Here is a 115343-nt window from a genome sequence, read left to right as displayed (position 1 = left end):
CTGATAATGGTCTTATTTGCTGGAGCTGGTCTCGTTTTATCCATTAGTAAACGAATAGCAAAATTTAATCCCTTCTCACTGATTCAAAATAATCTGGCATTCATACAGGGAACAGATTCCTTGTCTGATTATCTGCCAGCTTTGTTGATTTGTTGTTTAGGAATCCTGGTATTGGTGTTTTTTTCCTGTAAACTCATGAAACAGAAGATTCTATAGGAAAACGTCACCGTTTAAAACGAGTGGCGCAAATAGTATCAGTCAGAAACAATCGAAAATAGAGAATTACTCAGAAAAAGGAACAGCTGCTCAAGTCAAATGATCAGCTGTTCCTTTTTTTTGAGGGATGGTTGCATTCTCCCGACTTTATCAAAACTTTATTTTCTATATATGAGACGTTTATTTTCCTTTGGTACCTTTAAACTAGATGCTAAACAACGAGTGGAGGAATCAATTATGAAAAATATTATCATTAAGAATCTTTGCAAAAATCATCAAGGACAGCCCATTTTGAAAAATCTTTCTTTTGAGGCAAAATCAGGAAGAGTAACGGCTTTTTTAGGCCCTAATGGTGCTGGAAAAAGTTCGACATTAAGAATTTTGCTGGGATTGGATTTTGCTTCATCAGGGACAGCTACTTTTGGGAATCAATCCTATGTTGATTATGAGAATCCATTACAAGCAGTGGGTGCAGTGTTTGATGGGCTAGCAGGGGTTCCTTCTCGAACAGTGACTACTCATTTGAGGTTATTAACACTGAGCAATCAAATTCCCAAAAGCCGTATTCATGAAGTATTAGAACTAACCGGTTTAGAAAAGAAAAGGCGCGCTAAGCTAAGTTCACTTTCCTTAGGTGAAGGCCAACGATTAGGCCTAGCTGGAGCGTTGCTTGGCCATCCACAATATCTTGTTTTGGATGAGCCGACAAACGGTCTTGATCCAATGGGCATGCGTTGGTTTCGTAAATTTATTCGATCTCAAGCAGACGAGGGGAAAACTATTTTGATGTCTTCACATTTTCTAGCAGAAATTGAGGAAATCGCTGATGATGTAGTCGTCATTCATGAAGGAGAATTGAAAGAGTCAGGGACCATGCAATTTGTTAAGCAACGTCTAAATTCATTGGAAGATGTTTTCTTTTCTTTAACAGGGGGAATGGACCATGACTAAATACCTCAATCTAATGCAAGTGGAATTCATTAAATTGCTCACCCATAAAATAGTTTGGATAATCGCTGTAATCGTTTGTCTCATCCAACCGTTATTAGCCATGATTAATGCAAAAGATATCCTACGATTAGGATTAGATGCCTCTCCTTTGACTCATCCAGAATTAGCGCAAGCACTTCCTTCAGTGGAATATTTAGGAATTTATGATGTGTTACCGTTTGGCTTACTTCCCATGATTGTATTAGGAGGAATTCTTGGGGCAAGTGAGTATCGAAATCATCAACTGCGAAGGACTTTTTTATATGCCAATAGACGCGTTCAATTATTTCTTGTAAAAATCAGCTGTTTAGGCATCTGCGTTTTGATCCTCTCGTTTGTATCGATCTATTTAACAACAGTGGTTACACATTTTTACTTAGGAGACTTAGGACTGAATCCAGTCGTGCTTAGTGTGATTACTTGGAAATTTATAGGCTACTCACTTGTTGAATGGACACTCCTAACGCTTTTATCGTATCTCATAGCTTCGGTTTGTCAAACAGCACTGGTCTCCTTCCTTTTTTTAATTCCACAGGTTTATCTCCTTGCCTTTGAAGGGAGCTCACAATCGGGATGGCGTGAGTATTTACCTATAGTCGCAGGAAAATTCCTAAGTGCAACGCCTGTTGATATGGTCAAACACGCCCCGGTAAAAGGGAGCTTATTGTTATTAGCTTGGTTACTGATTCTATGGAGTATAGGTCTTATAGCATTTTGTCGAAAAGAGGTTGGAGGGAAATTCTAATGATTAACTACATACAAAGCGAGTTCATTAAATTTATTTCTTTCAAAGGAGCCCTCTTTGGGTTTCTAAGTGCGATATTTCTACCAGTAGCGTTACTTATCTTCGCCATTATTGGCAACAAAGAAGCTTCATCTGCGCATTTGTTAGGTATTAGTCTTCATTGTCTTTACTTAGGTCAACTGGCTATCATCAGCTCAACAGCTAGCTATGTTGGTCAAGAGTATCTGAACTCTGCATTAAGAACCACCTTATTAAGCACGCCACAACGTTTCAAACTGATAGTCGCCAAACAGAGTCTTTTGTTTTTTGTTTCAAGTAGCTCAGCTATCCTATCAGGCCTTTTTTGTCTGATTGTACTTGGGCTGAATTTTCCAGCTATCGGAACTGTCTCAATCCTACTTAGTAACTACAGCAAATATATGATTCCAATCGTTTGTAGTTGGTCAATGCTAGGCGTATTCGCAGGAAATCTGGTACTGATTACTAAGTCGTTCATCTGCCCAATAGCGCTCTTTTTCCCGTTAATTTTAGGAGCAAATAAAATGCTCCTCTCATTTTCTGAATCGATGCGTTTTCTTCCAGATTTAGCAACAATGAATCTTTTTCAAGTTGAGAGCCAGGCGTTATATTTAGAACCGGCTTTCGGACTTTTTGTTCAAGGTTTATGGGGTGTGATAGGGTTATCTCTGGCAATTTTCCTCTTTAAAAAAAGAACGGTACGTTGATACTAACTTTAGCTTCCTGTTATAATAAGTATCTGGTTTAAAAAGACATAGGGAGGGAGAGCCAATGTATTTACTGAAAAAGAAATTACTCGTTATTGAAGACGAGCTAGATTTAGCGACCCTGATAAAAAAATATCTTGAGCGTGAACATTGTCAAGTTGAACTCTGTCGGAACGGCCACTCTGCAATGTCTCTATTTGAAAGATTTCAACCCGACTTTCTACTATTAGATTTGATGTTGCCAGATAGAAACGGATTAGATATTCTACAGGAGATTCGTAAAACGTCTACAATCCCTGTCATAATTATTAGTGCAAAAGAGACAGAAGTCGATCGTATAGTGGGTCTAAAGCTAGGTGCCGATGATTATCTAACAAAACCATTTTCTATTAAGGAATTAATTGTGCGGATAGAAACAATTTTTAGACGAATGGAGACCTTCACTTCAAACACATCGGCACAAGCCGTTTTAAAATTTCATGACTACGAAATCAACCTACTTTCTCGTGAGATTAAGAAGGACAATACACCCATTCAATTAACAACCAAAGAATATGATTTATTTGTATTTTTGCTTCAACATCCTAGGCAGGTTTTTAGTAAAGCGCAATTATACGAGCAAGTCTGGGGAATCAATGAATATGGGGATATGAATACAGTAACTATCCATGTTCAAAAAATCCGTGAAAAATTAGGTAGCCTTCATGAAATCACAACTATTCGTGGAATTGGTTATCGTTTTGATGGTGCAGTGGTATGAAAAAAAGTCTGATTTACCAGTTAATAACTAGTTGTTATCTTTCCTGTCTGTTAGCCGTGTTTATTCTTTTTTTAGTCATGGATTCAAAAATTTTATTTCTTCCTATACTACTTATCACGGGCCCGTTTATGTTGTTAATTATCTATACTGTACAATTAATCAAAAAGAAAATTATTTTTCCGCTAGATGATTTAACTCGTGAGGTAGAAAGGATAGAGCAGGGGGATCTAACAAACAAAATTCACTCTTCTTCAGCGGATGAAATAGGTCGGTTCATTTCTGCATTTGATAACATGAGAGAGGCTTTGTATAAACAACAAAAAAAGCAGGATTCTTTTGAGAAAGAACGTAAAAATTTTGTCACCAGTATTTCACATGACTTAAAAACCCCACTGTCTTCACTTTACGCGTATGTCGAGGCTTTACAGGATAATGTATTGACCACTGAGGAAGAGAAGATGAGCTGTTACAAACAAATGGAGAACAAGTTGTCAATTTTAATGGAGCTCTCGTCCAATTTAAATCTGAGCTATGAAACACCTGAAGACATCGAACTATCCCTAGAATCTGTTAATTGTTATCTATGGGCAACTGACTTTTTAGATGATCTTTCAAGTGAATGTCACCTGAAAAACATTCCTATTCAGATAACTAATCAGCTGACCACTCAAACAACTTCTCGGATTTTAATAGATGGGTATCAATTGGATAGAGCTTTGCTGAATCTTACAAGCAATGCGTTTCGTCATTATGAAACGTGGGTGAAGCTTTCAACCTCTATCGAAAATGGACGATTTGTACTCAGGATAAAAAATGATGGTGCAAAAGTAAAAACAACGAATATCAACCAATTATTTGAGCGATTTTATACAGAAGAAGAGCCAAATGAGCAGGGACATCTCGGCTTAGGTCTTTCTATTGCCAAAACGCTCATTCAGAGTATGAACGGAACAATTGCTGGCAAACAAATAGATGACCAAATCGAATTCAACATTTCTTTTCCTCTTGAGTGAATGCTCTTGATTATATACCGTACACACTAACGCGGTTAAATAGCTTTGATACTGTAAGAGGGTGGGACAAATCCGAGAAACAAAGTAGGTACTGTGCCACATCCATTCATGCTTCGTTATGTTTTACACCTTCAACTCTAGCATGTGACTTGCGTAGAAGCCGCTGAAAGTGGAATACAGGTCAGATGAGCTTTTTTCTGTGCCTACCATTTATTCGGGCACTAGGAGCGTGGTGTCCTAACAAAAAAAGTTAGGCCCACGCTCTTTTTTGAGTACCATGAGCAAATCTTTTGCTAAAAATGAGGGCTTGTTTTATAGTTGACTTATCAATCGTTGACAAGTCAACAATGAATGGAGATGAAATCTATGCAGAATACGAAGGCAAGCCAGTTACTGCTGCTTCTGAAAACAGTCGGTAATCAGGTCACACAAAATTTTGAAAAGAAAACAGGACTTAGTTTGACTCGCTATGGCATGCTGGTGTATTTAAGTCAACATGAGGAGTTACCTCAAACTGAGTTACAACAGTATATCCAGATTGATCAAGGAGCGATTACGCGACATTTGAAGATTCTTGAAGAAAAAAAATACGTGGAGCGGATACGCAATCCACGCAATAATCGGGAAGTCCTTGTGAAAGCCACACCTTTGGGAACATCCGTAACTAAGCAGTGTGATACAAATAAAAATGGGTTATTATCTGAACTGTTTGAGGGCTTTACCGAAGAAGAAATTACTAATTTAAGTCTGATGTTAACTAGACTTTGTCAAAATAATCATCAAGAATAAAAGAGGAGACTATTATCATGAAAGAAAACAACTTTGAAACTATTTTAAAAGGACGTCGCTCTGTAAGAAACTATGATTCATCCGTGAAGATTTCAAAAGAAGAAATGTCAGAAATGTTGGCAGAGGCTACTTTGGCGCCGTCTTCCGTTAATATGCAGCCTTGGCGTTTTGTCGTCGCTGAATCTGTTGAGGCAAAAGCCAAATTAAAACCATTGATTCGTTTTAACACATTACAAAATGAAACCTCTTCGGCGATGATTTTGATTTTTGGGGATATGAAATGTTATGAATTAGCAGAAGAAATCTATGGACAAGCAGTAGCAGAAGGAAAAATGCCCGAAGAAGTGAAGAATCAACAGCTGGAATCGATTGTTCCTTACTACAAAGGATTCTCTGCAGAAAAAATGAACGACGTCATAAAAATCGATGGTGGTTTGGCAGCGATGCAATTGATGCTTGTTGCGCGAGCTCATGGATATGATACAAACCCAATTGGTGGGTTTGAACAAGATCAACTAGCAGCAGCTTTTGATATGGATCCGGACCGTTACGAACCCGTTATGATTCTTTCAATCGGAAAAGCGTTGGAGCCTGGCTATGAATCTGTTCGTTTACCTATCGAAAAAATAACAGAATGGAAATAACTTAGATGACGATTTTATCGATTATTTTATGTAGCCTCGTAGCGCTTGAACACGTGTATATCTTTTATTTGGAAAGTCTTGTTCCAAGCTCAAAGAAAACAGCTGAAACATTCGGTATCTCTATCGATCAATTAAAAGAAGAAACGATTCAGACGCTAATCAAAAATCAAGGCATTTACAACTTGATGATTGCAGTAGCACTAGGTTATACGCTATTGTTTTCTACTAATCAAGTAGAGTTAGGCCTCCTTCTCACAGGCTTTGTCGTGGTCGTCGCTATCTATGGCGGACTCACTAGCTCCAAATCAATTATCCTAAAACAAGGGGCGCCTGCTATGCTTGCGCTGTTGAGCCTATTGGTTTGGTAAGCAATCAAAGAACCTTTCTCTTCAAGTAATGGGAGAAATGAATACTACATGAATAACAAACAAGCGGATGCAAAACAAACATCTGCTTGTTTTTTATTTTGCATAAAGTCGGGAAGGGCTTTGCAACTAATTGCTAAATAAGCAAACCCAGAGATATACTTCTTAGTTACGCATTACTTCAAATTTTTTTGTTATTTACTGAAGGTTCTTCTTATTCTACTACCGGCTGGAAGGTCCCAAGTTGGAACATTCAACAAAATTCAGCAGATACACCTCCTTACAATGTTGCTTATGAAACAGAAGAACCGATTGCCTTAGTCCCATATGGTGGAGCGAAATTACGGATTACTGAATTTCCAACGATAGAAAAACGTAAGTAAAGTAACTCTCGACTCGAAACCAAACTATCGGGTAGTACAATAATCCAAACGCTTTTCTTTCATCAAAAGACGCCACGTTAAAGTTCGTTCTCTCGCGTAGCGTCTTTTTGAATTATATTCGTTTGATAAAGGTGTACGGGATACTTATTTTTTCTTTTTTGTTCTCGATAAATTGTTGAAAAGCCGTTTTGCCACAGAGATGTAGCTGATGATCGATGGTTGAAAACTGCATGAGTTCACTTGTCAAAAGGTTGTCACGTCCAACAATCGATTGGCGGTTTCTGTTAGGGTTTGCACGTATTATCCCAGCCGCTACATCATCCCCATTACAGAACACAGCTTCTATGCCTCGTTTGGTAAAAAACTTCTCTGCTTGAAAACCATCTTCATAAAAACAACAGTCCCAAAAAATATCCTCTTTACTAAATTTCGGGAAAACTTCGTGACAAAGCTGAACCGTAATTTTTGAATTTTGGCTAAGGTTTCGACTTCTTCCTAGTGTCACACCAACACGATCAAAGCCTTGCTCTTTTAGATGCATCAACCCTTCAAGGATGGAGTCTTTTCGATTAATATAAACGCAGCTTACCTCAGTTTCTTTCAGCTCTTCACAAAAGACAATCGGCCCATATTTTTGGTAGGTGAGCAATTGCTCAATTGAGTTGGCGCGAGAAGTAATGATTAACCCATCAAATTCTTTAGCAGCAAACTGCTTCAGATAAGTTTCTTCTACCTCTGGATCGTAATTGGTAGGAAGTAACGTGACTTTGTAATTGGATAAAAAGGCTTCTCGTGTAATTCCATTTAGGACTTGGTCAAAGTAAGAATGATTGACGAAGGGAAGGATAACACCGATATTTCTGTTTTTTCCAGAACTCAAATTACGCGCGGCAGAGTTAGGAATATAATGTAATTCTTCCATCACAGCTTGAACATGCGCTCGTTTTTCTTCGTCCACATAAGGATAGTTGTTGAGTACACGAGAAATGGTCGAAGCAGAGTAACCCGTTAGTTTCGCAATATCATGAATAGTTGCCATTTATTTTTTCACCTACAGACTTAAGTTCGTTTGTAAATAGTCTACCACACCTGTGCCAGATTCAAAAAAAGTATAGTCCTCTTTGTCAAAAGAAAAGGTAATGCGTCTGCCGCCCCAGAAAGTATCCATCACAAGATTGGTTATTTCAGAGAGGCGAATCTTCTTTTGAACATTTTTTCTTAAAAACCCCTGTGGACTTTGAAGTGTTAGATAGTCACCGGAAAAATAAAGCCGTGCATAATAGTAATCGACACCCAACTGATCAGTTATTTCGACATAGGTATTCATAGATGAGACCTCCTTTGTTTTTGTTACAAAGTAAGTATAGTTTATGAAACGCGTATCAATGCAAGAGATAAATTTCAAAAAGATTTTTTGACTAAAAACAGCGGCTAGGTAAAGTAAAAGATAGCATCTCCTTTGATTTGATAGACCAAAAATGCAGCGACCCTCTTATGTTCAATCATTTAATGTACATCAATAATTTGGTACCTCTTGCAATTGAAGAGGTAAAATCATATAGTGAAAGAAAACAAGTTCGATGAGATTTACGACACTTGAAACGCTCTTTGTGTAACCTAACAAAGAGGCCAGTGTTTTCCTGAATGTAAAGGAAATCTGAAAGACACCCATTCAGAGGTTTCCTGTTACATCAGAGAATTTTCGTAGAGATGGAGAGTGAATAGAATGAAGCATATTTCTGTTTTAGTCAAGCCTGCCTCAGCACTCTGTAATATTCGCTGTAGGTATTGTTTTTATGCGGATGTCAGTTCACACAGAGAGGTTCGTTCTTTCGGGAAAATGACCCCTGAAATTGCTAGTCAAATGATTGAAAATATATTTTTGGATTTAGCGGATGGAGATGAACTAACATTAGCTTTTCAAGGCGGAGAACCGACGCTAGCTGGTTTGGACTATTTTCGTTTTATTGTTTCCCTTGTCCAAAAACAGAAAAAAAGAGTGCGTGTTCATTATGCGCTTCAAACCAATGGCATTCTTATCAATAAACAATGGTGTGAGTTTTTGAAGGAAAATCAATTTTTAGTAGGGCTTTCGATTGATGGACATCCTTTATACCACGACCTAAATCGAGTGGATACGAAAGGACGAGGGACCTTCCACAAAGTTTTGGAAACAAAAAAGATGTTTGATGCGTTTCAGATTGAGTACAATGTGCTATGTGTCTTGACCAATCCTTTAGCAAAGGAAGCCAAGAAGGTTTATCGTTTCTTGCAAGAACAGGCGATTGAGTATGTTCAATTTATTCCCTGTCTCGACGAATTAGAAGCCGTCAAAAAAAGTAGCTATGCGCTGACGCCTCAGCGATTTGCTTCGTTTTATGGGCAATTATTTAAGCTTTGGTGGGCAGAGCTTCAGTCCGGTCATTACCGTAGTGTCAAACTATTTGATGATTTAATGAATCTGTTTGTAAATAGTCAGATAACCGCTTGCGGAATTCTAGGCAATTGTCAGATTCAGTACGTGATTGAAGCGGATGGCAGTGTCTATCCTTGCGATTTTTATGTACTAGATGAATACAGAATAGGGTATATCCAAGAGGCTGGGTTAAAAGAGTTGTTTGAACAAGAGATTTCTACTTCTTTTCTATGTGAAAAAAGAGAAACGGGTCCATTTTGTCAAGCTTGTCCATTCCAAAAGGCTTGTAATGGTGGCTGTAAACGGATGAAGGATGCGGTTTATGTCACAAAAGAACAAAACTTCTGTGGTTACCAACAAGTGTTAAAACAGGTTATTCCACAGACAAAAGAAATTATGCGTCTCGTAAGGAGTGCACAGCGATGATTTATCTGGTTTATTTTTTCATTATTATTTTTGCTAACACAGTAGGAGCTGTGTCAGGTATGGGTGGCGGCGTGATTATCAAACCTCTTTTGGATTTGATGGGCGAGCATTCTGTAGCAGCTATCTCCTTTTATTCGAGTGTCGCCGTATTCACAATGTCGATTGTTTCTACAACCAAACAAATCAAACAAGGAATTTCTCTGAATCTGCGGTTTGTTTTATGGCTATCGTTTGGTGCAATTGTTGGTGGAATGCTTGGAAATCTTGTGTTTGAAGGATTATATCTTCTTGTTGCTTCTGAAAAACAAGTCCAACTTATCCAAATTATTTTAACTGTCCTGACGCTGATTTTTGCTTTTTGCGCAACTAAATATTCCTGGAAACCACTTGGACTTAGTCATTGGTTTTGGTATCTGTTTTGTGGGGTGGTATTGGGTTTTCTTGCCAGTCTCTTAGGCATTGGCGGTGGTCCTATTAATGTCGCCTTATTGATGCTCTTTTTTGGTTTGCCGATTAAAGAAGCGACGATTTATTCTATTTGTATCATCTTTTTTTCTCAATTATCCAAGCTTGCCACTATCGCCTTAAGCACGGGCTTTGAACGATATGATTTGACCATCCTGTATGCGATAATTCCAGCAGCTATTTTGGGCGGCTTCATCGGTGCAAAACTTAGTCATATTCTTTCACCAGAAAAGGTGACCTTCGTTTTCCAGCTGGTCATTCTCGTTGTACTAGCAATCAATATCTATAACGGGTATCAGATTTTTTAAGAAAACCAGCACTATGCTTGCAATGGTTATCAGTCAACTCTAGCATGTCCCATGCGTAGAAGTTGTTGAGAGCGGAACAACGTGCAGATGGAATTTCTTCTGTAGCCACCGTTTATTCGGATAAAGAGAGGCTAGGATCGTCTCTACCTAATTCTCAGAATTAACCCATTCTGCCCTAACCTCATTTGATTGACTACAGATCTGCTTATTCTTATTAGAAGTCGAAAATTGCTTATTCTTCTCAAATAGGATAAAGTATTTACAGAAAATGAATTGTAAATTTAATAAAGATACAAGGAGAAAGAAATGATGGCCGAAACAAAATTTTGTCGCGAATCACGAGTGATTCAAACACATCGGATTTTCCCATTCGATTTGAATCCTTTTCAAGCTTTATTTGGCGGAAAGTTGATGACATTGATTGATGATGCAGCTTCAATCTCCGTCACTAGACATTGTCGAAGGGGCGCGGTGACGGCTTCTTTAGATAACTTGAACTTTTTGAAACCACTCCATGAAAACCATTCAGTCTGTATAGAATCCTATATATCGGGCGCACATAAAAAATCGATGGAGGTCTTTGTCAAAGTGGTCGGGGAGAATTTGACCACAGGCGAGCGATATTTAGCGGCAACCTGTTTTACAACCTTTGTTGCGGTCCCAACACATATGAATGAGGAGACTGAATTCACAGTTCCCCATGTGATTGCTGAGACGGACGAAGAAAAACTTGTGTGTGCTGGTTATGAGAAACGCCGATTGCACCGATTACAAGAAAGAGATGACTACAAAAAATTCGCTGAGACCCTAACGACCGATTTGCCCTGGATTGATGAGGCCTAACAGTCGTCGATTCAAAAATGGAACTACGAGATTATCGCTAAATTTATCAGTCCTATATAGGTGAGAGCCAAAAAAATCGCAAACTAACAGCACAGCTGAAATGTTTGCGATTTTTTAGCTAGTTGTGAGTGAATGCTGTTAATAAAAACAATATTCACTCACACTTACGATTGATTTAAGGATAAAGTAAATTAAAATTAGACGGGGACTCGGTCCAAATCTTCAACAGATTGAATCGCACGTAAGACTTGTTCAGCAGAAATTCCGTCATCAATCATTTGGAAGCTTTCTTTTTTACCGGCTGCAAAAGTAGCTGCTTGTTCAAGTAAAGGAAGCTCTTCTTGACTGACATTTAACTCAGCCAAACGAGTCGGTAAGCCAATTGTTTCATAGAAAGGTAAGAGACCGGTGATTTCATCAAAATCATTCGTGTGTGCCAATTGAACTAAAATCCCGTAAGCAACCTTTGCTCCGTGTAACACATCATGCGTTGACGGAATGTAAGAAAGCCCATTGTGAACAGCATGGGCACCAGCTGAACGTCCAAATTTGGCTGCAAATCCACCAACCGTTCCTGCTAAAGCGATAATCGTATCTGCCACACGCCCGAAAGCAGGAGAGACCGTCTGTGTTTCTAAGTCTTCTAATGCTTGCTCAGAATCCGTTAATAAAATCGATAGAATCTCTTTGGCACTAGCAATTCCTAAACGAATAAAGGCCGTTTGTTCGTTGTCTGATAAGTTACGAGTGATTCCTTCAATCTCGTACCATTTGGCTAATGTATCACCAATTCCTGCGATAAAATATTCTTTCGGTGTTTGTAATAAAAACGTCCAATCAACAAATAATAAAGACGCTGAATATGTATAATAGCCGATTTCTTTGAAGCTGTGATCCGGGTTATAAACCGCTGCTACAGGTGAAAAGGGCGCACAATTTGAAATAAGTGTGGGAATCAAAATAAATTCCGACTGTAAATTTTCTGCCGTCATTTTTGTAGTATCTAAGACGCGTCCGCCCCCAATACCAATCACGACATCTGCTTGACCGATCACATCGGCTAATCTCTTTGCATCTTCTTCACTTGCGCTACCATCATAAACAAAGGTCGGATAATCAAACGCATGAGGGTAATAGGCTTTGAATTTTTCAAAAGAAATTTCCCCAGTGACTACAGCAACTGTAGTATATTTTTCTAAGTATTGTGGTAAATCAGTTAACACATTTTCTCCCGCAAGATAGCGATTGGCTCCAGGCCGAACCTCTGTATCCATTTCCATAAATAATCCCTCCATTTTTGTTGAGTTGCAGATTAGTTTAAACTTAAAAAATGATGTTGTCAACATTAGAAAGCACTAATTTTAAAAATATTCTGACAATTATCAAATAAAAGCATTTTTTGTATCGATTTGGCTTTCTATTTGACATTGGGTACAATAGAAGAAAGAGGGAGGAGAGAATTAATTGATTTATTTTGCAAGACATGGAGAAACACAATGGAATAAAGACGGCTTAGTTTGTGGTCGGGCGGACATTCCTTTAACAGAAAAAGGCTACCAACAAGCTGAAGCATTAGGCAAAAAGGTGAAGACTCTTTCGACGCCAATCACTAAAATTATTCATTCCCCGCTGATTCGTGCAAAAGAAACGGCTCGAGCAGTAAGTGAAGCGAATCAAATTTCTATGATTGAGGACGCTCGTCTAGCCGAATTTGATTTTGGGATTTACGATGGCCGACCTGTAGCAAATATCGAATTCCAAACAGATCGACCAAATTTTGCGGTTCGTTTTCCAAAAGGCGAGTCGGTACTTGATGTTGCCGCTAGGATTTATCCGTTAATTGAGGAATGTTTGGCAGATGAAGAAAATACTTATCTACTCGTGTGTCATAACGCATTAATCCGAGTGATACATACGTATTTTGACTCCATTAAAAACGATGACTTTTTCAACTTTTTTGTAGAAAATACTGAGTTATTATCTTATCAGACAAGAAAAATCTAATTAACTGTATACTAAGCTGTGAAGTCCGAAAACTTCCGGCTTTTTTTATTGAAAAAAGCTCATCTTATTCATTCCTCTTTGTTATCAAAAAGTATTTTTGTGAGTGCTTTTCTTTGCGCTTACAAAAAGTAAGTGATATGATATAACTATCAATTAATTTGAGGGGGAACTTACAATGACAGTAATTATTCCAAAATTTAGAATACACGAAAAAACACATCCAGGAAAAGTGACACTTAAAGTGAACAATTTACAGAAAGAAATGGCTTTTTACATAGAAACAATTGGCTTAAGCAAACTTTCTTCAACAGAAACTTCTGCTGTTTTGGGTGTCGATTCACGTCCGCTGCTTGAGCTAAAAGAAATCAAAGGTGGGCAAGCGAGCCTAACCAAAACAGGCTTGTATCATATGGCCTTTTTAGTGCCTAAAAGAAAAGATTTAGGGAATATTTTGTATCATTTGCTTACAATCAAGGCTCCTATTACAGGTGCTGCAGATCATGGTTACAGTGAAGCAATTTATTTAGACGATCCAGAGGGAAATGGGATTGAAATTTATCATGACAAACCTCGTGAAAAATGGGATATCAGACCTGATGGAGAAATTGTTGGCGTGACAGTAGAGATGGATGCAGATGGTGTTATTTCAGAGGCAGATAGTAAAACGAGTCAGCTGCCAGTCGGAACTGTCATGGGCCACGTCCATTTAAAAGTAGCAGATGTAGAGAAAACAGAAAAGTTTTATACTGAAGTTTTCGGTTTAAGTCTTAAAAACAACTTTGGCAGACAAGCAAAATTTTTTGCGGCTGGTGATTATCACCATCATATAGGTGCAAATGTTTGGCAAAGTGAACATGGGCAAGAAATAACTGCTACAGATCTAGGTTTGGAATCCCTTACACTAGAAATTCCTGATAAAACTAATTTTCAAGAAGTAAAAGAGCATATCCTGACAACCCAAGAGCTTCTGAGTGAGGATACACAATCATTTAGTGTAAGAGAACCAAACGGCTTATTGTTTATTTTTCATTTAGAAAAGGCATAGTGAACGAATAAGAAAACAAACAGATAGAGGCGAAAGTCTCTTTCTGTTTGTTTTTTTGAAGCATTATATTGACCTCATTTCATATAAATAATCATAAATTTGTTTTCATGGGCGACTAGGTCCAAAGACTGATTTTCAAAAAAAACTTGTTTTTCTATACTATGCGTTGTATAGTATTGTGCATAGGGAGGTGTTCGGGTGAATAGTCAATTAAAAAAAGGGATGTTGGAATATTGTATTCTGGCCTATCTAAATCAGCAGCCATCGTATGGCTACGATATTGTAAAAAATATTTCTGGACTGATTCCAATTACAGAGTCCACTTTATATCCTATTTTGAAACGTTTAGAGGCCAAAAGAAGCGTCGAGACGTTTTCACAAGAGTATAATGGACGCTTGAGAAAATATTATAAAATTACACCTGAGGGATGGACCGAACTAAAAGAATTTATGGAAAGCAAAGTGCAGGTTGAAGAGATTTATGCATTTATTGAGGGGAGTTTAGCAGGATGAAAAAGGATATACGTATGTTTTTAGTAGAGTTAGAAAGAAAAATTCCTAAAGACGCGCCAGTTGGAGAAAAGGACGCCTTTTTAGATTATTGTAGTGAAATGATTCAAGATTTGATAGAGGATGGTTATTCAGAAGAAGAAGCAATTTATAAATTGGGGAATCCGGATTCTTTGATATACGATAATTTTGAGTCTTGGTTTACAGTAAAGGAGCAAGTGGTTTCACGAAAAACGATGCCTCTTGTCATGATTGTAACGGTGTTAGGTTTTCCATTATGGGGAAGTCTCCTATTAGCTGTCGGCTTATGTATCCTTTCAGCCTATTTTGTGCTATGGACGATTCCATTTGTGTTAGGGATGTTCGCAGTTACAGGGATTATTGGTGGCGTCGCATCAGCTGTCACTAGTCTGATTGCTTTACAAGACGGGGTATTTATTGGTGTGACACAATTTGGTGTTGGCTTGACTATCTTTGGACTAGGGATTCTAGCAACCATTGCCACAGTCAGAACAAGTGGGCAATTTATCAAATGGACCGCCTCATTAACCAAGTATGTAACAAGACTATTGTTCAGTAGAAAGGTGAAATTCATATGATTAAGAAACGAGTAAATGAATTATTTAAACTAGGTATTTTGATGACCGCGGTTGGTCTACTTATTGGTTTTATTGGTTTTTCTTTGTCTGGGTGGGACTATAAAGCATACTCACAAGGCAATCCTCACGCCTGGTATCGTACGGTAACTATATTTCCAGATGATGAATAATAAAAAGATTTACAGAGCGGAAACGATTGTTCATGCTCTGTAAATCTTTTTTAGTTGTTTTTTGTTGCTTCTACTAACCGTTCATAAATTCTCTCAGCATCTGCTGGGGTGCCTCGTAATTCATAATCATCGAGTACAGGTACAGAAAATTTTTCCGCGTATTGTTTGGCAGTCAGGCAATATTGATGGTTAAAATTTTTGTTGCCACTTCCGACAATTCCTTGACACTGCTTAAAGTTATTCTCATACGCCATATATTCCCCTAAGACGTTAGTCAAAATTTCAACATCTCCGTTATCAACGCCATTCCCACCTTCTAAATAGGTTGGGACAAAGGCAAAATAAGGACTCGTTTCCAACTCAAAATCAGAATTTTCATGGATTTCTTTTAACTCGATCAAAGGATTTTCCGCGTTAACTTGATGTTTTTCCTCTGCGTAAGCTGCCAATTTTTTGACAAACGAGCGAGTATTTCCAGCAATTGATATATATATAATGTGCATAGTAACCTCTCCTTGTGTATTCTACCCAATCACTTCCTAACTTCTAGTGTACCGTTCTTTTTAAAAAAATGAAACTAATTATACAAAGGAGATAAATGGAATTTTGAGAACTTGGCTTAAATTGTTCATAAAGCAAGGAAAAGTCAACGGTTATGACGCGTATATTTAGATGGTATAATGACCGTAATCATTGTCTTCATCAATAAAACCAAAGCTTTTTGAAGGAGGAGATAAAATGACTTTAAAGTATTCATTTCTAATTTCTCTGGCTTTATTCATCGTAATTTTGGGAATTGGGGTGATACTAACTAGTCACTATCAGCGAATTTTTTAGCAAAGACTTCAGTAAAAATGTCTGTTTGCCTAACGGTACGTGAGTCAAGCTGTCTAAAAAAGATTCGCCTGACAATAAATCAATGAACCCATTCACAAAAAAGTGAATTTAGGTCCATTTTTTTGAATATTTATGGTAAACTGGTGGTCGCATATTTGTTTGGAGGTGGCGTTAACATGGATGAGTGGGATGAGGTCCTAAAAGAATGGTATCCCGAAGTTTTAAGCAAAAAAAGTTATCCTTTAAAAATTTCAAAACAATATACCAGTGGACAACGCTGGGAAATCTATGAGCGTTTAACAAAAGAACAACGGGCGCTTGTTAATAACCATCGACGTTATCTTATTCAATCCCAATTTCTGGAAGAAAATTATTTAATTGCCACAGATTGGGTCTTTGAAGACTTCCGAGTGAATCCTTTTTTTCGAACGAATCGTCGACAAGAAAAACTGTTTTGCAAGTGTGGTCGAGAGCTTAAAGTACAATATATCGTCAAATCAAAGAGCACAGGGGAACGATTAACACTCGGTATTTCTCATTTTGCAGAACATCTTCATGTTTCAGAGCGCGTGGCAACCTCGATTTCTCAAGGAATGACTACCGTTGACCTGGCGATGGATGAGCTATTATGGTTGAAACAACAAAATATCCCGTTTCCAGAGGCACTTTGGCAAAAATATTTATTGGCACTCTTATATAACAATCGTTTAAAGAAACCACATGTGCCCAATAAAAAACTGATTTTGCGCCTAGGGGAGTTTCGTCAAGCCGACTTTCCTATCTATATAGCAGATTATAAAGCGATAGAAAAAGAGATTGAAACCATCTATCGACAAAATAACACTGAAAAAAGAGCAACAAAATTAACAAAAAACGATTTTTTGAATACCAAAACTTCAGTGGAAATGGATACTAAAGAATTTATTGAGACCTATCAAGCCTTTCTTCAGAAGGACTTATCGGCTATAAAAACGACAGAATGTACCCATCTAAAACTACCTGAAAGTTTCTTCCAAGAACTATTAACTTTTTTAAGAACGGTCAAAAAACTAGATAGCACGCAACTTGAGGAAAGAATCCAATCGTTTGCCAAAACACCTCAAGGACGCTGGATTCAGCCACATATCTATTCTATAATTGTTAAAAACTATCTACTTTATGGATTTAAAGAGAGTTTTTTCTATACGATTCCGCGCCCCATGAGAAATGGGCTATTACATCTGTTAAAACGAGAACGAGAAGCACTAAGAAGTGTTAAGCATGCTAAGACATCTGACTCTTCGTTTACTTCATGGCTAGAAGAGAAACAAACTCAGAACGTCGAGTCTACAAAACAAGCGGCTTTCGGCCTAATGCAACAATTCGAAGATTTACGAAAAAGGGATCCATCCGTCGCTAAGTTATTAGAAGAGTATCTTGTAAAGATGAAGGAGGAGAACGCGTAATGAAGGTAAATGTAGTAGATTATTCCTCTCTATGGTCAGGTCTGTATAGACAGGAAGCTAAGAATTTAAAGGAAATTGTTCAAGAAAACCAAGTGGCCAGCTTTCATATTGGCAGCACGTCAGTTATTGGCTTAAAAGCAAAACCCGTGATTGATATTTTATTAGTGGTTAAAACGATAGAACAACTAGATAATCAATCTCGAGCATTTGAAACGCTTGGTTATGAAGTCATGGGGGAATTTGGACTTCCCGGTCGTCGGTATTTCAGAAAGGGTGGGGATCAGCGAACCCATCATATTCACGCGTATCAGTTTGATAACACGCAAGAGATTTTGCGTCACCTCTGTTTCAGAGACTTTCTTCGAACACATCCGAAAATAGCTGAGGAGTATGGCCTACTAAAAGAGCAGCTAGCACAACAGTTCCCGACAGACATTGAACGATATGGGGACGGTAAAGATGCCTTTGTCAAACGAATCGAAGCAGAGGCACTGATTGATTACTGGCAAAAAAGAGAAAAAGCGTAACCTAAAAAGACTCAGTTGATTTTCCAAGCGAATTACTTGAAAATCAATTGAGTCTTTGTTTATTTCATGAGTGTAAATTGTAATTTGACCGGATTGTGATCTGAATGCTCAAACCCTTTGTCAACCACAGCGACATGCTTGATTGTGACATTGTCAGACACGATAAACCCATCAATTAAGGTAACGAAGGTGTGGCCTTTTTTATACGCCTCATCTAGGTTACGCACCGAAGGAATTGCCGCCTGCGCCAAACCATCTTCAGCTACGGCAAAACCTTTTGGTAAGTCCTCTTTTGGAAATGGCTGATTCCAACTAAAGGAGGTCTCAGTATTTTCAAATATTGTGTCGCTATTTTCTATCAGTGTGTGGTTATAATCGCCACCGACAATCACATAATTACCTGATTGATAGTTTTGCTCCATCACATCGCCGAGTTTTTTGATCTGAGCCTTTTGAATCTCAGGATCCTTGGTATACGCAGAGAGATGAACATTAATTAATGTCAAGGTCCGCCCATTTGACACTGGCATATCTGACACGGTAAAGGCGCGATCCAAATCAAAAAATTTATTAAAATTCGTTTCGATAGGTAACGAATAACGCGTACTCTTAGTGATTTTCCCTTTACTCATGGTAACCAGTCCTGATTTTGATTGCCCAATCGGCTCAGTCAATGGATAAAATAGGTAAGAAGAATTGTAGTTTTGACCATAAACACTTGAATATGCATCAAAAAAATGAGTTAATTCACTCACTTCATCTACTCCATAAGAGCGGGTCGCTTTTTCATCAACCTCTTGAAAGAGCGCAAAGTCAGGATTGATTTGTTTGGTTGTTTCGATAATCCCGGATAGATTTTCTTGAATAGCCTCTTTGCTAAATCCTCGAGCATACTTCCCACCATCCATGAAAAAACTATAGTCTGGACTATAAGAACCATAGCCAATATTAAAGGTGGTAACCACATAGTCTTTTTCCGGAACGATTGCCACATTTTCGGTCTTCGTTTCTGTAACAGGTAAGGATAAGTTGTCCTCCATACGCGAATAACTCAGAAAAACGTAGGCAACATATCCGATAACGATTACCAAAACCGCTATAATAGTTATCAGCAAGTAACGTAGAAACTTTTTCATAATTCACCCCTAAACAATTTTTCTGTAGCTAGGTTATTTGATCTTTGGATTTTCTATAGGATATTTCAAGGCATTTTTGACTAGTTTTTCTTCAATAATCTTGGAGACATCAATCGATAAATCGCTGGTTAACATCAGTGTATAAATAAGAATATCAGCAATTTCTTCCTTAATGTTTTCAAAATTTTGTTCAATAGCCTCTTGACTAGAACGCCACTGGAAGTCTTCTAAAAGCTCTGAGGCCTCCAAATTAATTGAAATAGTCAAGTCTTTGGCATTATGATATTGCCGCCAGTCTCTTTCTTCTCGAAACTGGTTAACCAAATCCGTTAGTCGTTGTACTTCGTTCATCACTATCTCTTCCTTTCAGTTCTCTTTATTTTCTCGTACTCCCTTGAAAAAGTAAACCTATTTGCTGTAGAGTAAAATAATAACAGAAAATTCTAGACTTTTTAGCAACAATAGCGTACAAAGAAAAAGAGTGCCCGAATTTTTAACTCAAACTTCATTTATTAAGGAGCGGATATTATGAACTTGCAAACCATTCACCATGTAGCGATTATTGTCTCCGACTATCAAAAATCAAAGGACTTTTATGTTCGGCTACTGGGTTTTACAATTATTAGAGAAAACTTTCGACCTGAGAGAAATGACTATAAGCTGGACCTTAAGCTTGGCGAATGCGAATTGGAAATTTTTGGTATTGCGGATGCACCTAAACGCCCAAATTATCCTGAGGCGTGTGGGCTAAGACATCTGGCTTTTAAGGTGGAAAACATTGAAGAGGTGATTGCTGAATTGAATAAAAAGGGCATTGAGACAGAGCCAATTCGAATAGATTCGTTTACAGATAAAAAGATGACCTTCTTCCATGATCCTGATGGGTTACCACTAGAATTACATGAATAACAGCTGCTACATGACAAAACTGTTAGGTTGATTTCATGAAATCAATATTTTCTTTTCTTAATTCTTGCTATAATTAGGGAAAAGGGGTGTGAGAACATGAAAAAAATCGGCTTCGTGATTCTGCTAGGTAGCATGTTCTTAGTAGGATTAAATTGTGGGTTGCGTGGGAACAATCAACCGAAAACAGATATTAGTCAACAAGAATATAAAATAACATTGGAAGATGCGATTCAGCTCTATCAGAAAGAAACAAAACTTGACAGCTGCACAGCACTTTCTTTTGATACGATGGTTAATACAGCTGCTTCTCATATGGTATATGAGTATGTGTTTGAAAACGGCGAAACAATTATACACATTAATTCCATGACTGGAGAAGTGACAAAAAGCAAACAAAAACGAGAGAAAAAGAGCCCACAAAAACAAAAGATACACTTTAGTGAGTTGACACACTTACCGATGCCAAAAGAGGCAATGTCTCAGGCTTTGGAGCGAGTGCGAGGACACAACAAGCAAGTCGTTTCTTGGCGTGTCCAACAAGACCGAGTCAATCCGTCTTATACAGTAACTGTCAAACAAAACCATGCTCAAAAACGAGTACTCGTTGAATCGCTGAATAACAAAACCTTAGATTCGTTAGGAGTAGCGGACTAGATTCGAAGATAGCACCTAAATAAAGAGGCTGCTTCTGTACATCCATTTATTCAGATACTAGGGGTGGGCTCGTAACCAAAAGCTATGATCCACACTATTCGCTTAAATTTTTACGAAACGATTTGTGAAATCCGATACTTTTTTTGCAAATCGTCCCTTTATTGAGGTTATTATTTCCTATTTTTTGCTTACAGGAGTAATCTATAGATGTAAGAAAATGATAGGAGTGGAGACACGTGGAAAAAATAGTTTGTCCTCATTGCGGGAAAAAGTTTCGTTATGAAGAGATCACGAATATTGTCAGTCACACAGACAAAGAGATGGCTATCGTTTGTCCGTATTGTGATTTGATTGCAGAAAAGAGACTTAGTCACGGCTATTTTGTTTCGACAAAAATTATTGAACAAAAATAAGCGAAACGAGATCCCTGTGATTTTTTTAAAAAGAAGATACAGATTATCCTAGGTAACGCAAAGCGTGAAGGAAAAATCTGTATTTTTTTGCAGACAAATCCGTACATATCTCCTGTTTTGTTCAGAATCTTTTTCTCTTCTTTGAATTCGTTCTGCTTGAATGGTAGAATAGACTCGAAAGAGAGGAAGATAAATGATTCGCTTTATGAAAAAAGAAGATGGGGCAGCAGTTGCTCCATTAATATTAGTTATTTTAAAAGATATGGAATTGCCCTTTGTCGTACAATACGGTGAAGAGAAAACGATTCAGATTTTAATCGAAGCCGCGGCGGAGCCAAATTATCGGTATGGATATGCCAATGCGATTGTTAAAGAAATTGATGGGAAAATCGCCGGTGTTGCATTCGGTTATACATCAGAAGAGGAAGCTGTTATTGATGAGCCTTTAGTCAAAATTTTAAAGGCACATGGCATGGAAAATGCTCAGCTCTTCACTGATCCTGAGACATTTTCTGATGAATGGTATCTTGATACTATTTCTGTTTCAGAAGAATTTCGTGGCCAAGGAATTGGTTCAGAACTATTAGATGCATTACCAATGCTTGCAGAGAGTAAAGGTAAAAAAGTGATTGGCCTTAGTGTGGATGAAAGTAATCCAGGTGCCCGTAAGCTCTATACTCGTAAAGGCTTTAAAAAGGTCGGAGAAGTCCCAATTAGTGGGCATATGTATGATCACATGCAAAAAGAAATATAATTAGTTGCGCTGATGAACCTGGAGTGTTTTTTTAAGGTACTTGGTCCAACTCAGTGGCAATAGGCGTAAAAGGCGCTCAAGCAAATTTTGTAGTTTGCTTGAGCGCCTTTTTTATTTGAATAGAATATTTTGGTGAATTAATTGGTATTGAAGTCCAGCCGGAAATTATTTTTATCTTTTTTTCGGTTATATAACCAATAGTCCATCACCGCAGCGATGCAGATACACAAGGGTGCTTCTTCATCGACAGGGACATTCAGCACATAATAATCACCAGTAAATAGACTAGCTTTATCCATCTCCATAACTAAGCGATTAAAATGATGAATGGTGTATTGATGTTGGTAAATATTTCCTTGCACCGTCCAATGAAGCTGCCGGATGTAATAAAAGTCTCCCGGCCAGTTAAAGATTTTCTTTAGCGTACCAACCTTTTTAAAACCTTCATAAATTTCAAAACGTGTGCCAAAAGTAAAACTAACTTGTTTGATACTCGCAACCAATTCACCGCTCATTTGATAAAGAGAAAGGGCGTCACCTTTTGTTCCCCAACGACCCACAAGAAGATACAATGACTTTCCTTGTCCATCTTTGACAATTGTCCGTGTTACACGACTTAACTGCTGTTCTTGGATAAAAAATTCTGACATACTTAGCCCCCTCTCTTCATTAAGTTATTTTAACAGATTAAAGTTCTTCTTCGATGGCTCGCATAATCGCTTTGCCGACACCATTTTCTAAATTGGTGTCGGTCACATATTTGGCATACTCCTTGACCTCCAGCTCTGCATTTCCCATAGCGAAACTAACACCAGCAACTTGAAGCATGCTGACATCATTAAAATTATCACCAATCGTCATTACGTCTTCCAAATCGATCCCTCGTGCGCTTGCTACATGAGCCACAGCAATTCCTTTTTGAGCTGAACGATGATTAATCTCGATGTTATTTTGGCCAGAAGAAGTCACTGCTAAATTACCTAATGCATCAATTTCATTGGCTACAGGACCTAAGACTTTAGGGCCTTCATTGTGCACACAAATGATTTTTAGAACTTCTAACTCATCATCGACAAGTAAATCACGAATACTTTCAACATAGTCAATCTTCAATAGTTCAAGATTCGCTGCCGCCATAGCAATCGCCATTTTGTACGTAAGATGAGGCAGGTGGTCAGCAATCATTGAGGCAAAGCTATCAATCCGACGACTTTGACTTTCAGAGTATAGTCCTTTATTGGTTGACACCTCATAATAAATGTTATGCGCATCTAGTTTATCTAAAATAATCGTAATTTGGTCTCTAGCGATTGGAACAGTGAACAAAGAAGTACCATCTTTATCAAATACCTGCGCGCCGTTCAGCGTAATCATAGCACAGTCAATCCCTGCTTCATCCAATGCAGAACGAGCTTCTTGATAGTTTCTGCCAGTAGAAACCATAAACTCTATTCCTTTATCTAAAGCAAAACGAATCGCCTCAGCATTTTCTTTTGAAATTCCCATCTGGGCGTCTAATAATGTCCCATCCATATCAGAAGCAATTAATTTAATCATAAATACTTACCCGTCCTTTCTTGTCTACTCTTTTATTTTACCACATTTATAGGTTTTTTTTAGAAGAGAAATAGACTTGTATCCGAAAGAAAACTACGTTATTCTTAAAAAAAAGAAGGAGTGAGTAGATGAAAGAATTCATTCATAATAGCTGGCAAACCTTATTAGCAGACGAATTTTCACAGCCCTATTATCAAGAACTACGCGATTTTTTAAAGGTTGAATACCAAACACAAAAAATTCACCCGGACATGTATCACATTTTTGAAGCACTTGAACTAACTCCCTATGAAGAGGTAAAAGTGGTAATTTTAGGTCAGGATCCTTATCACGGAGTCAATCAAGCTCATGGTCTTTCATTTTCAGTTCAACCGGGTGTTAAAACGCCGCCTTCGTTAGTCAATATCTATAAAGAGCTTGAATCAGATCTAGGGATTTCTCCTGTCGCTCACGGGAATTTGGTTTCTTGGGCCAAACAAGGGGTCTTATTATTAAACACCGTCTTAACAGTTAGAGAAGGGCAAGCCTATTCTCATCGAGGAAAAGGCTGGGAACAGTTGACAGATGCCATCATTAAAAAATTAAATGATCGAGAACAGCCGATTGTGTTTATCTTATGGGGTAAGCCGGCACAAGAAAAGATGAAAATGATTGATGAGACAAAACATGTGATTATTAAAGGGCCTCATCCAAGTCCACTTTCTGCCTATCGCGGATTCTTTGGTTCTAAGCCTTTCTCAAAAACGAATGAAGCGTTAGTATCATTAGGAGAGACATCCATCGACTGGAAATTACCAGATACAGCTGTACTAAACACTTAGCAACCTGTTATAGTGCAGAAGTCCGATTATGTGAAACCTTTAACATAATTGGACTTTTCTTTATGAAACAGCTTAAAAATCTGTTCTTTTTTTCGAAGATGGTGTATGATAAACAGGTAAACTAAATCTGGAGGGTATTATCTTGGAACTATTTGATAGTCTTAAATTTAAAGTTGTTCGTCGTAACATTAAAATCGTTTTCCCTGAAGCAACCGATGCACGTATTTTAGGAGCTGCTGCTCGTTTGAAAGCAGAAGAACTTATGGAACCAATTTTGATTGGTAATCCTGATGAGATTCGTAAATCTGCACATGCTCGTGGAATTAAAATCTCTGCATTTACTATTTTTGACCCAGATAACTATGATGGTTGGGATGCAATGGTCGAAGCATTTGTTGAACGTCGTAACGGCAAAGCAACAAAAGAACAAGCTGAAAAAATACTTAAAGATGTCAACTACTTTGGTACCATGTTAACTTACATGGGCATTGCTGATGGTATGGTAAGTGGTGCGATCCATTCAACAGGTGATACTGTTCGCCCAGCGCTACAAATCATCAAAACAAAACCTGGCATTAGCCGTACAAGTGGTGCGATGATTATGGTCCGTGGACGCGACCAAGAAAAATACATCTTCTCTGATTGTGCAATTAACGTAAACCCAACTGCACAAGAATTAGCTGAAATTGCGGTTGATTCAGCAAAAACTGCTGAATTGTTTGATATTGAACCTAAAGTTGCTATGATGAGCTTCTCTACAAAAGGTTCTGCAAAAGCACCTGAAGTTGATAAAGTTGTCGAAGCAACCAAAATTGCGAAACAACTAGCTCCTCAATATCAAATTGATGGCGAATTACAATTCGATGCTTCTTATGTTTCATCTGTTGCACAATTAAAAGCACCAAATTCTAATGTTGCCGGTCAAGCCACTGTCTTCGTTTTCCCAGAATTACAATCTGGAAACATTGGCTACAAGATTGCACAACGTTTAGGTAACTTTGAAGCGATTGGACCTATCCTACAAGGATTAAACAAACCAGTTTCAGACTTATCACGTGGTGCAAACGAAGAAGACGTCTACAAATTATCAATTATTACTGCTGCTCAAACTTTAATGAGCTAAGAAATGACTGAAAGTAAAGAGGTTTGGATATAACTTATAAAGTTATGTCCAAACCTCGCTTTTTTTTGTCAATTTCTATCTGTTGAACGATCAGAAAAAATAAAAAATCCAATACTTATTTATCCTTGGGGACTGAAGTTTATTTGACAGCTGTTTCATTTCTCTTAAAATGCTGTACTTTTTCTTTTCAAAAAAAGCTTCACAAGGTATACTATCAAAAGAAAGTAGGGATAGATCGTGAGTATTTTAATAGAAAATCCAGAACAAACAGAACAATTGGCCCTAGTGATTGGAGAGGTCGCACAACCTGGCGATAATCTCGTGTTGACTGGGGACTTAGGTGCAGGCAAAACGACCCTTACAAAAGGGATTGCACGTGGTTTAGGGATTGATCAGATGGTAAAGAGCCCAACCTATACAATTATTAGAGAGTATCAACAAGGGAGAATTCCTTTATATCATATGGATGTTTATCGCGTAGAATTTGGTGCCTCTGAGCTCGGACTAGATGACTATTTTGAAGGGGACGGCTTATCTGTCATCGAATGGGGCAACACATTAAAAGAGGCTTTACCACAGGACTATCTGGAGCTAATTATTAATAAAGATGAGTCAGATGTGGAGAAACGAACAATTGATTTTCAAACATTTGGGCCTCAAGCGACTGCCTTTAAAGAAAGAATCTTGCTTAAACTGGCGTGTTGCCAATGAATGAAGAAGTGGCGATTACGATTCGTGAAGCAATCCCTGATGATGCACAGGCATTATTAGAGGTGACAAAAAAGATTGGTCGTGAAACCGACTTTTTAGTCATGGATGAAGAAGGTATGGCGCTTGAAGTGGATGAATTAGCCTTTCAACTTGCGCGTCTTTATGATAGTTCAAATAATGTCTTGTTTGTTGCTTTAGTAGAGGATGCGATTGTTGGGATTGCCTCAGTGCGAGCCGATTCCAAATTCCGCGTCGCTCATATTGGCGAAGTTGGGCTTAGTATTTTGCAAAGCTTCTGGGGTTTTGGGCTTGGGAGTTTACTGATGGATGAGCTAATTCTTTGGTCTGAGGAGAGCAAAATTATTCGTCGACTAGAGTTGACCGTCCAAAATCGGAACCAACGCGCGATTCATATTTATGAAAAATTTGGTTTCCAAACGGAAGGCATCTTAACGCGAGGTGCACGTCTTGATGATGGGCAATTTTTGGATGTTCGTCTAATGAGTTTAATGATTGAATAAGAAAGAACCATTTACTAAAAAAGCTTCTATCAGGATTGCAAATGGGCAATGCTGTTAGAAGCTTTTTTAGCAATTTTTCATTTTATTGTCACCAATTTTTTTAACGGTTCGACACCAAAATGGGCTTCTTGATACAATAATATTTCCGCACAAGCTCGACTATCTTCTAGTGCATCATGGTGATTTTTCAGCTCGATAGATAGTTGATCACAGACGGTATTCAAGCGATGATTTTTCATCTCCGGGAATAGTTTACGACTGGTTCTAACCGTACATAAAGAAAGGTATTGTGGTTGTTTAATTTGGTAATAATCCAGACAACCTGACAGAACCTTCGTATCAAATGCCGCATTATGCGCGACAATTAAGCCGTTTTGATGGAAGTAGGGTTGGATATTCTGCCAAACCTCTGGAAACTTAGGGGCAGTGCGAACATCTTCTGGATGAATCCCATGTATCTGGATATTCCGCCAAAAAAATTCAGTTTCCGGTTGAATCAACGTATAATATTCACCAACGATTTTGCTGTCTTGTACCATTACTAAGGCTAAAGAGCAGGCACTATGAGGGAGATGATTGGCAGTCTCAAAGTCCATAGCAATAAAATTCATGGCAACAGCCTCCTTATTTCTAGCAGTACTTTAGCATAAATTTCTCTGAAAAACAAAAGCATCGAATGACTCTTAACGAACAAAGTCTGTCTACACACATTAAAACGCAAGATCAACTTCGACCGGGCAATGATCACTTCCAGTTATTTCTGAATGAATCTTAGCTTCTGTTAACTTATCTGTGATATCATCTGACACGATAAAATAGTCAATTCGCCACCCTGCATTGTTCGCTCGTGCATTAAACCGATAGCTCCACCATGAATAAGCGCCTTCTGTGTCAGGATAGAAATGACGGAAGGTATCAACAAAACCACTAGCTAACAACTCCGTAAACTTCTCGCGCTCTTGTGGAGAAAAACCTGCATTTTTTTGATTAGTCTTCCAATTTTTCAAATCAATATTTTTATGTGCGACATTCAAGTCTCCACAAAGAATCACAGGTTTTTTGTTTTTTAAATCATTTAAATATTCACGGAAAGCTACTTCCCAAGTCATTCGATAGTCTAAACGTTTTAGCTCGTTTTGAGCGTTGGGTGTATAACAAGTAATCAGATAAAAATCTGCGTATTCAAGTGTAATCAAACGACCTTCTTGATCGTGCTCCTCAATACCTAGGCCATACGAAACGGAAATCGCCGGTTCTTTGGCAAAGATGGCTGTACCTGAATAGCCTTTTTTCTCTGCATAATTCCAATATTGATGATAGCCAGGTAAGTCCATCTCAATCTGACCTTCTTGTAATTTTGTTTCTTGTAAGCAGAAAAAGTCTGCATCTAACTCATTAAAAACATCCATAAAGTTTTTTTTCATGACCGCGCGAAGCCCATTAACATTCCAAGAAATACATTTCATTTGTCGTTCCTCTTTTCTTTTTTTCCAAAGTACTACTTTCTTCTTTATTCTAACCAAAAATAGTGTAAGATTAAAGCAGAGAGAACAAATTTGGAGGAAAACTTATGAAATTTGGAGTGATTGGTGTCGGAAATATCGCCCAAAAAGCTTATTTACCAAGCTATAGTAGTAAAAGAGATCGTGGTGAGTTTCTTTTTGCTACAAGAAATACTGCGGTTCAAGAAGAGTTACGCACAAAATATGGGTTTTCATCTGTTTACAACCATTTGGATGAACTAATTGAGGTCGGAATTGATGCTTGTTTTATTCATACGGCTACTCAGACGCATTTTCAATTAGCCAAACAATGTCTAGAGAATGGTATCCATGTGTTTGTTGACAAGCCGCTGAGTGAGAACTTGCAAGAAGTTGAGTACCTACAGCAATTAGCTCACGAAAAAAATCTTCTATTAATGGTTGGGTTTAATCGCCGGTTTGCGCCAATAATTGATTACCTAAAACAGCAGCCAAACAAACGAATGATTCATTTACAAAAAAATCGAATTTCTGCTGAGCAAGCAACAGATTTTGTAATCTATGATTTATTCCTACATTTAGTTGATACAGCCGTTTATCTTTTAGATGAACCTATCCAAAAAGTCTCAAGTCGAGTCAAAGAACGAGAGGGAATCCTACAATGGACCTCTTTAGAGTTAGAGACAGAAAATCAATTGGCTCATTTATCAATGGATCTGGCCAGTGGTGCCAATACAGAACTCTACCAAATAACCACACCGGCGAGTACGTTGACCTTAAATAATTTAGTTGATTTAAAAACGCAAGCTGAGGGGAAAACAATACTGACAACATTTGGCGATTGGGAAACCACACTTGCCAAACGTGGCTTTGAGCAGCTAGTAGATAGCTTTATCAGCGGTGTAACAACAGGGGATACAAGTAATCTTCGTCAAGAAAATATTTATCAAAGCCATGCGCTCTGTGAAGAAATTTTGCAAGGATTTCATAAGGAACAAGCAAAGGGCTAGGCAATAGAAGTGTCTAACGATATCGTGCAAACATTGAACCCTTAAGATTGTTCATACTTACACACAGAAGGGGTAGTCAGTTTTTCTTCAACATGTTAGAATGGTACAGATGTTGAAATAGAAAGGACTCATGTTCGTGAATACAGAAGACTTAAAGAATCGCTTGCCACATATAACGATTTTAGTGGACGAGCTCTTAAAAAATTATACATTTACCAAAACAGGTGGACCAGCTGATGTGTTGGCCTTTCCTAAAAATCAAGAAGAAGTCAAAGCTTTAGTGGATTATTGCAAAGAAAATGGGATTGACTGGTTAGTTTTAGGGAATGCTAGTAACCTGATTGTTCGAGATGGTGGCATTCGTGGAGTGGTCATCATGTTGACAGAAATGAAACAAATTCAAGTAGAGGGTGAACAATTACTAGTTGAATCTGGTGCTAAATTAATTGATACGACTTATGTTGCTCTAGAGGAAGGCTTGACCGGCTTTGAATTTGCTTGCGGAATTCCCGGAAGTGTCGGTGGTGCTGTCTATATGAATGCGGGCGCTTATGAAGGAGAAATCAAAGATGTTTTTGACTATACCGAAGTCTTGTTAGAAGACGGAACAATCAAAACATATACCGCTTCAGACATGGCTTTTGCTTATCGACATAGTAAGATTCAAATGATCCATGGGGTGATTCTTAGAACTGCTTTCAAGCTAAAAAAAGGACAACCAGAAGTGATCAAAGCTAAAATGGACGAATTAACTAAATTAAGAGAATCAAAACAGCCCTTGGAATATCCGTCGTGTGGTAGTGTCTTCAAACGACCGGATGGATATTATACTGGGGCACTAATCCAGAAAGCTGGGCTGCAAGGATTACAATGGGGTGGCGCTCAAATCTCAACCAAGCATGCTGGATTTATTGTCAATATTGACTCAGCCACAGCAACTGACTATGTTGAGTTGATTGCCCATATCCAACAAGTCATCAAAGAAAAATTCTCTGTGATACTTGATACAGAAGTCCGAATCATTGGTGAAGAAGTCCACTAAATGATGGAACGTGTGTAGGATGGAGAACTTTTTCTACTCTGAGCTGTCTTGTACAATACATGATAAAAAATAACCTCCAATCCGACGATAAACATTCGTTAGACTGGAGGTTTTTGCGGCACTTTGTCAAATCGGACTGATAGGATCACCAAGGAACATTAGAGGAGGAAGTTTTTGCGCAGAAAGGCCCTCTTCTCCTCTCTTTGAATGGGGCGAGGCACCCACATAAAAAAAGAACATTTCCACTAAAATACGCACATTATATGTACAAAAATTAATTAGTCGGTATAATAGAGATAAATAGCGCTTTCTTTATTAACCTAGAAAATCTAAAAAAGCTTATGTATACAGTCGCTGTCTCTTATCTTTCGTAAAAGGGGGGACTCGTTATCTGTTCATAAATTTATCCACGTAAGGAGAGAACCATTTGTGAAACTTACACGCCAGAATAAGTTTTTTCTACTAATCGAGGGAATGATTATTTTCTTCTTTTTTCTTAGTCATTCAACACCTACTTTGGCCATTCGTACAAACCTCTTTTTTTCGGGTCAATTCTCGGACAGCTTTTCTTGTAAATTAGTAGAAGCCTCTACCAAAAAGGACAAATATACCCTGACACCGCCCGCCTATGAAAAGAGTACTCAATCTGAATTAACAACCTACCAAGTAAAACGCTACTGCGGTTTTTTCTATTTCGCAAGATATCAAGGCGAAGTCTAAAAATAGGCGTGGTGTAGTCAAAAAAGCCGTCAAAACGAGCCGTAAATCTGCTGTTTTGATGGCTTTCTTTTTTTGACTAGGGAGAAAAACTTTTTCTTAAGTTTCCTCTTTTGTCGTCTGTTTTATCATTTGAAATGATTCATTTTGAGTAGTCGCAATAAGACCGCACAGACGGCCGCTGTAGCAATACCCGCTACGATTGCTTCTGGCACACCACTCGTAAAAATCACTGCTAATACGGCGGTATAGACAGCTGATCCACCTTTTCCGATAACCGTCGCATAATCCTTTTGAAAAAGAAAATAAATTAGATTCATTACCAAAATCGTATTGATTAATGAACCAAACAGGCCGGCCATAAATAACGAAATCGACTGGTTACGTTCTTTTAGCAATTTTTTCATCCCTAGATAGACAAAATAAGGGACAATACCGATTAGGATACGTGGCACAACGGCAATAATTAAGGCTTTCCAGCTACCTGTATCCGTGCCAATGACTGGGATAAAGGGCGAAAAGACAAACGATAAAGGCGTTTGTATCACCGTACTCCGAATCATACTAATAATTCCGAAGATTCCGCCGAGGGTACCGCCAATCTTTGGACCTAAAATAATCGATGCAATAATCACTGGAATATGCATGGTTGTTGCATTAATTGGCCCAATAGGAATAAACCCTAGCGGAGTGACTGCTAGTAGAATCATGATTGCCAAAAACATGGCGGTTAAGGTGAACTGTTTCGTATTTTTCACTAGTGTTTGCTCCCTTGATTCAGTGTTTCTGTTACGCTGTCGATAATATCAGGAATAGTAGCTAGCGCCCCTTTTCCGTAATCGCCACAAGCAAGTAGCGCTTCCCGAGGTTCGATTTCAGTATAGCCTAGATCCTTTAACCAACGAAGGTTTCGTTGATTAACTGGGTTTTGATACATATACGTATTCATCGCAGGAGCAATTAGCTTGGGCACTTCGATTTTTAAGGCCATCGCTACAGTCGAGAGCATATCATCAGCAATTCCATTAGCGAGCTTTCCAATAATATTGGCAGTCGCTGGGGCAACTAAGAATAAATCGGCTTTTTTTGCAAGCTCGATATGGTTGATTTTATCTGGAAAGTTCTCTTGCATGACATCTGTGTGAACGAAATTTTTTGAAAGAGATTGTAAGGTTAGAGGGGTGATGAACTCCGTACTGCTTTGAGTCATAATTACTTCCACATTATAACCTAATTTTACTAGTTGATTAGCGATATCAGCACTTTTGTAAGCTGAAATACTTCCTGATACACCTAAAAGAATTGTTTTCATAGTTGATTCTCCCTTAGTGCTTCAACAATTAATGAAGCAATCTCTTGTTTAGTAGATCCTTTGGCAACAAGCCCATTTTTTGAAATGAGATACCCAATATGCTGCGTCTCAGTAATTGATTCTAAGTCATTAGCCAAAACGAAATCCGCTGAGTTTTTCTGTAAATTCTCACCAGCAACTTTGAACAGTTCCTCTTTGTCTACGCCAACTAATAACTTAAAGCCTACAAGTTTGGTTTGAGGCTGTATTTGTTTAATTAGCTGGATGATTTTAGGATTCTGTTTTAAAACCATCAACAAATGATTAGCTTTGGAAGAGATTTTCTTTTCCGTCGTCTTTGAGTGAGACAGCTGTTGAAAGAGCGCTTCGAATTTGTCGTAAGATTCTAGTTGCTCAGGATTATCTAACAAGTTCTGATAAAATTCCTGTAACAGTGTTTCTTGTGCACGACTAGACTCTGGGGTGAAGTCGCTCACTGCCATGCTATGAATCACGGCCTGATAGGGATATTGGGTTAATAATTCTTCCATCCTATTTTTTAAATCCATAGTTGACTCGATATAATGAAGGTGAAGACGCGCATGATGCTCGGGTAAAACGGCCTGTCGAGTCGTAATATAGTCGATTTCCATATTCGTATTTGCTAAAAAAGTTTGGGCAATCTGCTGACCCAGTCGTCCTGTTGAGTGATTGGTAATCGAACGAACGCTATCAATCGGTTCTGAGGTACCGCCAGCCGTCACTAAAACACGTTTGGTTACAGATTTCATGTGAGTGGAGGCCTCTGTCGTTTGTTTCATGAGTAAGCTCCTTTTAAGACGTTTTCATTATCTTATCACAGACTATATAGGTGTCAAAGGGTTCTTACTCACTTTTATAAAAAAGTAAGATTGTTATTTTTTTGGTTAAATGAGTTCCTAAAAATATTCCGCCAATTTTCTATCATTTTTCGAGAATATTTTTGCAAAAGTTCTTGTTTTTCTTGTAAAAATTCGTATACTAAATAAGGGTATTAAACTTGTAGTTTAGTATTAGAAAACTTTTCTAACAAAATTTGATAGTTGGAGGTGAGCCATGGAGATTGGTGATAAGCTGCGCAATTTGCGCATACAAAAAAATTTAACCTTGGAAGAATTAGGGGAACGAACGGATTTAACCAAGGGCTACCTTTCTCAATTAGAGAGAGAGTTAAGTTCTCCTTCAATGGAAACTTTTTTTAATTTACTTGAAGTTCTCGGCGTAACCCCAGAAGAGTTTTTTAGCCAAGAGATGAATGATCAAAAAGTCGTCTATAAAGAAGTCGATAGTACGATTTATTTTGATGAAGAAAACGGCTATGAATTAAAATGGTTGATTCCCGATTCTAATGAAAATGAGATGGAGCCCGTTTTGATTACTTTTGAAAAAAAAGGTGAGTATAAGACGTTTGAACCGTCCTTATCGGAAACCTTTGTTTATGTATTAGATGGTAGTATCGCACTACGCCTAGGCAGTAAAACCTATACAGCAAAAAGAGGCGAGTCTATCTATTATCAAGCGACTGAGCCTCACCAAATTAAGAACTATTCTCGAGGAAAAACCCGTGCCTTGATTGTTGCTACGGAATCCTATCTATAATCAACAAAGGAGTGAAGAAGTGAGTACAATTATTTCTTTTAAAAATGTCGTAAAACAGTACGATGATGAAGTGATTTTGAAAAACGTAAGCTTTGAGATTGAGCAAGGGAAATTTTATACACTTTTGGGACCTTCAGGCTGTGGTAAGACGACTATTTTGCGAATCATCGCAGGCTTTACTGAGGCGACAGAGGGGGATATTTTATTTGATAACCAACGCATCAATGATATCCCTGCCAACAAACGTTTGGTGAATACTGTCTTTCAAGATTATGCATTATTTCCTCACATGAATGTCTTTGATAATGTGGCATTTGGTTTGAAGATTAAGAAGATGCCTAAGACCGAGATTGAGAAAAAGGTCAAAGAGGCCTTAAAAATGGTTCAGCTTCCAGGGTATGAAACCCGCGAAATCAGCGAAATGTCTGGTGGACAACGACAACGTGTCGCAATTGCACGCGCGATTGTCAATGAACCAAAAGTCTTATTACTTGATGAACCGCTGTCTGCTTTAGACTTAAAGCTGCGCACAGACATGCAGTACGAGTTACGTGACTTACAACAACGACTAGGTATCACATTTATTTTTGTGACTCACGATCAAGAAGAAGCTTTGGCGATGAGTGATGAAATTTTTGTTATGAATAAAGGAAAGATTGTCCAAAGTGGCTCACCCGTCGATATCTATGACGAGCCAATTAACCATTTTGTGGCCGATTTTGTTGGTGAAAGCAATATTGTCAATGGAACGATGGTCGAAGATAATCTAGTCGAGTTTGTTGGCAAACAATTCGAGTGTGTCGATGGTGGGATGAAAGAAAATGAAGCTGTTGAAGTCGTTTTGCGGCCGGAAGATTTAACGATTACCACACCAGATAAAGGGAAATTAGTCGTAACAGTAGATACTCAACTCTTCCGTGGCGTTCATTATGAAATTGTCTGTACAGATGAAGATAAAAACGAATGGGTCGTTCATTCGACACGCAAAGCGAAAGAAGGTAGCAAGGTTGGCCTTTCTTTTGAGCCCGAAGATATCCACGTTATGCGGTTTAATGAATCAGAAAAAGACTTCGATGCTCGTCTCGAAAGTTACGAAGAGTAGGGGGCAGGCAAATGAAAACAATGCGTCGGATTTATTCCGTTCCTTACTTTATATGGCTCTTACTATTTGTCGTGGCGCCTGTTCTGCTCATTATTTATCAATCATTTTTTGATATGAATGGTCAGTTTACTTTAGCCAACTATGCGACGTATTTTACTTCAGGAACTTATTTATGGATGACCTTTAATTCTGTTTGGTATGCCTTTTTGATTACCTTATTTGCGTTATTAATTAGTTATCCAACTGCCTATTTTCTAACGAAGTTAAAACACAAACAGCTGTGGCTGATGCTGATTATTTTACCCACATGGGTCAATTTATTGTTAAAGGCCTATGCCTTCATCGGAATATTTAGTATCCATGGCAGCGTCAATCACTTCTTTGATTTTCTAGGTATCGGTCCAAAACAAATTTTATTTACTGATTTTAGTTTCTTATTTGTTGCGACCTACATCGAGATTCCTTTTATGATTATGCCAATTTTTAATGCACTCGAGGAGTTGAACCCTTCGTTAATCAGTGCCAGTCGAGATTTAGGCGCAAATAATCTAGAGACTTTCCGAAGAGTCATTTTTCCTTTGTCATTAAACGGAGTCAAAAGTGGCGTTCAAGCAGTCTTTATCCCGTCCCTTTCTTTATTCATGCTGACCCGCTTAATCGGGGGCAATCGTGTGATTACTCTAGGGACAGCTATTGAACAGCATTTCTTAGTGACACAGAACTGGGGAATGGGTTCAACCATTGGCGTCATTCTAATTATTGCGATGTTCCTAGTTATGTTACTAACAGGTGAAAAACGAAAAGGGGGGCGGACAAAATGAAGAAACTGTTCAAGTGGTCCCATCTTTATTTGGCTATTGTTTTTCTTTTACTCTATACACCGATCTTTTATCTGATTTTTTACTCGTTTAATGAAGGTGGCACTATGAATGAGTTCACCAGCTTTACTTGGGAAAACTATCGCGCGGTTTTTGAAGACACTCGTCTCGTAATTATCGTGTTAAATACCTTTTTCTTAGCCTTTCTCGCGGCTTTAATTGCGACAATTATTGGGACGTTTGGGGCGATGGGAATTTATTACACCAAAAAACGGCGTGCACGAACGGCCTTACTCAGTGCCAATAATATTTTGCTTGTCTCACCCGATGTCATTATCGGAGCTAGTTTCTTAATTTTCTTTACACTGATTGGTTTTAGTTTAGGCTTTAATAGCGTATTACTTTCACATATCGCCTTTAGTATTCCGATTGTCGTACTCATGGTTTTACCAAAGCTACAAGAGATGAACGACTCGATGGTGGATGCAGCAAGAGATCTAGGTGCCAGTAATTTCCAGGTAGTTAAAAATATTATTTTGCCGTTTTTATCGCCAGGGATTATTGCAGGCTATTTTATGGCCTTTACTTATTCACTAGATGATTTTGCTGTTACCTTCTTTGTGACAGGTAACGGCTTTACCACACTCTCTGTTGAAATCTATTCCCGTGCTCGTCAAGGGATTAGTTTGGAAATCAATGCGCTGAGTGCTTTAGTTTTCTTATTCTCCATGATTTTAGTCGTGGGTTACTACTTTATCAGTAAAGATAATACCTCTCGAAAGGTTCGAAAAAATCGTCGAGGTGCAAGAGAGGTGGCAAAAATTCAATGAAAAAACTACAATCTTTATTTCTAGGAATCCTTGCCATTATTCTGATTCTTTTCGTTTCCGTACGTCAATTGGAAAAAGCTAGCGGAATGGCTGGTGCTGATATTGTCACTATTTATAATTGGGGCGATTATATCGATCCTGATTTGATTAAAAAATTTGAAAAAGAATATGGCTACAAAGTCAACTATGAAACTTTTGACTCAAACGAAGCTATGTTCACCAAAATTCAACAGGGTGGAACGGCCTATGACATCACGATTCCTAGTGAATACATGATTCAAAAAATGATGAAGGAAAAGCTTTTATTACCAATTGATCATTCCAAACTGACAAACTTAAAGAATATTGATGAACGCTTTTTAAACTTAGATTTCGATCCAAATAATCAATACTCGATCCCTTATTTTTGGGGAACCTTGGGGATTATCTATAATGATAAATTCGTCGATGCCAAAGATATTCAGCATTGGGACGATTTATGGCATCCCGAGTTAAAGGACAATGTTATGTTAATTGATGGTGCAAGAGAAGTTATGGGGCTTTCATTAAACAGTTTAGGCTACTCGCTGAACAGTAAGAAAATAACTGAATTGGACCAAGCCTCAGAAAAACTAACGGGCTTAACAACGAATGTTAAAGCTATTGTCGCAGATGAAATCAAAATGTATATGATTAATGAAGAAAGTGCAGCAGCCGTAACTTTTTCAGGTGAAGCAGCCGAAATGCTCGAAGAAAACGAACACCTTCATTATGTGATTCCATCTGAAGGCTCCAATCTATGGTTTGATAATATTGTCATTCCCAAAACCGCCAAAAACATCACCGGTGCCTATGACTTTATTAACTTTATGTCTGAGCCTGAAAATGCGGCCCAAAATGCCGAATATATTGGCTACTCAACCCCAAACAAGGTTGCCAAAGACCTGTTACCAAAAGAAATTTCAGAAGATAAACAATTCTACCCAGACGACCAAACCATCGAACACTTGGAAGTCTACGAAGATTTAGGCGCCAAATACTTAGGCATCTATAACGATTACTTCTTAGAATTTAAGATTTATCGTAAATAAGATGGAACCCAACTGAAATAGCTTTAAATCAATGAACGAAGAGCTGAAATCTTGCCGCCATCATGTTGAGGCTGGGACTTATAAATTTATGTCCCAGCTTCTTTTTATCCGAATAAACGGTGGATATAGAAGCAACTCCATCTGCACGTTGTTCCGCTCTCAACAACTTCTACGCATGAGACATGCTAGAGTTGAAGGTCTTCACTCCGCCCCATCAATTTCTAAAGGTGGAACACCTTTAGAATTGATGGACTGCGTTCCGCTCTCAACAACTTCTACGCATGGGACATGCTAGAGTTGAAGGTTCTTATTGCTGTAAAACACAACGAAGTATGAGTTGATGTTGCACAGTATCTACCCGGTTCTCGGAGTGAAACACTTCTGTCCCAACCTCTTTTTGCTTTTCCGTTTCTTTGCTAGGCAATCTTTTACAAGTAGTCTGTATAGGATCTGACTACAGCAAAAATTTATAAAAAAGTTTTGATTCCTTAAGAAACGGTTTATTTCCAAACTTTTCATTTCCTTATTCTCGAACTATTTCTACTAATGACTTTAGTTTTTATTTCCCCATACCTTCAAAATTATTTATATTTTCCCTAATAAAAATCCATTATTTCATTCGACTTTTCTAACTATTTTTGTATATTTTGACTATAATATATGTTTCTAGAAGAAGAAAATCATCGAAAAAGCTAATTTATAGGCTTTTTTCAAAAACAACACTATACAAAACGATGATTAAATATACAACGAATTATTAGGGGAATTGTAAAAAAAGTGCTATACTTTCGACGGTATATGTTACCAATTTTATATTTTTGAGGAGAGTTCATAAATGAAAAAAGGATTTAGTATGATAGTCTCAGGAGCTTTGATTCTTTCTAATCTTCTGACGATAAGTGTTCAAGCAGTAGAATTGAATCAACCAACAAGAAATACGAATACAGGAGATTCCACCACGGAACTTAACCATTTGATGAATCCCCAATTATCAAGCAGTACATCAACTAATGAAATCGTTTCAGATAATGTTCAATCAAAAGAGGAGATAAATGATACATCCTCACAACAACCACCAGCTACTAATTCAACAACATCCAGTACAACAGATACGACCGTTTCTACAAGCGAACGCACGGTTAATAAAACATCTGAGTCTATAAATGAGGGGCAAAATCCGAAGATAGATAACAAAAAGGCTCAATCTTCAACCACCCCGACAGCAAGTGAAATAACTATCACTGTCAATAAAATCACTGAATGGACAAGTCCAGACTTCACTCAGCATCGATTTGTTAATAATACTACCGAATTAACAGGTACTGTGGGTGAAGGATATACAATAAATTCAGATTGGCAAAGCTCTAAAGTTAAAAGAGTTGATGGAGCATTAACTGGAATATTTAGTGAGGATAAGCAGGTAAACATCTACTATTATCCTACTTCAGCCTCTGTGCACATCAATTATGTTGATTCTAATGGTGGAAATTATAGAGATGCAGGGTTCCCAAATAGTGTGAATATAGCCTACTTAGATGACACATTTAAATCGAAATCTTGGGATGCACCAAAAAATGATGATGGTACGTATACACATCTTCATGAGATAAATAATGGAATGATTTATGATATTCCTGATTATGTAACTGTAGATGTCATGGAAGGAAACCAAGTAGTCGAAGAAATCATTCCTGCAAGTGCACATATAAAACCAGACAAGTTTTTTATTGAAGGCTGGGCTGAGACTACCCAATTTACTTTTGGTCTAGACTCGCTAAACGCACCGGCAAAATATGATTTAGTAAATTCAAAAGGGCGTGGGAAACGAATAGACGTTAACTATCATTATAAACAGGTAGAAGAACAGACTGAAGGGAAAGCAAATGCAAAGTTTTTTGATATGGAAACTGGAGAACAGATTGCCTCTCCTAAAACTAAGACAGGTACGTTAGGGGAAAGCTATGACTGGGACAAAGAAAAAGAGTTTCATGGATATAAGCTAGTTCAGACATTTGGTTATGATAAAGGTACATTTACAAAAGAAGATCGAAATGTTGATTTTTTGTATAAGAAATATAAAAAAATTGCCGTTCTATCACTCTTTAAAGATATTGATACTGGCAGAAAGTTACAAGACGATGATGGCATGTTCGGTATGACAGTGGGAGATTCTTATCACATGAATGAAATAGGACAATTGCGAGACCCTATCTTAAATTCTGAATATGAATTCGTCAAAGTAGTTACCAATAATGACAACCCTCTTTCTGCAGTTTTAGATGAGGATATGGTGAACAATGGAGATGTTGAAGTAACGTATTATTTCAAAAAACGAACCGCTCCTCTCCCTTATCTGAAAATGACCCCTATTCGGACAAAATTCGTTGACTTAGATGGTAAATCTATCGCGGAGGATGTTGTTACATCGCAAAAGCTGGGAACTGATTATCAAACGAAAGCGTTAGACATTGCTGGCTATCGACTTGTTCACACCGACGGAAATGCTAAGGGCGTCGCAGGTGAAACAGAAGTTGTCGTCACTTATGTTTATCAAAAAGAAACGGTAAAATCTTCGCAGGTAACAGTAAAATATCAAGATACAGAAGGGAACAAACTATCTGATGATGTTATTTTACTAGGAAATGTCGGTGATTCGTATGCGACTGAACAAAAGAAAATTAGCGGGTACACTTTTAAAGAAGTCAAAGGAATAACAGATGGCAAGTTCTCAGATAAGTCACAGGTTATCATATTTATTTATACAAAAGTAACAAGTGGGGGAACTGGAGACACAGATACATCAGGAACTTCTGAAAGAGGAACAAAACCTGATGGAAGTAACAAGATTGAAAACCAATCTAGACCAACTGTTTCAAACAAAACAAAATCTCTACCTAAGACAGGTGAAAGTACACAAGGAAGCTTTATACTAGGACTTTTAGGGGGACTTACTGTTCTTAGTGTAGCAATAATTGTATTTAGAAAAAGATTTGTACCTAAGAAATAAACTCATTTTTTTTAAGTCAATCTCTAAAGGAAATTTTGGGAATAAAAAGAGACGATATCAGAAAGGTTTATCTTTAGAGATTCATGAGATCGGAGTCCTTCAATTCTTAAGGTGTTTCACCTTTAGAGATTGATGAGATCGAAGTGAATTTACGGAGTGAAGCTGCCGTTTTTTCTGGGACCACTGTTTATTCGAATGCTAAGAGGCTAGAGGCTAGGACATAACTTCATAAGTTATGTCCTAGCCTCTTTTTATCCGAATAAACAGGTCGATACAGAAGGGACTCCATCTTCACGTTGTTCCGCTCTCAACAACTTCTACGCATGAGACATGCTAGAGTTGAAGGTCTTCACGTTGTTCCGCTCTCAACAACTTCTACGCATGAGACATGCTAGAGTTGAAGGTCTTCACGTTGTTCCGCTCTCAACAATTTCTACGCATGAGACATGCTAGAATTGAAGGTCTTCACGTTGTTCCGCTCTCAACAACTTCTACGCATGAGACATGCTAGAGTTGAAGGTCTTCACGTTGTTCCGCTCTCAACAATTTCTACGCATGAGACATGCTAGAATTGAAGGTCTTCACGTTGTTCCGCTCTCAACAACTTCTACGCATGGGACATGTTAGAGTTGAAGGTTCGAAAAATAAGCTGAAATTGCTGTGAAACACTATTTACAAAGTAAATAGATGTAGAACAGTACCTACCTGGTTCTCGGAGTGAAACACTTCTGTCCCAACCTCAAAAATTAGAGAATAATCACACAACTGGTATCTAAATAAAATAACAAGTTCGTAATTTAACTAGATGATTTTTTTGTTTTTTTACAACATATAAACCTTACAACAAAAGTGTTTTTATCAAAACCTTCGTTTTATTTAAAAATAAAATCATTGACAAATAACGAATATAGATATACATTGGTCACGTGGTAGTAACCAGTTGAAAAGGAGTAATGATTCGTGAAAGATACATATAAAAAACAACCTCTTTATGATCAATTAGTTGATCTCTTAAGAGAAAAAATAGAAACAGAATTTGGTCCAAATACGATGTTGCCTTCTGAAAGGGAGCTAGTGGAACAATATGGGGTAAGTCGGACAACCGTTCGCCTTGCTTTACAAGAATTAGAGAAGATGGGGTATATTTATCGGCGACATGGGAAAGGGACGTTTGTTTCCGATTTAAGTAAGAAAACGACAAACTTATCTGGGACGTATAGCTTTACCGAACAAATGAAGTCGCTAGGAAAAATTCCAGAAACAAAAATTTTGGCATTCGAAAAGATTGAAGCCAATAAGTTTTTAGCAGAGCAGCTGAATGTTTCTTTAGGTGAGGCACTCTACAAATTAAAACGCTTACGTTCAGCTGATAATCAGCCTATGATGTTAGAACGATCCTACCTTCCTGTAAAGATGTTCTTAGGAATGGATGTTCAGCAACTAGAAAGCAAACCATTATACACCCTTTTTGAAGAAAATTATGAGCAAACGATTCGTGTCGCTGATGAAGAATTTTACGCCAGTTTGGTGACAGGAAAAGATGCAGAGATATTACACCTAATGGAAAGCTCTCCAGTGCTTCACTTAGTCAGAAAAACGTATAACACCAAAAATGAACTGATTGAGTTTACTCGAAGTGTTGCAAGAGCCGATCAATTCCGCTATAGAATTAGCCATGTTCGAGTAAATGATTAATTAACTGAATGGAGGAAAAAAGAATGTTTCAGCAGTCCGATAATCAACTAAAAGAGTTAGGGGCAATGATAACTACTAGAGAAATTCAACAACAACCAGAGTTATGGCAAGAGGTTAGTCAATCATTTGAAAAGAAGGCCAATGAAATTGCTACCTTTTTAGCATCGATACTACAAGAAAATGAGGTGCCTATCCGAGTTATTTTTACAGGGGCGGGAACCTCACAATACATTGGGGATACGTTAGTGCCTTATCTTAATCAAGCCGGGAACACAAAAGATTTTTCGTTTGAAAGCATTGGTACAACAGATATTGTCGCTGCACCGCAAGATTATTTTACGATAGAGCGCCCAACCTTACTCGTGTCATTTGCCAGAAGTGGAAACAGTCCAGAAAGCTTAGCAGCTGTACAATTAGCGAATCAGCTGATTCAGACGGTTTACCATTTAACGATTACCTGCGCAAGTGAAGGAATACTTGCTAAAAATTCTACAGATGATGGGAAACATCTTCTTTTACTGATGCCAAAAAGATCCAATGATGCAGGTTTTGCAATGACCGGAAGCTTCACTTGTATGCTTTTAACAGCATTACTAACCTTTGATTCAACTGATTTTGACAAGAAAAAAACGTATATTGAAGCAGCTGTACAATTAGGCAAAGAGGTCATCGAGCGAGAAACGGCTGTTCAAAAGTTTCTTGATGCTGAGTTTAATCGAATTGTTTATCTTGGCTCAGGAAGTCTAGCTGGTCTCACTAGAGAGGCGCAACTGAAAGTTTTAGAACTGACTGCAGGTAAAGTAGCTACTGTTTTTGATTCCTCTATGGGGTTTCGTCATGGACCAAAATCATTTGTTGATAAAAAAACGCTTGTTTTAGGTTTCTTAAATAATGATTGTTACACGCGTCAATATGATTTAGATGTTTTAGAAGAGGTCCACGAAGATAAAATTGCTCAAAATATCATAGCAATTGGGCAAAAAGGGACGATCAACTTTTCTGGAAATCAATTCACATTTCAGACAGAAGCTGTTTGTCTTCCTGAAGCTTATCTTGTGTTACCAGAGATTATGGTCGCACAACTGATTGCCCTTCTAACTTCAATCAAAGTAAAAAATACTCCGGATACACCTTCAGCAACGGGGACTGTGAATCGTGTGGTAAAAGGCGTTACGATTCATCCATATAAAAACTAGGCAGTACGCAAAATGATAGGAGTGTCAAACATGTTAAAGCTTTCCAAGAAAAAGAAAGAAAAGATGGATTTATTGTCAACAAACACAGGGCGAATTAAAGCACTAGCTATCGACCAACGTGGCGCGTTAAGAAAGATGATGGCGCAAATAAAGATGCAGGCACATGGCACCCATTTAGAACCATTGACTATTTCAAGAATTGAAGAATTTAAAATGCTTGTCTCTGAAGAGCTAACACCCTATGCCTCTGCAATTTTATTGGATCCAGAATACGGCTTACCCGCAGCGCACGTAAGAGATGAACATTCAGGGCTGTTACTTGCTTATGAAAAGACAGGCTATGATGCTTCTACTCCAGGACGACTCCCCGATTTGTTGAGTGATTGGTCTGTCGTACGCTTAAAACAGGCAGGGGCAGATGCGGTGAAATTTTTACTGTATTATGACGTAGATGAAGCCGAGTCGATTAACCATCATAAGCAAGTGTTTGTGGAAAGACTTGGTAGTGAATGCGCGGAAGAAGACCTTCCTTTTTATTTAGAACTTGTGTCATATGATGCAACTATATCTGATAGTGGTTCAAAAGAGTATGCGCAAATAAAACCGCATAAAGTAATTGACATGATGAAAGAATTTTCCAAACCCAACTATAAGGTAGACGTCTTAAAAGTTGAAGTGCCAGTAAATATGAACTATGTTGAAAGCTTTTCTTCTAATGAAAGCGTTTATACGAAAGAAACGGCAGCTAGCTATTTCAAAGAACAGAGTGAGGCTACTGACTTGCCGTTTATCTTTTTAAGTGCAGGCGTTTCCGCACAGCTATTTAAAGAAACCTTGGTTTTCGCACATGATGCCGGCTCAACCTTTAATGGCGTTTTATGCGGACGTGCAACTTGGAGTGGCGGAGTTCAGCCTTTTGTAGAAGTAGGAGAAGGGGCGACACGTAATTGGCTTAGGGAAATAGGGAAAGAAAACATCACTTCCTTGAATAAGGTGGTCGAAAAAACGGCTCATCCTTGGTATGAAAAAGTAGAAATCATCTGACAGGATTCAGCCTATTCTATCAAATGACGCACACAAATACCAAAGAGGAACAGACGACAGCTTAATCGGATACGAAGCTGTTTCATTTCAAACGAATGTTTTGACAGCGTTTGCAAAGGAGGGAGGTTTAATGTCAAGTTTTGAAATACAGGATGATTTCCTGTTGAATGGACAGCCTTTTAAAATTTTATCTGGCGCTATTCATTATTTCCGTATCCACCCAGATGACTGGTACCACTCATTATATAATTTAAAAGCGTTGGGCTTTAATACGGTAGAGACCTATATTCCCTGGAATTTTCATGAAGAAAAAAAAGGGCAATTTACCTTCGAGGGGAGGGCCGATATCACGACTTTCTTAGAAATTGCACAAAATCTTGGTTTATACGCAATTGTTCGTCCATCGCCTTACATTTGCGCAGAGTGGGAATTTGGCGGTTTACCTGCCTGGTTATTAAATGAGCCAAGGATACGTATTCGCTCAAGTGATAGCATATTTCTGAGCTATGTTGCTTCCTATTACGATGTTCTACTAAAAAAGCTGAGACCCTATCAGCTGTCTCAAGGTGGAAATATCTTAATGTTTCAAATCGAAAATGAATATGGCTCCTATGGCGAGGATAAGGAATATTTGAACTCACTCTATAATCTGATGCTTAAGCGAGGCATCGACGGACCCTTTTTCACTTCAGATGGTGCTTGGTTAGCCGCTCTACGTGCAGGAACTTTACCAGATGAGGATATTTTAATCACAGGAAATTTTGGCTCAAAAGGAAAAGAAAACTTTTTAAGCATGAAAAATTTTTTTGAGAAACAGCACAAAAAATGGCCTCTGATGTGTATGGAATTTTGGGATGGTTGGTTTAACCGGTGGCATGAGCCAATTATTCGCAGAGACCCAAAAGAAACCGCCAATGAGATAAAAGAAATTATTAAACTAGGCAGTCTTAATCTTTACATGTTTCATGGTGGGACAAATTTTGGCTTTATGAATGGTTGCTCAGTCAGAGAGGGTCGTGATTTCCCACAGATTACTTCCTATGATTATGATGCACCACTAGATGAGCAAGGCAATCCAACCAAAAAATATGAAGCAATCAAAGAGATGATTCATGATCTTTATCCTGAGATTCAGCAGATGACACCACTCGTCAAATCCGCTATTGAATTGACCGATATTCCATTAACCAATAAAGTCAGTTTGTTTTCAACTATCGATACAATCGTTACGCCCATCTATTCTAAATATCCACTAACAATGGAGCAGCTTCATCAAGCTACCGGTTATCTTTTCTACCGAACCCTTCACAAACCGGCTGCTGAAACAGAAACGTATCGAATTATCGATGCATCTGATAGAGTCCATTTTTACGCTGATGGACAGTTAATTTGTACACAAAGTCAGAATTGTGGAGAAGTCGGAGAAGAAATTCAGGTAACATCAACAGTCGATTTAAACAAGATAGATTTATTGGTTGAAAATATGGGACGAGTCAATTACGGAGCAAAGCTAACCGCTGATTCTCAACGCAAAGGAATTCGGACAGGTGTCATGTGCGACATTCATTTTATCACTGAATGGATGCATTATCCCTTAACGTTTGAAACCAGTGAAGGGATTGATTTTTCAGGTAGTTGGATAAAAAATCAACCGAGCTTTTATCAATATCAATTCAGATTAGAGGAGGTTAAAGATACGTTTTTGGATGTTAGTCACTTTGGTAAAGGGGTTGTTTTTGTTAACCAAAAGAATATTGGTCGTTTCTGGGAAGTAGGACCCACGCTTTCTCTTTATATCCCTCATGGATTATTAAATAAAGGGGAAAATGAACTAATTATTTTTGAAACAGAAGGAATCTATCAGCCAACTATTTCGCTGCGAAAACAGCCCGTTTTCAAAAAGAATTTACTAAATGAGGAGGAGAAAAAATGAGTATTATCGCAACACGAATTGATGGACGTTTGATTCATGGTCAAGTAGCAAATCTTTGGACAACCAAACTGAATATTACTCGAATTATGGTGGTGGATGATGAGGTCGCAACGAATGCGATTGAAAAAAGTGGCTTAAAACTAGCAACCCCCGCTGGAGTAAAATTGAGTGTCCTTCCAGTTGAAAAAGCGGCCACGAATCTATTAGCCGGAAAATATGACTCACAGAAACTACTCATCATCGCTCGTAAGCCTGATCGTTTTTTGAAGTTAGTAGAACTAGGAGTTCCTATCACAGAAGTAAATGTCGGAAATATGTCACAAACTGACGAAACACGTTCAATTACAAAATCGATTAATGTCGTGGACCAAGACGTAGACGTATTCAAGAAACTAAATCAACATGGCGTGAAATTAGTGGCACAGATGGTTCCAAGTGATCGTGCGGAAGACTTTATGTCGCTACTTAAAAATTAGGAGGAATGACTTATGAGTATAGCATGGTGGCAGATATTATTATTAACTTTATATGCAGGGTACCAAATTTTAGATGAATTACAGATTTACTCATCATTAAGTGCACCAGTTTTTGCAGGATTAATTTCGGGGATTATTATGGGTGATGTGACGTCAGGCCTACTGATTGGTGGAAGCATGCAACTAACGATTTTAGGCGTGGGTACCTTCGGCGGAGCCTCAAGAATCGATGCCAATTCAGGTACCGTTCTAGCCACTGCTTTCTCGATTGCACTTGGGATGGATCCCGAACAAGCCATTGCAGCCATTGCCGTTCCTGTAGCTAGCTTGATGATTCAGATGGATATCCTTGGTCGTTTCGCTAATACGTACTTTGCTCACCGAATCGATGCGCATATTGAAACGATGAATTACAAAGCCATTGAACGAAACTTCCTGTTTGGTGCACTTCCTTGGGCCTTATCTCGTATGATTCCAGTATTTTTAGCTCTTGCTTTTGGTGGCGATTTAGTTCAAAAGGTTGTGACGTACTTGAACGGAGATTTGAAATGGTTAGGTGACGGCTTATCTGTTGCCGGTGCTGTATTACCAGCAGTTGGTTTTGCTATTTTATTACATTATTTGCCAGTAAAAAAACATTTTGCCTATCTTGTTCTAGGTTTTGTCATTACAGCATTATTAACAACTGTCTTTGGAAACATTCAACTATTAGGTACAGGAGTTGCTAGCGTAGTTAAAGATTTCTCTGGAATATTTAATGCGTTACCAATGCTTGCTATTGCATTAATTGGGTTTGCATTGGCTTCATTGAGCTATAAGAATTCACAGTTCACGCCACATACACCAAGTGGGAATCAACAGGTTTCTGATGAGGAGGAAATTGAAGATGACGAAATCTAATTACAAACTAACAAAGGAAGACTTTACTCAGATTAATCGTAGAAGCTTATTCGGGTTTCAGTTAGGTTGGAATTACGAACGGATGCAAGGGTCTGGTTATTTATATACTATTTTGCCACAGCTAAGAAAAATTTACGGGGATGATACCTCTGAATTAAAAGAAATGATGAAAACACACGTGCAATTCTTCAATACGTCCAATTTCTTTAATACGATTGTGACAGGAATCGATTTGGCGATGGAAGAAAAAGAGGGGATTAATGCAAGAGATACTGTTTCTGGATTAAAGGTTGGCTTAATGGGCCCTTTTGCCGCAATTGGTGATTCTATCTTCGCTTCTCTTGTTCCAACAATATTTGGAGCTTTAGCAGCAAATATGGCCATCAATGGCAACCCTACCGGAATATTTATTTGGATTGTTGCTCAGATTGCCATTATGGTCTTTCGTTGGAAACAGCTCCAGTTTGCGTACAAAGAAGGCATATCACTTGTTACAACTATGCAAAGTCGATTAACTGCTTTAACAGATGCTGCGACGGTATTAGGTGTCTTTATGGTTGGTGCGTTAGTTGCAACGATGGTTAATGTAAAATTTTCATGGGCGCCAAGTATTGGTGATGTCACATTAAACATTCAAAATAGTATCGATATGATTTTACCTCGCTTATTACCTGCAGCTATTGTGGGGGCTGTTTACTGGTTACTAGGACGAAAAAATATTACGTCGACAAAAGCTATTTTTATCGTATTGTTCGTATCAGTTGCGCTTTCTGCACTTGGTGTTATTTCAAAATAAGCTATCTGGGGGATAAATGATGGGCACACAATTAATTTTAGTCAGTCATGGAACACTTTGCGAGGAACTAAAGAGAAGTACAGAGATGATTATGGGTGAACAGCCCGATATTCAGACCCTTTCACTCCTTGAGTCAGATGGCCCTGAAGACTTTCGAAAAAAATTTTTAGAAGCAACAAAAGGCTTGCATGAGTACATTGTTATGGCCGATTTGCTGGGCGGAACGCCATGTAATGTTGTCGCAAAAGAGCTCATGCTTGGTGCGCAATTTGATTTATATGCCGGAATGAATATGCCCATGGTGGTTAGTTTTATTAATGGACAGCTGACTCAAACAAAGGGAGATCTAGTGCAGGAGGCAAAAGAAAATATTTATCATGTAAATGAGTTACTTGTTATTGATGACGAGGATGAGTGAGGTTAGATAAAACTTATTGTCAGATGTCTCAAGACTACAAGAAAGCTGAGGTGATTAGCAGAGCAATCTGTTAAATACCTCAGCTTTTTAACATCAATTATTGTGGGAAGTACTGTTCTTATCTCCGATTTATTAATGGATAAACCAATCTTTTCCAGTATTAAAGTAAAATCATATCTCTTGCAGATTCCCCAAACTAATAGATAGTAAAAAATAAAATAATGTGACAAATACTATCCACCCGAATTATAATTAAAGAAAGACAACTGAAAGGATGTGCGAAGGTTAATGATCAAATTAGATGTTGTGTTGGTAGCAATGGAAATGTCGAGTACAGAGACAACTTTTTTTCTTGATTTAGATACTGGTGAGAGTATTTGTTTATCGGATAATTTTTTTGATGCGTTTGATTCAGAGATTACGGCTGATGAGATTGACGAGAATCCAGCTCGATTTCTTCCTCTACCCACACAGTTTGAAATCAATGAGTACAATATTATGGAAGAATTTATTTGGAGCTTAGATGGCATCATCGCAGATAAATTAGCTCAAACGATACAGGGCAGAGGAGCTTTTCGACGTTTTAAGGATAAAGTTTATGACTATGGGATTGAACAACAATGGTTTGATTTTCGTGAAAATAAATTTAAGGAAATCGCCATTGAATGGTGTCAGTCTAACAAAGTAGCTTATGAAGTATAAATGAAGCATTATAGTAAACACTAACAAAAAAATTGAAATAGGTAACTTAGCAGGAGACACATGGACACAATAATTGAAGGTTTACATTATTACACAAACCATTTCCCCGCTGATTTGTACAAAGAAACCTTAGTAAATACTGATGAAGTTGCGTCACTTTTATTAGAAGAGGATTTTAAGACATCATCTTATTTACCTTACTATGAAAGACGTCGTTGCTCTGATAAAACGAATGGCTAAATAAACGGTCATACAATTTCTATTCATTATATGTAATAAAAATAGGCCTGAGACAGTAGGCGAATTTTCCCTACTTATTGTCTCAGACCTATTGATTTTCTCGTGACAAAAATACTACAGTTCACTCAAAGTATCCCTAAGTAATCTTCTATGCATACACCCAATAGTTAATTACTTGTGAAGCAACCTCGTCCACATCATACGTCTTTTTATAATGATTTTTTTCTGGCGTATCATTTGGGTCATAAACGCTCAGCTGTCCATCTTTATAAGCTGACAATAACATAATATGCCCAGTATCCGTAAATTCACCTGGAGAAACTGAAACAACGACTGGGATTCCTTGTTCTAGATAAGTCAAAGCTGTATTGATATCGCTTCCTAAATTTTTAAAAGGTAAGCCGTAATGTGTCGCGAAATCTTCAAAAATATTCCAAGAGGTGCCAGCACCTTCAACAAAATAAGCATCTTGAGCCCAATCGAGAATCTCTGGCGGCTCAACGGTGCGACCCTGCTCTCGAGATAAAATCATCGATAACGTAGCAATGGCACAACCATTAACGCCGAGTGTGTCATCACCATAGGGCGTGTCTCCCCAACGCTCATCTTTTTGTAGATTCAAGGGATAGGGCTGCGTCTGAGCGATTGTCTTTTGTTTCTTCAAATAATCATTTGCTTGTTTTCCGAATGATTGCTGCGTTTGTTCTGAATGAAATATGGTTTGAAATGAGTGAATAGATAAGGGGTTATCTGTATTGGCTAACGCCCAGACGCCACCGACAAGTAGCAATAAGACAAACAATAGAATAATCGGACTTTTCTTTTTTCGTTTCTTATAAGGCCTTCGTGGATTGACTTTTCTCATGTGATCATCTCCTTGTAAAGTAAGATCTAGTCTAATTTAACAATAGAAAAAGAGAAATAGGTGAGAATAGGTGAATCCTTAATAGTTTTCTAACTATCTTAAAGAAAAGCTAAGAATCTCTGCACAAGATCCTTAGCTTTTCTAGTTAATTCAGTTCTTCTAATTCAAGACTGGTATTTTCCCAATCACTTAATAACTCCTCTTGTTGTTGACGCGCCTTTTCCAACTCTTGATTCAGTTCCATTAAACGAACATGATTGTCAAGTAACTCTGGTTTGACCATTTCAGCTTCTAACTCTTCAATCAATGTATCAAGCTTAGCCATGTCTTCCTCAATTTGAGTAATTTTTCGTGTGAGACTACGAACCAACTTTTGTTGTTCCTTATTTTGGTAGAACGCGTTTTTAGGCGTAGAAGGGGCTTTTTCCTCTTCTTTTTTTGCAAGAAGCTCAGCAATTTCTTCTTCCTCTTTTTTCTTCTCTAGGTAATAATCATAATCCCCCAAATACAGTTTGCTACCCGTCTCTGATAATTCAATAACCTTGGTCGCTAAACGGTTGATAAAATATCTATCATGGGAAACAAACAACAAAGTTCCTTCATAATCAATTAAGGTATTTTCAAGGACTTCTTTATTATCAATATCTAAGTGGTTAGTTGGTTCATCAAGAATCAGAAAGTTTTCTTTATTCATCGACAATTTGGCTAAAGCGACTCTTGCTTTTTCGCCTCCACTTAATAGAGGAATGGTCTTTTCAACATCATCACCCGAGAAAAGGAAACCTCCTAGGACACTACGAATATCTTTTTCTTGAGTAGTTGGATGTTCATCCCACAGCTCTGCCAAGACCGTTTTATTGCCATGAAGTTCTGCTTGTCCCTGATCATAATACCCAATCGTGACATTCGTTCCGAGATGCGCACTCCCTTTAATAAAAGGCAATTTTCCAATAATTGATTTTAAAAGGGTTGACTTGCCAATTCCATTTGGTCCAACTAGGGCGATGGCATCTTTTCGACGAACGTCTAAGTTAACAGGCTCCGCAAGAATCTGAAGTGCATCATACCCAATCGCTGCATCTTCTACTTGTAACACGACATTTCCTGAAGGGCGCTCGATATCAAAAAGGAAGTGCGCAGATTTTTCATCTCCTTGAGGACGTTCCATTCGGTCCATTTTTTCTAATGCTTTTCGGCGACTTTGCGCTCGTTTGGTTGTCGAAGCACGCACAAGGTTTCTTGCAACAAAATCTTCCAGCTTGTTAATCTCTGTCTGCTGTTTCTCATAGGCTTTCCATTCTGTTGTTAATTGTTCAGCCTTCAACTCTAGATATCGTGAATAATTTCCTTTATAGCGACGCATTTTTTTGCGACTCAACTCATAAACCTCACTGGCTACTTTATCTAAGAAGTAACGGTCATGAGAGACAATTAACAAGGCACCCGTATAATTTTGTAAATAGTTTTCTAACCAGGCCAATGTGGTGATATCTAAATGGTTGGTCGGTTCATCCAAGATTAAAATATCGGGTTTTTGTAAAAGCATTCTTGCCAAAGCTAGACGGGTCTTTTGCCCCCCTGAAAGAGTCGTAATTTGTTTATCATAAAAGGACGCATCAAACTGAAAGCCGTGCAAAACTGAACGAATCTCATTTTCATAGCCGTAACCGTTTTTTTCTGCAAACTCATGTTGCAAACGATCATACTCTTTCATCACTGAGTCATAATTACTAGCATCAGGGAGTAGCTGACTGATTCTCAGTTCAACTTCTCTCATACGTGCTTCCATTTGCCGTACCTCATCAAACGCTTTTAACATTTCATTCCAGACGGTTTCTTCAGAAGCTAGCCCTGTATCCTGTGCTAAATAGCCTAAAGTTGCGGCTTTATTTTTTGAAATCGTTCCGGCATCCGGACTTTCCAATCCAGCAATCATTTTTAAAAGAGTTGATTTACCCGCTCCATTACGACCCACTAAGGCAGTGCGCGAACCGGTACTTATCTCTAACTGTATATTTTCAAACAAAGTGTCTGCACCAAAATAGCGGGCCACTTGATTGGCTTGTAATAAAATCATGGAATCCTCTTTTCCGCTTGTGAAATTTACCTTCTACTAATTAGAAGATACCTTCACATAGTGTATCATATTTTCAAAGGACTCGCGAGATGAAAGCAATCCTCTAGAATTTGACCATTTTGAAAAAATTTCACAATTTTTAAGCGAAGGAATTGCTTTTTAGAATGAAAACTTGTTATGATGTATATATTGTTTGGTATATTTTTATTAATGGAGGTAGTAATTGTGAAAGATCAAGTAATTCCGAAAGCAACCGCAAAACGGTTACCACTATATTATCGTTACTTACGAATTCTACATAATGCAGGAAAATTAAAGGTTTCATCAACTGAATTAAGTGAAGCAGTTCAAGTCGATAGTGCAACAATTCGCCGAGACTTTTCTTATTTTGGAGAGTTGGGCAAACGAGGATACGGCTACGATGTTGAAGATTTAATGAATTTCTTTGCGAAAACATTAAATGATGATGAGCTAACAAATGTCGCTTTGATTGGGGTAGGGAACCTAGGAAGCGCCTTACTAAAGTATAAATTTCATCAAAGTAACAGCATTCGTGTGAGTTGTGCCTTTGATGTCAATGATGATATCGTTGGTCGAATTGTCGATGGCATTCCTGTATATCCAATGGAAGATATGATGGAACAAATCAAAATTCAACAAATTGAAGTAGCAATCCTAACGATTCCAGCTGATAGAGCGCAAGGTGTTGTAAATCATCTGGCAGATGCAGGGATCAAAGGGATTCTGAACTTTACGGCAGCACGTTTGTCTGCCCCAGCACATGTGTTGATTCAAAATGTAGATTTGACGAATGAATTACAAACGTTGATTTATTTCTTACATTCTGATAATTCATTAACCAAAAATGAAGAAACAAAATAAAAGCTAGGACGATCCCTCTTTCTTGAGTAAAGGTACTGAAGAAAGAGAAGGCTTGTCCGAGGCTGCTGAAAAAGTCTCTGACAATTTTACAAAAATAAAGAAAAATAGTGGTTGAGAAAACGTCTATTTTTCTTTTTTTTTGTATAAAAAACCCATTGTATAGCCATTTATTGGTATAATAGAAGAAGTGGAAGGAGTGTTTTAAATGCTAGATAAGGGACGTCAAACGAGCTTAGAAGTAGGCATGTATTCAGGTTTATATGATATTTTGATTGAAAAGGATAATTTTTGGAGACAAATCAATGAAACGGTTGATTTTTCTTTTATTTATGCTGAAGTAAAACAAAATTATTCAGAAACAGCTGGTCGGCCAGCTGAATGCCCCATTCTCCTCTTTAAACTAATCTTATTAAAAACCTCGTATAAGCTATCAGACCGCGATTTGATTGCTCGTTTACGTACGGATATGCAAATGAAATACTTCCTAGAATATGAACCAGAAGAAACTGAATTTATGGCTCCTAGCTTACTTTCTAAGTTCCGTCACCTACGCTTGAAAAATACGAATCTATTGGACTTACTTCTCACAAAAACTGTCGAAATCGCCTTGGACAAAGGCGTAATTGAAGTGGAAAATAAATTAATTCAAGATTCTACCCACTCGAATGCCATGTTCCAACACGTTTCGCCAAGAGAAGAAATTATCAAACGAGCGAAAGAAGTAAGAAAAGCCGTGTATGCTGTTGCCCCTCAAATGAAAGAAAAAATGCCAAAGAAAAAGGAACATACGGGGATCCTTGAAGACACCCTCCACTATGCAAATGAAGTGATAAAAGTGATTGAAACAGAGGGTGGTTTTGATAACTGCACAGCCGTGATGGAGCGAATGAATTACTTAAAAGAAGGCATCGAAGAAACAGAGGGAGCGTTTGAATTTTCTAAAGATCAAGAGGCAAAAGTTGGGCATAAGACGGCGGACACCGCTTTTTTTGGCTACAAAACACACCTTGCTTTAACTCCTGAACGAATCGTTACAGCCGCGACGATTACCAGTGGCGAAAAACCTGACGGCAAAGAAATGAAGACACTCGTCGAAAAAAGCCAACATGCAGGGATTGAAGTCAAGGCAATTATTGGAGATGGTGCGTATTCAGAGACGGATAATTTGAATTACGCAAAAGCAAACGGAATGAAACTAGTATCGAAGTTAAGTAAGTCAGTCACTCATGGGAATGGAAAAAACAAGGATAAATTCGCGTACAATAAAGATGCAGAAATGTATGTTTGCCTAGCAGGACACATGGCAATTAAAAAGAGAAAGTCAGGAAGTAAATGCGATAAAAAGGGAGTAGACTCGCGTGTAGAGGCCTATTTCTTTGACGTGGAAAAATGCAAAAGATGTCCGTTTCGCGAGGGTTGTTATACTGATGGAGCGAAAACAAAAACTTTCTCAGTAAAAATAAAGTCAGATACACATATCGCTCATATGGATTATATGGAAACCGAAGAATTTAAAGAGCTTTATAAAGAGCGGTATAAAATAGAGGCTAAGAATGCGGAGTTGAAAGGTCGATACAATTATGGAACCGCACAAAGCTGTGGTCTATTAGGGATGACCATCCAAGGGGCGAGTACGCTGTTTTTAGCTAATATGAAACGAATTATCAAGTTAGAAAAGGAAAATACGGGGAAATAGAGGGTAGATTCCCTTTATTATTATGAAAATACACAAAAAACAGTGAAATTCTTTTTTTTTGAAGAATTCCACTGTTTTTTTGTGAGTGTTTTTCAGCAGCCTCGGCTTGTCCTAGCTTTTTTTTCTATTTTTTGTGGCACGGTGTTATCTGACTATTTGAAGAGTTCTTCGTAGCTTGTAGAGGGGGCATCTATTAATTCTATAAGTAACGCTTCGACTTGTTTCAGGTTAATAAAACGAGCTTGACGTTGCAATTCTTTGCCTTGAGCAAAAATCATCAGAGCCGGCACGGTCATTACTTGGAATTCGCTGGCAACTTCAGGAAATAACTCTGCATCCAGTTGGTAGGCCGGAATGGTGAAGTTCTCTAGCAGCTGTTCTACTCGGGGAAGAATCGCGTGGCAGACACTACAATCTTCACGAGAAATATAGACCAGCGAGACAGGGGCTTGTTTAATTGTTTCAAGTGCTTCTACTAGTTGTTTGGGTTGAATCATACGCTCCGACCTCCTTTACGCCAAATTTACAAGGTTTGCCAAAGAAAGTCAATTTTTCTGATTTGCTTAAATTTAACCAGAATCAATAAAACGGTCTTGTTCTTTTGGCTAAAAAAGGGTATAGTTATTCCGTTTTTAAAAAGAAAGTTACGAGGGGGAAAAGAATGTTTGAGCAACTTCCTCATTCTGTTTTACAGATGAGCACTATATTTTTATCCATCGTCATAGAGGCTTTGCCGTTTGTACTGTTAGGCTGCTTAATCTCTGGCGCGCTTCATGTCTTTTTGACACCTGAACGGGTACAGAAGCTTTTACCAAAAAATAAGCTATTATCCATTATCATTGGCTGTTTAATGGGCTTTTTCTTTCCCTCATGCGAATGCGGAATTGTCCCCATCGTCAATCAATTTGTAAAAAAAGGCGTCCCTGTCTATACGGCCTTTGCTTTTATGCTAACGGCGCCAATCATTAATCCAATCGTTATCTTTTCAACATTTATCGCGTTTGGAAATTCATTTAAATTTGCCTTGTGGCGCATGCTAGGAAGCTTTTTGATTGCTATGGTTGTGGGGATCTGGTTAGCCTATTTTAACAAATCAACCATTCTAAAAAGGCCTTTGATTGAACCCAACCAGATAAACAATAGCGAACACAAAGAACAAGGGGATAAACAAAAATCTCATACACATACGCATGAAACAGACGCAAATCATTCACATAAAAAAAATCATTTTTTTCATCAATTCAGTCATATGCTAACTCATGGTGTGGATGAATTTTTTGATACTGGTCGCTACCTTGTGATCGGTGCCTTGATTGCCTCAGCTATGCAAACGTATCTGCCAACTGGCTGGATGATGACCCTTGCTTCAACAAAAATTCTAGCAGTGCTTATCATGTTACTTATGGCCTTTATCCTGTCTCTTTGTTCTGAGGCGGATGCTTTTATCGGCTCTTCTCTATTAAGTCTATTTGGAGCGGGTCCTGTTGTAGGTTTCTTAGTGTTTGGTCCAATGGTTGATATCAAAAATCTGTTAATGATGAAGCGTTACTTTAGTGGCAAATTTATTGCTTCATTAGTAGGAATCATTGCTGTAGTTGTATTTGGCTACGCAATGATCGTCTAGGAGGGATGTACGATGTTTCGTTTTATTATCTTAGCAGGTTATTTTGAATTAATGGCCTACCTCCAGATCTCTGGCAAACTGGATCAGTATATCAATGTGCATTATCAGTACCTAGCAATTTTATCGATGGTCCTAGCATTCGTATTGGCAATTGTTCAATTAGTGCTTGTCTTACGCAATAAAGAAAACGAACACCATGAGCATGGAGGAGATGAACATGATCATCACTTAACTAAAGGCTATCAAAAGGTTAGTGCCTATCTGTTATTAGCCCTACCTATCCTTGTTGGCTTGTTTTTTCCAACCATTAGCTTAGATACAACTATCGTGGAGGCGAAGGGGTTTAATTTTCCAATTAGTAAAGAATCAGTTGGTGATCCCGATGTTCAAACACAGTATCTAAAACCGGACACCAGTATTTATTTTAATGCCTCTGACTATCAAGAACAGATGGATACCTTATTAAAAAAATATGACCAACAAGGGACACTCAAAATTACAGAGGAAAACTATTTGGAAATCATGGAGCTTATTTATAACTATCCGAGTGCTTTTATCGGACGTCAAGTTTCCTATGACGGGTTTATCTACAATGCTAAAAATGAGCAATCGAGCGACTCATTTGTGTTTCGTTTTGGGATTATTCATTGCGTCGCTGACTCTGGTGTGTTTGGTCTTCGAACGAAGCTCCCTAATTCTGCCAATTATAAGAATGACACTTGGGTGCATATCGAGGGGAAAATTCAATCTGAATACTATCAACCTTTTAAACGAACCTTACCTTTTGTCGAGGCAGAAAAAGTGACTTCTATCTCAGCACCTCAAAATCAATATGTCTATCGCTCCTTCTAAAATATCTACGCAAAAAACACGGACTTTTTTTAATGTTTTTTGTTTCGACTGTCAAAAGTTTGGACTCTATAATATTTGGTGTTGTTACTCAAAAAAATGAGTAGGAACACCAAATTTTTTTATAACAAAAAGCATTTGGTTTCTCTATAATTAAGTCGCTGAACAAAATATAGAAGGAGAAACCAAATGCCTATGACTAAGATAACAGAAAAACAGAGGAAGAGACAAGTGAATTAATAAAAAAGTTATTAACTATAAAAGATTCAAACCTCTACTTTGTAAAGGACTCCTTATCTAAAGAAACGATCTCTGGCAAACGAGCCAACGTCTTTACTGGTGTGCTTACTTATACGCCTTGACAAAGAGCCAAAGTTTTTCGCGTTAACTTTTTGACGGTCCCTACAAAAACAGTTAAGAAAGTCCGTGTTTTTATTGTAAAGGAAACTTTTTCTTCGTTTTTCTCTCTTTTATTCGCAGCTTGAGAATGGCTTCTCGTTTGACCTTGAAGTTGCGAATGTTGTGATTAAATACCTCAGACAAAACCAACCCTAAGGCAATCGCACCGGCAATCATAACTGCTTGAACAGCGGCTGTAACAGCTTCTTGATAGGTGCCAACAACCAAGTTGCGAACAGCTTGATAAGCCAATCCACCAGGAACTAGAGGGACCATACCAGGAATATTAAATATCGTCACAGGCATCTTTAACCAACGCGAAAAAACATGACTAGCATAGGCAACACCTAAGGAACCTAACAAAGAACCTAGTGCAGCATTGCCGCCCAATTGAAGACAGCCCCAATAAAGAACCCAACCAGCTACTCCGGCTAAACCACAGTACACTAAAGATTTCCTAGGAACATTCGTGATAATCGCAAAGGCAGCAGTGGCTAAAAAACTAAAGATAACTTGTATAATTAGTGATATCATTTATTGTCTCCCCCTAACCTAAAAATTGAAAAACAAAGGCAATCGCAAAACCAATCATCGAAGCCGTCATCAATGCTTCTGTTCCTCTAGAGACCCCAGATAAATAGTGGCCTGCCAGTAAATCTCGAATGGCATTGGTGATTTGAACCCCAGGAACCAAGGGCATGACACAGCCAATAATAATCATATCCTCACTGACACCTAACCCCATACGCGCACAAAAAATCCCTGCAAAACCAATAAATAATGAAGCCAGAAATTCTGCTAAAAAACGAATACGGAAAAAACGAAGACCGTAGAGATAGAAGGTGTACCCCAGGCCACCTATCAATAACGTAATCGGAAGATCGCGAAACGTGCCGCCAAATAAAATCATAATCGCACCACTGACGATTGCTGCACTGACAATTTGAAGCCAAGTCGGGAAAAAGAGTTGTTCCTTATCCAGTTCTTTTAATTTTTGTAAAAGCTCATTCAAATTGAGCTGACCCGCCACATAGTCACGAGAGAGGTTGTTCACTTTAACTACTTTATCTAAGTTAATCGAACGATTCGTAATTTGTTGCATCCGAATAGTTGACGATTGATCAAGCCCGACAAATAAACCGGTCTGGGTGACATAACTAACCAAACGATAATTGCCAGATGCTGAAGCGATGCGACTCATCGTATCTTCTACACGATACATTTCGGCGTTACTTTCCATCATAATTTTCCCTGCTAATAAGCAAGTTTCCAGTAATTTTTCAGTCACTTGTTCAGCCAAAGTGAAAGCCTCCAATCTAAATTTCCATTTGTTTCCTCATTTTACTACAGATATACGTAAAAAGGCGATTCTGAAAGTAAAACTCTTGCGCTCCTATTTCGTGAGGCGTATACTAACATTGTTATGCGGGTGTAGTTTAGTGGTAAAATCCCAGCTTCCCAAGCTGATGTCGCGGGTTCGATTCCCGTCACCCGCTTAGAGTCAAGAGAAAGCTTTAAGTGAGCGAGCAAAATAAAAGGAAACGGTGGAGCTAGAAAAGGAATTTTTTGGCTCCACTGTTTTGTTATCTTACTTTTTATTTTTTAAAAGAGGGTTGATGTCTTCATTTTGAGAGCGCCGAAATAGTTAGAAGAGGTAAATATCTCTTAACCTCTTTTATTCGCAACTATTCCTCCAAAAAGCAACTATAACGTTTGGCTGGTTCCGTTGCAGGTTTATATTCAAACAAGAGTATCTCTGCGTCGTTTTTTTCAAAAGTGAAGGTAAAGGTAAGGCTTTGACTTTTACCTGGCGCATTTTTTTTAGTTGATGCGTAAGACTCATCTATAAGCTCAAGCGGTACTTCATCTGCATAAATAGTGAAGTATTGATAACACTCAACAAATGTTTGTGGCATTTCTCCTTCATTGACCCAATCAAAAGAGACCATCAGTTGTTTATTATTTTGTACCGCTGACTGGATAGTTACAGAAGTAGTCTGAAAAGACAAAGTTGGTGTTTCATATAAACGATTATTCTCCACCGACAAACCTGTCTCAACTGGCTCTCTTGTACCGACTGTTTTCCAGTTCTCTATCGGCTGGCAACCTGATAATAATAGAAGGAGACTAACGCTCATCCACAAAAAGATCGGTTTCTGGCAGTTTTTCATCTTCTATCCCTCCAATCTTTCGTAGAATCATCCCAAATGTACTACAAACAAAGAGGCCAAGTATTAGAAATAGAGGGATATCAATCCAAATAAATGGATAGCGTGGCAGTAACAGGTAGCCTTTAAGTTGATTGTTTGCCAGTGTAATGACAACTAAATAAATCATCTGACTCAGAAAAAAACCGACTAGCTCCCCAATAAGGTAGGGGAGACTGTAGCTAAACCAAAATATCCCAGAATTTTCTAGAATAGAGGTTCCTATGTATGCTTTTATTTTGAGTTCTTCTTTTTGCTGAATGAATTCCTTTACTAAAAGCGTGATAAAATAAGCAAAACTTAGACCTATAAAAATAAGAAAAAGAAAGAGTAAGCCTTTCTCTAGAATCCTCAAAATAAACAATAAATCTGGTCGAGTATTAACAAGTCCACCTGCGTCTGGTACTTGTTCTTCCACCGCTAATGAATACAAAACATTTAGATAAAGACGCCCACCAACACCAAAAATCAGCGTACAGAGAAACCCATAGATAACCATTATTCGGCTAAATGTTTGATTGCGCCAAGCATCTAAGGCTCCTTGAAACGCAATGAATTTTAATTTTCCCAATAGACTTTCCCCCATAAAGCACTTTTTTCTATTATACTAGATAAGAAGTTCGAAATAGTTAGAAACAGTGATTGTTATTAAATTGTTAATCAATCGTAATTAATAGATAGAGGATGAAGCAAATGAAAAAATTTGTAACAAAAAAGAAAGTTGTCGTCACGCTAATGGGACTGGTCATTATTTTAGCCGGACTCTTTATTTTCCAATCATTAACAAAAAAAACACCCGCGACTGAACCACCGAAAAATCTTAAGCTATGGGTGTTGACGGATAATCATCTGATTGCTCCTGAGTTATATGATGATGGTAGTGAATTTTCCTTTATTGAAAGTACCGCGGCAGGTAAAGATTTACGCTACCAAAAACAAAGCTTACAAGCGCTTGTGGACAAAGCGTTGAAGGAAAAGCCTGATGAGATTGTATTAACCGGTGATCTCACTTTAAATGGTGAATATATTAGTGCACAAAAACTAGTCGAATTATTGACGCCACTTACTGAAAAAAAGATCAAGGTACGTGTGATTCCTGGCAACCATGATATTCATGATGGCTGGGCGAGAAAATATCAAGATGATAAACAGTTAAAAACAAAACAAATTTCGCCGGATGATTTTCGGGACTTATTTAAAGATATGGGTTATAACGGGGCTGATAACTACGATAAGCATTCTTTAAGTTATAAGGAAGCTGGGACATCAGAGTATGATTTTTATTTTCTGGATAGTAATCAATATACTCTAGAGCCAAGTAAAAGTGCTCCTGCTACAGGTGGGCGATTTAGAGAGGAAACGATGGCTTGGTTGGAAGCAGAATTCAAGAAAACAGTCGCGGATGGTAAACGCCCAATCGTCTTTATGCATCACAATTTGTACCCACATAATGCAGGTGTGAGCCGTGGTTTTGTGATTAATGACGTTGACAAGGTTCAAACGCTCTATGCGAAATACCACGTTGCTGTTGTCTTTTCAGGACATATTCATGCACAAGACATTCTTGAAAAAACAATTGACGGCGTGACGATTCCCGAAATTGTTACTAGCTCCTACAGTATCATTGATCATGGGTTTGGTGAGGTGGCTGTAAGTGAGCAGGGGATTGAATATACTCGAAAAACAATTGACGTCGATAGCTGGGCAAAAGAGACCGACCAGATAGATCCTAAATTACTGGAACATCAAGCTTACCTCAGAAAATTGTTTGTTAAGGACGGGGAAGCTCTCGCATATGGTTCGTTGTTAGATAAAGACATTCCTAATGAAAAGGATTTGGATGCAGCTGCTCAACTAGTCGGCCAGCTCAATGAAGAATTTTTCACAGGAAAAGACGCAAGAACCCCCGAAGAAATAGCGCAAATCAAAGAAGGAAAGGCTTATCAAACACTTGAAAAGTATGATCCTTTCCTTAAAAAATATATAGACTCTGTGTTGACCGACAACAACTTGGAAGACACTCACTTGTTTATAGAGAAATGATAGCCGAACGTTTAACACAGAGCTTGAGGTCGTCTTTTTAGCGATTGCCTCAAGCTCTATTTGCATTTCTATCACTCAGTTCGACAAATCAACAATCTCGTCTAACTGATTTCTCACCGCATCTCTTAGGTGATGGGTAATCATGATAATCAAGACACCTGTTTGTTTCATAAGGGTTTGTTCGATTTTCAAGGCACTTTCTTCATCCAAATTAGCGGTTCCTTCATCAACTAAAATGATTTTTTTCTCACGTAGAAAGCCTCGAGCCAAAGCTAGTCGTTGTTTTTGTCCGCCTGAAAACAATCGGCCATTTTCACCAACTGAGGTTTCTAGTTTTGCAGGAAGGGCTTCAATCATTTGCCATAAATCAGCTTTTTGTAGCGCGTTGATTAAGGCTTCCTCTGAATAATCTTCTCCCAGTGTTAAATTTTCTCGCACAGAACCAGTAAAAAGATAGGGTGTTTGGTCGAGATAGAGGAGTTCACTATGGAGCGTTTTTAGCGGAATGGTTTGGAAATCTTGGTTATTTAATTGAACTGTTCCAGTATAATCGGTCAACTTTCCATTTAAAATATTCAATAAAGTTGTCTTTCCGGAACCACTTTCCCCGACAATTGCATACTTTTTCCCTAAATCAAATCTTTGTGTTCGACGATTCAGAATCGTTTTCTCGCCATAAGCATAACTAACATCGACCAAATCAAAGCCCGTTTCTAAAGAGAATGTTTCAGTCGGTTGTGGTGTCATGCAGTGAATACTGTCAAATTTCTCAAACAAAGGCTTGGTTGATTGAATCGCCCCGATTTGTTGTGTCAAGTTGCCTAATGTATTAAAAATGGTTCCCCCTAAACTTCCTGTAGCGGTAATCGTACCAACCGTCATCTTTCCTAAAATCACTAAAGAACCGTTAAGTGCAAGGATTCCCAGCTGACCGATTATATTTCCTAACGCACCAGACACAGCTACCTTGGCGATGACAGATGCTTGATTATTTTTCTTATCTCCTAATTTTTGAGAGGCAGCCACCGTTCGTTTCGGCAAGTTTGACAGTAAGTGAAAGACATACAGGGTATCGTAACCGGCCAAGCTGTCAGATACTTTAGATAAAAATGTTTCATTTTCCGAAGCGACGGCAGATGAGGCAGCTGTCATTTTTTTCTGTAATAATTTGGGGAGCGATAAAAGGAGTCCACCAACAATGATAGAAAAAACCGCCAAGCTCCAGTGAAAACTGAAGAGCGTTAAGATAGATAGCGTCGTTCCAATCAACCCTGCGGCAATGTGATAAAAACTGTCAAAACCCGCTGACTCAATCATCGTCAAGTCATTGGTCAACCAAGAGGCATAGGTTCCGACTTGACGTGAATGAAACTCTTTATAAGACGTTTTAGATAGTTTGGTCGTGAGTGCTTCACGAATATGAGTCGCCATTAGTTGTTTGACTTTACTGATTTGTTTAACCTGCCAATAAGTCAATATCAAAAAACAAAAGTAGGCGAAAAGCATTTTTATTAATCCTTCGACAAACTTCTCTGGCTTGCCACTAATTAATGCGTTTAACATGGAAACATTCATCAAACTCGCGATAATTTGTGTGATTGATACGCCGATTAATAAGATTCCAACAAACAGATTCTCTTTCCAAAAGATTTGGATGACCTTTTTCATTTGATATTACCTCCATCTGTTTCTCTAATTGATAGACCAAGTATACGAAAGGGAAAATAGTCAATCTTAGAAAATTACACATATGCAAAAAAGAAACGGACTGAACGTCAACTAGACAAAATTATCCCTTGCAAATTAACAGAAAAAAAGGTAAATTTATCAAGCGGTCCCTAGCAAAATTTATCTGGTTATTCTTGAGAAAATCACGGGCTAATGGCACTTGAAACAACCGTTAAAAAAGGAGAGAAGCCTTCCAAGAGCGGAGAGCCTCTGACGGACTATAAAAAAAGGGAGAGAGAACTATCAAAAAATCGCCAAAAAGAATTTTTGCTGGTCTACTGGTTTTAGTTTTAGGAACATTAGGCATATACACGACACAAGACAATCCCGATATTCTTGGGCAATTAAGTCATTTATTTGATCAAGCACCGACAGCTAGTCAGCTCGTGGATGTTCCAAGTTATGACGGAGAACATCAAGAAATTGAGATAAACAATAACAAACCAACATTTACAAAAGAAGAATTAGCCTTGGATAAAGGATCATGGGAAGACTATTCGGATTTGGATCGCTACAATCGAGTCGGAGTCGCAAATGCGATGTTGGGAAAAGATTTATTTCCTACTGAAAAAAGGGAACCCCTACACGTCAACCCGACAGGCTGGAAACAAAAAAAATTGGGAGACAATCAGTGGCTGTACAACCGAAGTCACTTAATCGGGTTTCAACTTACTGGGCAAAATAACAATTTGAAGAACCTGATGACTGGAACACGGAGCTTAAATTCTCCACATATGCTTGTGCATGAAAATGATATAACGAATTATATCAAGACGACAAATCATCATGTTCGCTACCGAGTAACGCCATATTTTAAAGGGGACGAATTGTTAGCACGTGGTATACAATTAGAGGCCCGAAGCATAGAAGATAATGAAATCCAATTTAATGTTTTCATCTATAATGTGCAGGATGGTATGTCTATTGATTATCAAACTGGCCAAGCAAAAAAAGAATAAATAAAACTCGAAATCGTCTGAGCGGGCATATACTGCAGCTTCGACGATTTCGAGTTTTTTAGCGGCTATTTTTACGTTTTGGTATCAGAATTAAGGCAATTGAGACTGCCCAACACAGCCCTGTTAGAATCAAGACAATTTGTGAAGATTTTTTATGAGGATAACTCAGGACTAGTTGGTTTTCACCTTTTTCTTGAGTAACTATCGGATTCCCAATCGTCGTCAGCTTGAGAGGCGATTTGGTAATTTCTCGCCCGTTCAATTTGAGATTTGTATCTGCGTATTTGATGACAGGAACTGTTACGTCACCGGCCGCACTTGCAGTCCATTTAATGACCAGATTATCACCCTCGACTGATTTAGTGAAACCTGCATTATTTTTTACAACATGTTTGGTATAGGCATCGTATTTGTTTTCTGGACTTTTATTCATCAATGGTAAATAATCCGGCGTTGACTTTTGTGCATAATATAAAGCTTTAGATAGGTCCTTGTCAAAGAATGAAGACTTAATTTTTGTTGCATCCGTCGAAAACAAATCCGTGTGTTTTCCCGTATTAATGTAAGAATTTTTTGCCTGCCATTGATTTAAAGTAACAGAGGAAAGAATCAATACCTGTGCCATACTTATCAAAATAATGAGACTGCTAATAATTTTCATCTTCATTCCAAAACGATAGTGTTTTTGTAAAAGTAAACCTAGACTCAATAAAAATAAAACAGTGAATGGAACAAAAAAGCGGAATGGAAACTGAATTAATTCAACAAACGGAAACTTCTTTTCTTGAACAAATTCCCAAAAAGGGGCAATTGTACTCAAGCTAAAAAAGAAAGTAGCGATTATTAGCGTAATTTTTTGTAGAGTGGTTACTTGTCTTCGACTGATTATTCCCCATAAAAAGAAAAGAATCAATAAAATAAAGGTTTTTGGTGTCAACAACCAATACACACTATTTCTAAAAATTGTCGCATTTGCCATATGTTCATAGACAAAGGGTGCTACAAGTACATTTTTCCCATAAACTTGAATGAAAGCATAGGACACATTTAAAGTTAGTAGGAAAAATAGACCAATCGATAACAATAGTTTGTAGAGTAACTCTTTTTTCTGCTCTGTTTTGATAAAAGCATAAACAAAGAAAGGTAGGTAGATAATGACCAAAAATGCACTAGATAAGATATGCGTTTGGAACATAAGTGCGACGAACAATCCTAATTTAAGAGGATAAATCTCTTTCTTTTCATAAAAATCTATGATTGGCAGTAAGCATAGAGGAAGTAGCGCTGCCCCCCAGCTGGTAAAGCCTTGTCGAATCACCCAATATTGAATGGAATAAGTCGTCATATAGAATAAAGACAGTAGCAATGAATAATTTATAGAGATTCGGGCTTTTCTTAGAAAGGCAAACATAGACAGGCCCGCTATAGAATACAAAAGATAATTAGATAAGAGCTGATAGACAAACCACGAGGGACTAATTAAAACGAGTGCCCCTTGAACATAGGCCATTAATGGGCCATACAACGCATTAACGATACGACCAGATTCTTGAAAGCCGTACATGGAAATAAAATATTGAAAATTACCGTTTTTCATTTGCATCGCCGCATCATAAAAACGATTAAAATGAAAGATTGAATCCGAGCCCATAATCATCGATTGTCGAATCAACTGAGGCAGGATAAAAATCCCTGCAGCGATCAGAATCATTGCAGTCGGTATTAGATAGGGGTGATAAGTCTTTTCTTGTTTTACATGTTGAATTAATTGATAAATTTTCTCCATAAAGTCACCTCCGAATAATCAGAATTACTCTACTAAAACTACGTGATATTTGGTGAAAAAACAAGTTTTTTTCTGTAATTCCATGGAAAATTATCATTTTAATGAAAATGGTTCCTAAACGAGTTCGATTGAATCTTAGCGTAAAAAATACAATTTAGTCAAAATAAATTCAAACTTTTTTTGTATCTTAAAAATAAAAGAATAGAATTTGATTAGGAAAGAAGAATTTGTTTGTAGTTTTCCACTTATTCTAGTAAAATGAAAGAGTATAAGGTATTGATACCTTAAGGAGAGAGGTGTAGAATCATGGGTTTTACAGATGAAACTGTACGTTTTGATTTTGACGACAGTCGTAAAAAAGAAGTTGGCGAAACACTCGCTATCGTTTATCGGGCTTTAGAAGAAAAAGGCTACAATCCAATTAACCAAATTGTGGGCTACTTGCTTTCTGGAGACCCGGCCTACATTCCTCGTTATCGTGATGCACGTAACCTAATTCGTCGTCATGAACGCGATGAAATTATGGAAGTATTGGTCAAACATTATTTAGCAGACCACGGTGTTGTGATTTGATAAGAGTCATGGGTTTAGATGTTGGGTCAAAGACGGTCGGCATAGCTGTGAGTGATCCTCTTGGATGGACAGCTCAAGGTGTCGAGATTATCCGTATAAACGAAGAACAAGAAGAATTCGGCTTTGATCGACTAAAAGAACTAGTGAAAGAATATGAGGTCACTCATTTTGTTGTTGGCTTACCCAAGAACATGAATAACTCCATCGGGCCTCGTGCCGAAGCGTCTATGGCTTATGGAGATCAAATTAAAAAGCTATTTAATTTACCGGTTGCCTATCAAGATGAACGCCTAACAACTGTACAAGCTGAGCGTATGTTGGTAGAACAAGCAAATGCATCTAGAGCGAAAAGAAAAAAAGTGATTGATAAACTAGCAGCAGTCATGATTTTACAAAATTACCTAGACGGCGCCGGCAAACAATTATTTTAACTTAAATAGAAAAGAGGAAATAGAATGACAGAGCACAACCATGACCATAATCACGATCATGATCACGAAGGACATGAACACATCACTTTGGTAGATGATCAAGGGAACGAAACACTTTATGAAATTCTTCTAACGGTTGATGGCCAAGAAGAATTTGGTAAAAACTATGTATTATTATATCCAGCAGGCGTTCCTGAAGACGAAGATGTAGAATTACAAGCTTATGCATACATCGAAAACGAAGATGGAACAGAAGGCGAACTGGAACAAATCGAAACAGACGCTGAGTGGGATATGATTGAAGAAGTCTTCAACACCTTCATGGCTGAAGAAGAATAGAGCCAAAACAAAATAAGCTGGGACATAACTTCATAAGTCATGTCCTAGCTTATTTTTTATCCGAATAAACGATAGGTACAGAAGCATCCTTTTTATTCCACCTTTATTCCAGGCTCAGTATCTTTATTCAATTCATTGTGCGGATTTGTGGAGGCTTACCGACCTTCTCCATTTTGATATGGAGTCTTTCGCTTTGGTAGCTTTTATCCAACCAACAGATTTAAGTAGTTCAATCTTTTCTTTTTGTATCATTGGTATTGTGCACTATATCTTTTGATCCCCTCATTGTATACGAGTTAATCAATGGTGATAAAAAAGACTCAGATTCACTTTCTTCAAATTGCTATAAGATTTTTCAAACAAGTTGCTAAATAAAACCCAAAGTTATAGTATAGGTGGCACAAAGAGGGCCTATATGCGACTGATGAGTCGTTTAAATATCGGCTGAACTCTCTTAAAACGTGAAAATACGCTTATAGAAATGAGATGGAAATTTTTGAATCAGATGTATTTGGCAATAGGAAATAAGGTAGTGTCGGTCGATGATGAGGGAAACTTGCTAGTACACAGTGTCGCTTTTCTTCTTCTCCTTTGTATACTCTATGTGATGTATTTGTTGGTCACCTTAGTTATCGATCGGTTGACTGACTATACTCAGAAAGATTATTTTCCAAAAGAATATCTTACTAGCAATGAGGACACGACATTCTTACTTTCGACTTACAAAATTTGGGAACGACGTAAATTGGCTTATTTGAAGGAACAGAATCGTACTGGAAATGTCATCAAATATGATGGACGGACTTACTCTATTCAACGCTTTTCTGCAGATGAACGAGTGAATTTTAAGATATTGAGATTCAAAAAACCTTTTACTAGAGCGTTTGTTATCCAAACAACTCGTATAGAAAACGAAATTGAGCGTAAACTATAGTTCGTGTCAAACTGTCAAAAATGTCTGCCATGCTTTGTTAAACATTGCACATTTTTGACTTTCTGTTCGTTCCGTCGTACACTTTGTTTATGGAAACTCATACTGGATTATTAACTCATGTGAAGGTGTTCAAGGATGGGAGTTATCCCATAACTGGAATATTGATGTTTGAAAATGATGAGTGTCTTAACTGCGTCATCAAAGACCGCTATCTATCAAAATATGTATTGAGCTTGCCGATGCATAAATATCGTTTGGAGGTACAAGGAAAGTACAATGAACGCGGGCAATTTAATGTAAAAAAAATGCGGGTCATCAATATAGATAGTTACATTGCAATAATTGGAACACCAGAATAGATGAAATGGACCTTAGCCTAAAGCGAGGTCTATTTTTTTGTTCTAACTCTTTGTTCAGATAGGGGAATTAGCAGTGCAAAAATCTCGTATATCAAATCAAGTATATTCATCAATTTAGACGAAGTATTTCTATCATCCGTCTCATCTGACAAAGAGCCGTATTTCATATTTTCGACAAAAAATTAGCACCTACTGTCTATTTTCAGTAGGTGCTGTCAGTATGAATAGTCATTGTCCATGAGAGAGTATTACTCCTTATGCGATTTTTTCTAATTCTTTTACTGCATTTTCAATTGTCGTACCTGTAGCAAATTTATTTTCATCGTCTTTGATAAAAACAATAAAGAGGTTTAACTCTGTATTTAAAGTTACTCGATACTCTAATTTTTGGTTATTGAATGTCATATAGCATTCTCCTTTCTCTGTAGTGACGAAAGGCAACGATAACGTTCATAACGAAATTCCTATTACATATAATAACACAGATTAGTCTCTTTGGCTAATTTTTCTTTTCAAAAAAGGGTTGTTCTTAATTTTTTATTTAGAAATCCTGGTCATAAAAAAACAATCTAACTGTAATTACTCTGCCAAAAAGGGCGAGTTTGTAAAGAAGGTCATCGCCCAAATTATTGCGTGGTTAAAAATTACTTCATCCCTGGGACTAATAAATTAATATTCGTTAACTCCAAAGCAATCATAAGATTGGTCAAATCAGTGACACTTAAGCCGTTCTCATCAAATTCATTTTTGGTATACATATCAAGTAATGTATCGTAAGAAATCCCTGTCTTTTGAGCTAGTTCAATTAAAGAAGAATCATCTGAATCCACATAGTGTCGTAAATTAATTTGCATAATGCCTTCACTCCTTGTATGGTAATCATGTTTATTCCATCATTATACAGAACGTTTGTTCGTTATGTAAAGCGAACAGACTTTTAAACTAATGTAAAGAACGCAATTTTTTACACCTCTCTAAAAATGCTGACACTATCCACAATAAATAAGAAGATTTCTTGTTCCCCTTTACACGAACAAAAACGATGAGTATCATGATTAGTAAAGAAGTAGAAATTGAATGGGAGAGAAATTTATTGGAGAATATTCTAACATTTTTGGTCAAAGCAAAGCGTGAAACTTATGCGAACAATACGGGGCAAACAGATAGCTCTAGACTACAAAGCTATGACTTACAGTTTGCAGAAGGTAAATACATGTATCGTGATTCTTATGTGGGGACACATTCTTTCTCAGGGCAAGAAATCGTTTGGTATGACAAAGAGCCAGTCTGGTCAATGAACTATTACGGTGATGTGTTGGATCATAAGTTTAAGAGCTCTTTTTTGAAATCAGCTCTAATGAATCCGAGTGAGAAACTTCCGTATAGAGGTCCTCGGCTGTTAAGAAAAGAGGCATATACCTATGTGATGGATGTTTCTGGAGATTTTGACAAATTTTCCGGCACTGAAAAAATTTATTTTGAGGACTTACTCGTTTATGAACTCTTTTTCCATGGGGGAAAGATTATCGATAAGCACTTTGACTAAGCTCAATGAACTACAACCAAAAAATTGAATCACTGAGTTAGTCGACTTCACCTTTTTTGACAGTTTCTTTAGTTTTACCATACGAGTACTAAAGAGAAAGGAAAACATACTTTCAAAAATAGGCAACTGATGAACAAAATTGAACAACGCAAAAAAAACCACAGGAATTGAGGAGAAAATCAATGAAGTACGAATGGCGAAAAGAAGAAAAAATAATCTATTTACCAAAAACGATGCCACAGATAGTTGAGGTACCTACTTACAAATACCTCGTTTTGACAGGTAAAGGAAATCCAAACTCAGAGTTATTTGCGCAACAAACGGCTGCTCTTTATGCTCTTTCTTATGACTTTAGAATGAGTATTAAAAAAGGGCTTTTAGGTGATCGACCAATGGAGTATGTAGTCTATCCGCTAGAAGGAATCTGGACAACAGGTGATGGATCAAAAGGGGCGTCTCTAAACAAAGACGCATTGGAATACAAGATTATGATTCGTCAGCTGCCGTTTATTACGCAAGAGAATTTACTGGACAGCTTAGAAAGATTAGCAATTAAAAAACCGAATCCTCATTACGAAGGGGTGACACTTGAAGCGTATCATGAAGGAAAGAGTGTTCAAATGCTACATATGGGTTCTTACGACCATGAATTAGAATCGTTTGAGAAGATGGATGCTTACTTACAAAAAAACCACTTGAAGCGCGTAAATATTATGGAACGTTATATTCATCGTGAGATTTATCTATCGGACCCACGAAAAGTAGCTCCAGAAAAATTAAAGACTGTTTTGCGTTACCAAGTGGAAGAGGCAGACTAAGACCATTAAGTATTCGCTCTTGTCCACTTAGCTAGATAGAATCGTTGCTTTACGATAATAAAAAAACTACGTACAAAAAGTTTCGTCTAACAAACTTTTCGTACGTAGTTTTTCATACTAATTTTTGAGCTTTTTCAGTGTTCGCAAAGTGTAACTTTGCATAATTTCTTAACAACTCAAGACCGCCTTTTCTGAGGATATCTGCTGCTACTTGGTCTGATTTGGCACCGGCTCCTGAGGGAATGGTCATCCCAAGCTCTGTTGAGGCTTTATCGAGTTCGTCCAAGAAGCTAGCCCGGCTAATAATAGAGGCTGCAGCCACCGCTAGATGATATTGTTCTCCTTTAGTCGTAAAATATAGTCTTTGGTCGACCATCGTCCGCTCCATAGCCACATATTTCATATAATTTGCTTCGGGCGTAAACTGGTCAATCAAGATTGCTTCAGGTTTTACTGGAGCAATTTTTTCCAATAAAAGGGCAATTGCTTGGTTATGCAAGGCAACCTTCATTCGAACCGCATTATAAGTAGGTTGAATTTGATTATATTTTTCTGGATTCACGACGAGTAATTGATACGGAATTAATTCTTTGATTTTTTCAGCCATTTGACGAATCTGAGTGTCTGTTAAGGCTTTTGAATCTTTTACGCCGAGTTCTCTAAGCTCAGAAAGATGTTCTTTGTCTGCATAAGCTGCGCAGACTGTCACAGGTCCAAAATAACTGCCATTCCCAACCTCATCACTCCCTAATACCGACAACTGACTGAGATTTTCGGGAAGAGATGCGTTTGCTCCTCTTTTACTAGAGCTCGGCTTTTTCTTTTTAGGAATTTCCTCACCCCAAACAGCCGCTTCTCTTTGTGCAGATTCCCCTTGAAACATGACCTTCCCCGAAGTATAGGCAGTAATTGTCGTGCTACCTTTTTTTACGACGAACGCACTATGGGGAACCTTTTTGTTTAGTATATTACCTTTATAGGCTTCCTTCATCTGACTCATTACTTTTTGCGATACTTTAATTACGACTGTGTTCATTTTCATTCCTCATTCCAATAGTCCTCTAAACAGGTATCTATTTAGGGAGTGTACTTTTATACTACTGTTTTTTTTATATTTTTCAATCTCTCTTAATAAATATACGTAAAATAGGTGGAAATCTTTTGCGTAAGCGTGCAGAAATAGAATTTTCTGTTATAATTTAAGGGCAGTCAGTTTCTACGACGAACCAAGTGAAAAGACTTCTGTACTTTTTTGAATTCAGGAAGCCTCACTTTCAAAAGACCACAAACTATTTTAACAAAACTTTAAACTTATACAAGCCACAAACAAAACTTACTCATGCTACAATAGGTGTTGGACTTGTGATAGAAAGGAATAATTTACATGGTACAAGAAAAGAAACGGTATAAAGCAGTTATTGCCGGACAAAACTATACAATTATCGGACAAGAAGGCAAACGCCACATGGATTTGGTAACCAAACTTGTCAATGATCAACTAAATGAAATCAAACAAATGTCCCCACAAATTGATACGGAGCAAGCCTCTGTTCTTTTAGCAATTAACGCGATGTCAGACCAATTAAAAAAACAAGAAAAGCTACTTAAATTGGAAAAACAGGTTGCTGAATTAAAACAATCGGCGATCCGCGTAGTAGAGCTAGAAAATCGTGTCAAACGTATCGAAGCGATTGAGGCCGAAGCTCGCGAAGTGTTAGACAAAAACGGCCAAGGGGAAGTCGAAATTCAAAATCATGTAGAAGCTCAACAAATTCTAAATGAGAACAGGAAACGTCAGATTCAACAGAAAACTGCTCACGAATAGTGGGAAGGAGTATTTTATGGTCACCCTATTTATCTTTATTTTATTAGCAATTGCTTTTTATTCTGGTGCACGAAGAGGGCTCACGCTCCAACTAGTCTATACGGTTGGTTATTTTCTGTCGTACCTTGCTGCCCGTCTCTACTATAAAGAGCTTGCGCCAAAGCTTGAACTCTATATTCCCTATCCTTCTGTAACAGAGAACTCGAAATTAGTCTTCTTTACAAAAGAAATGGGGCTTGAATTAGATCAAGCCTATTATGCTGCGATTGCCTTTCTGATGATTTTGTTTATCGGTTGGATGGTGACACGTTTAATTGGTGTGTTTGCTCACAGCTTAACGTTTCTACCGATTCTGCACCAATTTGATTGGGTAGCAGGTGGCGTGGTCAGCGCTTTATTGATGTATATTGGCATCTTTTTAGTCTTGTCGCTATTAACTTTATTACCGATTGATTTTATTCAAAATCAATTCCGTGCAAGTGGTTTTACCCGCTCAATTGTTGAAAATACCCCGATATTTTCAAATCAGATTCAGAATCTTTGGGTGAATAATATTTTGAAATAGTTTCGAGTGGGGCGTACTATTGTCCTGCTCTCTTTTTAGGAAAACGATTGGATCCTATATAAATGGTAGATAGACAGTTTTAATAGAAGCATTATTTTTATAAAAGTAGGTGAAAGAATGAATAACCGAATCTTATCCACATTAGATTTCGATAAAGTTAAACAAATGATGGCACAATACTTAGTTACCGCTCAAGGAACAGATGAGATGAATCAGTTAGTTCCAGTTAGCGATGCGCAAGTGATTGATGCTTGGTTACAAGAAACGGAAGACGGTTTAAAAGTTCAACGATTACGTGGAGGCATTCCGATTCCAAAGCTTGAAAACATCCGTCCGCATATGAAAAGAATTGAGATTGGCGCTGACCTAAACGGCTTGGAGCTCGCACAGGTTGCTCGCGTTCTCTCAACAACGAGTGAATTAACCCGGTTTATAGATGATTTAGAAGATAGTGAAATTGAGTTTTTGCGTTTGTATGACTGGAAAAAAGAATTGATTACCATTCCAGCTTTGAACCAGCGACTAAAGGCTGCAATTGATGAGGATGGGCGTGTAACGGACGAAGCGTCGCCTGAGTTGCGTGTGATTCGTCAAAATATTCGTCGCAGTGAACAAACGATTCGCGAACAATTAGATGGAATTGTGCGTGGGAAAAATGCCAAATACTTGAGTGATGCGATTGTCACCATGCGAAATGAGCGATACGTGATTCCTGTCAAACAAGAATATCGCAGTATCTTTGGGGGTGTGGTCCATGATCAGAGTGCGTCTGGTCAAACCTTATTTATTGAGCCAAAACAAATTGTTGAATCCAATAACCGTCTGCGTCAGCATCAAATTGCTGAACGAAATGAAGTGGCCAGAATCCTTTCAGAATTGTCCGCAGAATTAGTGCCTCATAGACAAGATATCTTGCATAATGCTTACGTGATTGGGAAATTGGATCTAATCAACGCAAAGGCCCGCTTTGGGAAAGAAATTAAAGGGATTGTGCCAGCAGTTAGTCCAGAGAATCAAGTGATTTTCAAACAAGCACGTCATCCTTTATTGGACCAAGAAAAAGCTGTTGCCAATGATATTACGATTGGCAAAGATTATCAGGCAGTCGTCATCACAGGGCCAAATACTGGTGGGAAAACAATTACCCTCAAAACATTAGGCTTACTCCAACTGATGGGGCAAGCAGGATTACCGATTCCGGTTGATGAAGAGAGTCAGATGGGAATTTTTGAAGAAATCTTTGCTGATATTGGTGATGAACAGTCAATTGAACAAAGTCTTTCAACTTTCTCTTCTCATATGACGACCATTGTGGATGTCTTAGGAAAGGTAAATGAACATAGCTTAGTTCTATTTGATGAGCTGGGAGCTGGAACTGATCCTCAAGAAGGTGCCGCATTGGCGATTTCAATTTTGGATGCCTTGGGTGCAAAATCTGCTTATGTGATGGCAACCACTCACTATCCTGAATTAAAAGTCTATGGCTATAATAGAGCCAATACAATTAATGCCAGTATGGAATTTAATGTGGACACCTTGAGCCCAACCTATCGTTTATTAATTGGTGTGCCTGGGCGAAGTAATGCCTTTGAAATTTCAAAACGTCTGGGTTTAGATACACAGATTATTGATGAAGCCAAACAAATTATGGATGGCGAAAGCCAAGATCTGAATGAAATGATTGCTGATTTGGAGAATCGACGGAAGATGGCTGAGACGGAATATCTAGAAGTTCGTCATTACGTTGATGAAGCGCAACGCCTTCATGATGAACTGAAGGAAGCCTACAGTTTCTTCTTTGATGAGCGTGAAAAAGAATTAGCCAAAGCCCGTAAGAAAGCCAATGAAGTGGTGGCAGAAGCCGAAGAGAATGCGGAAAAAATCATTTCTGATATTCGGAAAATGCAACTAGCAAACGGCCAATCTGGCGTAAAAGAACATCAATTGATTGAAGCGAAAACACAATTAGCTAGCCTTCATCAAAACGAAGGACATTTACAAAAAAATAAGGTACTAAAAAAAGCCAAAGAGCAGAAGACCCTGAAAGTGGGGGATGAAGTGATGGTGACAACGTATGGTCAACGTGGTACCTTACTGAAAAAAATGAGTGCCCATCAGTGGCAGGTTCAGCTAGGCATCTTAAAAATGCAGGTTGATGAATCCGATATGACGCCACTAACACCACAAAAAGAGCCAGTTCAACGAGTGATTCATTCCGTTCGCTCTGCTGAAAGTAGTCACGTGCCCAATCAACTAGATTTACGTGGAAAACGTTATGAGGAGGCACTTGCCGAAGTTGATCAATATTTAGATGCAGCGATATTAGCCGGTTACCCTCAAGTAACAATTGTTCATGGAAAAGGGACAGGTGCTTTGCGTCAAGGCATTACGGACTACTTAAAGAATCATCGAAGTGTAGCAAGTTATTCATTTGCACCAGGAAATCAAGGCGGCAATGGGGCAACTATCGTGAAGTTTAACTAAACACAGTTGAATGAAACTTAAAGGTTTGATTGGCAAAAAAATTCAAGAAAATAGGTGCGAGCGAAACAAACCTATGTACTTGTTTTCTCTAATAAAAAATTTTTTAGCCTATGATTGCGTTGATGACTACCACATCTTACTTATTGTAAGCAGATAAGTAGAGTGAATTTACAACAGGTGCTATAATATAATTATAGGTTTTACTACTATCTAATTTTAATAAACGGAGGTTTCTTATAATGACTGAAGCAATTACAGATAAAACATTTGCAGAAGAAACAGATAACGGTCTTGTGTTAATCGATTTTTGGGCAACTTGGTGTGGTCCTTGTCGTATGCAAGCACCAATTTTAGAACAATTAAATGAAGAGTATGATGATGGTGAATTAAAAATCGTTAAAATGGATGTGGATGAAAATCCGGAAACACCTGCTTCATTTGGTGTCATGAGCATTCCAACACTTCTTTTGAAAAAAGATGGCGAGGTTGTTGAAAAATTGATTGGTGTCCATTCAAAAGATCAATTACAAGCATTGGTTGCAAAACACTTATAAACGAAACGTATAAAGCCTAGATCGTTGACTAGTTCACGGACTAGGCTTTTTTATTTGAGTAAAAAAGCAAAATAATAATCATTTTATAAGGTCTATAACAGCTAGATAGGGAGGATTCATACTAACTGCAAGGGAACTCTTTTGAGCAAGTACTGATGACCTTGAGCTGAATTCATGCGTCTCTTGTCTATATTTTTATTAATGATATGCTTAGATGAGGCACTCGCTAAACGTGTAATTTGAACATGACTGTTGGCAACCAAAAGGAACTCTTCATCTCCCTTTTTTGACAATCATGGTATAATATAATCTAGCTTTAGATAAGAAAAGGGGATTAAGATGAACGAACGAATTCAAAATAAATTGGCCTTACTCCCTGATCAACCCGGTTGTTACTTGATGAAAGACAAAAATGGGACGATCATTTATGTTGGAAAAGCCAAAGTACTAAAAAACCGCGTCCGTTCTTATTTTACAGGAAGTCACGATGGAAAAACGGAACGACTTGTAAGTGAGATTGTGGATTTCGAATATATCGTAACAGAGTCGAATATTGAAGCCTTGCTTCTAGAGATAAACTTAATCAAAAAAAATGATCCAAAATATAATATCATGCTGAAGGATGATAAGACCTATCCCTTCATTAAAATAACTAACGAGGACTACCCACGACTCTTAATTACTCGAAAAGTTTTGAAGGACAAGGCACTTTACTTTGGTCCTTATCCAGATGTTGGAGCCGCCAATGAGACCAAAAAATTACTTGATAAGCTGTTTCCTCTGCGTAAATGTAAGGTTTTACCTAAGGAAGTCTGTCTCTATTATCATATGGGACAATGCTTGGCTCCGTGTATATTCGATATTCCGACAGCTCGTTACAAAACTATGGTTGAAGAAATCAAACGTTTCTTAAACGGTGGTCACTCCGCTATTCAGGATGATTTACAAAAAAAGATGAATGAAGCAGCTGAGAACATGGAGTTTGAGCGGGCAGCAGAATATCGAGACCAAATCAAATCGATAGAAACCGTTATGACCAAACAGAAAATGACCAATGCTGATTTAATCGATCGCGATATCTTTGGTTATTCTGTTGACAAGGGCTGGATGTGTGTTCAAGTTTTTTTTGTCAGACAAGGGAAGCTTATCGAACGCGATGTCTCTATTTTCCCTTTTTACAACGAAGCACAAGAGGATTTCTTGACATATGTCGGACAATTTTACCAAGAGAACCAACATTTTATTCCCAAAGAGGTACTGATTCCAGACGATATCGACCAAGAAAGTGTCGAGGCCTTACTTCATACCAAAGTTCTTCAACCACAACGAGGGGAAAAGAAAAAACTAGTAAAATTAGCTGGGAAAAATGCGGCTGTTGCTCTAAATGAAAAGTTTGATTTGATTGTTCGCAAACAAGAACGAACGATTGGCGCAGTCGAACGTTTAGGAAATGCAATGAATATCCCAATTCCAACACGAATTGATGCATTCGATAACTCAAATATCATGGGAACTAACCCTGTATCAGCAATGGTTGTTTTTATTGACGGACGACCAGCAAAAAATGAATATCGAAAATATAAAATTAAAACGGTCAAAGGCCCTGATGATTACGCTTCAATGAGAGAAGTCATTTATCGTCGCTACTCTCGTGTATTAAAAGAAAGTCTTCCTCTGCCCGATTTAATTCTGATTGATGGCGGAAAAGGGCAAGTGGATATAGCCAAGGATGTCTTAGAAAATCAATTAGGACTCGATATTCCGATTGCTGGGCTTGCCAAAAATGACAAGCATAAAACAAGTGAGCTACTTTTTGGGCCATCATTAGAGGTTGTTCCATTAGAAAGAAACTCGCAAGAATTCTTTTTACTTCAAAGAATTCAAGATGAGGTTCACCGATTCGCTATTACATTCCATCGTCAATTACGTAGCAAAAATAGCTTTGCTTCAAAACTGGATGGGATTGAAGGACTAGGACCTAAACGGAAGAAGACCTTACTAAAAGAATTTAAATCGTTAAAAAATATCACTGCAGCTACCATTAAAGATTTACAAGCAGTTGGCTTGCCTAAAAATGTCGCTGAGAGTGTTCACAAGACATTAACTCAATCGCAAGAGCAGCTACAAGAAAATGATCACAAAAAGAATACGTATTGATCCATAAAACATATACATCTGCTTTTGTCGCCAACGTTTATTCGGATAAAGAGAGGCTGGGCCATAACTTTATAAGTTGTTGTGGCCCAGCCTCTTAGCATCTGAATAGGTGGTGCGCTAATAAAAAAACTATCGTTATTCAATAGTAATAATTCTTTTTCATATAATTGCTTGACAATATATATATCGTCAAGTAATATATCGTTATGAGATATATCATTTATTGATATATCGGATGATGATATATAGAAGTGACTAGATAAGGAGGAAATACATGGATGAAACACTCACAGACTCTACTTATTTAATCTTATTAGCTTTGCTACGACCACAGCATGGTTATGCAATTATGAAGGAAGTCAGTGAATTAACAAAGGGGACTGTTGAAATTGGGCCAGCCAGTATGTATACCATCTTAAAAAAACTTCAAAAAAACCAATACATCACGTTGGAAAATACAAATGATAGGAAAAAAGTCTATACAATCACTGAGTCAGGTAAAGAAGTGCTCAAAAAAGATATTCAGCGAAGAAAACTCTTTTTTGAAGCAGGACAAAAATTACTAGTGGAGGGAGGGGAAGTATGATTTTCAAAGATCGAAAATACGTCATGAGCAATGGGGTGATGTTTTATCCTGAATACGAGATAACAAGGTTAAAAAAAGAGGCTCATGAAGGATGGACATTGGATCGAGTATCAAGAACAGGTCTACTAATTTTTAAACGGGGAACACCTAGAGACAGCCAGTTTGCGATTGACTTTTATGATGGTGACAAATCCAGTATTCCTGACTATTTGTCTCTTTACGAAGAGGCAGGATGGAAAAATATCTACACCTATAAAAACAAGTATTTCTATTTTGAGGCTTCCCTTGAGGCCACCCCAATCTACTCCGATCCACAAAGTTATCGTGACAGAATACATAAAGAATGGGTTTGGGGGATCATGCGAAGTTTTTTAACCCTTCCAGTCGGGCTTGTATTTATATATTTGTTGATTATGTCTAAAAATGAAGTTGGCACTAATCTGTCAGCTGAATGGACGCGATTTTTCCTTTATTTCATTGGTTTTTTCTTTACATTTTGGCCAATCGGCATCATAGTTAATGTTCTTTTTGCTCGGGTGATGTATGGAAAAAGAATAGAATTTTACAAAAATCCTGAAGTATTTGCCAAGAAACAACGAAAATTACGTGATGTAATTCTCCTTATGCTTCTTGGCGGTTTCTTAGGTGGAAGTATCAGTGTAATTGTGACGCACCTATTTAGAGAATTATTTTAAAAGAGGAGTGAAAATATGTTAGAAGTAAAAAACTTAGTAAAAACTTTTGGAAACTACACAGCAGTCGATGACCTTAGCTTTACCATTCCAAAAGGGAAGATAATGGGGTTAATTGGTCAAAATGGGGCCGGCAAAACTACCACCTTCCGTTTGATTCTTGATTTCTTAACAGCTGATTCAGGTGAAGTGCTTTGGAATGGGCACAAGCTAAACGAAAAAGACTACAACATTATTGGGTACCTGCCAGAAGAACGTGGGCTTTATCCAAAAATTACGATTCAAGATCAATTACTTTACTTTGCTGCGTTACGTGGCAAAACAAAAAAGGAGATTGAACCCAAAATTGATGAATTGATGGAAAAATTCCAAGTAAAAGGAAAAAAAACGGATAAAGTGAAATCTTTATCTAAAGGGAATCAACAGAAAGTCCAACTGATTGCAACGCTTATTCATGAGCCAAAGCTAATCATTTTAGATGAACCATTTAGTGGCTTGGATCCTGTCAATGCTGAGCTTTTGAAAGATGGCATTATTGAATTAAAAGAGAAAGGCTCTTGCGTAATATTCTCTAGTCACAATATGGACAACGTTGAAAAAATCTGTGACCACCTAATTATGTTAAACAACGGACGCACGGTATTAAACGGTGTAGTTCATGAAATCCGCCAATCGTTTGGCCGAACAAAAGTCTTCTTGGAATCAGATTTAACACTAGAAGAAGTCCAATCAGTCGAAGGGGTGAAAGAAGTACTTCAAAAAGAAGATCAAACGCTCGATATTACTTTATCGAATCCAGAAGCTGGGAAAGAAATTTTTGCTCGCGCGACACAATCTGGGTACATCCCAATGTTCAATCAACAACCACCAACCTTAGAGGAAATATTTAAAATGAAAGCTGGTGCCTTAAATGAGTAAATTTTGGATTATCACATCGGACGTTTATAAGAAAAATGTAAAATCTATAGCCTTCTTAATTATGATTCTCGTGCCTTTTATTATGATGGGTGTCATTTATTTAGCAGGGAGCTTTGCAGGAGGAATGTCAACTGTTGATAAAATTGGCCTTGTTTCAAACAAACCAGAACTAGCCAAAGCTTTAGCTGAAGATAAATCATCTGACTATGAATTTACAGCGGTGGATTCTGAAAAAAAGGCTCAAACCAAACTGAGCGATGAAAAAATCGATGCTTACATGGTCTTAACGATTGATGAACAGACACAAACTGTAAAAGGGGAATTATTCAGTGAATCTTCTATGGGGCAAAGTACAGAATTAATTCTTCAACAGTTACTTGCTTCTCTTCAATCTTCTGGACGGGCAACTCAGCTTGGTTTAAGCGCTGAAGAAGTAGCCAGTTTGACTCAGCCAGCAGAATTTGTTAAGCAAAAGGTCAGCTTTGACGATTCTGGGAAAATGAAAATTGGGGAAGATAATAGCGACATCCAGTTCTTAGTTAGTTATGCAGCGACGATTCTGCTTTTTGTTATTATTTTAACGTATGCACAAATTATTGCTCAAGAAATTGCTTCCGAAAAAGGCACACGAATTATGGAAGTCATCTTATCTAGTACCAAAGCACAGACTCATTTTTATGGAAAACTAATTGGTGTTCTACTTGTTGCGGTTACTCAAATTGTCTTGTATGTCGCAATCTTTGGTGCCGGCTACATGAAGTTTAAAGATTTAGAATTCGTGAAGCAGTTTACGCAAAGTGGTGCCTTACAAAAAATTGTTGGCCCATTCTTAGGATTTACAGCAATTTTCATTATTTTGGGCATTCTTATCTATTCTGTTTTGGCGGCTTTATGTGGTTCACTTGTTAACAAGGCAGAAGATACGGCAAAAGCAATTCTGCCGGTCACTTATCTATCGCTTGGCGCTTACATGTTAGGATTGACGTTAGGCGCTGCTGATCCAAACAATATCGTGATAAGAGTGACTTCTTATATCCCGTTCTTATCCTCTTATGTCATGCCGATTCGATTGGCGAATGAAACCGTCGATATAGCTGGTGCAGCAATTTCAGTCGTTGTGTTAATCATTTCAACATTTATCTTAATGTTCTTTTCTGCTGCAATGTATAAATCAAATGTTTTGGTATACAGTGAAGGCGGACTCTTCTCTTCACTAAAACAATCACTTTCAATCATGAAAAATGAAAGAAAAAGTAAAGCACAATAAACAAAAATGAAAAAGTTGCTGGTCGATGAACGAATCGATTAGCAACTTTTTACTGTAAAGAATACATAAGGTCAAAAACCGACTGAACAAGAAGAGGTGGCTCTGCTGTTTAACTATCTAGTCGAAAACTTTCGCCGTTTAGGATACAAAATCGACCGATTAGGATAGAAAGGCTTTTTGTACTTTGGTTTTTACTATAATTAGAGATAAGAACAAGGGGTTTATGTTGAATCCAATTAAAAAATAGGAGTGTCTAACAATGAGAAAACTATATGTAAAACAAAAATTATTGAGTATGAAGGATCGTTTTTATATTAAGGATGCTTTTGGAAATGATGTGTATTATGCAGAGGAGAAATTGATGAGCTTTTCGAAGCGTTTTTTTCTCTATGACATACAGGGGAATCAAGTAGCCGAAGTGGTTCAAAAACTAAGAAGCTGGTCCACAGCGTTCTTTTTGCGGACAACAGATGGTCAAGAGCTTCTGATTCAAAAAAAAATGATGTCTTTTAAACCAAAATATGAAGTCGTGGGCTCAGATATTACCATGGAAGGCAACTGGACTTCAAAGTTTAAGGTCTTAAAAAACGGCCATCAAATTGGTTCAGTCAATAAACAATGGTTAAAAATGGCTGATTCTTACGAGATTGATTGCTTAAATAGGTCAGATGAACACTTACTCGTCGCTTTTTCATTAGCACTAGACTATGTCGAAAGTGCGAGTGCGACTACTGGAGATGTTTAGAATTAAGAAAACCGATACACGACACAGGTAATAGCGTTTTTCATTTAAACATTTAATCGGTTTACTTGAGCCGTTTAGGAAACAAAATTGACCAATTAGGATAGGAAAGCTATTTATTGCCTTGGATTTACTATAATTAGAGATAAGAAAAGAGGTGAGATGATGAGTATCGAATGGTTTTTTTATGGGATAGGTGGGCTGTCAATCCTCCTGTTTTTAATGATTATGGGGATATCAAAATTCGGCGAGGAAAAAATGAATGCTTTTTCTGCGGTGGGAACCGTGGTGATGCTTACCTTAGTTGTGGTCGGACTACTTGAACTACTTGAAGTGAATCAGGTTCAACGATTTCTTCATCTCACTCTATTAGAAATGACCATGTTAATAACGGTCGTCTATAACCTTCATTTTTTACTTTTTAGATACAGAGCCTATCTGAAAAACAAGGTCAGTGCTGAAGTACAGCGTCTACAAAGGAGGTAGAGACATGCTGAAGGAAACGTTTTGGTGGAAATGGTTTGCTACCTTACTCGTTTTAACCCTTGTTTCAGTTGTTCCTTCTCAAATTATGGAAAAGATTGACTGCATGCAAGGTTAGCCGGAAAAAAGTAACACAAAAAAAGAGGTTGGGAAGTGTGTAACTCCGAGAACCTTCAACTCTAGCATGTCCCATGCGTAGAAGTTGTTGAGAGTGGAGTCCTTCAATTCTTGAGGTGTCTCACCTTTAGAGATTGATGAGATCGGAGTCCTTCAATTCTTAAGGTGTCTCACCTTTAGAGATTGATGAGATCGGAGTCCTTCAACTCTAGCATGTCCCATGCATAGAAGTTGTTGAGAGCGGAACAACGTGCAGATGGAGTTTCTTCTATGTCCACCGTTTATTCGGATAAAAGAAGTTTGGGACATAACTTTTTTAACGTCAACATTTATCGATGGCTCGCCTTTACATAAATAAATGCGCAAAATAATTGACGTTAGTCACAAAGAAACGGAAAATAAAAGAAATAAGACATAGAGGAGGAAACGATTTGACAATAACAAAACAATTAGCAAACGGTACTCAAATGCCACGTTTTGGCCTCGGAGTATGGCGTGTGGAGGATGAAGAAGCCGCACAAGCAGTACAATGGGCACTAGAAACAGGATATCGGATGATTGATACCGCAAAAGTCTACAAAAATGAAAAGGGAGTAGGCGAAGGCATTCGCCGTTCAAATATTCCTAGAGAAGAACTATTTGTGACTACCAAATTATGGAATGATGATCAAGGGTATGAATCTGCCTTAAAAGCCTTTGATGAAAGTCTTGAACGATTAGGCTTAGATTATGTTGATTTATACTTAATTCATTGGCCGGTTGCTGGTAAGTACAAGGACTCTTGGAAAGCCTTAGAAGAAATTTATGCCAGTGGTCGCGCAAAAGTGATTGGTGTATCCAACTTCCATCAACATCATCTAGAGGATTTATTGACCACAGCGACAATCAAGCCCATGGTCGATCAAATTGAAATCCACCCAACATTGACGCAAGAACCCCTACGTGCGTACTTAGAGGCTGAAGGCATTGCAGTTGAAGCGTGGTCTCCATTAGGGCAAGGAAAAATCTTAGAAACACCAAAACTTATTGAAATTGGTCAAAAATATGGAAAATCAGCAGCACAAATAATTATTCGTTGGCATCTCCAAAATGATATTATCGTGATTCCTAAATCCGTCCATGAAAGTCGAATCAAAGAGAATTTCGACGTATTCGACTTTGAATTAACAGCTGAAGAAATTGAACAAATCAACGCGTTAAACATTGATGAACGACTAGGATCAGATCCAGATTCATTCAATTTCTAAACAAAAAGAAGTTCGGACTGGAGTCTCTTCTGTCCACCGTTTATTCAGGAATAGGAGGATGGGACAGAAGTGTTTAACTCCGAGAAATAAGAAGGAATTCACGGAAATTGCTCTTCAAATTTTTGTGAATTTCAGCTTATTTCCGAAGGAGTTGCTTCTGTACCCACCGTTTATTCGGATAAAGAGAGGCTGGGACCTAACTCAAAAAGTTATATCCCATGCTCTCCTTTTTTGTTTATCTGTTGTTTAACTAGTGCTAGTTTTACATCTCATTTACGAAATAATCAAATATTTTTTGTTCTTTTTCCTCTACGCTGCGAGTTAGTTCAGGATGCCACTGAACACCCAAAATCGGCAGGCCTTCTGAGCTTTCAACTGCTTCAATAATGCCATCTGCTGCCCAGGCAGTCGCTATTAATCCAGGAGCTAACTCTTTTAGTGCTTGATGATGATACGAATTAACATAGGTCTTGTCAGGGATTAGTTGCCCAATTTGACTCTCAGAGAACACCGTTATACTGTGCGTAGAAAATTGGGGCGCTGTTGGCTGTTGTGCATGCTTGACACGCCATTGATCATACTGAGATAAATCCTGATAAAGCGTGCCACCTAACACCACATTTAATAGTTGCGTGCCACGACATACCGTCAAGATAGGTTTCTTTTGCAAAATGGCTTCTTTAATTAATTCTGCTTCAAAAATATCTCGTGCATAATTTGTTTCTTCCAATGTTGGCTGGGGTTCCTCATGATACATTCTCGGACTGACATCTTGTCCTCCTGCTAGTAACAGTTTATCAATACTTTTTATGTAGTCTTTCGCCTTTTTAGGAGCGCTTATAGGTAAAATCAGAGGCAAACCACCAGCTTCCAAAACGCCATCTACAAAGCCCTGAGGTGTGTACGTAACAAAATTCCCATTAAATACTTCTGTTGCATGAATTAACTGATTGCCAGCAATTCCAATAATCGGTTGGTTCATAAACTCACTCCTTTTTCTTTTTCAATTGTATCATGTGAATCCTGCTTTCAAAAATATTTCGATTCTCTTTAGAAGTATCTGTCTGTTAGTGAAAAATATTGGCTTTTCCCCCATTATTTGATATACTAATAAGCATATCTGAATAAAAAATGGTTGGGCGCAAGCTTTCAAGGATCAGGTTCTTCAAGGGGTGAGAAGAACAATAAAGAAGGTGTCCCTCTAACCAATTACTGTCATTTCAAAGGCACTGGACTTTCTAAAATAGGTTCGGTGTCTTTTTTGACCAAGAAAAGGATGTGAAGAGGTCAATGTTAGAAGCGGTAAAAAAGATTCAGTCTGCTGAAACAGAGAATGAGGAATTAAAAGAAGCACTCATTCATAAGTTAAGGCAAGAACAGGAACAAAAAGAAAATGAATTACGTGCAATAAAAGTGCGTACTCAAAACGTAACCATCGAAGAGGTACACGCACTAGAAGAAAATTTAACCAAGTCTCTCCAACAAGAGCAAGCAGAATTGCAACAAGTTTCCGAGAAAACACGGGCAACTTATCAACAACTCTATAATGAAAAAAAGGCAACGGCAGTCAAGACAATTATCGAAAGGGTGAAACAAACCTATGGCCGTCTCTAAAATAGAAAAAGTCTCAATCATTTTAGAAAAAAAACACTTAGAAGACGTTTTACAGGTCCTTCAAGGGTTACAAGCAATTGAAGTTCGAGATTTATCTGAAAAAAACGCAAGTAATTTTTGGGTAGAGGAGTACTTTTCTGAAGCATTTGAAACAAAACAAAAAACGAATGAAGAAGAGATTACCCTTCTTTTATCAAAGATTAACGAAGCTAGTTTATTTCTTCAACGAAATGGTGCGATAAACCAAAAAAACTCAGGATTACATCGACAAGAAATTTCGCTGCAAGAATTAGAAGAACAATTCGCTTCGGAACAGTTTTCTAATAAGCTTAATCATTTGCTTCACTTAAAAAAAGAATGGCTAAGTCTTCAAGAAAAAAAAGAAACCTTACTGGAAAAAGAAAGCTGGTTGTCTAATTGGCAATACTTAGACGTCAATCCTAGCGAGTTTCATTCAGCAGGGACGCAAATGACATTAGGGTTTATTCGCGAAACTTCGCAACTCGATTTTATTGAAGCAATAAAGCAGCGAACAACAACTTATATCGAAGAACTGTTTCACCATCCAAATGAAACCTACTTAGGGCTTATTTATCTAAAAGAAGAGACCCCTGTTATCGAGGAGCTGGTCTCAGCATTTCATTTTACAAAAATGGACTATTCCTATCCTCATTCGCCAAAAGTTGAACAAGAACAAGTAAAAGAAGCTTTAGCTACTCTTTACCAAACGGAAAAAGATCTTTCTTCAACAATCACTGAGCACGCCTCTCAATTAAGAGAACTGCAATGGGCCGAGGAAGTCTTTCTTGCCCAACTCGAACGTGAAAAGATCAAAAACCAACTGATACAAGCCAAACATCTGACAATCATTCAAGGATGGCTAGCTGTGGAGGACAAAAAAAAGTTAACCGAATTTTGTACACAACGATTAGGTAATCAAACGGTTTATATGAGCTTTGAAGAGCCAACAACGGAGGAAATTGGAACAGAAATTCCAACCAAATTAAAAAATCACCCGTTGGTTCGACCATTTGAAATGTTAACGGAGATGTACAGTTTACCTAAGTATGATGAAATTGATCCGACTCCTTGGATGGCGCCATTTTATTTTGTCTTTTTTGGCATGATGGTGGCTGACATTGGCTATGGATTAGTGATGTTATTAGGGACTGTACTTGCACAAAAGTTGACTGTTCTCCCACGTGGAACGGCTCGTTTTGTCAAGTTTTTCCAAATTCTAGCCATTCCGACGATTCTTTGGGGCTTCATCTACAGCTCATTTTTTGGTATGTCTTTACCTAATAAGGTCTTGGGTATTCCCTTACCATTCCCAATTCTTTCAACTACCGATGATATGCAAACAATCTTGTTGTTATCCGTACTGTTTGGTTTTATCCAAATATTAGTTGGCTTATTCGTTGCTGGAAAAGAACATATCAAACGCAAGGATTATTTATCTGCGGTAAACGATGGGTTTTCTTGGCAAGGGATTCTTATCGGAATTGCTTTAGTAGCTGTGGGTGCTCTGTTAGTAGACAGTCAACCTCTTATGATTATTGGAGCTAGCATTGCTGGTATCTCAGCTTTAGCTATTTTGGTAATTCCAGTGATTCAATCGCCTTCCAAACTCAAAGGAGCTGCAAAAGGAGCCTATAATCTATACAACGTGACTGGATATATCGGTGATTTGGTTAGTTACACGCGATTGATGGCATTAGGTATTTCTGGTGGAAGTATCGCCTCAGCATTTAATCTACTTGTGGCATTTATGCCACCAATCGCTCGCTTTACAATTGGTATATTACTGATTTTCGTCCTTCATGCCTTAAATATATTTTTATCTTTATTAGGAGCTTATGTCCATGGGGCGCGACTGCAATATGTCGAATATTTTGGTAAATTTTATTCAGGCGGAGGAAGACCGTTTTATCCTTTAAAAACAGCAGAAAAATATATGAACATTGAACATAAAAAAAAGAATTAACAGGAGGAACTATAAACAATGATTGATTATTTAATTAATGAAAATGGCGGTATCGTGTTCGCCGTATTAGCAATGGCAACAGCAACAATTTTTTCAGGAATTGGATCAGCAAAAGGGGTTGGGATGACCGGGGAAGCTGCGGCTGCATTGACCACTAGTCAGCCAGAAAAATTTGGTCAAGCACTAATTTTGCAACTACTGCCCGGTACACAGGGACTGTATGGATTCGTTATCGCTTTTTTAATCTTCACGAATTTATCAGGTGACATGACAATGGTTCAAGGCTTGAGCTACTTAGGTGCTTCGTTACCGATTGCCTTCACAGGTCTATTTTCAGGTATTGCCCAAGGGCGTGTTGCGGCTGCCGGTATTCAAATTTTAGCTAAAAAACCTGAGCATGCAACAAAAGGAATTATCTATGCAGCCATGGTTGAAACATACGCTATTTTAGGATTAGTAATTTCTTTCCTACTTGTCCTAAATGTGTAAGTGGGAGGTAACCAATGGATTCTATTGAAACGATTATCCAACAAATAAATGAGCAAGCTGAAAAAGAGCGCGAACAATTTGAAAAAAACGAACGTGCGCAACAAATTCAAGCATTTGATAGCGAAAAAGCACGCATAAAAGAAGAAGAGTCAAAACGAAAAGAAAAGCAACTTCAACAAGTTAATCTAACATATAAACAAAAGAAAAATCGTCAACAAATTGATAATCGCCAGAAACTTCTAACTGAAAAGCAAGTCTTTCTCAACAAACTATTTAATGAAGCTGTACAAGCAATGGAAGACTGGTCAAAAGAGGAGCACCGCGCATTTGCAAAAGCAGCTTTGCGTACGTTACCGCTGAGTGGGGAGCAGTTATTTCTAGTCGGTCAAAAATCAACAAGTTACTTTACTGAGGACTGGCTGACAAAAATTAATTCAGAGCTTCCTTTCACACTCAAATTATCAACAGAAGAGGTCCCTCAACAAGCAGGTTTCCTCGTTGACAATAACGGCGTACAGTATAACTTTTTATACAAAAGTCTTATTCAAGATATTGAAGAGACGATGCGCTTTGAAATGGCCACATACTTATTCGGATAAAGGGGGGATTTAGTTGAAACAATCCAGTTACCACATGGTGAATCCGTTAATTCGTGGAAAAGAACTAGAGTTGCTTCCACAAGAAACAATCGATCGACTCGTTCAAACTAAAACCGTCGAAGAAGTCGGAACTCTACTTTCTACAACTATTTATCGAGAGTTTATCTATGAAGGCTTTGAGCACGAATTTGAGAAAAATTTAGCGAACGAAAGAAGCCAGTTGTTTCGTTGGTTAGTAGAGATTGCCCCACAAAAGGATCTGATTTGGATGTATACCATGCGTTATACCTTTCATAATCTTAAAGTGATTAGTAAATCGTTCTATATCGGGGAAGATTTGGACTATCTGTGTATCGATGATGGACTTTATGAGATTGATTGGTTAAAAGAGGCCGTATCTACAGGCGAGTCTGCTTATTTGCCAGAGCTTGCCATGAATAGTATCAGAGAAGTCAATGAATATTTAGCCGAATCGACTATTTTACAAGGAATTGATGTGATTTATGATCGTCACTTTTTAACGGCACAAAGGCAACTAGCTGAACAAATTGGTTCACCTGAACTGTTAGAAGAGGTGATTGCTTTTATCGATTTAACCAATATTTCGACATCGGCACGTGGAATCAAACAAAACCGTAGTACGGCCTTTATGACAACAGTCTTGTCTAGTTCAGGTGACATTCCAAAAGAAGATTTCTTGTCTTTTACAGAAAAGCCTTTACGTGAATTGATTCTTTTCTTAAAAGATTCATCCTATGCACAGATTCTTTCTCCAGCATTAAAAGAAAACGACATTGATTTTATTCAATTAGAAATCATCACTCAAAACTACCTTACGAGTTTCTATCGACAAGCTCAAACTGAAGCATTTGGTCCATTACCACTTTTGGCTTTTTTACATGCCAAAGAAGTCGAAGCACGAAACTTACGAACGATTGTTGTCGGCAAACGAGGTCGATTTTCAACAGCTATGATTAAAGAAAGGATGAGACAGCTTGGCATATAAGATTGGTGTCGTAGGCGATAAAGATTCAGTTATGCCCTTTAAGCTATTTGGTTTTGACGTTCGTTATGGACATTCTAGTCAAGTTGTTCGTCAAAGCATTGAAGACATGGCAAAAAAAGACTACGGTGTAATTTATATTACAGAAGAATGTGCGGCAATGGCTGAAGAAACTATTAACCGCTACAAAGAAGAAGTCTCACCTGCGATTGTTCTAATTCCGAATCATCAGGGAACATTAGGCAAGGGGCTTTCAGATATTCAGAAAAATGTTGAACGGGCAGTTGGGCAAAACATTCTATAAGACAAAGGAGATAGGAATTTGCAAGAAGGAAAAATTATTAAAGTATCCGGTCCTTTAGTCATGGCTGAGAACATGTCAGATGCAAGTATTCAAGATATGTGTCTGGTAGGGGACTTAGGCGTTATTGGAGAAATCATTGAAATGCGTGGCGATGTAGCCTCCATTCAAGTATACGAAGAAACCTCCGGAATAGGTCCTGGTGAGGTAGTAAAAACGACGGGTGAAGCTCTATCTGTTGAATTAGCTCCTGGGATTCTTTCACAAATGTTTGATGGTATTCAGCGGCCATTGGATACCTTTATGGCAATCACACAAAGTAATTTTCTAGCAAGAGGTGTTCAGCTTCCAGCGTTAGATCATGAAAAAAAATGGCTATTTGAGCCTATAAAATCAATCGGTGATACCGTCAGTTCTGGTGATATTATTGGGACTGTCCAAGAGACCAAGGTTATCCTCCATAAAATCATGGTTCCAAATAGCGTCAAGGGAACTGCAACAATCAAAGAAATTCATTATGGCGAATTTACCATCGATGAAGTTGTATGTATTTTAGAAACCGAAGACGGTGAAAAAAAACTAACCATGCTGCAAAAATGGCCGGTTCGTCGAAGTCGTCCAATCAAAGAAAAACTCAATCCAGATGCGCCAATGATTACCGGTCAGCGTGTGATTGATACCTTTTTCCCTGTAACAAAAGGGGGCGCCGCTGCTGTGCCAGGCCCATTCGGCGCGGGGAAAACTGTCGTTCAGCACCAGATTGCCAAATGGGCCGATGTTGACTTGGTCGTTTATGTTGGCTGTGGTGAACGAGGCAATGAGATGACTGACGTACTAAACGAATTTCCAGAATTGATTGACCCAAAAACAGGGGAATCCTTGATGGAAAGAACCGTTCTAATTGCCAACACCTCGAACATGCCCGTTGCCGCTCGTGAAGCGTCGATTTATACAGGCATTACAATCGCTGAGTATTTCCGTGACATGGGCTACAGTGTGGCGATTATGGCTGATTCCACTTCTCGTTGGGCAGAAGCACTCCGAGAAATGAGCGGCCGCCTAGAAGAAATGCCTGGGGATGAAGGATATCCGGCCTACCTAGGGAGTCGTTTGGCTGAATATTATGAACGTGCTGGTCGTGTTGTGGCATTAGGATCGGACAATCGTGAAGGTAGTATTACGGCAATCAGCGCGGTTTCTCCATCTGGTGGAGATGTTTCTGAACCCGTTACACAAAACACATTGCGCGTCGTAAAAGTTTTCTGGGGCTTGGATTCCATTTTAGCGCAGAAACGGCATTTCCCTTCCATTGACTGGCTACAAAGCTATTCATTATATTCAACTGAGGTTGGCAAATATATGGATCAAGCGTTACAAGCTGATTGGTCAGATATGGTAACTGAAGGTATGCGGATTCTTCAAGAAGAAGCGCAATTAAATGAAATTGTCCGTTTGGTAGGTGTGGATTCTCTATCAGATAAAGATCGTCTAACCCTGGAAGTGGCTAAGTCGATTCGTGAAGATTATTTACAACAAAATGCCTTTGATGAGGTTGATACCTTTACCTCACGTGAAAAACAATTCAAAATGTTAGACTTGATTTTAACTTTCCAAAAAGAGGGCTTACGTGCATTAGAATTAGGTTCGTATCTAAATGAAATCATGAAAGGAACTGTCATGCTACGCGATCGAATTGCTCGTAGTAAGTACGTGCCTGAGACAGAATTAGATCAATTAGATGGGTATTTACAATCAATTAAACAAACCATGCAAGAAATAATCGCTGAAGGAGGGATGTCCCATGATTAAAGAATATCGTACGATTGGTGAAGTAGTGGGGCCTTTGATGGCAGTGGATAAAGTTTCTGGTGTGAAATACGAAGAGTTAATCGAGGTTCGTATGCAAAACGGCGAAATTCGTCGTGGTCAGGTTTTAGAAGTCCATGAAGATAAAGCCATGGTCCAAATTTTTGAAGGAACAAGTGGGATCAATTTAAGGGATTCTGCCGTGCGTTTTTTGGGACATCCGTTAGAGCTAGCTGTTTCTGAAGATATGATTGGTCGCGTATTTGATGGTCTTGGCCGACCAAAGGATAATGGTCCAGAAATCTTACCAGAAAAAATGTTAGATATTAATGGGGAAGTCATCAATCCTGTGGCTAGAGATTATCCAGATGAATTTATTCAAACTGGAATTTCTGCCATCGATCATTTAAATACATTAGTTCGTGGGCAAAAGCTCCCTGTATTTTCGGGCTCTGGGTTGCCGCATAAGGAGTTAGCGGCTCAAATCGCTCGCCAAGCAAATGTTTTGAATAGTGATGAAGAGTTTGCTGTAGTCTTTGCAGCTATCGGTATTACTTTTGAAGAGGCTGAATTTTTTATGGAGGATTTCAGGCAGACAGGCGCCATTGATCGTTCGGTAATGTTTATGAACCTAGCTAACGATCCCGCAATTGAACGGATTGCGACACCGCGTATGGCTTTGACAGCGGCTGAGTATTTAGCTTATGAAAAAGGTATGCATGTACTAGTGATCATGACCGATATGACCAACTATTGCGAAGCTCTTCGAGAAATCTCTGCCGCTCGCCGTGAAGTCCCAGGACGAAGAGGGTATCCAGGGTATTTATATACGAATTTAGCGACTTTATTTGAACGTGCAGGGCGAATTCGTGGGTTAAAAGGTTCCGTCACACAGATTCCAATTTTGACGATGCCTGAAGATGATAAAACCCATCCGATTCCCGATTTAACTGGTTATATTACTGAAGGGCAAATTATCCTTTCAAGAGAATTGTACAAGAGTGGCATTCAACCGCCAATTGATGTGCTGCCTTCTCTATCAAGACTTAAGGATAAAGGTACGGGTCCTGGCAAAACACGTGAGGATCATGCAGCGACGATGAACCAGCTCTTTGCGGCATATGCACAAGGAAAACAAGCGAAGGAATTAGGCGTCGTGTTAGGTGAGTCGGCTTTATCTGATAGTGATCGTTCCTATGCAAAATTTGCTACGCAGTTTGAAAAACAATACGTCAATCAAGGCTTTACGACAAACCGTTCGATTGAAGAAACCTTAGATTTAGGTTGGGAGTTACTTGCAATGCTTCCTCGAACAGAGTTAAAACGAATTAAAGATGAGATGTTAGATAAGTATTTACCTGAAGGGGAGTGACTAAAATCGTACAATTGAATGTAAATCCTACCCGGATGGAATTAACTCGTTTGAAAAAACAGCTAGCTACCGCCAGTCGTGGTTACAAGCTGTTAAAAGATAAACAAGATGAGTTAATGCGACAATTTATTTTATTGATTCGAAAAAATAATGTCTTAAGAAAAGAAGTCGAAGAAGAGCTGCAACAGTCGATGAAGGGCTTCATTTTTGCTAATGCCTCAATCGATGAACGGTTTATAGAGGAAATGTTTGTATTACCGGCAGAAAAGATTACACTAGACATAGTAGAAAAAAATATTATGAGTGTAAAGGTTCCTTCGATGAGCTTCAGTTATGATGAAAAACTTGGAGAAGCGCCGTTAGATTATGGCTATCTGAATTCAAATCAGCAATTGGATCAAGCAATTGATCGTTTTACTGAGAATTTATCTAAGTTACTAGAGTTAACAGAGATTGAGAAAACCTGCCAACTTCTTTCAGGCGAGATTGAGAAAACCCGTCGCCGCGTGAATGCGTTAGAGTATATGACGATTCCTCAACTAGAAGAAACCATCTATGCGATTCAGATGAAACTGGAAGAAAATGAGCGGGCTGAAGTCACACGTTTAATTAAAGTTAAAAATATGGGCGCTCCACAATCTTAGTGGGCGTCTTTTAAAAAGGAGTCAGAAAGAATGAAGAAGAAAAAGCGGCTTCGCACCAAACAAATGACAGCCGTTCAACTACTCGCTTTAGGTTTTTTTGTTTTAATTACTTTAGGTGGTGGTTTACTAAGCTTGCCTTATTTTAGTAGGAGTCAAACCTTTACACCTTTTATTGATGCGTTGTTTACTGCCACCTCAGCTGTTTGTGTCACCGGGTTGACCACACTTAATACGGCAGAACATTGGAATGAGTTTGGCCAATTTCTGATTCTGTTTCTGATTGAAATCGGTGGATTAGGTTTTATGATGATGCCGATTCTCTTTTTTACTTTGGCAAAAAAGAAAGTTAGTTTGAGTACGCGGATTGTGTTAAGAGAGGCCTTAAACTTAGATGAAATGTCGGGTGTAATGAACTTAATGCTCTATATCTTAAAGCTGGCAGGGGCTATTCAATTGATTGGTGCACTTGCGTTGTCTGTAACATTTGTGCCCAAATTTGGCTGGCTCAAGGGGCTTTGGTACAGTATTTTTCACTCAGTTTCAAGCTTTTGTAACGCGGGCTTTGACTTGTTAGGAGATAGCTTAGCAGGCTATCAATCCAATCCTTATGTAATTTTAGTGGTGTCTGCTTTGATTATTTCAGGGGGGCTAGGTTTCCTCGTTTGGCGTGATTTATTAACTTATAAAAAAAAGAAACGCTTCTCCCTACACACGCAAATTGCCTTAGTTGTAACTGCGACGCTTTTAATCGGTGGTACGATTGTCTTCTTCTTTACTGAACAAAATGCGAAAGGTTTGGCGCCAGATGCTTCCTTTTTGGAACGTTTGGCCAATACCTTTTTTATGAGTGTGACACCAAGAACGGCAGGGTATTTTTCGATTGATTATGCCCAAATGAGCCATGCTGGTTTGATCCTGACGATGTTTTTGATGTATATTGGCGGAACTTCTGGCTCAACAGCAGGGGGGCTAAAAACCACGACGTTTGGGGTCTTAGTTATTCAAATGCACTCTATGTTTAAAGGGCGTCCTCGAGCTGAGTTTCGAGAACGGACGATTCGCTCGGCCGCAGTTACGCGAGCACTGACTCTCTTTTTCTTAACTTTGACTTTATGTGTGGTGACGATTATGATTTTGTCTGTTACAGAGACCATTCCAAAAGGATTTGGGATCGAATACATCGCTTTTGAAGTTTTCTCGGCCTTCGGGACAGTCGGACTTACAATGGGTCTAACACCGGAATTATCAATGTTCGGTAAACTTTTGATTATCTCTTTGATGTATATCGGCCGTGTTGGTGTGCTAACTGTTGTCTTTTCATTAATTACTTCCGCACAAAGACAAGAAATCAATTATAAATACCCAGAAGAAAGTGTCATGATTGGGTAAGAAGAGGTTGGGACAGGAGTGTTTAACTCCGAGAACCGGGTAGATACTGTGCAACATCAACTCATACTTCGTTGTGTTTTACAGCACCGAGTAGGTACTGTGCAACATCAACTCATACTTCGTTGTGTTTTACAGCAATAAGAACCTTCAACTCTAGCATGTCTCATGCGTAGAAGTTGTTGAGAGCGGAACAACGTCCTTCAATTCTTAAGGTGTTTCATCTTTAGAGATTGATGAGATCGAAGTGGTTTTACGGAGTGCAGACCTTCAACTCTAGCATGTCCCATGCGTAGAAGTTGTTGAGAGCGGAACGCAGTCCATCAGTTCTAAAGGTGGAACACCTTTAGAATTGATGGGGCGGAGTGAAGATGGAGTCCCTTCTGTACCCACCGTTTATTCGGATAAAGAGAGGCTAGGACATAACGTATGAAGTTATGGAGTTATGTCCCAGCCTCTTATTTTTCGCGGATAACTTCAATTTTGTAGCCATCAGGATCTACAATAAAATAATAAGATGGCGCAGTTCCTGGAAGTCCTTTTAAGTCAGTTACTGTATAGCCTGCTTCTTTTTGACTCTGATGTATTGCTTCCAAATCAGGAACAGCGATAGCAATATGTCCATAACCATCACCCAAATCATAGGCAGCATGGTCATAGTTGTAAGTTAATTCCAACTCGTAGTCATCTCCTGGTAAAGTAAGGTATGCTAGAGTAAATTTGTTTTCTGGAAAATCACGGCGGCGGCTTTCTTCAAAACCAAATGCTGTTTGATAAAATTCAAGTGATGCTTCAAGATCTTTTACACGTACACAGGTATGTGCCATTTTCATAGATAAATCATCCTTTCTTAACTGATAGTCTAATCATAGCATAGTTCGAAAAAGAAATTAAGTTTTGATGATTTTCGCGCTTGTTTCTAATTATTCACTCCTGTAAAATGTAGAAAAGGATAAGTTGGAGGATAATAAATGGATAAGCCGATTTTTGGGGAAAAGGTTAAAGAAAAAGATTATCAGGCACGCTATGCAGCCTATATTATTGTTAGTAGAAAGGCTGGACAGGAGATGGTTCTTGTTCAAGCGCCAAATGGGGCTTATTTTTTACCAGGTGGAGAAATCGAAAACAACGAAACAAAAGAAGAAGCGATTGCTCGTGAGATGATTGAAGAACTAGGGGTTAGTGTTGAGATTGATTATTATATTGGCGAAGCCCACGAATATTTTTATTCAAGACATCGCGACACCTATTTTTTTAATCCAGGCTACTTTTACTGTGCCAAATCTTGGACTCAACTAGGAGAGCCCACAGAAACGACAAATCAATTGGTCTGGCTGAAACCGACAGAAGCCATAGAGCAATTAAAACGCGGCAGCCACAAGTGGGCCGTTAAAGAGTGGTTAAAACAAAACTAATTCGCTAAGGACAGCTTTAGCGTAACGACTAAAATAAAACCTTCCAAACTGATAAATGGTTGGGACAAAAACAATTTCTTCTGTCTCGAGGTTGGGACAGAAGTGTTTAACTCCGAGAACCGGGTAGGTACTGTGCAACATCAACTCATACTTCGTTGTGTTTTACAGCACCGAGTAGGTACTGTGCAACATCAACTCATACTTCGTTGTGTTTTACAGCAATAAGAGGGAATCCACGAAAATGACAAGAAACACGAAAGCCTTTCTTTCGATGTTGATTGATTCCTACGTGGTGCTCTTCAAATTTTTGTGAATTTCAGCTTATTTCTCGGAGTTGCTTCTGTATCCACCGTTTATTCTTATAAAGGACTACTTAGTCAGTATGTATTCCTTAATCACTTCTGCTACGCCGTGTTCCTCGTTAGAAGTTGTTTGAACGTTCGCTGCTTGTTTTACTGAAGGCGTCGCGTTGCCCATTGCTACACCCATGCCGGCATATTCGATCATCGATAAATCATTTTCATTATCTCCAATAGCCATAATTTCTTCTTGTTTAATTCCTAAGTGGGCTGCTAGTTTAGCAACAGCCGCTCCTTTACTCGCTTCTTTATTCAGAATTTCATAATAGAACGCTGCACTTTTAACAGTTGTATATTGCTCTTTAAACTCATCTGTTAACTTAGCTATCGCCGCATCCAGAATCTCGGGTTCATCAATCATCATCATTTTGACTGGCTGCACCTGAGCAGTAATTTCTTCAACTGTTCGATATTTGATTGGCATCCCTACTAGATACGATTCATGGACCGTATAAGGGCTGATATCTCGGTTCGGCGTATAGATTGACTCCTCATCGATGATATGAAGATGGCTGCCGACTTTTCGCGCTGTTTCTTCTACCGTAACGAAATCATCACTCGTTAAGCCATAACGAGAAATTACCTCACCCGTTTGTGTATTTTGAACAAGAGAACCATTATAGGTAATCACGTAATCATTTTCCTTTAATAACTCTAGTTCATTTAACAAAGGCTGCACGCCAGGAAGTGGACGCCCTGTACACAAAACAATAGCTACCCCTTGACTTTCTGCCGCTTTTAACGCTTCCTTCACTTCAGGTGTTACCTCATGATTGTTGTTTAATAATGTTCCGTCAATATCAATTGCTACTAATTTAATTGTCATTCTCTTTTGTATCCTCCTAAGATTCAGGGCTAATTAAAGCACCATTACGAATATATTTTGAAAATTCTTGATACGTTTCCTCAAATAAATCATAGTGGTCTTGAAGAGTCGGGTCAAGCATTTCTTTTGGGAAATAGAAGCGTTCGTCGCCTTGCTGCTGTCCAGCTAACGCTGAAACCAACTGACTTACTTGAGATAACTCAATCAAGGTTCCATCTTTTCTAACAATTTCGATCTGTGTTCGATGACTTCCTTGTTCAGGTCGGTAAAAGTCATATGGCAGGTCATAACTGGAATGAATGGCCGTATAATAAACAGGATTGTAGCCAACTTTTTCGACTAAGCCTTGAAGCTTCTCAATAATTTGCTGATCCTTCTCACCTGAAAATGTCACTGATTTTAATGGTTTTCTGTTCAAAAAGCGTTTTGCTAAGTCGCTCAAAACGGCGTCACTTTCTTCTGTCCACAATGTAAAGTAGGTTCCTAAAACGCCATCGTCTAATTTTAAATATTCATCTAATGTAAATGAATCCTTTAAAAATGGTAGAAGGAGCTGAGCCCTCATTTCAAATATTTCTGAATCCTCTTGATATAATTCATGCGCACGATTCAAGAGATGCTCCAAAACGACCTCCATCCCTCGTGATACTGGATGAAAATAGACTTGAACATACATTTGATAACGACTGACAATATAATCTTCCACCGCATGCATGCCGTTCATCGCAAAGGCAATCCCACCCTCATAAGGACGAATGACGCGTAAAATTCGCGTTAAATCAAACGTGCCGTATTCCGTTCCTGTATAGTAGGCATCTCGCAATAAATAATCCATTCGATCGGCATCAATTTGACTAGAAATCATTTGAACAACTTGAGGGTTTGGATATGTTTTAGTGATAACACTAGCGACCTTTTCAGGAAAATCTGCCTCAACTTGGTTCAAAATTTGGTAGACTTCCGTTTCTTTCGAGGTGATAATCTCCACTGTAATCGCCTCGTGATTGGTATGAAAAATATGCTCAAAGGTATGCGAGTAGGGACCATGTCCGACATCATGTAAGAGTGCTGCACACAATGCAACTAACCGCTCATCATCATTCCAGCCACCTATACCAATTCGCTCAATAGAGTAATTTCGTTCAAAGATATCACAAATCCGCCGCGTAATCTCGTATACACCTAATGAATGTGAAAAGCGGCTATGTTCTGCACCATGAAAGGTAAATGAGGAGGTTCCTAACTGCTTAATTCGACGTAAGCGTTGGACCTCCTTTGAGTTAATCAAATCAAGAATGACTTGATGTTGAACATGAATATAGTTGTGGACGGGATCACGAAAAACTTTCTCAATCGGTAATGTTTGTTGTTTGTAGGGGATCATTCAAGCAGCTCCTTTATTAATTCATTTCGTTTGACCATGTTCGATAGATACCTTGAAAAACTTTCTTGCTGATTGATTTCTTCAAGAAAACGAGGGGACTCAGTGGCGAACGCCTTTCCATAAAGTTTCTCAAAAGCTACGACTAACTGTTCTTTAACTTGTTGAACCGTTAATTTTTGCCGCAATAGATCCGGCAAATTCGCCATACTTTCTGGATTGACTGGTGGATAGCCGTCTAAACCAAATTGTTCGTTTAAGCTAGCCTGATAAAAGCGCTGAACGACGCTCCCTCGAGCTAGCTGATCGCCTTCAATACTCAGATACATCATAATAGCTAGTCCGTTTTTGACACGTCTTTGTGCGATGCCGGCAAATTTTTTCCCACCAATACTTAAATCATAGGTTCCTGGACAATAAGAATCAGTAATCTCATAAGCCTCAATCGCATCGCTAGAAAAGGCGCTTCTTACCAAAGTAAGCATGGCTTCATACCCCTCATCAATGCTTGTTTTCTGCCCATTAACACTTATCGGTAGAATTAACGAAACATTCAGCACGCCAGCATCGGAAATCACACCCAGTCCCCCAGAATTTCGAACCAGTGGCTGATAGTTGTCTTTTTGCAACGTTTTTATACCAGCCGCTAGATGGGGCACGCGAGTATCTTTCATGCCTAAAATCATCGTCTGTTTTAATTGCCAAAAATGAAGGAACTGAGTGTGCTTTATGCCAGCAACTTCAATTAACACATCCGTTAACGCAAACGGCTGAAGGGATTGTCTGTTTTCATAAATAGGTTGATCGATTATATACGTTTGACTTGTCATAAAATACTCCTTAATAAGAAAGAATAGTCTCCTGTAACGGGCGCTTCTCATCTATTCAATTACACTCATCATTATATACGAAAAGATAAGTTTATGCTCATTTCAAAACCGAGATGAACAAACGTCGAGACTTGCGAAACAAACAGATTGACTTTATTTGACAAAAAAGGTAAAACTATGAAGAATATAAGTAGGAGTTTTTGCTTCTTACTTAAGAAATACATAGTAATTGTAACTATAAAGGAGAATTTAGCATGGATTTAACACAAGGAATGCCGATTTCCATTCAATTAACAACCAAAGTGATTCAAAACGGCGAAGTTCAAGATTTCTATTTTGATTTAACGGGGCAGGTCGTGAAAATGGCTGATACCTTATATATTCGTTACAAAGAGATTCAAGAAGAGACAGGCGAAGAGGTCCCGGTTACAATCAAAGTTAGTCCTGACGGCCGCATCCAACTGATACGAGCGGGAGAAATGCGCATGCGTCTAAAATTTGGGTACCAAGAACGTTTGGAAACAAATTACAGAACGCCTTATGGGATGTTGACGATTCATACGTTTACACGTAATTTACGTTTTAGTTTGAAGGATCGACCTGTATCAGGAAAAATCGTGATTGATTATGATTTGTTTATGGCAGAGGATAAAATTGGCGAATATCACTTAAATCTTGCGTTTACTGCATAAAATTTGCAAGAATGAATTGCTTTTTTGCTTATGATTTTGTATGATAAAGAATAGACTGTGAAAGGGCGTGTCCTGCTTGGAAATTAACGTATTTAAAGAGGCCAACAAAAATGAATTATCTATGATTGAAGTCGCTCATGCAATTTTAGAACAACATGAGGATGTAATGGATTTTTCTGATTTGGCTAACCAAATCCAAACTTACTTAGGAAAAACAGATAGTGAAATTCGTGACTCATTAGCACAATTTTACACAGACTTGAATATTGATGGAAGCTTCATTTCTCTAGGAGATAACCGCTGGGGCTTACGTTCATGGTACGCATTTGATTCAATTGATGAAGAAGTGAACCACGGACTTGAAGATGAAGACGAAGATACACCTAAACGTCGCAAACGTAAGAAAGTAAATGCCTTTATCACTGGTGATGAAGATGCAATTGACTATAATGATGATGATCCAGAAGATGCAGACTTAGTTGATGAAGATGACGATGACTTGTTTGAAGATGATGATGACGATGAAGAAGAAATCTCAGCATACAACACAGACTTGAAAGAAATCGGTGCAGATTCTGATGATGAAGAAGAACTTCCTGGAAGCATTGAAGAAGATTTGACCATCATTGATGACGACGATGAAGATGAAGAGTTTGATGATGAGTTCGAAGAAGAAGAAGAAGAAAAATAGGCCAATTGGTCTATTTTTTTTTTCGAAAAATTGGTTTAGAGAATACCAAAATAAAAGTAGTGAGGTTGGGACAGAAGTGTTTAACTCCGAGAACCGGGTAGGTACTGTTCTACATCAACTCATGCTTCGTTGTGTTTTACAGCAATAAGAGGGAATCCACGAAAATGACAAGAAACACGAAAGACTTTCTTTCGATGTTGATTGATTCCTACGTGGTGCTCTTCAAATTTTTGTGAATTTCAGCTTATTTCCGAACCTTCAACTCTAGCATGTCCCATGCGTAGAAGTTGTTGAGAGCGGAACAACGTGAAGATGGAGTTGCTTCTGTGCCCACCGTTTATTCGGGAAATAGGAGCATGGGCATAACTTTTTGAGTTATGTCCCAACCTCTGTTTTATTGAAATTTCTTTTAAAAAATTTTCCCCTGTGAAAAATGATCTTTGTGTTTTATTGAATACTTGGAATCACTCGTTTTTTTTAGTCAATAAATTGCACAAACTTTTGGTTCTATCTTCATTTCAGTAATTTATACTCAAATTAAGATTGACATCCGAAAATACAGCGATATAATTAGCAATATACTTTAGGTAAAAAAAACTTTTAAAGAGGAGTTTCACTTTATGACAACAAATTTCGATTCCAAAGACTATCTTACAAAGGTTGATGCTTGGTGGCGAGCATGTAACTACATTTCTGTGGCACAAATGTATTTGAAAGATAATCCTTTATTAAAGCGAGAGATTCAAGAAGAGGATGTAAAAATTCATCCAATTGGTCACTGGGGCACAATTGCCGGTCAAAACTTTATCTATGCTCACTTAAATCGTGTGATTAATAAATATGATTTGAACATGTTATATTTAGAAGGACCTGGTCATGGTGGCCAAGTGATGGTTTCAAACTCTTATGTGGACGGAAGTTATACTGAAATTTATCCCGAAATCACACAAGACGAAGAAGGCTTCAAAAAACTTTGCAAAATATTCTCTTTCCCTGGAGGAATTGCCTCTCATGCTGCACCAGAAACACCTGGTTCAATTCATGAAGGGGGAGAATTAGGTTATACGCTTTCTCACGCGACGGGCGCTATTTTAGATAATCCTGATGTAATTGCGGCAGCAGTCGTTGGTGATGGAGAAGCTGAAACAGGACCTTTAGCGGCTGGTTGGTTCTCTAATTCATTTATCAATCCAGTAAATGATGGCGCAGTTCTACCGATTCTTTACTTAAATGGTGGGAAAATCTCTAACCCAACCATCTTAGAACGTAAATCAGATGCTGATTTAAAAAAATACTTTGAAGGTCTTGGTTGGGCACCTATTTTTGTTGGTGGAACGGATCCAGAAAAAGTTCACCCAGAGATGGCCAAAACAATGGATACGGCTATTGAACAAATCAAAGCAATCCAAACGAAAGCTCGTTCAGGTAGAGCAGAGGACGCAACGATGCCTGCATGGCCGGTCATCATTTGCCGTACGCCTAAAGGTTGGACAGGTCCGAAAGCTTGGAATGGGGAACCAATCGAAGGCGGCTTCCGTGCACACCAAGTACCAATTCCTGTGGATGCACATCATATGGATCATATTGATTCTCTAGTTGACTGGTTAAAATCTTATCGTCCAGAAGAACTATTTGACGAGAATGGAACCATCAAAGAAGAAGTGCGGGCGATTTCTCCAAAAGGTGACCGTCGTATGTCAACGAATCCGGTCACAAATGGCGGAATTGATCCAAAACCATTGACAATTACCGACTGGAAACAATATGCAGTAGATACTTCTACACCAGGAGCAATTGAAGCCCAAGATATGACGGAATTTGCGAAGTTTGCCAAAGATTTAATCGTCGAAAACCCAGATAATTTCCGAATTTTTGGACCAGACGAAACCAAATCAAATCGAATGGCCGATCTTTTCAAAGTAACCAATCGACAATGGATGGAATCTCAAAAGCCAGAGTACGATGAATGGATTGCCCCTGTAGGACGCGTGATTGATTCTCAATTGTCTGAACACCAATGTGAAGGATTCTTAGAAGGGTATGTCCTAACTGGACGTCATGGTTTCTTTGCCTCTTATGAAGCTTTCTTACGTGTGGTAGACTCAATGATTACGCAACATTTCAAATGGTTACGTAAAGCGGCAGATCATAAATGGCGCAAACAGTATCCTTCATTGAACCTAATTGCGACGTCAACCGTGTTCCAACAAGACCATAATGGTTACACGCACCAAGATCCAGGTTTGTTAACACACCTTGCTGAGAAAAAGCCCGAATTCATTCGTGAATATTTACCAGCAGATGCCAACTCTTTGATGGCCGTTATGGAAAAAGCCTTGGGTTCAGAAGAGAAAATTAATTTAATCGTCTCTTCTAAACAGCCACGTCCTCAATTTTATTCAGCGGATGAAGCTGCAGTCTTAGTTAAAGACGGCTTGAAGATTATCGACTGGGCCTCTACAAGTGGAAATGAAGAACCTGATTTAGTGATTGCTGCTGCAGGTACTGAACCAAACTTAGAAGCTCTAGCAGCTGTATCAATCTTAAATCAACAATATCCAGAATTGAAGATTCGTTTCATTAACATTGTTGATTTATTGAAGCTTCGCCACCCTGATCAAGATCCTCGTGGGTTAACAGACGAAGAATTTGATGCTTACTTCACAGCAGATAAACCTATCGTTTTTGCTTTTCATGGCTACGAAGGATTGGTTCGTGATATTTTCTTCAAACGTCATAATCATAACCTATCTATTCATGGCTATCGTGAAAATGGTGACATTACAACACCTTTTGATATGCGTGTTTTCTCTGAGATGGATCGTTTCCATATCGCCAAAGATGCAGCAGTTGCTACTCTTGGCACAAAAGCAAATGATTTTGCGCAAAAAATGGATGCCACTCTTTCTTTCCATCATGACTATATCCGTGCAAATGGAGTCGATATTCCAGAAGTTGTCAGCTGGAAATGGGAAGCTTTGAAATAGAAATGAACTAAATCCTTGAGTAGTTGTATTTTCCGACAACTACTCAAGGATTTTTTTAATGCACTCATTATTATAGAAATAAAATAAAAACGAATCTTCTTCTGTAGAGAATGAAAACTAGTTAAAGCTTTTAATCAACGCTTTTTGTCATAAGATTGAACAGTTGTTCACAAGTGTTTCAAAATTATATCCTTCGATTCATGCAAAAAATTCGTAAACATATGTTACTATAACTAGGGAATCATTTATTATTACATAAGCAAAAAAAAATTTCATTTCTTGTATAAAAATACTAGATTAAATAAAAAAACTCCTCAATTATTTGAGAAGTTTTAAGAAAATTGATGATAAGAACGCGTCCTGAGGGAATCGAACCCCCGTCTTGAGAACCGGAATCTCAGGTGATATCCACTACACTAAGGACGCAGACACGAGTATTAGTTTAGCTGATTTAGCTGAAAAATACAAGAGGAAGGAGCAAAAAATGAAATTTGAACAAAGTTTTTCTCAACAACAACGACAAACACAAAAATTAGCGATGACACAGCAGCTGCAACAATCCATTCAAATTCTTCAGTTTAACACAGAAGAGTTGGTGGAATTTGTTGAGTCAAAATCCTTAGAAAATCCGTTAATTGATTTTGTTGAGCCTATATATAAAACGGATTATTCATCAACAACCAACAGCAGAAGCTACGATTCAGATGAAAAATCAAATTACTTAAACCAAATCCCAGATACTCATATCTCTCTTTTTGAATATTTACTTGAACAGGTGCACTTAAACTATCGCGAGACTTATCTGAGAACCTTAGTCTTATACATGATTGAGTTTATTGATTTAAATGGTTTTTTGACCCTCTCTTTAGAGGAGGCCGCCCTACACACAGGAGCAACAAATATTCAAATTTTGGATGCACTGACCCTGATCCAACAGTTAGATCCAGCCGGAGTAGGTGCACGAAATCTTCAAGAATGTTTGATGTTACAAACGGAGCGAGATGACCACGCCCCAGAACTTGCATACATCGTATTGGAAGAACGCTTTACAGAACTTGCTCAAAGAAAATGGGAAGTTATTACCAAACAGTTTGATATCACCTTACAAGGGGTTCAAAGAATCTTTGATTATGTTCAAACCTTAACACCAACCCCAGGGGCAATTTTTGGCAACACTTCTGAGCTTTATATCATTCCTGATGTGAAAGTCCGAATAGAAGATGAACAGATTCTGGTTACCTCCAATAAAAAAGGGCAACCGGAAATTCACTTTCAACAAAAATACTTCGATCGTATGAAACAAGAGAATGACAAAGAGGTCAATAAGTATTTAAAAGAGAAACAACAAGAGTTTGAATGGTTACAAAAAACATTATTGCAGCGAGGAGATACGATTTTAAACGTCGCAAAAGCCGTTGTTGAGCGACAACAAGAATTCTTTCTTGATTCAAGTCGTCCCATTAATGCGCTAACCTTAAAAGAAATTTCTGAAGCGATTGGTGTTCACGAATCAACCGTCAGTCGTTCAGTAAATGGAAAATATTTAGAAACTAGCTTTGGCGTTTTCGAATTAAAGAAATTCTTTACAAATAAGGTGGGAACCAATCAGTCAGAGGATGGAGAAGAGTTATCCGCTGATAGTGTCAAACGAAGTATTCAAGCATTAGTTGATGAAGAAAACAAAGCAAAACCGCTCTCTGATCAGAAGCTCGTTGACTTATTAAAGGAACAATCGATTGACATCTCAAGAAGAACAGTCGCCAAATATAGAGATCAACTAGGCATTGCCAGTTCGTCCAAAAGAAAGCGATATGACCAGTGATTTTCATGCGCCGAGAAATCTTTATCGATTTCTCGGCTTTTTTTCTTGAAAAAAAAATGGAAAACTGCTACACTTAATTTCGTAAGGGAATGATGTTTCTTTTTTATAAACAGTTTATAAAAAGACGTTCCACTTTTTTTTAGCGTATATGGGTCGTTTTAAGTCTATCTTGGACAAAAAATGTCCAACCAAGGAGTTTTCTATGATTAATGAATTGAAAATGATCGAAGCGATTGCTCCAGATGTAATGGATGTACTTCAAGAAAGATTCCAAATTTTGCGAAACATCTATTGGATGCAACCGATAGGCAGACGTAGTTTGGCAGAAAGTATGGGAATGACTGAACGTGTTCTTCGTACAGAAACAGACATGCTAAAAAATCTACAATTGATTGGTACTTCAAAAAGCGGGATGACCCTCACCAATAAAGGAGAGAGCATTTACCAAGACTTAGAGAAGATTATGAATCAGTTACTTGGTGTGAACCAAATTGAGAAACAACTAGCTGAGTATTTCGGTATTAAGCGATGCGTGGTCGTAGCTGGTAACAGTGACGAACAAGTAAAAGTTGTGGATGAGTTTGGGGAAGCTTTGAACGAAGCACTGATGTTGTTGCTTCCAGAAACGCAAAACACCATCGCCGTCATGGGCGGAACAACCATGGCAACTGTCGCTGAACATTTAACAAATTTGGAGACAGAAAAACGACATAATCTTTTCGTTCCTGCAAGAGGAGGAATCGGGGAGGCCGTGACTGTTCAAGCCAATTCGATTAGTGCAATGATGGCAACAAAAGCCAAGGGAAGCTATCGAACGTTATATGTACCTGAGCAGTTGAGCCTAGCAACCTATAATTCTCTGATGCAAGAGCCCTCAATTCACGAGGTCTTAGACTTGATTAGTCAAGCAAATTGTGTTATTCATAGTATTGGAAGAGCCTTACACATGGCGGCTCGCCGAAAGATGGCTGAGGAAGAATTGCTGATGTTAAAGCAAAAAAACGCAGTCGCTGAATCTTTTGGATATTTCTTTGATGAAATGGGAAAAGTCGTGTATAAAGTACCTCGGATTGGCTTAGAATTAAAAGACATCCAGGATATTCCAGTCGTCATTGCGATTGCGGGAGGACATTCAAAAGCAAAAGCAATTAACGCCTATATGAAAAATGCACCTGAACAAACGTGGCTGATTACAGATGAAGCCGCAGCAAAAGTGATTTTAAAAGGGGTAACCCTTTAAAATAAATATTTTTTTGATTTTCATAAGGAGGAAATCTTAAATGACAGTTAAAGTAGGTATTAATGGATTTGGACGTATCGGACGCTTAGCATTCCGTCGTATCCAAGATGTAGCAGGAATCGAAGTAGTTGCAATCAATGACTTAACAGATGCTAAAATGTTAGCACACTTGTTAAAATATGATACAACTCAAGGACGTTTCAACGGGACTGTTGAAGTTCACGAAGGTTCATTCAACGTAAATGGTAAAGAAGTTAAAGTTCTTGCTAACCGCAACCCTGAAGAATTACCTTGGGGCGAATTAGGAGTAGACATCGTATTAGAATGTACTGGTTTCTTCACTTCTAAAGAAAAAGCTGAATTGCACTTAAAAGCTGGTGCTAAACGTGTAGTTATCTCTGCTCCTGGTGGAAATGACGTTCCAACAATCGTTTATAACACTAACCATGACATTTTAACAGGTAAAGAAACAGTTATCTCTGGTGCTTCATGTACGACTAACTGTTTAGCTCCTATGGCTAAAGCTTTGCAAGATAACTTTGGTGTTGTTGAAGGTCTTATGACTACAATCCACGCTTACACAGGTGACCAAATGACTCTTGATGGACCTCACCCTGGTGGAGACTTCCGTCGTGCACGTGCTGCTGCAGAAAACATCGTTCCTAACACAACTGGTGCTGCTAAAGCAATCGGTCTAGTTATCCCTGAATTAAATGGTAAATTAGACGGAGCTGCTCAACGTGTTCCTGTTGCAACTGGTTCATTAACTGAATTAGTAACAGTTCTTGACAAAAATGTAACTGTTGAAGAAGTAAACGAAGTTATGGCTAAAGCTGCTAACGAATCTTACGGATACAACGAAGATCAAATCGTATCTTCTGATATCGTAGGTATGACTTTCGGTTCATTATTCGATGCTACTCAAACAAAAGTAATGACAGTTGGCGACAAACAATTAGTGAAAACTGTTGCTTGGTATGACAACGAAATGTCTTACACTGCACAATTAGTTCGTACTTTAGAATACTTCGCAAATCTTTAAGATTTATTCGACTGATAAGTGTAAAAGATAAACACTGTACAATCTAAAAGCGGGGAAGCGACGCGCTTCTCCGCTTTTTTTGACAAAAAATTTACATTGGAGGCAATCCTTTCATGGCTAAAAAGACTGTAAAAGATATCGAATTAAAAGATAAAAAAGTACTTGTCCGTGTTGACTTTAACGTGCCGTTAAAAGATGGCGTAATTACTGATGATACACGTATTAAAGCAGCTTTACCTACAATCAACTATGTGTTGGAACAAGGTGGTAAAGCGATTCTATTTTCACACTTAGGTCGTGTGAAAACAGAAGAAGACAAAGCTGGTAAATCTTTAGCTCCAGTAGCTAAACGTTTAGGCGAGTTATTAGGTAAAGAAGTAACTTTTGTTCCTGAAACACGTGGTGCAAAATTAGAAGAAGCAATCAATACTATGAACGATGGCGATGTTGTTGTGTTTGAAAACACTCGTTTTGAAGATGTTGATGGCAAAAAAGAAAGCAAAAATGATGCTGACCTAGGTAAATACTGGGCTTCATTAGGCGACGTGTTTGTGAATGATGCATTCGGTACAGCTCACCGTGCACATGCTTCAAACGTGGGTATTGCTTCTACTGGTATCCCAACAGTTGCTGGCTTCTTAATGGAAAAAGAAATTAAATTTATCGGTGAAGCAGTTGAAGAACCAAAACGTCCGATGATCGCTATCTTAGGTGGCGCAAAAGTTTCTGATAAAATCGGTGTTATCGAAAACCTAATTCCAAAAGCTGATAAAATCCTTATCGGTGGTGGAATGACTTATACATTCTACAAAGCTAAAGGAATGGAAATCGGAAATTCTCTAGTGGAAGCAGATAAAGTAGAATTAGCAAAATCATTAATTGAAAAAGCAGGCGATAAACTGATTTTACCTGTAGACTCAATTACGGCTGCTGAATTCTCTAATGATGTTCCTACTGAAGTGCACGTTGGCGATGTTCCAGCAGGTCAAATGGGCTTAGATATTGGACCTGAAACAATTGCTTTATTTGCTGAAACATTAAAAGGTGCAAAAACAGTTGTTTGGAATGGTCCAATGGGCGTATTCGAAATGAGTAACTTTGCACGCGGAACAATTGGCGTTTGTGAAGCAATTGCTAATCTTGAAGGTGCAACAACAATTATTGGTGGTGGCGATTCTGCTGCTGCTGCAGAACAATTAGGTTTTGCTTCTAAATTCACACACATCTCAACGGGTGGCGGTGCAAGTTTAGAATTACTAGAAGGTAAAGAATTACCTGGTTTGGCTGCAATTAACGATAAATAATTATGAGAGGCTGTGGTCGTAAGTTTTCGACCATAGACTCTTCAACTATGAGGAGTGAATCATTCATGCGTAAACCAATTATCGCTGGTAACTGGAAAATGAATAAAACTGCTTCTGAAGCAAAAGCCTTTGCTGAAGCAGTAAAAACTAAAATTCCTGGAAATGATAAAGTAGATTCAGTAATTGGATCTCCAGCATTATTTTTACAAGAATTAGTTGAATCTGCAAAAGGAACTGAATTAAAAATTTCAGCTCAAAACTGCTACTGGGAAAACTCAGGAGCATTCACTGGAGAGGTTTCTCCAGCAGCTCTTTCTGACTTGGGTGTTGACTATGTAATTATTGGTCACTCTGAACGTCGTGAATATTTCCATGAAACAGATGCAGATATTAACAAAAAAGCAAAAGCTATTTTTGCAAACGGCATGATTCCAATCTTCTGTTGTGGTGAATCTTTAGAAACTTATGAAGCAGGGAAAACAGCTGAATGGATTGAAAGTCAAATCACTAACGGATTGGTTGATTTATCTGACGGTCAAGTTTCTTCAATGGTTATCGCTTATGAACCAATCTGGGCAATCGGAACTGGTAAATCTGCAGATGCAACAATTGCTGATGAAATCTGTGGCGTTGTTCGTTCAACTGTTGAAAAATTATACGGAAAAGAAGTTTCAGAAGCTGTTCGTATCCAATACGGTGGTTCTGTAAAACCAGAAAACATTGCTGAATACATGGCAAAAGAAAACGTTGATGGTGCTTTAGTCGGCGGAGCTAGCTTAGAAGCTGACTCATTCTTAGCTTTATTAGATGCTGTAAAATAGTTTCTTTTTGAAAAACTTATGAAAATAAGCAAGAAACATTTGCACTCTGGTTTAAAATTAACTAAAATTGTTCATAAGGGGAGAAATCCCTTAGGATAAATACAAACTCAAAGGAGAGACAAAACATGTCAATTATTACTGATGTTTACGCTCGCGAAGTCTTAGACTCACGCGGTAACCCAACAATCGAAGTAGAAGTATACACTGAAAGCGGTGCTTTTGGTCGCGGAATGGTTCCTTCAGGAGCTTCAACTGGTGAATATGAAGCTGTTGAATTACGTGATGGAGACAAAAGCCGTTACTTAGGTAAAGGTGTTACTAAAGCTGTAGATAACGTTAATAACATTATTGCAGAAGCTATCATTGGTTACGACGTTACTGACCAAATGGGCATCGATAAAGCAATGATCGAATTAGATGGCACTCCTAACAAAGGTAAATTAGGTGCGAACGCTATTCTTGGTGTTTCTATTGCAGCAGCTCGTGCAGCAGCAGACTTCCTTGAATTACCTTTATACCACTACTTAGGCGGATTTAATACAAAAGTATTACCAACTCCAATGATGAACATCATCAACGGTGGTTCACATGCTGATAACAGTATTGACTTCCAAGAATTCATGATTATGCCTGTAGGAGCTCCTACATTCAAAGAAGCTCTACGCATGGGTGCAGAAGTGTTCCACGCATTAGCAGCTATCTTGAAATCTAAAGGTTTAGCTACTTCAGTTGGTGACGAAGGTGGATTCGCTCCAAACTTAGGCTCTAACGAAGAAGGTTTTGAAGTAATCATCGAAGCAATCGAAAAAGCTGGCTATGTACCTGGTAAAGACGTTGTTCTTGCTATGGATGCTGCTTCTTCTGAATTCTACGATAAAGAAAAAGGTGTTTACGTATTAGCTGATTCTGGCGAAGGCGAAAAAACAACTGAAGAAATGATCGCATTCTACGAAGAATTAGTTGCTAAATACCCAATCATCTCTATTGAAGATGGTTTAGATGAAAACGACTGGGACGGATTCAAGAAATTGACTGAAGTTTTAGGCGATAAAGTTCAATTAGTTGGTGACGATTTATTCGTAACAAACACAACTAAATTAGCTGAAGGTATCGAAAAAGGAATTGCTAACTCAATCCTAATCAAAGTTAACCAAATCGGTACATTAACTGAAACATTTGAAGCAATCGAAATGGCGAAAGAAGCTGGCTACACTGCAGTTGTTTCTCACCGTTCTGGTGAAACAGAAGATTCTACAATTTCTGATATCGCTGTTGCAACAAATGCTGGTCAAATCAAAACTGGTTCTCTATCACGTACTGACCGTATTGCAAAATACAACCAATTATTACGTATTGAAGACCAATTAGGTGACGTTGCTCAATACAAAGGTTTGAAATCTTTCTACAACCTTAAAAATAAATAATTCGTTTGAATACGATTTTGTTCTACCCAGAACAAAAGTTGATCAGACTCAAAAAGACTCTTCTACGGGAGGGTCTTTTTTTATTTAAGTTTATGCCAAATTTGTAAAGCACCTTAAGAAATTCAGCCTCGTGTACAACTATAAATAATAGCCAGTTTATCGGGTTATCCTTTTACGCTTCAAAATAATAGTTGGCGTTTTTATTTCCCTATTTTTTAGTCAAACATTTGTTATAATAAATAGGAATCGAGTGACTAAGATAAGTGATAACATATTCAAAACAAAAATATGGACGAAAAATATGAAATGAGTTTGAGTCGAATTTTTGAGGAGAATCGATTGCAGTCACATAGTAGTTTTGGAGTATCCATAATTTATAATGCCAATAGGGAGGGCTTTAAGTGAATGAAAAAAGACGTAGCCGGCACAGGCAGTCTAGGGCAAAAATACAGATTTTGATTACGGGCTTATTGCTGATAATTATCGTTTTATTACTGGTTATAATTGGGATGAACTGGTTTCATAAACCAAATAATCGCATTTCACCTACTGCAAACACTTCCAATACTTCGCAGAAAATAGAGGGATCTTCTTCAAGTATGATAAGACAAGAAACAGCCGATTCTGAGAAATCAGAAACTGTAGAAAACACCACAGAAGAAAAGTACCCTAAGATTACTAAGGACCTGTTAAATGGCCGTTCATGGTATGAGGGTCAGTCATCAGGAATCAAGAATCAACCGAGAAGTGGGTTTAGCGAAAATACCTACCATGATCCGAAAGGGGATTCTGCAGAGTATGAAATCATTGTCGATGATCATGAAATGGAATACAAAATTATGGAGTTTAGAGTAAATGAAGTATTCAACATAAGGATTAAAACGAAAATAAGCATGAATGTACCTATGATAGATGGTACATATCGTGAACAGATTTATTATTTATACTACAAATATGATGGTACACTGATGATTGCACATGAAGACTTTTTGTCTGATGACTATGACCTAATAAGTTTTCCACTTGAGAATGTGATAAATTGGTAGCTGAGTTATTGAAAAGAGGGATTATGAATCAATATATCCGAGAAGAAACCCTGCGTTTATCGTTGAAAGAAAAACTAAGCCGACAAGAGTCCTATGGCGATGACCTCAGCCAAAAAAGACCCATTGAACATTACCTGACTTTTCAAAATAGAGTGGATTATACGTGTTTTATGCGCGTTATGTATCAACATGGCTTCACAAATACGCTGTCAGGATATAATCATCAGGAAAATAATTGGCGGGCAATCATCACACGGTCCGATTGTTTACTTTTTGATACTAT

At 38.2% G+C, this 115343-nt stretch carries 122 protein-coding genes, 2 tRNA genes, 1 pseudogene and 1 other annotated feature (2 of these 126 running past the window's edge); of the genes and pseudogenes, 94 read left to right on the top strand and 31 right to left on the bottom strand.

The window, feature by feature from the left end; genetic code table 11:
• The 10 genes from IGI37_RS12940 to IGI37_RS12895 all read left to right on the top strand — a co-directional run.
• Positions 1 to 216: the 3' end of an ABC transporter permease gene (locus IGI37_RS12940; RefSeq protein ID WP_438762388.1), read on the top strand. 549 nt of this gene lie to the left of the window's left edge; the window shows 216 of its 765 coding nt (coding positions 550-765); its start codon lies off the left edge, out of view; its stop codon occupies positions 214 to 216.
• A 237-nt stretch (positions 217 to 453) separates the two neighbouring features.
• A complete protein-coding gene (locus tag IGI37_RS12935; RefSeq protein WP_438762387.1) occupies positions 454 to 1167 on the top strand; it encodes an ABC transporter ATP-binding protein in 714 nt (237 codons plus the stop codon).
• Positions 1160 to 1951, top strand: a complete 792-nt coding sequence (locus IGI37_RS12930) for an ABC transporter permease (RefSeq protein WP_438762386.1) — start codon at positions 1160 to 1162, stop codon at positions 1949 to 1951. The genes IGI37_RS12935 and IGI37_RS12930 overlap by 8 nt, the downstream gene beginning before the upstream one ends.
• Positions 1951 to 2676, top strand: coding sequence for an ABC transporter permease (locus IGI37_RS12925; protein WP_438762385.1), 726 nt, complete (start codon positions 1951 to 1953; stop codon positions 2674 to 2676). The genes IGI37_RS12930 and IGI37_RS12925 overlap by 1 nt, the downstream gene beginning before the upstream one ends.
• A gap of 64 nt (positions 2677 to 2740) precedes the next feature.
• Complete coding sequence (locus tag IGI37_RS12920) at positions 2741 to 3436, top strand: response regulator transcription factor (RefSeq protein ID WP_438762384.1); 696 nt, start codon at positions 2741 to 2743, stop codon at positions 3434 to 3436.
• Positions 3433 to 4449, top strand: coding sequence for an ATP-binding protein (locus tag IGI37_RS12915; RefSeq protein WP_438762383.1), 1017 nt, complete (start codon positions 3433 to 3435; stop codon positions 4447 to 4449). The genes IGI37_RS12920 and IGI37_RS12915 overlap by 4 nt, the downstream gene beginning before the upstream one ends.
• Positions 4450 to 4815: 366 nt before the next feature.
• Positions 4816 to 5238, top strand: a complete 423-nt coding sequence (locus tag IGI37_RS12910) for a MarR family winged helix-turn-helix transcriptional regulator (protein ID WP_438762382.1) — start codon at positions 4816 to 4818, stop codon at positions 5236 to 5238.
• Between the two features lie 17 nt (positions 5239 to 5255).
• Entirely contained in the window at positions 5256 to 5882 is a 627-nt protein-coding gene (locus IGI37_RS12905; protein WP_438762381.1) for a nitroreductase family protein, read from the top strand.
• A gap of 5 nt (positions 5883 to 5887) precedes the next feature.
• Positions 5888 to 6250: a DUF1304 domain-containing protein gene (locus IGI37_RS12900; RefSeq protein WP_438762380.1), complete on the top strand. Its 363-nt coding sequence runs from the start codon at positions 5888 to 5890 to the stop codon at positions 6248 to 6250.
• A 188-nt stretch (positions 6251 to 6438) separates the two neighbouring features.
• Entirely contained in the window at positions 6439 to 6630 is a 192-nt protein-coding gene (locus tag IGI37_RS12895) for a hypothetical protein (protein WP_438762379.1), read from the top strand.
• A gap of 112 nt (positions 6631 to 6742) precedes the next feature.
• On the opposite strand, the gene IGI37_RS12890 is transcribed toward IGI37_RS12895, so the two are convergent.
• On the bottom strand, positions 6743 to 7669 hold the full coding sequence (locus IGI37_RS12890; RefSeq protein WP_438762378.1) for a LacI family DNA-binding transcriptional regulator: 927 nt from the start codon (positions 7667 to 7669) through the stop codon (positions 6743 to 6745).
• Between the two features lie 12 nt (positions 7670 to 7681).
• Complete coding sequence (locus IGI37_RS12885; protein WP_438762377.1) at positions 7682 to 7957, bottom strand: hypothetical protein; 276 nt, start codon at positions 7955 to 7957, stop codon at positions 7682 to 7684.
• A 399-nt stretch (positions 7958 to 8356) separates the two neighbouring features.
• On the opposite strand from IGI37_RS12885, the gene IGI37_RS12880 reads away from it, so the two are divergent.
• The 3 genes from IGI37_RS12880 (at position 8357) to IGI37_RS12870 (ending at position 11088) form a co-directional block, all read left to right on the top strand.
• The gene (locus tag IGI37_RS12880; RefSeq protein ID WP_438762376.1) at positions 8357 to 9472 is read left to right on the top strand and encodes an SPASM domain-containing protein; all 1116 of its coding nucleotides are present in this window, start codon (positions 8357 to 8359) and stop codon (positions 9470 to 9472) included.
• Positions 9469 to 10245: a sulfite exporter TauE/SafE family protein gene (locus IGI37_RS12875; RefSeq protein ID WP_438762375.1), complete on the top strand. Its 777-nt coding sequence runs from the start codon at positions 9469 to 9471 to the stop codon at positions 10243 to 10245. The genes IGI37_RS12880 and IGI37_RS12875 overlap by 4 nt, the downstream gene beginning before the upstream one ends.
• Positions 10246 to 10554: 309 nt before the next feature.
• Positions 10555 to 11088: an acyl-CoA thioesterase gene (locus tag IGI37_RS12870; RefSeq protein ID WP_438762374.1), complete on the top strand. Its 534-nt coding sequence runs from the start codon at positions 10555 to 10557 to the stop codon at positions 11086 to 11088.
• A 197-nt stretch (positions 11089 to 11285) separates the two neighbouring features.
• Here the strand turns inward: IGI37_RS12870 and IGI37_RS12865 are convergent, their stop codons facing one another.
• Positions 11286 to 12368, bottom strand: coding sequence for an iron-containing alcohol dehydrogenase family protein (locus IGI37_RS12865; RefSeq protein WP_438762373.1), 1083 nt, complete (start codon positions 12366 to 12368; stop codon positions 11286 to 11288).
• Positions 12369 to 12552: 184 nt separating this feature from the next.
• Between IGI37_RS12865 and IGI37_RS12860 the strand changes: the two genes are divergently transcribed.
• The 5 genes from IGI37_RS12860 to IGI37_RS12840 all read left to right on the top strand — a co-directional run bounded on the left by IGI37_RS12860 (position 12553) and on the right by IGI37_RS12840 (position 15416).
• Positions 12553 to 13092, top strand: a complete 540-nt coding sequence (locus IGI37_RS12860) for a histidine phosphatase family protein (RefSeq protein WP_438762372.1) — start codon at positions 12553 to 12555, stop codon at positions 13090 to 13092.
• Between the two features lie 175 nt (positions 13093 to 13267).
• Positions 13268 to 14137, top strand: coding sequence for a VOC family protein (locus IGI37_RS12855; RefSeq protein ID WP_438762371.1), 870 nt, complete (start codon positions 13268 to 13270; stop codon positions 14135 to 14137).
• A gap of 198 nt (positions 14138 to 14335) precedes the next feature.
• Positions 14336 to 14650: a PadR family transcriptional regulator gene (locus IGI37_RS12850; protein WP_438762370.1), complete on the top strand. Its 315-nt coding sequence runs from the start codon at positions 14336 to 14338 to the stop codon at positions 14648 to 14650.
• On the top strand, positions 14647 to 15246 hold the full coding sequence (locus IGI37_RS12845) for a DUF1700 domain-containing protein (RefSeq protein ID WP_438762369.1): 600 nt from the start codon (positions 14647 to 14649) through the stop codon (positions 15244 to 15246). Before IGI37_RS12850 ends, IGI37_RS12845 begins: the two co-directional genes overlap by 4 nt.
• Positions 15243 to 15416 carry a hypothetical protein gene (locus IGI37_RS12840; protein WP_438762368.1) on the top strand — a complete coding sequence of 58 codons (174 nt, stop codon included), beginning with the start codon at positions 15243 to 15245 and terminating at the stop codon, positions 15414 to 15416. Before IGI37_RS12845 ends, IGI37_RS12840 begins: the two co-directional genes overlap by 4 nt.
• Before the next feature lie 50 nt (positions 15417 to 15466).
• On the opposite strand, the gene nrdI is transcribed toward IGI37_RS12840, so the two are convergent.
• A complete protein-coding gene (gene nrdI / locus IGI37_RS12835) occupies positions 15467 to 15919 on the bottom strand; it encodes a class Ib ribonucleoside-diphosphate reductase assembly flavoprotein NrdI (RefSeq protein WP_438762367.1) in 453 nt (150 codons plus the stop codon).
• Positions 15920 to 16429: 510 nt separating this feature from the next.
• On the opposite strand from nrdI, the gene IGI37_RS12830 reads away from it, so the two are divergent.
• Positions 16430 to 17698, top strand: coding sequence for a hypothetical protein (locus IGI37_RS12830; RefSeq protein WP_438762366.1), 1269 nt, complete (start codon positions 16430 to 16432; stop codon positions 17696 to 17698).
• Positions 17698 to 18225: a GrpB family protein gene (locus IGI37_RS12825; RefSeq protein WP_438762365.1), complete on the top strand. Its 528-nt coding sequence runs from the start codon at positions 17698 to 17700 to the stop codon at positions 18223 to 18225. The genes IGI37_RS12830 and IGI37_RS12825 overlap by 1 nt, the downstream gene beginning before the upstream one ends.
• A gap of 59 nt (positions 18226 to 18284) precedes the next feature.
• On the opposite strand, the gene IGI37_RS12820 is transcribed toward IGI37_RS12825, so the two are convergent.
• Positions 18285 to 19361 (bottom strand): hydrolase, encoded by a 1077-nt coding sequence (locus tag IGI37_RS12820; RefSeq protein ID WP_438762364.1) that lies wholly within the window; start codon positions 19359 to 19361, stop codon positions 18285 to 18287.
• 33 nt (positions 19362 to 19394) lie between these two features.
• Complete coding sequence (locus IGI37_RS12815) at positions 19395 to 19712, bottom strand: nucleotide pyrophosphohydrolase (protein WP_438762363.1); 318 nt, start codon at positions 19710 to 19712, stop codon at positions 19395 to 19397.
• 177 nt (positions 19713 to 19889) lie between these two features.
• Here IGI37_RS12815 and gloA2 point away from each other — a divergent pair, with 177 nt between their 5' ends.
• The 4 genes from gloA2 (at position 19890) to IGI37_RS12795 (ending at position 22091) form a co-directional block, all read left to right on the top strand.
• Positions 19890 to 20270, top strand: coding sequence for an SMU1112c/YaeR family gloxylase I-like metalloprotein (gene gloA2, locus IGI37_RS12810; RefSeq protein ID WP_438762362.1), 381 nt, complete (start codon positions 19890 to 19892; stop codon positions 20268 to 20270).
• A gap of 96 nt (positions 20271 to 20366) precedes the next feature.
• Complete coding sequence (locus IGI37_RS12805) at positions 20367 to 20924, top strand: hypothetical protein (RefSeq protein WP_438762361.1); 558 nt, start codon at positions 20367 to 20369, stop codon at positions 20922 to 20924.
• 236 nt (positions 20925 to 21160) lie between these two features.
• Positions 21161 to 21337 carry a hypothetical protein gene (locus IGI37_RS12800; protein WP_438762360.1) on the top strand — a complete coding sequence of 59 codons (177 nt, stop codon included), beginning with the start codon at positions 21161 to 21163 and terminating at the stop codon, positions 21335 to 21337.
• A gap of 193 nt (positions 21338 to 21530) precedes the next feature.
• Complete coding sequence (locus IGI37_RS12795; protein ID WP_438762359.1) at positions 21531 to 22091, top strand: GNAT family N-acetyltransferase; 561 nt, start codon at positions 21531 to 21533, stop codon at positions 22089 to 22091.
• Positions 22092 to 22228: 137 nt separating this feature from the next.
• Here IGI37_RS12795 and IGI37_RS12790 read toward each other — a convergent pair whose 3' ends face one another.
• Together IGI37_RS12790 and IGI37_RS12785 are read right to left on the bottom strand one after the other, a co-directional pair.
• On the bottom strand, positions 22229 to 22741 hold the full coding sequence (locus tag IGI37_RS12790; protein ID WP_438762358.1) for an LURP-one-related/scramblase family protein: 513 nt from the start codon (positions 22739 to 22741) through the stop codon (positions 22229 to 22231).
• Positions 22742 to 22778: 37 nt separating this feature from the next.
• Positions 22779 to 23648, bottom strand: a complete 870-nt coding sequence (locus tag IGI37_RS12785; RefSeq protein WP_438762357.1) for a Cof-type HAD-IIB family hydrolase — start codon at positions 23646 to 23648, stop codon at positions 22779 to 22781.
• Positions 23649 to 23776: 128 nt separating this feature from the next.
• Here IGI37_RS12785 and IGI37_RS12780 point away from each other — a divergent pair, with 128 nt between their 5' ends.
• The 4 genes from IGI37_RS12780 to IGI37_RS12765 all read left to right on the top strand — a co-directional run bounded on the left by IGI37_RS12780 (position 23777) and on the right by IGI37_RS12765 (position 26824).
• Positions 23777 to 24469 (top strand): uracil-DNA glycosylase, encoded by a 693-nt coding sequence (locus IGI37_RS12780; protein ID WP_438762356.1) that lies wholly within the window; start codon positions 23777 to 23779, stop codon positions 24467 to 24469.
• A gap of 142 nt (positions 24470 to 24611) precedes the next feature.
• Positions 24612 to 25592 carry a phosphate acetyltransferase gene (gene pta, locus IGI37_RS12775; RefSeq protein WP_438762355.1) on the top strand — a complete coding sequence of 327 codons (981 nt, stop codon included), beginning with the start codon at positions 24612 to 24614 and terminating at the stop codon, positions 25590 to 25592.
• Between the two features lie 237 nt (positions 25593 to 25829).
• A complete protein-coding gene (tsaE, locus tag IGI37_RS12770; RefSeq protein WP_438762354.1) occupies positions 25830 to 26303 on the top strand; it encodes a tRNA (adenosine(37)-N6)-threonylcarbamoyltransferase complex ATPase subunit type 1 TsaE in 474 nt (157 codons plus the stop codon).
• Positions 26300 to 26824: a GNAT family N-acetyltransferase gene (locus tag IGI37_RS12765; RefSeq protein ID WP_438762353.1), complete on the top strand. Its 525-nt coding sequence runs from the start codon at positions 26300 to 26302 to the stop codon at positions 26822 to 26824. Before tsaE ends, IGI37_RS12765 begins: the two co-directional genes overlap by 4 nt.
• Positions 26825 to 26901: 77 nt before the next feature.
• Here the strand turns inward: IGI37_RS12765 and IGI37_RS12760 are convergent, their stop codons facing one another.
• Positions 26902 to 27435 carry a 3'-5' exonuclease gene (locus tag IGI37_RS12760; RefSeq protein ID WP_438762352.1) on the bottom strand — a complete coding sequence of 178 codons (534 nt, stop codon included), beginning with the start codon at positions 27433 to 27435 and terminating at the stop codon, positions 26902 to 26904.
• Positions 27436 to 27534: 99 nt separating this feature from the next.
• On the bottom strand, positions 27535 to 28290 hold the full coding sequence (locus IGI37_RS12755; protein ID WP_438762351.1) for an exodeoxyribonuclease III: 756 nt from the start codon (positions 28288 to 28290) through the stop codon (positions 27535 to 27537).
• Positions 28291 to 28394: 104 nt separating this feature from the next.
• Between IGI37_RS12755 and IGI37_RS12750 the strand changes: the two genes are divergently transcribed.
• Together IGI37_RS12750 and murB are read left to right on the top strand one after the other, a co-directional pair.
• On the top strand, positions 28395 to 29315 hold the full coding sequence (locus tag IGI37_RS12750) for a Gfo/Idh/MocA family protein (protein ID WP_438762350.1): 921 nt from the start codon (positions 28395 to 28397) through the stop codon (positions 29313 to 29315).
• A gap of 136 nt (positions 29316 to 29451) precedes the next feature.
• Complete coding sequence (murB, locus tag IGI37_RS12745; protein WP_438762349.1) at positions 29452 to 30357, top strand: UDP-N-acetylmuramate dehydrogenase; 906 nt, start codon at positions 29452 to 29454, stop codon at positions 30355 to 30357.
• Positions 30358 to 31202: 845 nt separating this feature from the next.
• Here murB and IGI37_RS12740 read toward each other — a convergent pair.
• The 3 genes from IGI37_RS12740 to IGI37_RS12730 are packed head-to-tail and all read right to left on the bottom strand — an operon-like array spanning position 31203 to position 33186.
• Positions 31203 to 31832: an ECF transporter S component gene (locus tag IGI37_RS12740; protein ID WP_438762348.1), complete on the bottom strand. Its 630-nt coding sequence runs from the start codon at positions 31830 to 31832 to the stop codon at positions 31203 to 31205.
• Positions 31832 to 32386: a phosphopantothenoylcysteine decarboxylase gene (gene coaC, locus IGI37_RS12735; RefSeq protein WP_438762347.1), complete on the bottom strand. Its 555-nt coding sequence runs from the start codon at positions 32384 to 32386 to the stop codon at positions 31832 to 31834. Before coaC ends, IGI37_RS12740 begins: the two co-directional genes overlap by 1 nt.
• Complete coding sequence (locus tag IGI37_RS12730; protein ID WP_438762346.1) at positions 32383 to 33186, bottom strand: phosphopantothenate--cysteine ligase; 804 nt, start codon at positions 33184 to 33186, stop codon at positions 32383 to 32385. Before IGI37_RS12730 ends, coaC begins: the two co-directional genes overlap by 4 nt.
• A 274-nt stretch (positions 33187 to 33460) precedes the next feature.
• Here IGI37_RS12730 and IGI37_RS12725 point away from each other — a divergent pair, with 274 nt between their 5' ends.
• The 15 genes from IGI37_RS12725 (at position 33461) to IGI37_RS12655 (ending at position 49990) form a co-directional block, all read left to right on the top strand.
• The gene (locus IGI37_RS12725) at positions 33461 to 34003 is read left to right on the top strand and encodes a helix-turn-helix domain-containing protein (protein WP_438762345.1); all 543 of its coding nucleotides are present in this window, start codon (positions 33461 to 33463) and stop codon (positions 34001 to 34003) included.
• A 19-nt stretch (positions 34004 to 34022) separates the two neighbouring features.
• Positions 34023 to 35105: an ABC transporter ATP-binding protein gene (locus IGI37_RS12720; RefSeq protein ID WP_438762344.1), complete on the top strand. Its 1083-nt coding sequence runs from the start codon at positions 34023 to 34025 to the stop codon at positions 35103 to 35105.
• A gap of 11 nt (positions 35106 to 35116) precedes the next feature.
• On the top strand, positions 35117 to 35926 hold the full coding sequence (locus tag IGI37_RS12715) for an ABC transporter permease (protein WP_438762343.1): 810 nt from the start codon (positions 35117 to 35119) through the stop codon (positions 35924 to 35926).
• Positions 35923 to 36753 (top strand): ABC transporter permease, encoded by an 831-nt coding sequence (locus IGI37_RS12710; RefSeq protein WP_438762342.1) that lies wholly within the window; start codon positions 35923 to 35925, stop codon positions 36751 to 36753. Before IGI37_RS12715 ends, IGI37_RS12710 begins: the two co-directional genes overlap by 4 nt.
• A complete protein-coding gene (locus IGI37_RS12705) occupies positions 36750 to 37823 on the top strand; it encodes an ABC transporter substrate-binding protein (RefSeq protein WP_438762341.1) in 1074 nt (357 codons plus the stop codon). The genes IGI37_RS12710 and IGI37_RS12705 overlap by 4 nt, the downstream gene beginning before the upstream one ends.
• Before the next feature lie 835 nt (positions 37824 to 38658).
• Positions 38659 to 40830, top strand: coding sequence for a MucBP domain-containing protein (locus tag IGI37_RS12700; protein WP_438762340.1), 2172 nt, complete (start codon positions 38659 to 38661; stop codon positions 40828 to 40830).
• A gap of 960 nt (positions 40831 to 41790) precedes the next feature.
• Positions 41791 to 42525: a GntR family transcriptional regulator gene (locus IGI37_RS12695; protein ID WP_438762339.1), complete on the top strand. Its 735-nt coding sequence runs from the start codon at positions 41791 to 41793 to the stop codon at positions 42523 to 42525.
• Positions 42526 to 42548: 23 nt separating this feature from the next.
• Positions 42549 to 43721, top strand: coding sequence for an SIS domain-containing protein (locus IGI37_RS12690; RefSeq protein ID WP_438762338.1), 1173 nt, complete (start codon positions 42549 to 42551; stop codon positions 43719 to 43721).
• A 30-nt stretch (positions 43722 to 43751) separates the two neighbouring features.
• A complete protein-coding gene (lacD, locus tag IGI37_RS12685; protein ID WP_438762337.1) occupies positions 43752 to 44765 on the top strand; it encodes a tagatose-bisphosphate aldolase in 1014 nt (337 codons plus the stop codon).
• 130 nt (positions 44766 to 44895) lie between these two features.
• Complete coding sequence (locus IGI37_RS12680; protein ID WP_438762336.1) at positions 44896 to 46698, top strand: glycoside hydrolase family 35 protein; 1803 nt, start codon at positions 44896 to 44898, stop codon at positions 46696 to 46698.
• Positions 46695 to 47174 carry a PTS system mannose/fructose/N-acetylgalactosamine-transporter subunit IIB gene (locus tag IGI37_RS12675; RefSeq protein ID WP_438762335.1) on the top strand — a complete coding sequence of 160 codons (480 nt, stop codon included), beginning with the start codon at positions 46695 to 46697 and terminating at the stop codon, positions 47172 to 47174. Before IGI37_RS12680 ends, IGI37_RS12675 begins: the two co-directional genes overlap by 4 nt.
• A 12-nt stretch (positions 47175 to 47186) precedes the next feature.
• Positions 47187 to 48074 (top strand): PTS mannose/fructose/sorbose/N-acetylgalactosamine transporter subunit IIC, encoded by an 888-nt coding sequence (locus IGI37_RS12670; protein WP_438762334.1) that lies wholly within the window; start codon positions 47187 to 47189, stop codon positions 48072 to 48074.
• Positions 48061 to 48870 (top strand): PTS system mannose/fructose/sorbose family transporter subunit IID, encoded by an 810-nt coding sequence (locus IGI37_RS12665; protein ID WP_438762333.1) that lies wholly within the window; start codon positions 48061 to 48063, stop codon positions 48868 to 48870. Before IGI37_RS12670 ends, IGI37_RS12665 begins: the two co-directional genes overlap by 14 nt.
• Positions 48871 to 48889: 19 nt before the next feature.
• Entirely contained in the window at positions 48890 to 49288 is a 399-nt protein-coding gene (locus IGI37_RS12660) for a PTS sugar transporter subunit IIA (RefSeq protein WP_438762332.1), read from the top strand.
• A 288-nt stretch (positions 49289 to 49576) separates the two neighbouring features.
• Positions 49577 to 49990 carry a UPF0158 family protein gene (locus IGI37_RS12655; protein ID WP_438762331.1) on the top strand — a complete coding sequence of 138 codons (414 nt, stop codon included), beginning with the start codon at positions 49577 to 49579 and terminating at the stop codon, positions 49988 to 49990.
• A 388-nt stretch (positions 49991 to 50378) separates the two neighbouring features.
• Here IGI37_RS12655 and IGI37_RS12650 read toward each other — a convergent pair whose 3' ends face one another.
• On the bottom strand, positions 50379 to 51095 hold the full coding sequence (locus tag IGI37_RS12650; RefSeq protein ID WP_438762330.1) for a C39 family peptidase: 717 nt from the start codon (positions 51093 to 51095) through the stop codon (positions 50379 to 50381).
• A 145-nt stretch (positions 51096 to 51240) separates the two neighbouring features.
• Complete coding sequence (abc-f, locus tag IGI37_RS12645; RefSeq protein ID WP_438762329.1) at positions 51241 to 53172, bottom strand: ribosomal protection-like ABC-F family protein; 1932 nt, start codon at positions 53170 to 53172, stop codon at positions 51241 to 51243.
• Positions 53173 to 53397: 225 nt separating this feature from the next.
• On the opposite strand from abc-f, the gene IGI37_RS12640 reads away from it, so the two are divergent.
• Together IGI37_RS12640 and IGI37_RS12635 are read left to right on the top strand one after the other, a co-directional pair.
• Complete coding sequence (locus IGI37_RS12640) at positions 53398 to 54054, top strand: redox-sensing transcriptional repressor Rex (protein WP_438762328.1); 657 nt, start codon at positions 53398 to 53400, stop codon at positions 54052 to 54054.
• Between the two features lie 205 nt (positions 54055 to 54259).
• On the top strand, positions 54260 to 55750 hold the full coding sequence (locus IGI37_RS12635) for an IS1182 family transposase (RefSeq protein WP_438759380.1): 1491 nt from the start codon (positions 54260 to 54262) through the stop codon (positions 55748 to 55750).
• 152 nt (positions 55751 to 55902) lie between these two features.
• On the opposite strand, the gene IGI37_RS12630 is transcribed toward IGI37_RS12635, so the two are convergent.
• Positions 55903 to 56247 (bottom strand): thioredoxin family protein, encoded by a 345-nt coding sequence (locus IGI37_RS12630; protein ID WP_438762327.1) that lies wholly within the window; start codon positions 56245 to 56247, stop codon positions 55903 to 55905.
• A 164-nt stretch (positions 56248 to 56411) separates the two neighbouring features.
• Here IGI37_RS12630 and IGI37_RS12625 point away from each other — a divergent pair, with 164 nt between their 5' ends.
• Both IGI37_RS12625 and IGI37_RS12620 read left to right on the top strand, forming a co-directional pair.
• A complete protein-coding gene (locus IGI37_RS12625; RefSeq protein WP_438762326.1) occupies positions 56412 to 57374 on the top strand; it encodes a permease in 963 nt (320 codons plus the stop codon).
• Between the two features lie 12 nt (positions 57375 to 57386).
• On the top strand, positions 57387 to 58226 hold the full coding sequence (locus IGI37_RS12620; RefSeq protein WP_438762325.1) for a TIGR03943 family putative permease subunit: 840 nt from the start codon (positions 57387 to 57389) through the stop codon (positions 58224 to 58226).
• A 429-nt stretch (positions 58227 to 58655) separates the two neighbouring features.
• Here IGI37_RS12620 and IGI37_RS12615 read toward each other — a convergent pair whose 3' ends face one another.
• Entirely contained in the window at positions 58656 to 59156 is a 501-nt protein-coding gene (locus IGI37_RS12615; RefSeq protein WP_438762324.1) for a threonine/serine exporter family protein, read from the bottom strand.
• Positions 59157 to 59169: 13 nt separating this feature from the next.
• Complete coding sequence (locus IGI37_RS12610) at positions 59170 to 59922, bottom strand: threonine/serine exporter family protein (RefSeq protein WP_438762323.1); 753 nt, start codon at positions 59920 to 59922, stop codon at positions 59170 to 59172.
• Between the two features lie 125 nt (positions 59923 to 60047).
• Between IGI37_RS12610 and IGI37_RS12605 the strand changes: the two genes are divergently transcribed.
• Positions 60048 to 60118 (top strand) — tRNA-Gly (locus IGI37_RS12605).
• A gap of 189 nt (positions 60119 to 60307) precedes the next feature.
• On the opposite strand, the gene IGI37_RS12600 is transcribed toward IGI37_RS12605, so the two are convergent.
• Together IGI37_RS12600 and IGI37_RS12595 are read right to left on the bottom strand one after the other, a co-directional pair.
• A complete protein-coding gene (locus tag IGI37_RS12600) occupies positions 60308 to 60793 on the bottom strand; it encodes a hypothetical protein (RefSeq protein ID WP_438762322.1) in 486 nt (161 codons plus the stop codon).
• On the bottom strand, positions 60750 to 61400 hold the full coding sequence (locus IGI37_RS12595) for a hypothetical protein (RefSeq protein WP_438762321.1): 651 nt from the start codon (positions 61398 to 61400) through the stop codon (positions 60750 to 60752). The genes IGI37_RS12600 and IGI37_RS12595 overlap by 44 nt, the downstream gene beginning before the upstream one ends.
• A 122-nt stretch (positions 61401 to 61522) precedes the next feature.
• On the opposite strand from IGI37_RS12595, the gene IGI37_RS12590 reads away from it, so the two are divergent.
• Positions 61523 to 62872 carry a metallophosphoesterase gene (locus tag IGI37_RS12590; RefSeq protein ID WP_438762320.1) on the top strand — a complete coding sequence of 450 codons (1350 nt, stop codon included), beginning with the start codon at positions 61523 to 61525 and terminating at the stop codon, positions 62870 to 62872.
• 75 nt (positions 62873 to 62947) lie between these two features.
• Here IGI37_RS12590 and IGI37_RS12585 read toward each other — a convergent pair whose 3' ends face one another.
• Positions 62948 to 64540 carry an ATP-binding cassette domain-containing protein gene (locus tag IGI37_RS12585; RefSeq protein WP_438762319.1) on the bottom strand — a complete coding sequence of 531 codons (1593 nt, stop codon included), beginning with the start codon at positions 64538 to 64540 and terminating at the stop codon, positions 62948 to 62950.
• A gap of 302 nt (positions 64541 to 64842) precedes the next feature.
• Between IGI37_RS12585 and IGI37_RS12580 the strand changes: the two genes are divergently transcribed.
• Entirely contained in the window at positions 64843 to 65559 is a 717-nt protein-coding gene (locus IGI37_RS12580) for a DNA/RNA non-specific endonuclease (protein WP_438763653.1), read from the top strand.
• Positions 65560 to 65617: 58 nt separating this feature from the next.
• On the opposite strand, the gene IGI37_RS12575 is transcribed toward IGI37_RS12580, so the two are convergent.
• The gene (locus IGI37_RS12575; protein WP_438762318.1) at positions 65618 to 67345 is read right to left on the bottom strand and encodes a hypothetical protein; all 1728 of its coding nucleotides are present in this window, start codon (positions 67343 to 67345) and stop codon (positions 65618 to 65620) included.
• Between the two features lie 306 nt (positions 67346 to 67651).
• Here IGI37_RS12575 and IGI37_RS12570 point away from each other — a divergent pair, with 306 nt between their 5' ends.
• The 5 genes from IGI37_RS12570 (at position 67652) to IGI37_RS12550 (ending at position 69981) form a co-directional block, all read left to right on the top strand.
• The gene (locus IGI37_RS12570; protein WP_161843263.1) at positions 67652 to 67918 is read left to right on the top strand and encodes an IreB family regulatory phosphoprotein; all 267 of its coding nucleotides are present in this window, start codon (positions 67652 to 67654) and stop codon (positions 67916 to 67918) included.
• Entirely contained in the window at positions 67918 to 68349 is a 432-nt protein-coding gene (ruvX, locus tag IGI37_RS12565) for a Holliday junction resolvase RuvX (RefSeq protein ID WP_438763652.1), read from the top strand. Before IGI37_RS12570 ends, ruvX begins: the two co-directional genes overlap by 1 nt.
• Before the next feature lie 24 nt (positions 68350 to 68373).
• Positions 68374 to 68688, top strand: a complete 315-nt coding sequence (locus IGI37_RS12560; RefSeq protein ID WP_438762317.1) for a DUF1292 domain-containing protein — start codon at positions 68374 to 68376, stop codon at positions 68686 to 68688.
• A gap of 556 nt (positions 68689 to 69244) precedes the next feature.
• Positions 69245 to 69622, top strand: coding sequence for a hypothetical protein (locus tag IGI37_RS12555; RefSeq protein WP_438762316.1), 378 nt, complete (start codon positions 69245 to 69247; stop codon positions 69620 to 69622).
• Between the two features lie 89 nt (positions 69623 to 69711).
• Positions 69712 to 69981, top strand: a complete 270-nt coding sequence (locus IGI37_RS12550; RefSeq protein WP_438762315.1) for a hypothetical protein — start codon at positions 69712 to 69714, stop codon at positions 69979 to 69981.
• Between the two features lie 255 nt (positions 69982 to 70236).
• Here IGI37_RS12550 and IGI37_RS12545 read toward each other — a convergent pair whose 3' ends face one another.
• Together IGI37_RS12545 and IGI37_RS12540 are read right to left on the bottom strand one after the other, a co-directional pair.
• Entirely contained in the window at positions 70237 to 70386 is a 150-nt protein-coding gene (locus IGI37_RS12545; protein ID WP_438762314.1) for a hypothetical protein, read from the bottom strand.
• 239 nt (positions 70387 to 70625) lie between these two features.
• Positions 70626 to 70835 (bottom strand): hypothetical protein, encoded by a 210-nt coding sequence (locus tag IGI37_RS12540; protein ID WP_438762313.1) that lies wholly within the window; start codon positions 70833 to 70835, stop codon positions 70626 to 70628.
• Between the two features lie 239 nt (positions 70836 to 71074).
• On the opposite strand from IGI37_RS12540, the gene IGI37_RS12535 reads away from it, so the two are divergent.
• Together IGI37_RS12535 and IGI37_RS12530 are read left to right on the top strand one after the other, a co-directional pair.
• Positions 71075 to 71527, top strand: a complete 453-nt coding sequence (locus tag IGI37_RS12535) for a DUF5680 domain-containing protein (protein WP_438762312.1) — start codon at positions 71075 to 71077, stop codon at positions 71525 to 71527.
• Positions 71528 to 71709: 182 nt separating this feature from the next.
• Complete coding sequence (locus IGI37_RS12530) at positions 71710 to 72345, top strand: GyrI-like domain-containing protein (protein WP_438762311.1); 636 nt, start codon at positions 71710 to 71712, stop codon at positions 72343 to 72345.
• 112 nt (positions 72346 to 72457) lie between these two features.
• Here the strand turns inward: IGI37_RS12530 and rnhC are convergent, their stop codons facing one another.
• On the bottom strand, positions 72458 to 73381 hold the full coding sequence (gene rnhC, locus IGI37_RS12525) for a ribonuclease HIII (protein WP_438762310.1): 924 nt from the start codon (positions 73379 to 73381) through the stop codon (positions 72458 to 72460).
• Positions 73382 to 73729: 348 nt separating this feature from the next.
• On the opposite strand from rnhC, the gene zapA reads away from it, so the two are divergent.
• The 13 genes and pseudogenes from zapA to IGI37_RS12460 all read left to right on the top strand — a co-directional run.
• A complete protein-coding gene (gene zapA / locus IGI37_RS12520; RefSeq protein ID WP_438762309.1) occupies positions 73730 to 74170 on the top strand; it encodes a cell division protein ZapA in 441 nt (146 codons plus the stop codon).
• 16 nt (positions 74171 to 74186) lie between these two features.
• Positions 74187 to 74735 carry a CvpA family protein gene (locus tag IGI37_RS12515; protein WP_438762308.1) on the top strand — a complete coding sequence of 183 codons (549 nt, stop codon included), beginning with the start codon at positions 74187 to 74189 and terminating at the stop codon, positions 74733 to 74735.
• A gap of 117 nt (positions 74736 to 74852) precedes the next feature.
• Positions 74853 to 77219, top strand: a complete 2367-nt coding sequence (locus IGI37_RS12510) for an endonuclease MutS2 (RefSeq protein ID WP_438762307.1) — start codon at positions 74853 to 74855, stop codon at positions 77217 to 77219.
• Positions 77220 to 77458: 239 nt separating this feature from the next.
• Positions 77459 to 77773 carry a thioredoxin gene (gene trxA, locus IGI37_RS12505; protein ID WP_438762306.1) on the top strand — a complete coding sequence of 105 codons (315 nt, stop codon included), beginning with the start codon at positions 77459 to 77461 and terminating at the stop codon, positions 77771 to 77773.
• Positions 77774 to 78112: 339 nt separating this feature from the next.
• Complete coding sequence (gene uvrC, locus IGI37_RS12500) at positions 78113 to 79930, top strand: excinuclease ABC subunit UvrC (RefSeq protein WP_438762305.1); 1818 nt, start codon at positions 78113 to 78115, stop codon at positions 79928 to 79930.
• Between the two features lie 274 nt (positions 79931 to 80204).
• Positions 80205 to 80516: a PadR family transcriptional regulator gene (locus tag IGI37_RS12495; protein ID WP_438762304.1), complete on the top strand. Its 312-nt coding sequence runs from the start codon at positions 80205 to 80207 to the stop codon at positions 80514 to 80516.
• On the top strand, positions 80513 to 81211 hold the full coding sequence (locus IGI37_RS12490) for a DUF2812 domain-containing protein (RefSeq protein ID WP_438762303.1): 699 nt from the start codon (positions 80513 to 80515) through the stop codon (positions 81209 to 81211). The genes IGI37_RS12495 and IGI37_RS12490 overlap by 4 nt, the downstream gene beginning before the upstream one ends.
• Positions 81212 to 81226: 15 nt before the next feature.
• The gene (locus IGI37_RS12485; protein ID WP_438762302.1) at positions 81227 to 82126 is read left to right on the top strand and encodes an ABC transporter ATP-binding protein; all 900 of its coding nucleotides are present in this window, start codon (positions 81227 to 81229) and stop codon (positions 82124 to 82126) included.
• Positions 82119 to 83393 (top strand): ABC transporter permease, encoded by a 1275-nt coding sequence (locus IGI37_RS12480; protein ID WP_438762301.1) that lies wholly within the window; start codon positions 82119 to 82121, stop codon positions 83391 to 83393. Before IGI37_RS12485 ends, IGI37_RS12480 begins: the two co-directional genes overlap by 8 nt.
• A 259-nt stretch (positions 83394 to 83652) precedes the next feature.
• Positions 83653 to 84138 carry an LURP-one-related/scramblase family protein gene (locus IGI37_RS12475; RefSeq protein WP_438762300.1) on the top strand — a complete coding sequence of 162 codons (486 nt, stop codon included), beginning with the start codon at positions 83653 to 83655 and terminating at the stop codon, positions 84136 to 84138.
• A gap of 162 nt (positions 84139 to 84300) precedes the next feature.
• A complete protein-coding gene (locus IGI37_RS12470; protein WP_438762299.1) occupies positions 84301 to 84621 on the top strand; it encodes a hypothetical protein in 321 nt (106 codons plus the stop codon).
• Positions 84622 to 85202: 581 nt separating this feature from the next.
• Positions 85203 to 85982 (top strand): aldo/keto reductase, encoded by a 780-nt coding sequence (locus IGI37_RS12465; protein WP_438763651.1) that lies wholly within the window; start codon positions 85203 to 85205, stop codon positions 85980 to 85982.
• 58 nt (positions 85983 to 86040) lie between these two features.
• A pseudogene (locus IGI37_RS12460) lies at positions 86041 to 86163 on the top strand (DUF3788 family protein); the annotation flags it as partial.
• An 81-nt stretch (positions 86164 to 86244) separates the two neighbouring features.
• On the opposite strand, the gene IGI37_RS12455 reads toward IGI37_RS12460, so the two are convergent.
• The gene (locus IGI37_RS12455) at positions 86245 to 86964 is read right to left on the bottom strand and encodes a gamma-glutamyl-gamma-aminobutyrate hydrolase family protein (RefSeq protein WP_438762298.1); all 720 of its coding nucleotides are present in this window, start codon (positions 86962 to 86964) and stop codon (positions 86245 to 86247) included.
• A 151-nt stretch (positions 86965 to 87115) separates the two neighbouring features.
• Positions 87116 to 87164, top strand: a sequence feature (sodium ion sensor (DUF1646 type); this cis-regulatory element may regulate processes involved in with the transportation of sodium ions).
• Between the two features lie 108 nt (positions 87165 to 87272).
• On the opposite strand from IGI37_RS12455, the gene IGI37_RS12450 reads away from it, so the two are divergent.
• From IGI37_RS12450 to IGI37_RS12405, 10 genes are read left to right on the top strand one after another with little or no spacing between them, the layout of a single operon-like run.
• Positions 87273 to 87596 (top strand): hypothetical protein, encoded by a 324-nt coding sequence (locus IGI37_RS12450; protein WP_438762297.1) that lies wholly within the window; start codon positions 87273 to 87275, stop codon positions 87594 to 87596.
• A complete protein-coding gene (locus IGI37_RS12445; RefSeq protein ID WP_438762296.1) occupies positions 87583 to 89580 on the top strand; it encodes a V-type ATP synthase subunit I in 1998 nt (665 codons plus the stop codon). The genes IGI37_RS12450 and IGI37_RS12445 overlap by 14 nt, the downstream gene beginning before the upstream one ends.
• An 18-nt stretch (positions 89581 to 89598) precedes the next feature.
• Positions 89599 to 90069, top strand: coding sequence for a V-type ATP synthase subunit K (locus tag IGI37_RS12440; RefSeq protein WP_438762295.1), 471 nt, complete (start codon positions 89599 to 89601; stop codon positions 90067 to 90069).
• A 14-nt stretch (positions 90070 to 90083) separates the two neighbouring features.
• Positions 90084 to 90668: an ATPase V gene (locus IGI37_RS12435; protein WP_438762294.1), complete on the top strand. Its 585-nt coding sequence runs from the start codon at positions 90084 to 90086 to the stop codon at positions 90666 to 90668.
• A gap of 34 nt (positions 90669 to 90702) precedes the next feature.
• Complete coding sequence (locus IGI37_RS12430; protein ID WP_438763650.1) at positions 90703 to 91674, top strand: V-type ATPase subunit; 972 nt, start codon at positions 90703 to 90705, stop codon at positions 91672 to 91674.
• Positions 91664 to 91975, top strand: a complete 312-nt coding sequence (locus tag IGI37_RS12425; protein WP_438762293.1) for a V-type ATP synthase subunit F — start codon at positions 91664 to 91666, stop codon at positions 91973 to 91975. The genes IGI37_RS12430 and IGI37_RS12425 overlap by 11 nt, the downstream gene beginning before the upstream one ends.
• An 18-nt stretch (positions 91976 to 91993) precedes the next feature.
• Entirely contained in the window at positions 91994 to 93781 is a 1788-nt protein-coding gene (locus tag IGI37_RS12420) for a V-type ATP synthase subunit A (protein WP_438762292.1), read from the top strand.
• Complete coding sequence (locus IGI37_RS12415; protein ID WP_438762291.1) at positions 93774 to 95150, top strand: V-type ATP synthase subunit B; 1377 nt, start codon at positions 93774 to 93776, stop codon at positions 95148 to 95150. The genes IGI37_RS12420 and IGI37_RS12415 overlap by 8 nt, the downstream gene beginning before the upstream one ends.
• 5 nt (positions 95151 to 95155) lie before the next feature.
• The gene (locus IGI37_RS12410) at positions 95156 to 95794 is read left to right on the top strand and encodes a V-type ATP synthase subunit D (RefSeq protein WP_438763649.1); all 639 of its coding nucleotides are present in this window, start codon (positions 95156 to 95158) and stop codon (positions 95792 to 95794) included.
• A gap of 30 nt (positions 95795 to 95824) precedes the next feature.
• Positions 95825 to 97183, top strand: a complete 1359-nt coding sequence (locus IGI37_RS12405; RefSeq protein ID WP_438762290.1) for a TrkH family potassium uptake protein — start codon at positions 95825 to 95827, stop codon at positions 97181 to 97183.
• A gap of 455 nt (positions 97184 to 97638) precedes the next feature.
• Here IGI37_RS12405 and gloA read toward each other — a convergent pair whose 3' ends face one another.
• Positions 97639 to 98013 (bottom strand): lactoylglutathione lyase, encoded by a 375-nt coding sequence (gene gloA, locus IGI37_RS12400; protein ID WP_438762289.1) that lies wholly within the window; start codon positions 98011 to 98013, stop codon positions 97639 to 97641.
• A gap of 138 nt (positions 98014 to 98151) precedes the next feature.
• Between gloA and IGI37_RS12395 the strand changes: the two genes are divergently transcribed.
• On the top strand, positions 98152 to 98595 hold the full coding sequence (locus IGI37_RS12395; protein ID WP_438762288.1) for an NUDIX hydrolase: 444 nt from the start codon (positions 98152 to 98154) through the stop codon (positions 98593 to 98595).
• A gap of 369 nt (positions 98596 to 98964) precedes the next feature.
• Here IGI37_RS12395 and yidA read toward each other — a convergent pair whose 3' ends face one another.
• The 3 genes from yidA to IGI37_RS12380 are packed head-to-tail and all read right to left on the bottom strand — an operon-like array spanning position 98965 to position 101991.
• Positions 98965 to 99780, bottom strand: coding sequence for a sugar-phosphatase (yidA, locus tag IGI37_RS12390; RefSeq protein ID WP_438762287.1), 816 nt, complete (start codon positions 99778 to 99780; stop codon positions 98965 to 98967).
• A gap of 16 nt (positions 99781 to 99796) precedes the next feature.
• Positions 99797 to 101164, bottom strand: a complete 1368-nt coding sequence (locus tag IGI37_RS12385; RefSeq protein WP_438762286.1) for an HD domain-containing protein — start codon at positions 101162 to 101164, stop codon at positions 99797 to 99799.
• On the bottom strand, positions 101161 to 101991 hold the full coding sequence (locus IGI37_RS12380) for a lipoate--protein ligase family protein (RefSeq protein WP_438762285.1): 831 nt from the start codon (positions 101989 to 101991) through the stop codon (positions 101161 to 101163). The genes IGI37_RS12385 and IGI37_RS12380 overlap by 4 nt, the downstream gene beginning before the upstream one ends.
• A gap of 254 nt (positions 101992 to 102245) precedes the next feature.
• Between IGI37_RS12380 and IGI37_RS12375 the strand changes: the two genes are divergently transcribed.
• From IGI37_RS12375 to IGI37_RS12365, 3 genes are all read left to right on the top strand, one after another.
• Complete coding sequence (locus tag IGI37_RS12375; protein WP_438762284.1) at positions 102246 to 102683, top strand: DUF1934 domain-containing protein; 438 nt, start codon at positions 102246 to 102248, stop codon at positions 102681 to 102683.
• A gap of 76 nt (positions 102684 to 102759) precedes the next feature.
• Positions 102760 to 103374, top strand: a complete 615-nt coding sequence (rpoE, locus tag IGI37_RS12370) for a DNA-directed RNA polymerase subunit delta (RefSeq protein ID WP_438762283.1) — start codon at positions 102760 to 102762, stop codon at positions 103372 to 103374.
• Positions 103375 to 103994: 620 nt separating this feature from the next.
• Positions 103995 to 106361: a phosphoketolase family protein gene (locus IGI37_RS12365; RefSeq protein ID WP_438762282.1), complete on the top strand. Its 2367-nt coding sequence runs from the start codon at positions 103995 to 103997 to the stop codon at positions 106359 to 106361.
• A gap of 354 nt (positions 106362 to 106715) precedes the next feature.
• Here IGI37_RS12365 and IGI37_RS12360 read toward each other — a convergent pair.
• Positions 106716 to 106787, bottom strand: a tRNA-Arg gene (locus IGI37_RS12360).
• Positions 106788 to 106845: 58 nt separating this feature from the next.
• Between IGI37_RS12360 and rpoN the strand changes: the two genes are divergently transcribed.
• The 8 genes from rpoN to IGI37_RS12320 all read left to right on the top strand — a co-directional run.
• The gene (gene rpoN, locus IGI37_RS12355) at positions 106846 to 108183 is read left to right on the top strand and encodes an RNA polymerase factor sigma-54 (protein WP_438762281.1); all 1338 of its coding nucleotides are present in this window, start codon (positions 106846 to 106848) and stop codon (positions 108181 to 108183) included.
• Positions 108184 to 108385: 202 nt separating this feature from the next.
• Positions 108386 to 109423, top strand: coding sequence for a sugar-binding transcriptional regulator (locus IGI37_RS12350; RefSeq protein WP_438762280.1), 1038 nt, complete (start codon positions 108386 to 108388; stop codon positions 109421 to 109423).
• 40 nt (positions 109424 to 109463) lie between these two features.
• On the top strand, positions 109464 to 110465 hold the full coding sequence (gene gap, locus IGI37_RS12345; protein WP_086329496.1) for a type I glyceraldehyde-3-phosphate dehydrogenase: 1002 nt from the start codon (positions 109464 to 109466) through the stop codon (positions 110463 to 110465).
• A gap of 113 nt (positions 110466 to 110578) precedes the next feature.
• Positions 110579 to 111769 carry a phosphoglycerate kinase gene (locus IGI37_RS12340; protein ID WP_438762279.1) on the top strand — a complete coding sequence of 397 codons (1191 nt, stop codon included), beginning with the start codon at positions 110579 to 110581 and terminating at the stop codon, positions 111767 to 111769.
• A gap of 65 nt (positions 111770 to 111834) precedes the next feature.
• Complete coding sequence (gene tpiA, locus IGI37_RS12335) at positions 111835 to 112590, top strand: triose-phosphate isomerase (protein WP_438762278.1); 756 nt, start codon at positions 111835 to 111837, stop codon at positions 112588 to 112590.
• Between the two features lie 125 nt (positions 112591 to 112715).
• A complete protein-coding gene (gene eno / locus IGI37_RS12330) occupies positions 112716 to 114014 on the top strand; it encodes a phosphopyruvate hydratase (protein WP_438762277.1) in 1299 nt (432 codons plus the stop codon).
• Positions 114015 to 114415: 401 nt separating this feature from the next.
• Entirely contained in the window at positions 114416 to 115060 is a 645-nt protein-coding gene (locus IGI37_RS12325; protein ID WP_438762276.1) for a hypothetical protein, read from the top strand.
• Between the two features lie 23 nt (positions 115061 to 115083).
• Positions 115084 to 115343, top strand: partial view of a ribonuclease E inhibitor RraB gene (locus tag IGI37_RS12320; RefSeq protein ID WP_438762275.1) — the 5' portion only. It continues 91 nt past the right edge of the window; only the first 260 of its 351 coding nucleotides appear in the window; its start codon is at positions 115084 to 115086; its stop codon lies beyond the right edge, outside the window.

The sequence above is a fragment of the Enterococcus sp. AZ194 genome (genome assembly GCF_051713825.1).
In the GTDB taxonomy this organism is placed as follows: domain Bacteria; phylum Bacillota; class Bacilli; order Lactobacillales; family Enterococcaceae; genus Enterococcus_K.
Note: the sequence above shows the minus strand (reverse complement) of the source record. Positions and strands in the feature narration are given on the sequence as shown.

What these genes read in the sequence shown, in the direction of transcription:
- IGI37_RS12675 (WP_438762335.1), top strand. Translation starts at nt 46,695, where the DNA reads ATGAGTATTATCGCAACACGAATTGATGGACGTTTGATTCATGGTCAA.
- IGI37_RS12510 (WP_438762307.1), top strand. Translation starts at nt 74,853, where the DNA reads ATGAATAACCGAATCTTATCCACATTAGATTTCGATAAAGTTAAACAA.
- IGI37_RS12405 (WP_438762290.1), top strand. Translation starts at nt 95,825, where the DNA reads ATGAAGAAGAAAAAGCGGCTTCGCACCAAACAAATGACAGCCGTTCAA.
- IGI37_RS12440 (WP_438762295.1), top strand. Translation starts at nt 89,599, where the DNA reads ATGATTGATTATTTAATTAATGAAAATGGCGGTATCGTGTTCGCCGTA.
- IGI37_RS12575 (WP_438762318.1), bottom strand. Translation starts at nt 67,345, where the DNA reads ATGGAGAAAATTTATCAATTAATTCAACATGTAAAACAAGAAAAGACT.
- IGI37_RS12825 (WP_438762365.1), top strand. Translation starts at nt 17,698, where the DNA reads ATGAAGGTAAATGTAGTAGATTATTCCTCTCTATGGTCAGGTCTGTAT.
- IGI37_RS12820 (WP_438762364.1), bottom strand. Translation starts at nt 19,361, where the DNA reads ATGAAAAAGTTTCTACGTTACTTGCTGATAACTATTATAGCGGTTTTG.
- IGI37_RS12705 (WP_438762341.1), top strand. Translation starts at nt 36,750, where the DNA reads ATGAAAAAACTACAATCTTTATTTCTAGGAATCCTTGCCATTATTCTG.
- IGI37_RS12790 (WP_438762358.1), bottom strand. Translation starts at nt 22,741, where the DNA reads ATGTCAGAATTTTTTATCCAAGAACAGCAGTTAAGTCGTGTAACACGG.
- IGI37_RS12900 (WP_438762380.1), top strand. Translation starts at nt 5,888, where the DNA reads ATGACGATTTTATCGATTATTTTATGTAGCCTCGTAGCGCTTGAACAC.
- IGI37_RS12730 (WP_438762346.1), bottom strand. Translation starts at nt 33,186, where the DNA reads ATGAAACAAACGACAGAGGCCTCCACTCACATGAAATCTGTAACCAAA.
- IGI37_RS12710 (WP_438762342.1), top strand. Translation starts at nt 35,923, where the DNA reads ATGAAGAAACTGTTCAAGTGGTCCCATCTTTATTTGGCTATTGTTTTT.
- IGI37_RS12780 (WP_438762356.1), top strand. Translation starts at nt 23,777, where the DNA reads ATGAAAGAATTCATTCATAATAGCTGGCAAACCTTATTAGCAGACGAA.
- IGI37_RS12490 (WP_438762303.1), top strand. Translation starts at nt 80,513, where the DNA reads ATGATTTTCAAAGATCGAAAATACGTCATGAGCAATGGGGTGATGTTT.
- abc-f (WP_438762329.1), bottom strand. Translation starts at nt 53,172, where the DNA reads ATGATTTTATTACAAGCCAATCAAGTGGCCCGCTATTTTGGTGCAGAC.
- IGI37_RS12930 (WP_438762386.1), top strand. Translation starts at nt 1,160, where the DNA reads ATGACTAAATACCTCAATCTAATGCAAGTGGAATTCATTAAATTGCTC.
- IGI37_RS12725 (WP_438762345.1), top strand. Translation starts at nt 33,461, where the DNA reads ATGGAGATTGGTGATAAGCTGCGCAATTTGCGCATACAAAAAAATTTA.
- yidA (WP_438762287.1), bottom strand. Translation starts at nt 99,780, where the DNA reads ATGACAATTAAATTAGTAGCAATTGATATTGACGGAACATTATTAAAC.
- IGI37_RS12660 (WP_438762332.1), top strand. Translation starts at nt 48,890, where the DNA reads ATGGGCACACAATTAATTTTAGTCAGTCATGGAACACTTTGCGAGGAA.
- IGI37_RS12450 (WP_438762297.1), top strand. Translation starts at nt 87,273, where the DNA reads ATGTTAGAAGCGGTAAAAAAGATTCAGTCTGCTGAAACAGAGAATGAG.
- IGI37_RS12650 (WP_438762330.1), bottom strand. Translation starts at nt 51,095, where the DNA reads ATGAGAAAAGTCAATCCACGAAGGCCTTATAAGAAACGAAAAAAGAAA.
- nrdI (WP_438762367.1), bottom strand. Translation starts at nt 15,919, where the DNA reads ATGCACATTATATATATATCAATTGCTGGAAATACTCGCTCGTTTGTC.
- rpoN (WP_438762281.1), top strand. Translation starts at nt 106,846, where the DNA reads ATGAAATTTGAACAAAGTTTTTCTCAACAACAACGACAAACACAAAAA.
- IGI37_RS12545 (WP_438762314.1), bottom strand. Translation starts at nt 70,386, where the DNA reads ATGACATTCAATAACCAAAAATTAGAGTATCGAGTAACTTTAAATACA.
- uvrC (WP_438762305.1), top strand. Translation starts at nt 78,113, where the DNA reads ATGAACGAACGAATTCAAAATAAATTGGCCTTACTCCCTGATCAACCC.
- IGI37_RS12615 (WP_438762324.1), bottom strand. Translation starts at nt 59,156, where the DNA reads ATGATATCACTAATTATACAAGTTATCTTTAGTTTTTTAGCCACTGCT.
- IGI37_RS12890 (WP_438762378.1), bottom strand. Translation starts at nt 7,669, where the DNA reads ATGGCAACTATTCATGATATTGCGAAACTAACGGGTTACTCTGCTTCG.
- IGI37_RS12455 (WP_438762298.1), bottom strand. Translation starts at nt 86,964, where the DNA reads ATGAACCAACCGATTATTGGAATTGCTGGCAATCAGTTAATTCATGCA.
- IGI37_RS12845 (WP_438762369.1), top strand. Translation starts at nt 14,647, where the DNA reads ATGAAAAAGGATATACGTATGTTTTTAGTAGAGTTAGAAAGAAAAATT.
- IGI37_RS12590 (WP_438762320.1), top strand. Translation starts at nt 61,523, where the DNA reads ATGAAAAAATTTGTAACAAAAAAGAAAGTTGTCGTCACGCTAATGGGA.
- IGI37_RS12550 (WP_438762315.1), top strand. Translation starts at nt 69,712, where the DNA reads ATGGAAACTCATACTGGATTATTAACTCATGTGAAGGTGTTCAAGGAT.
- IGI37_RS12340 (WP_438762279.1), top strand. Translation starts at nt 110,579, where the DNA reads ATGGCTAAAAAGACTGTAAAAGATATCGAATTAAAAGATAAAAAAGTA.
- IGI37_RS12765 (WP_438762353.1), top strand. Translation starts at nt 26,300, where the DNA reads ATGAATGAAGAAGTGGCGATTACGATTCGTGAAGCAATCCCTGATGAT.
- IGI37_RS12880 (WP_438762376.1), top strand. Translation starts at nt 8,357, where the DNA reads ATGAAGCATATTTCTGTTTTAGTCAAGCCTGCCTCAGCACTCTGTAAT.
- IGI37_RS12445 (WP_438762296.1), top strand. Translation starts at nt 87,583, where the DNA reads ATGGCCGTCTCTAAAATAGAAAAAGTCTCAATCATTTTAGAAAAAAAA.
- IGI37_RS12875 (WP_438762375.1), top strand. Translation starts at nt 9,469, where the DNA reads ATGATTTATCTGGTTTATTTTTTCATTATTATTTTTGCTAACACAGTA.
- IGI37_RS12380 (WP_438762285.1), bottom strand. Translation starts at nt 101,991, where the DNA reads ATGACAAGTCAAACGTATATAATCGATCAACCTATTTATGAAAACAGA.
- IGI37_RS12920 (WP_438762384.1), top strand. Translation starts at nt 2,741, where the DNA reads ATGTATTTACTGAAAAAGAAATTACTCGTTATTGAAGACGAGCTAGAT.
- IGI37_RS12625 (WP_438762326.1), top strand. Translation starts at nt 56,412, where the DNA reads ATGTTTGAGCAACTTCCTCATTCTGTTTTACAGATGAGCACTATATTT.
- IGI37_RS12470 (WP_438762299.1), top strand. Translation starts at nt 84,301, where the DNA reads ATGAGTATCGAATGGTTTTTTTATGGGATAGGTGGGCTGTCAATCCTC.
- IGI37_RS12495 (WP_438762304.1), top strand. Translation starts at nt 80,205, where the DNA reads ATGGATGAAACACTCACAGACTCTACTTATTTAATCTTATTAGCTTTG.
- IGI37_RS12665 (WP_438762333.1), top strand. Translation starts at nt 48,061, where the DNA reads ATGACGAAATCTAATTACAAACTAACAAAGGAAGACTTTACTCAGATT.
- IGI37_RS12905 (WP_438762381.1), top strand. Translation starts at nt 5,256, where the DNA reads ATGAAAGAAAACAACTTTGAAACTATTTTAAAAGGACGTCGCTCTGTA.
- rnhC (WP_438762310.1), bottom strand. Translation starts at nt 73,381, where the DNA reads ATGAACACAGTCGTAATTAAAGTATCGCAAAAAGTAATGAGTCAGATG.
- IGI37_RS12680 (WP_438762336.1), top strand. Translation starts at nt 44,896, where the DNA reads ATGTCAAGTTTTGAAATACAGGATGATTTCCTGTTGAATGGACAGCCT.
- IGI37_RS12395 (WP_438762288.1), top strand. Translation starts at nt 98,152, where the DNA reads ATGGATAAGCCGATTTTTGGGGAAAAGGTTAAAGAAAAAGATTATCAG.
- IGI37_RS12885 (WP_438762377.1), bottom strand. Translation starts at nt 7,957, where the DNA reads ATGAATACCTATGTCGAAATAACTGATCAGTTGGGTGTCGATTACTAT.
- IGI37_RS12750 (WP_438762350.1), top strand. Translation starts at nt 28,395, where the DNA reads ATGAAATTTGGAGTGATTGGTGTCGGAAATATCGCCCAAAAAGCTTAT.
- IGI37_RS12465 (WP_438763651.1), top strand. Translation starts at nt 85,203, where the DNA reads ATGCCACGTTTTGGCCTCGGAGTATGGCGTGTGGAGGATGAAGAAGCC.
- IGI37_RS12385 (WP_438762286.1), bottom strand. Translation starts at nt 101,164, where the DNA reads ATGATCCCCTACAAACAACAAACATTACCGATTGAGAAAGTTTTTCGT.
- IGI37_RS12690 (WP_438762338.1), top strand. Translation starts at nt 42,549, where the DNA reads ATGTTTCAGCAGTCCGATAATCAACTAAAAGAGTTAGGGGCAATGATA.
- IGI37_RS12560 (WP_438762317.1), top strand. Translation starts at nt 68,374, where the DNA reads ATGACAGAGCACAACCATGACCATAATCACGATCATGATCACGAAGGA.
- IGI37_RS12785 (WP_438762357.1), bottom strand. Translation starts at nt 23,648, where the DNA reads ATGATTAAATTAATTGCTTCTGATATGGATGGGACATTATTAGACGCC.
- IGI37_RS12570 (WP_161843263.1), top strand. Translation starts at nt 67,652, where the DNA reads ATGGGTTTTACAGATGAAACTGTACGTTTTGATTTTGACGACAGTCGT.
- IGI37_RS12475 (WP_438762300.1), top strand. Translation starts at nt 83,653, where the DNA reads ATGAGAAAACTATATGTAAAACAAAAATTATTGAGTATGAAGGATCGT.
- IGI37_RS12805 (WP_438762361.1), top strand. Translation starts at nt 20,367, where the DNA reads ATGAAAAAAATCGGCTTCGTGATTCTGCTAGGTAGCATGTTCTTAGTA.
- eno (WP_438762277.1), top strand. Translation starts at nt 112,716, where the DNA reads ATGTCAATTATTACTGATGTTTACGCTCGCGAAGTCTTAGACTCACGC.
- IGI37_RS12840 (WP_438762368.1), top strand. Translation starts at nt 15,243, where the DNA reads ATGATTAAGAAACGAGTAAATGAATTATTTAAACTAGGTATTTTGATG.
- IGI37_RS12515 (WP_438762308.1), top strand. Translation starts at nt 74,187, where the DNA reads ATGGTCACCCTATTTATCTTTATTTTATTAGCAATTGCTTTTTATTCT.
- IGI37_RS12435 (WP_438762294.1), top strand. Translation starts at nt 90,084, where the DNA reads ATGGATTCTATTGAAACGATTATCCAACAAATAAATGAGCAAGCTGAA.
- IGI37_RS12935 (WP_438762387.1), top strand. Translation starts at nt 454, where the DNA reads ATGAAAAATATTATCATTAAGAATCTTTGCAAAAATCATCAAGGACAG.
- IGI37_RS12830 (WP_438762366.1), top strand. Translation starts at nt 16,430, where the DNA reads ATGGATGAGTGGGATGAGGTCCTAAAAGAATGGTATCCCGAAGTTTTA.
- IGI37_RS12540 (WP_438762313.1), bottom strand. Translation starts at nt 70,835, where the DNA reads ATGCAAATTAATTTACGACACTATGTGGATTCAGATGATTCTTCTTTA.
- gloA (WP_438762289.1), bottom strand. Translation starts at nt 98,013, where the DNA reads ATGAAAATGGCACATACCTGTGTACGTGTAAAAGATCTTGAAGCATCA.
- zapA (WP_438762309.1), top strand. Translation starts at nt 73,730, where the DNA reads ATGGTACAAGAAAAGAAACGGTATAAAGCAGTTATTGCCGGACAAAAC.
- IGI37_RS12715 (WP_438762343.1), top strand. Translation starts at nt 35,117, where the DNA reads ATGAAAACAATGCGTCGGATTTATTCCGTTCCTTACTTTATATGGCTC.
- lacD (WP_438762337.1), top strand. Translation starts at nt 43,752, where the DNA reads ATGTTAAAGCTTTCCAAGAAAAAGAAAGAAAAGATGGATTTATTGTCA.
- IGI37_RS12870 (WP_438762374.1), top strand. Translation starts at nt 10,555, where the DNA reads ATGGCCGAAACAAAATTTTGTCGCGAATCACGAGTGATTCAAACACAT.
- IGI37_RS12760 (WP_438762352.1), bottom strand. Translation starts at nt 27,435, where the DNA reads ATGAATTTTATTGCTATGGACTTTGAGACTGCCAATCATCTCCCTCAT.
- IGI37_RS12350 (WP_438762280.1), top strand. Translation starts at nt 108,386, where the DNA reads ATGATTAATGAATTGAAAATGATCGAAGCGATTGCTCCAGATGTAATG.
- IGI37_RS12670 (WP_438762334.1), top strand. Translation starts at nt 47,187, where the DNA reads ATGAGTATAGCATGGTGGCAGATATTATTATTAACTTTATATGCAGGG.
- IGI37_RS12530 (WP_438762311.1), top strand. Translation starts at nt 71,710, where the DNA reads ATGAAGTACGAATGGCGAAAAGAAGAAAAAATAATCTATTTACCAAAA.
- IGI37_RS12635 (WP_438759380.1), top strand. Translation starts at nt 54,260, where the DNA reads ATGCTAGATAAGGGACGTCAAACGAGCTTAGAAGTAGGCATGTATTCA.
- IGI37_RS12755 (WP_438762351.1), bottom strand. Translation starts at nt 28,290, where the DNA reads ATGAAATGTATTTCTTGGAATGTTAATGGGCTTCGCGCGGTCATGAAA.
- IGI37_RS12855 (WP_438762371.1), top strand. Translation starts at nt 13,268, where the DNA reads ATGACAGTAATTATTCCAAAATTTAGAATACACGAAAAAACACATCCA.
- tpiA (WP_438762278.1), top strand. Translation starts at nt 111,835, where the DNA reads ATGCGTAAACCAATTATCGCTGGTAACTGGAAAATGAATAAAACTGCT.
- IGI37_RS12415 (WP_438762291.1), top strand. Translation starts at nt 93,774, where the DNA reads ATGATTAAAGAATATCGTACGATTGGTGAAGTAGTGGGGCCTTTGATG.
- IGI37_RS12630 (WP_438762327.1), bottom strand. Translation starts at nt 56,247, where the DNA reads ATGATTCAACCCAAACAACTAGTAGAAGCACTTGAAACAATTAAACAA.
- IGI37_RS12700 (WP_438762340.1), top strand. Translation starts at nt 38,659, where the DNA reads ATGAAAAAAGGATTTAGTATGATAGTCTCAGGAGCTTTGATTCTTTCT.
- IGI37_RS12815 (WP_438762363.1), bottom strand. Translation starts at nt 19,712, where the DNA reads ATGAACGAAGTACAACGACTAACGGATTTGGTTAACCAGTTTCGAGAA.
- IGI37_RS12655 (WP_438762331.1), top strand. Translation starts at nt 49,577, where the DNA reads ATGATCAAATTAGATGTTGTGTTGGTAGCAATGGAAATGTCGAGTACA.
- IGI37_RS12430 (WP_438763650.1), top strand. Translation starts at nt 90,703, where the DNA reads ATGGTGAATCCGTTAATTCGTGGAAAAGAACTAGAGTTGCTTCCACAA.
- IGI37_RS12585 (WP_438762319.1), bottom strand. Translation starts at nt 64,540, where the DNA reads ATGAAAAAGGTCATCCAAATCTTTTGGAAAGAGAATCTGTTTGTTGGA.
- trxA (WP_438762306.1), top strand. Translation starts at nt 77,459, where the DNA reads ATGACTGAAGCAATTACAGATAAAACATTTGCAGAAGAAACAGATAAC.
- IGI37_RS12795 (WP_438762359.1), top strand. Translation starts at nt 21,531, where the DNA reads ATGATTCGCTTTATGAAAAAAGAAGATGGGGCAGCAGTTGCTCCATTA.
- gloA2 (WP_438762362.1), top strand. Translation starts at nt 19,890, where the DNA reads ATGAACTTGCAAACCATTCACCATGTAGCGATTATTGTCTCCGACTAT.
- IGI37_RS12915 (WP_438762383.1), top strand. Translation starts at nt 3,433, where the DNA reads ATGAAAAAAAGTCTGATTTACCAGTTAATAACTAGTTGTTATCTTTCC.
- gap (WP_086329496.1), top strand. Translation starts at nt 109,464, where the DNA reads ATGACAGTTAAAGTAGGTATTAATGGATTTGGACGTATCGGACGCTTA.
- IGI37_RS12620 (WP_438762325.1), top strand. Translation starts at nt 57,387, where the DNA reads ATGTTTCGTTTTATTATCTTAGCAGGTTATTTTGAATTAATGGCCTAC.
- IGI37_RS12480 (WP_438762301.1), top strand. Translation starts at nt 82,119, where the DNA reads ATGAGTAAATTTTGGATTATCACATCGGACGTTTATAAGAAAAATGTA.
- IGI37_RS12365 (WP_438762282.1), top strand. Translation starts at nt 103,995, where the DNA reads ATGACAACAAATTTCGATTCCAAAGACTATCTTACAAAGGTTGATGCT.
- IGI37_RS12925 (WP_438762385.1), top strand. Translation starts at nt 1,951, where the DNA reads ATGATTAACTACATACAAAGCGAGTTCATTAAATTTATTTCTTTCAAA.
- IGI37_RS12375 (WP_438762284.1), top strand. Translation starts at nt 102,246, where the DNA reads ATGGATTTAACACAAGGAATGCCGATTTCCATTCAATTAACAACCAAA.
- IGI37_RS12600 (WP_438762322.1), bottom strand. Translation starts at nt 60,793, where the DNA reads ATGAAAAACTGCCAGAAACCGATCTTTTTGTGGATGAGCGTTAGTCTC.
- IGI37_RS12910 (WP_438762382.1), top strand. Translation starts at nt 4,816, where the DNA reads ATGCAGAATACGAAGGCAAGCCAGTTACTGCTGCTTCTGAAAACAGTC.
- IGI37_RS12865 (WP_438762373.1), bottom strand. Translation starts at nt 12,368, where the DNA reads ATGGAAATGGATACAGAGGTTCGGCCTGGAGCCAATCGCTATCTTGCG.
- coaC (WP_438762347.1), bottom strand. Translation starts at nt 32,386, where the DNA reads ATGAAAACAATTCTTTTAGGTGTATCAGGAAGTATTTCAGCTTACAAA.
- IGI37_RS12485 (WP_438762302.1), top strand. Translation starts at nt 81,227, where the DNA reads ATGTTAGAAGTAAAAAACTTAGTAAAAACTTTTGGAAACTACACAGCA.